The sequence below is a fragment of the Polyangium sp. y55x31 genome (genome assembly GCF_029946505.1).
Lineage (GTDB): Bacteria > Myxococcota_A > Polyangia > Polyangiales > Polyangiaceae > Polyangium.
In genome coordinates, this window is record NZ_JARZHG010000002.1 from 230687 (window position 1) to 346029 (window position 115343).

At 69.4% G+C, this 115343-nt stretch carries 94 protein-coding genes and 1 tRNA gene (2 of these 95 running past the window's edge); 44 read left to right on the forward strand and 51 right to left on the reverse strand.

Going from position 1 to position 115343, the window contains the following annotated elements; all coding sequences use genetic code 11:
• The 7 genes from QHF84_RS04165 to QHF84_RS04195 form a co-directional block, all read right to left on the reverse strand.
• Window positions 1-1412, reverse strand: partial view of a hypothetical protein gene (locus tag QHF84_RS04165; protein WP_281311849.1) — the 5' portion only. 118 nt of this gene lie to the left of the window's left edge; 1412 of the gene's 1530 nt are visible here — the first part of the coding sequence; it begins with the start codon at window positions 1410-1412; its stop codon lies beyond the left edge, outside the window.
• Between the two features lie 28 nt (window positions 1413-1440).
• Window positions 1441-3270 (reverse strand): molecular chaperone DnaK, encoded by a 1830-nt coding sequence (gene dnaK / locus QHF84_RS04170; protein WP_281311850.1) that lies wholly within the window; start codon window positions 3268-3270, stop codon window positions 1441-1443.
• 75 nt (window positions 3271-3345) lie between these two features.
• A complete protein-coding gene (locus tag QHF84_RS04175) occupies window positions 3346-5031 on the reverse strand; it encodes a DnaJ domain-containing protein (RefSeq protein WP_281311851.1) in 1686 nt (561 codons plus the stop codon).
• 41 nt (window positions 5032-5072) lie between these two features.
• Window positions 5073-6038, reverse strand: coding sequence for a lysophospholipid acyltransferase family protein (locus tag QHF84_RS04180; RefSeq protein WP_281311852.1), 966 nt, complete (start codon window positions 6036-6038; stop codon window positions 5073-5075).
• Window positions 6039-6046: 8 nt separating this feature from the next.
• The gene (locus QHF84_RS04185; RefSeq protein WP_281311853.1) at window positions 6047-6637 is read right to left on the reverse strand and encodes a hypothetical protein; all 591 of its coding nucleotides are present in this window, start codon (window positions 6635-6637) and stop codon (window positions 6047-6049) included.
• Entirely contained in the window at window positions 6634-7344 is a 711-nt protein-coding gene (locus QHF84_RS04190) for a hypothetical protein (RefSeq protein WP_281311854.1), read from the reverse strand. Before QHF84_RS04190 ends, QHF84_RS04185 begins: the two co-directional genes overlap by 4 nt.
• Window positions 7341-7973, reverse strand: coding sequence for an RNA polymerase sigma factor (locus tag QHF84_RS04195; protein WP_281311855.1), 633 nt, complete (start codon window positions 7971-7973; stop codon window positions 7341-7343). Before QHF84_RS04195 ends, QHF84_RS04190 begins: the two co-directional genes overlap by 4 nt.
• Window positions 7974-8285: 312 nt before the next feature.
• Here QHF84_RS04195 and QHF84_RS04200 point away from each other — a divergent pair, with 312 nt between their 5' ends.
• The 3 genes from QHF84_RS04200 to QHF84_RS04210 all read left to right on the forward strand — a co-directional run bounded on the left by QHF84_RS04200 (window position 8286) and on the right by QHF84_RS04210 (window position 11633).
• The gene (locus QHF84_RS04200; protein WP_281311856.1) at window positions 8286-9245 is read left to right on the forward strand and encodes a rhomboid family intramembrane serine protease; all 960 of its coding nucleotides are present in this window, start codon (window positions 8286-8288) and stop codon (window positions 9243-9245) included.
• 59 nt (window positions 9246-9304) lie between these two features.
• On the forward strand, window positions 9305-10018 hold the full coding sequence (locus QHF84_RS04205) for a PA14 domain-containing protein (RefSeq protein WP_281311857.1): 714 nt from the start codon (window positions 9305-9307) through the stop codon (window positions 10016-10018).
• Between the two features lie 130 nt (window positions 10019-10148).
• The gene (locus QHF84_RS04210; protein WP_281311858.1) at window positions 10149-11633 is read left to right on the forward strand and encodes a gliding motility protein; all 1485 of its coding nucleotides are present in this window, start codon (window positions 10149-10151) and stop codon (window positions 11631-11633) included.
• Between the two features lie 132 nt (window positions 11634-11765).
• Here the strand turns inward: QHF84_RS04210 and rodA are convergent, their stop codons facing one another.
• The 7 genes from rodA to QHF84_RS04245 form a co-directional block, all read right to left on the reverse strand.
• The gene (rodA, locus tag QHF84_RS04215; protein ID WP_281311859.1) at window positions 11766-12899 is read right to left on the reverse strand and encodes a rod shape-determining protein RodA; all 1134 of its coding nucleotides are present in this window, start codon (window positions 12897-12899) and stop codon (window positions 11766-11768) included.
• Window positions 12896-14845 carry a penicillin-binding protein 2 gene (gene mrdA / locus QHF84_RS04220; RefSeq protein WP_281311860.1) on the reverse strand — a complete coding sequence of 650 codons (1950 nt, stop codon included), beginning with the start codon at window positions 14843-14845 and terminating at the stop codon, window positions 12896-12898. Before mrdA ends, rodA begins: the two co-directional genes overlap by 4 nt.
• On the reverse strand, window positions 14842-15369 hold the full coding sequence (locus QHF84_RS04225) for a hypothetical protein (RefSeq protein WP_281311861.1): 528 nt from the start codon (window positions 15367-15369) through the stop codon (window positions 14842-14844). Before QHF84_RS04225 ends, mrdA begins: the two co-directional genes overlap by 4 nt.
• Before the next feature lie 21 nt (window positions 15370-15390).
• On the reverse strand, window positions 15391-16269 hold the full coding sequence (gene mreC / locus QHF84_RS04230; protein WP_281311862.1) for a rod shape-determining protein MreC: 879 nt from the start codon (window positions 16267-16269) through the stop codon (window positions 15391-15393).
• 114 nt (window positions 16270-16383) lie between these two features.
• A complete protein-coding gene (locus tag QHF84_RS04235; protein ID WP_136930736.1) occupies window positions 16384-17418 on the reverse strand; it encodes a rod shape-determining protein in 1035 nt (344 codons plus the stop codon).
• A 222-nt stretch (window positions 17419-17640) separates the two neighbouring features.
• Window positions 17641-17802 carry a 50S ribosomal protein L33 gene (rpmG, locus tag QHF84_RS04240; RefSeq protein WP_281311863.1) on the reverse strand — a complete coding sequence of 54 codons (162 nt, stop codon included), beginning with the start codon at window positions 17800-17802 and terminating at the stop codon, window positions 17641-17643.
• A gap of 233 nt (window positions 17803-18035) precedes the next feature.
• Window positions 18036-18929, reverse strand: coding sequence for an RNA-binding protein (locus QHF84_RS04245; protein ID WP_281311864.1), 894 nt, complete (start codon window positions 18927-18929; stop codon window positions 18036-18038).
• 426 nt (window positions 18930-19355) lie between these two features.
• Between QHF84_RS04245 and QHF84_RS04250 the strand changes: the two genes are divergently transcribed.
• The gene (locus QHF84_RS04250) at window positions 19356-20243 is read left to right on the forward strand and encodes an acyl-ACP desaturase (protein WP_281311865.1); all 888 of its coding nucleotides are present in this window, start codon (window positions 19356-19358) and stop codon (window positions 20241-20243) included.
• Between the two features lie 70 nt (window positions 20244-20313).
• Here QHF84_RS04250 and QHF84_RS04255 read toward each other — a convergent pair whose 3' ends face one another.
• On the reverse strand, window positions 20314-21279 hold the full coding sequence (locus QHF84_RS04255; RefSeq protein WP_281311866.1) for a prolipoprotein diacylglyceryl transferase family protein: 966 nt from the start codon (window positions 21277-21279) through the stop codon (window positions 20314-20316).
• Between the two features lie 128 nt (window positions 21280-21407).
• Between QHF84_RS04255 and QHF84_RS04260 the strand changes: the two genes are divergently transcribed.
• Genes QHF84_RS04260 through glp form a run of 3 tightly spaced genes read left to right on the forward strand, consistent with a single transcriptional unit; the run spans window position 21408 to window position 23916 of the window.
• Window positions 21408-22169, forward strand: a complete 762-nt coding sequence (locus QHF84_RS04260) for a patatin-like phospholipase family protein (protein WP_281311867.1) — start codon at window positions 21408-21410, stop codon at window positions 22167-22169.
• Window positions 22166-22714, forward strand: a complete 549-nt coding sequence (locus tag QHF84_RS04265; RefSeq protein ID WP_281311868.1) for a MogA/MoaB family molybdenum cofactor biosynthesis protein — start codon at window positions 22166-22168, stop codon at window positions 22712-22714. The genes QHF84_RS04260 and QHF84_RS04265 overlap by 4 nt, the downstream gene beginning before the upstream one ends.
• Window positions 22714-23916 (forward strand): gephyrin-like molybdotransferase Glp, encoded by a 1203-nt coding sequence (gene glp / locus QHF84_RS04270; RefSeq protein WP_281311869.1) that lies wholly within the window; start codon window positions 22714-22716, stop codon window positions 23914-23916. The genes QHF84_RS04265 and glp overlap by 1 nt, the downstream gene beginning before the upstream one ends.
• 2 nt (window positions 23917-23918) lie before the next feature.
• Here the strand turns inward: glp and QHF84_RS04275 are convergent, their stop codons facing one another.
• From QHF84_RS04275 to QHF84_RS04290, 4 genes are read right to left on the reverse strand one after another with little or no spacing between them, the layout of a single operon-like run.
• Window positions 23919-24407: a molybdenum cofactor biosynthesis protein MoaE gene (locus QHF84_RS04275; protein ID WP_281311870.1), complete on the reverse strand. Its 489-nt coding sequence runs from the start codon at window positions 24405-24407 to the stop codon at window positions 23919-23921.
• A complete protein-coding gene (moaC, locus tag QHF84_RS04280; protein ID WP_281311871.1) occupies window positions 24404-25342 on the reverse strand; it encodes a cyclic pyranopterin monophosphate synthase MoaC in 939 nt (312 codons plus the stop codon). Before moaC ends, QHF84_RS04275 begins: the two co-directional genes overlap by 4 nt.
• A 12-nt stretch (window positions 25343-25354) precedes the next feature.
• A complete protein-coding gene (moaA, locus tag QHF84_RS04285; RefSeq protein ID WP_281311872.1) occupies window positions 25355-26404 on the reverse strand; it encodes a GTP 3',8-cyclase MoaA in 1050 nt (349 codons plus the stop codon).
• 4 nt (window positions 26405-26408) lie between these two features.
• Complete coding sequence (locus tag QHF84_RS04290; protein ID WP_281311873.1) at window positions 26409-26660, reverse strand: MoaD/ThiS family protein; 252 nt, start codon at window positions 26658-26660, stop codon at window positions 26409-26411.
• Between the two features lie 107 nt (window positions 26661-26767).
• Here QHF84_RS04290 and QHF84_RS04295 point away from each other — a divergent pair, with 107 nt between their 5' ends.
• Window positions 26768-30301: a protein kinase gene (locus tag QHF84_RS04295; protein ID WP_281311874.1), complete on the forward strand. Its 3534-nt coding sequence runs from the start codon at window positions 26768-26770 to the stop codon at window positions 30299-30301.
• A 361-nt stretch (window positions 30302-30662) separates the two neighbouring features.
• On the opposite strand, the gene ftsH is transcribed toward QHF84_RS04295, so the two are convergent.
• Together ftsH and QHF84_RS04305 are read right to left on the reverse strand one after the other, a co-directional pair.
• Complete coding sequence (gene ftsH / locus QHF84_RS04300) at window positions 30663-32420, reverse strand: ATP-dependent zinc metalloprotease FtsH (protein ID WP_281311875.1); 1758 nt, start codon at window positions 32418-32420, stop codon at window positions 30663-30665.
• A gap of 262 nt (window positions 32421-32682) precedes the next feature.
• A complete protein-coding gene (locus tag QHF84_RS04305) occupies window positions 32683-33858 on the reverse strand; it encodes a hypothetical protein (RefSeq protein ID WP_281311876.1) in 1176 nt (391 codons plus the stop codon).
• A gap of 34 nt (window positions 33859-33892) precedes the next feature.
• On the opposite strand from QHF84_RS04305, the gene QHF84_RS04310 reads away from it, so the two are divergent.
• A complete protein-coding gene (locus QHF84_RS04310; protein WP_281311877.1) occupies window positions 33893-38362 on the forward strand; it encodes a serine/threonine-protein kinase in 4470 nt (1489 codons plus the stop codon).
• Window positions 38359-39633 carry a patatin-like phospholipase family protein gene (locus QHF84_RS04315; RefSeq protein WP_281311878.1) on the forward strand — a complete coding sequence of 425 codons (1275 nt, stop codon included), beginning with the start codon at window positions 38359-38361 and terminating at the stop codon, window positions 39631-39633. The genes QHF84_RS04310 and QHF84_RS04315 overlap by 4 nt, the downstream gene beginning before the upstream one ends.
• Here QHF84_RS04315 and QHF84_RS04320 read toward each other — a convergent pair whose 3' ends face one another.
• A complete protein-coding gene (locus tag QHF84_RS04320; protein WP_281311879.1) occupies window positions 39634-40431 on the reverse strand; it encodes a hypothetical protein in 798 nt (265 codons plus the stop codon).
• 177 nt (window positions 40432-40608) lie between these two features.
• Here QHF84_RS04320 and QHF84_RS04325 point away from each other — a divergent pair, with 177 nt between their 5' ends.
• The gene (locus tag QHF84_RS04325) at window positions 40609-42087 is read left to right on the forward strand and encodes a metallophosphoesterase (protein ID WP_281311880.1); all 1479 of its coding nucleotides are present in this window, start codon (window positions 40609-40611) and stop codon (window positions 42085-42087) included.
• Here QHF84_RS04325 and QHF84_RS04330 read toward each other — a convergent pair.
• Window positions 42084-43451: an MFS transporter gene (locus QHF84_RS04330; RefSeq protein ID WP_281311881.1), complete on the reverse strand. Its 1368-nt coding sequence runs from the start codon at window positions 43449-43451 to the stop codon at window positions 42084-42086. The genes QHF84_RS04325 and QHF84_RS04330 overlap by 4 nt on opposite strands.
• Window positions 43452-43637: 186 nt before the next feature.
• Here QHF84_RS04330 and QHF84_RS04335 point away from each other — a divergent pair, with 186 nt between their 5' ends.
• From QHF84_RS04335 to QHF84_RS04345, 3 genes are all read left to right on the forward strand, one after another.
• Window positions 43638-44993 carry a hypothetical protein gene (locus QHF84_RS04335; RefSeq protein WP_281311882.1) on the forward strand — a complete coding sequence of 452 codons (1356 nt, stop codon included), beginning with the start codon at window positions 43638-43640 and terminating at the stop codon, window positions 44991-44993.
• Window positions 44994-45080: 87 nt separating this feature from the next.
• Window positions 45081-46154, forward strand: a complete 1074-nt coding sequence (locus QHF84_RS04340; RefSeq protein ID WP_281311883.1) for a hypothetical protein — start codon at window positions 45081-45083, stop codon at window positions 46152-46154.
• A gap of 128 nt (window positions 46155-46282) precedes the next feature.
• Complete coding sequence (locus tag QHF84_RS04345) at window positions 46283-47296, forward strand: diacylglycerol kinase family protein (protein WP_281311884.1); 1014 nt, start codon at window positions 46283-46285, stop codon at window positions 47294-47296.
• Window positions 47297-47299: 3 nt separating this feature from the next.
• Here QHF84_RS04345 and QHF84_RS04350 read toward each other — a convergent pair whose 3' ends face one another.
• The gene (locus QHF84_RS04350) at window positions 47300-47773 is read right to left on the reverse strand and encodes a hypothetical protein (protein WP_281311885.1); all 474 of its coding nucleotides are present in this window, start codon (window positions 47771-47773) and stop codon (window positions 47300-47302) included.
• Between the two features lie 166 nt (window positions 47774-47939).
• On the reverse strand, window positions 47940-49010 hold the full coding sequence (locus QHF84_RS04355) for a hypothetical protein (protein ID WP_281311886.1): 1071 nt from the start codon (window positions 49008-49010) through the stop codon (window positions 47940-47942).
• Between the two features lie 192 nt (window positions 49011-49202).
• On the opposite strand from QHF84_RS04355, the gene QHF84_RS04360 reads away from it, so the two are divergent.
• The gene (locus tag QHF84_RS04360) at window positions 49203-49667 is read left to right on the forward strand and encodes a YbhB/YbcL family Raf kinase inhibitor-like protein (protein ID WP_281311887.1); all 465 of its coding nucleotides are present in this window, start codon (window positions 49203-49205) and stop codon (window positions 49665-49667) included.
• A 17-nt stretch (window positions 49668-49684) separates the two neighbouring features.
• Here the strand turns inward: QHF84_RS04360 and QHF84_RS04365 are convergent, their stop codons facing one another.
• Window positions 49685-50056 (reverse strand): response regulator, encoded by a 372-nt coding sequence (locus QHF84_RS04365; protein ID WP_281311888.1) that lies wholly within the window; start codon window positions 50054-50056, stop codon window positions 49685-49687.
• A gap of 155 nt (window positions 50057-50211) precedes the next feature.
• On the opposite strand from QHF84_RS04365, the gene QHF84_RS04370 reads away from it, so the two are divergent.
• The 3 genes from QHF84_RS04370 to rpmB all read left to right on the forward strand — a co-directional run bounded on the left by QHF84_RS04370 (window position 50212) and on the right by rpmB (window position 53492).
• Window positions 50212-50535 carry a hypothetical protein gene (locus tag QHF84_RS04370; protein ID WP_281311889.1) on the forward strand — a complete coding sequence of 108 codons (324 nt, stop codon included), beginning with the start codon at window positions 50212-50214 and terminating at the stop codon, window positions 50533-50535.
• A gap of 7 nt (window positions 50536-50542) precedes the next feature.
• Window positions 50543-53128: an ATP-dependent helicase HrpB gene (gene hrpB / locus QHF84_RS04375; RefSeq protein ID WP_281311890.1), complete on the forward strand. Its 2586-nt coding sequence runs from the start codon at window positions 50543-50545 to the stop codon at window positions 53126-53128.
• Window positions 53129-53267: 139 nt separating this feature from the next.
• Window positions 53268-53492 (forward strand): 50S ribosomal protein L28, encoded by a 225-nt coding sequence (gene rpmB / locus QHF84_RS04380; RefSeq protein ID WP_272423519.1) that lies wholly within the window; start codon window positions 53268-53270, stop codon window positions 53490-53492.
• A gap of 296 nt (window positions 53493-53788) precedes the next feature.
• On the opposite strand, the gene QHF84_RS04385 is transcribed toward rpmB, so the two are convergent.
• The 9 genes from QHF84_RS04385 to rpsP are packed head-to-tail and all read right to left on the reverse strand — an operon-like array spanning window position 53789 to window position 60070.
• Window positions 53789-54835: a hypothetical protein gene (locus QHF84_RS04385; RefSeq protein ID WP_281311891.1), complete on the reverse strand. Its 1047-nt coding sequence runs from the start codon at window positions 54833-54835 to the stop codon at window positions 53789-53791.
• The gene (locus tag QHF84_RS04390; RefSeq protein ID WP_281311892.1) at window positions 54832-55563 is read right to left on the reverse strand and encodes a DUF72 domain-containing protein; all 732 of its coding nucleotides are present in this window, start codon (window positions 55561-55563) and stop codon (window positions 54832-54834) included. The genes QHF84_RS04385 and QHF84_RS04390 overlap by 4 nt, the downstream gene beginning before the upstream one ends.
• A gap of 12 nt (window positions 55564-55575) precedes the next feature.
• Window positions 55576-56472 (reverse strand): lysophospholipid acyltransferase family protein, encoded by an 897-nt coding sequence (locus QHF84_RS04395; RefSeq protein ID WP_281311893.1) that lies wholly within the window; start codon window positions 56470-56472, stop codon window positions 55576-55578.
• 17 nt (window positions 56473-56489) lie between these two features.
• Window positions 56490-57644 (reverse strand): tRNA epoxyqueuosine(34) reductase QueG, encoded by a 1155-nt coding sequence (gene queG / locus QHF84_RS04400; protein WP_281311894.1) that lies wholly within the window; start codon window positions 57642-57644, stop codon window positions 56490-56492.
• Between the two features lie 40 nt (window positions 57645-57684).
• Complete coding sequence (locus QHF84_RS04405; protein ID WP_281311895.1) at window positions 57685-58251, reverse strand: RNA methyltransferase; 567 nt, start codon at window positions 58249-58251, stop codon at window positions 57685-57687.
• Window positions 58248-58991 carry a tRNA (guanosine(37)-N1)-methyltransferase TrmD gene (trmD, locus tag QHF84_RS04410; protein ID WP_281311896.1) on the reverse strand — a complete coding sequence of 248 codons (744 nt, stop codon included), beginning with the start codon at window positions 58989-58991 and terminating at the stop codon, window positions 58248-58250. Before trmD ends, QHF84_RS04405 begins: the two co-directional genes overlap by 4 nt.
• Before the next feature lie 12 nt (window positions 58992-59003).
• Window positions 59004-59552 carry a ribosome maturation factor RimM gene (rimM, locus tag QHF84_RS04415; RefSeq protein WP_281311897.1) on the reverse strand — a complete coding sequence of 183 codons (549 nt, stop codon included), beginning with the start codon at window positions 59550-59552 and terminating at the stop codon, window positions 59004-59006.
• Window positions 59549-59782, reverse strand: coding sequence for a KH domain-containing protein (locus QHF84_RS04420; protein WP_136930783.1), 234 nt, complete (start codon window positions 59780-59782; stop codon window positions 59549-59551). Before QHF84_RS04420 ends, rimM begins: the two co-directional genes overlap by 4 nt.
• 33 nt (window positions 59783-59815) lie before the next feature.
• Window positions 59816-60070: a 30S ribosomal protein S16 gene (gene rpsP, locus QHF84_RS04425; protein ID WP_281311898.1), complete on the reverse strand. Its 255-nt coding sequence runs from the start codon at window positions 60068-60070 to the stop codon at window positions 59816-59818.
• 767 nt (window positions 60071-60837) lie between these two features.
• On the opposite strand from rpsP, the gene QHF84_RS04430 reads away from it, so the two are divergent.
• The 9 genes from QHF84_RS04430 (at window position 60838) to QHF84_RS04470 (ending at window position 72268) form a co-directional block, all read left to right on the forward strand.
• A complete protein-coding gene (locus QHF84_RS04430; protein WP_281311899.1) occupies window positions 60838-62256 on the forward strand; it encodes a DUF4350 domain-containing protein in 1419 nt (472 codons plus the stop codon).
• Window positions 62253-63224 (forward strand): MoxR family ATPase, encoded by a 972-nt coding sequence (locus tag QHF84_RS04435; protein ID WP_281311900.1) that lies wholly within the window; start codon window positions 62253-62255, stop codon window positions 63222-63224. The genes QHF84_RS04430 and QHF84_RS04435 overlap by 4 nt, the downstream gene beginning before the upstream one ends.
• Before the next feature lie 2 nt (window positions 63225-63226).
• Window positions 63227-64879: a DUF58 domain-containing protein gene (locus QHF84_RS04440; RefSeq protein ID WP_281311901.1), complete on the forward strand. Its 1653-nt coding sequence runs from the start codon at window positions 63227-63229 to the stop codon at window positions 64877-64879.
• Between the two features lie 69 nt (window positions 64880-64948).
• The gene (gene rsmA / locus QHF84_RS04445) at window positions 64949-65773 is read left to right on the forward strand and encodes a 16S rRNA (adenine(1518)-N(6)/adenine(1519)-N(6))-dimethyltransferase RsmA (protein ID WP_281311902.1); all 825 of its coding nucleotides are present in this window, start codon (window positions 64949-64951) and stop codon (window positions 65771-65773) included.
• A 104-nt stretch (window positions 65774-65877) separates the two neighbouring features.
• Window positions 65878-67302: a F0F1 ATP synthase subunit beta gene (gene atpD, locus QHF84_RS04450; RefSeq protein ID WP_281311903.1), complete on the forward strand. Its 1425-nt coding sequence runs from the start codon at window positions 65878-65880 to the stop codon at window positions 67300-67302.
• A gap of 2 nt (window positions 67303-67304) precedes the next feature.
• Window positions 67305-67859 carry an ATP synthase F1 subunit epsilon gene (gene atpC / locus QHF84_RS04455; protein WP_281311904.1) on the forward strand — a complete coding sequence of 185 codons (555 nt, stop codon included), beginning with the start codon at window positions 67305-67307 and terminating at the stop codon, window positions 67857-67859.
• A 109-nt stretch (window positions 67860-67968) separates the two neighbouring features.
• On the forward strand, window positions 67969-69894 hold the full coding sequence (gene dnaG / locus QHF84_RS04460; protein WP_281311905.1) for a DNA primase: 1926 nt from the start codon (window positions 67969-67971) through the stop codon (window positions 69892-69894).
• Between the two features lie 107 nt (window positions 69895-70001).
• Window positions 70002-71888 carry an RNA polymerase sigma factor RpoD gene (gene rpoD, locus QHF84_RS04465; protein WP_281311906.1) on the forward strand — a complete coding sequence of 629 codons (1887 nt, stop codon included), beginning with the start codon at window positions 70002-70004 and terminating at the stop codon, window positions 71886-71888.
• 38 nt (window positions 71889-71926) lie between these two features.
• A complete protein-coding gene (locus QHF84_RS04470; protein WP_281311907.1) occupies window positions 71927-72268 on the forward strand; it encodes a hypothetical protein in 342 nt (113 codons plus the stop codon).
• Between the two features lie 128 nt (window positions 72269-72396).
• On the opposite strand, the gene QHF84_RS04475 is transcribed toward QHF84_RS04470, so the two are convergent.
• Together QHF84_RS04475 and bamA are read right to left on the reverse strand one after the other, a co-directional pair.
• On the reverse strand, window positions 72397-73200 hold the full coding sequence (locus QHF84_RS04475; protein ID WP_281311908.1) for a rhomboid family intramembrane serine protease: 804 nt from the start codon (window positions 73198-73200) through the stop codon (window positions 72397-72399).
• A gap of 285 nt (window positions 73201-73485) precedes the next feature.
• On the reverse strand, window positions 73486-75873 hold the full coding sequence (gene bamA, locus QHF84_RS04480; protein ID WP_281311909.1) for an outer membrane protein assembly factor BamA: 2388 nt from the start codon (window positions 75871-75873) through the stop codon (window positions 73486-73488).
• 621 nt (window positions 75874-76494) lie between these two features.
• Between bamA and QHF84_RS04485 the strand changes: the two genes are divergently transcribed.
• The 3 genes from QHF84_RS04485 (at window position 76495) to QHF84_RS04495 (ending at window position 81824) form a co-directional block, all read left to right on the forward strand.
• Complete coding sequence (locus QHF84_RS04485) at window positions 76495-78927, forward strand: DNA topoisomerase (ATP-hydrolyzing) (protein ID WP_281311910.1); 2433 nt, start codon at window positions 76495-76497, stop codon at window positions 78925-78927.
• Window positions 78928-78930: 3 nt separating this feature from the next.
• Window positions 78931-80865, forward strand: a complete 1935-nt coding sequence (locus QHF84_RS04490; protein WP_281311911.1) for a DNA topoisomerase IV subunit B — start codon at window positions 78931-78933, stop codon at window positions 80863-80865.
• Between the two features lie 515 nt (window positions 80866-81380).
• Window positions 81381-81824, forward strand: coding sequence for a helix-turn-helix domain-containing protein (locus QHF84_RS04495; RefSeq protein ID WP_281311912.1), 444 nt, complete (start codon window positions 81381-81383; stop codon window positions 81822-81824).
• A gap of 388 nt (window positions 81825-82212) precedes the next feature.
• Here the strand turns inward: QHF84_RS04495 and QHF84_RS04500 are convergent, their stop codons facing one another.
• Entirely contained in the window at window positions 82213-82686 is a 474-nt protein-coding gene (locus QHF84_RS04500) for a hypothetical protein (RefSeq protein WP_281311913.1), read from the reverse strand.
• A 34-nt stretch (window positions 82687-82720) separates the two neighbouring features.
• Window positions 82721-83566: a carbon-nitrogen hydrolase family protein gene (locus QHF84_RS04505; RefSeq protein WP_281311914.1), complete on the reverse strand. Its 846-nt coding sequence runs from the start codon at window positions 83564-83566 to the stop codon at window positions 82721-82723.
• A gap of 121 nt (window positions 83567-83687) precedes the next feature.
• Here QHF84_RS04505 and QHF84_RS04510 point away from each other — a divergent pair, with 121 nt between their 5' ends.
• Together QHF84_RS04510 and ligA are read left to right on the forward strand one after the other, a co-directional pair.
• The gene (locus QHF84_RS04510; RefSeq protein ID WP_281311915.1) at window positions 83688-84164 is read left to right on the forward strand and encodes an NUDIX hydrolase; all 477 of its coding nucleotides are present in this window, start codon (window positions 83688-83690) and stop codon (window positions 84162-84164) included.
• A 31-nt stretch (window positions 84165-84195) separates the two neighbouring features.
• Window positions 84196-86160 (forward strand): NAD-dependent DNA ligase LigA, encoded by a 1965-nt coding sequence (ligA, locus tag QHF84_RS04515; protein WP_281311916.1) that lies wholly within the window; start codon window positions 84196-84198, stop codon window positions 86158-86160.
• A 29-nt stretch (window positions 86161-86189) separates the two neighbouring features.
• Here the strand turns inward: ligA and QHF84_RS04520 are convergent, their stop codons facing one another.
• Complete coding sequence (locus QHF84_RS04520) at window positions 86190-87194, reverse strand: DUF2804 domain-containing protein (protein WP_281311917.1); 1005 nt, start codon at window positions 87192-87194, stop codon at window positions 86190-86192.
• A gap of 92 nt (window positions 87195-87286) precedes the next feature.
• Here QHF84_RS04520 and pruA point away from each other — a divergent pair, with 92 nt between their 5' ends.
• Complete coding sequence (gene pruA / locus QHF84_RS04525; protein ID WP_281311918.1) at window positions 87287-88918, forward strand: L-glutamate gamma-semialdehyde dehydrogenase; 1632 nt, start codon at window positions 87287-87289, stop codon at window positions 88916-88918.
• A 16-nt stretch (window positions 88919-88934) separates the two neighbouring features.
• On the opposite strand, the gene QHF84_RS04530 is transcribed toward pruA, so the two are convergent.
• Window positions 88935-89231, reverse strand: coding sequence for a hypothetical protein (locus QHF84_RS04530; RefSeq protein WP_281311919.1), 297 nt, complete (start codon window positions 89229-89231; stop codon window positions 88935-88937).
• A 61-nt stretch (window positions 89232-89292) separates the two neighbouring features.
• Here QHF84_RS04530 and QHF84_RS04535 point away from each other — a divergent pair, with 61 nt between their 5' ends.
• Window positions 89293-91428, forward strand: coding sequence for a M3 family metallopeptidase (locus QHF84_RS04535; protein ID WP_281311920.1), 2136 nt, complete (start codon window positions 89293-89295; stop codon window positions 91426-91428).
• A gap of 51 nt (window positions 91429-91479) precedes the next feature.
• On the opposite strand, the gene QHF84_RS04540 is transcribed toward QHF84_RS04535, so the two are convergent.
• The 3 genes from QHF84_RS04540 to QHF84_RS04550 all read right to left on the reverse strand — a co-directional run bounded on the left by QHF84_RS04540 (window position 91480) and on the right by QHF84_RS04550 (window position 97527).
• Window positions 91480-94869 carry a hypothetical protein gene (locus tag QHF84_RS04540; protein WP_281311921.1) on the reverse strand — a complete coding sequence of 1130 codons (3390 nt, stop codon included), beginning with the start codon at window positions 94867-94869 and terminating at the stop codon, window positions 91480-91482.
• Between the two features lie 136 nt (window positions 94870-95005).
• On the reverse strand, window positions 95006-96307 hold the full coding sequence (locus QHF84_RS04545; RefSeq protein ID WP_281311922.1) for a serine/threonine-protein kinase: 1302 nt from the start codon (window positions 96305-96307) through the stop codon (window positions 95006-95008).
• Window positions 96304-97527: an FHA domain-containing protein gene (locus QHF84_RS04550; RefSeq protein WP_281311923.1), complete on the reverse strand. Its 1224-nt coding sequence runs from the start codon at window positions 97525-97527 to the stop codon at window positions 96304-96306. Before QHF84_RS04550 ends, QHF84_RS04545 begins: the two co-directional genes overlap by 4 nt.
• A gap of 83 nt (window positions 97528-97610) precedes the next feature.
• Here QHF84_RS04550 and pilB point away from each other — a divergent pair, with 83 nt between their 5' ends.
• The 7 genes from pilB (at window position 97611) to QHF84_RS04585 (ending at window position 105333) form a co-directional block, all read left to right on the forward strand.
• Window positions 97611-99323 carry a type IV-A pilus assembly ATPase PilB gene (pilB, locus tag QHF84_RS04555; protein ID WP_281311924.1) on the forward strand — a complete coding sequence of 571 codons (1713 nt, stop codon included), beginning with the start codon at window positions 97611-97613 and terminating at the stop codon, window positions 99321-99323.
• Window positions 99324-99325: 2 nt separating this feature from the next.
• Entirely contained in the window at window positions 99326-100444 is a 1119-nt protein-coding gene (locus QHF84_RS04560; RefSeq protein ID WP_281311925.1) for a type IV pilus twitching motility protein PilT, read from the forward strand.
• A gap of 107 nt (window positions 100445-100551) precedes the next feature.
• A complete protein-coding gene (lexA, locus tag QHF84_RS04565; protein WP_281311926.1) occupies window positions 100552-101211 on the forward strand; it encodes a transcriptional repressor LexA in 660 nt (219 codons plus the stop codon).
• A 159-nt stretch (window positions 101212-101370) separates the two neighbouring features.
• Entirely contained in the window at window positions 101371-101652 is a 282-nt protein-coding gene (locus tag QHF84_RS04570; protein WP_281311927.1) for a DUF4398 domain-containing protein, read from the forward strand.
• Entirely contained in the window at window positions 101649-102860 is a 1212-nt protein-coding gene (locus QHF84_RS04575) for an OmpA family protein (RefSeq protein ID WP_281311928.1), read from the forward strand. The genes QHF84_RS04570 and QHF84_RS04575 overlap by 4 nt, the downstream gene beginning before the upstream one ends.
• A gap of 54 nt (window positions 102861-102914) precedes the next feature.
• Window positions 102915-104669: a hypothetical protein gene (locus QHF84_RS04580; protein ID WP_281311929.1), complete on the forward strand. Its 1755-nt coding sequence runs from the start codon at window positions 102915-102917 to the stop codon at window positions 104667-104669.
• Between the two features lie 112 nt (window positions 104670-104781).
• On the forward strand, window positions 104782-105333 hold the full coding sequence (locus QHF84_RS04585) for a helix-turn-helix domain-containing protein (protein ID WP_281311930.1): 552 nt from the start codon (window positions 104782-104784) through the stop codon (window positions 105331-105333).
• Between the two features lie 96 nt (window positions 105334-105429).
• Here QHF84_RS04585 and QHF84_RS04590 read toward each other — a convergent pair whose 3' ends face one another.
• Entirely contained in the window at window positions 105430-105786 is a 357-nt protein-coding gene (locus tag QHF84_RS04590; protein WP_281311931.1) for a PilZ domain-containing protein, read from the reverse strand.
• Between the two features lie 242 nt (window positions 105787-106028).
• On the opposite strand from QHF84_RS04590, the gene QHF84_RS04595 reads away from it, so the two are divergent.
• Window positions 106029-107618, forward strand: coding sequence for a TIGR02266 family protein (locus QHF84_RS04595; protein ID WP_281311932.1), 1590 nt, complete (start codon window positions 106029-106031; stop codon window positions 107616-107618).
• A gap of 239 nt (window positions 107619-107857) precedes the next feature.
• Complete coding sequence (locus QHF84_RS04600; RefSeq protein WP_281311933.1) at window positions 107858-108811, forward strand: hypothetical protein; 954 nt, start codon at window positions 107858-107860, stop codon at window positions 108809-108811.
• A gap of 49 nt (window positions 108812-108860) precedes the next feature.
• Here the strand turns inward: QHF84_RS04600 and QHF84_RS04605 are convergent.
• The 3 genes from QHF84_RS04605 to QHF84_RS04615 form a co-directional block, all read right to left on the reverse strand.
• Window positions 108861-108932: transfer RNA gene (locus tag QHF84_RS04605), tRNA-Val, on the reverse strand.
• Between the two features lie 116 nt (window positions 108933-109048).
• A complete protein-coding gene (locus tag QHF84_RS04610; RefSeq protein ID WP_281311934.1) occupies window positions 109049-110224 on the reverse strand; it encodes a pyridoxal phosphate-dependent aminotransferase in 1176 nt (391 codons plus the stop codon).
• Between the two features lie 56 nt (window positions 110225-110280).
• A complete protein-coding gene (locus QHF84_RS04615) occupies window positions 110281-111366 on the reverse strand; it encodes a GNAT family N-acetyltransferase (protein ID WP_281311935.1) in 1086 nt (361 codons plus the stop codon).
• Between the two features lie 90 nt (window positions 111367-111456).
• Between QHF84_RS04615 and QHF84_RS04620 the strand changes: the two genes are divergently transcribed.
• A complete protein-coding gene (locus QHF84_RS04620; protein ID WP_281311936.1) occupies window positions 111457-112947 on the forward strand; it encodes a PLP-dependent aminotransferase family protein in 1491 nt (496 codons plus the stop codon).
• Window positions 112948-112956: 9 nt separating this feature from the next.
• Here QHF84_RS04620 and QHF84_RS04625 read toward each other — a convergent pair whose 3' ends face one another.
• The 3 genes in view from QHF84_RS04625 to recJ are tightly spaced (at most 35 nt apart) and all read right to left on the reverse strand, a layout consistent with a single transcriptional unit that may run on beyond the window.
• Window positions 112957-114081: an MlaD family protein gene (locus QHF84_RS04625; RefSeq protein WP_281311937.1), complete on the reverse strand. Its 1125-nt coding sequence runs from the start codon at window positions 114079-114081 to the stop codon at window positions 112957-112959.
• A 35-nt stretch (window positions 114082-114116) separates the two neighbouring features.
• Entirely contained in the window at window positions 114117-114896 is a 780-nt protein-coding gene (locus tag QHF84_RS04630; RefSeq protein WP_281311938.1) for an ATP-binding cassette domain-containing protein, read from the reverse strand.
• Window positions 114897-114907: 11 nt separating this feature from the next.
• Window positions 114908-115343: the 3' end of a single-stranded-DNA-specific exonuclease RecJ gene (gene recJ, locus QHF84_RS04635; protein WP_281311939.1), read on the reverse strand. It continues 1379 nt past the right edge of the window; the window shows 436 of its 1815 coding nt (coding positions 1380-1815); its start codon lies off the right edge, out of view — the gene reads right to left on this strand; its stop codon occupies window positions 114908-114910.

Genomic DNA, 115343 nt, shown 5'->3' on the forward strand with positions numbered 1-115343 from the left:
GAGGCCACACCGTCGATCGACGCGACGACGAGGCGCCCGCGCTCGTCGAGGCCCCGCGCGAGCTCCTCGACGGAAGCACGCAGGCGCGGGACGAGGCTCATGTCGCCGATACGCGCCATGTACTTCTGCTTCAGGATCTGCCGCGAGCTCTCGGCGTAGCTGAGCGCGCCGATGTTGTCCGGAGCGTCCGAGAGGATCGCCTCCGCGAGCGCGAGCGCGCCGCGATGATCCCCCGCCTCGTACCGCGACCGCACCTCGTTGAGCCGCTCGCTCACGGGCACGTGCGGCACGGGCGAGGAGCGCTCGCCCGACATGAGCGACTCGCTGCTGCGCGTGCCCGTCTCCGATCCGCGCCGGCGATGCGAGGGACGACCGCCCGCGTTGCTCGGCGGCGGAGGCGGAGGCGCATCCAACGTGGGCTTCACGGTGCGCGGAGGCGTCAAGCGCGGCGAGAGGCGCGGCCGATCGTCGACCGTCGCGCGAGGACGCGGCGTCTCCTCGGGCGTCGGCGGAGGCGCGGGCGCAGGCACACGCGGGCGCATGAACTCGTCCGAGGGCCGCGAGCGCGGAGGTTCCTCCACGGGGCGCGAGCGCGGCGGCTCTTCCACCGGACGCGAGCGCGGAGGTTCTTCCACCGGACGCGAACGCGGCGGCTCGGTCTCGAGCGTGCGCGGCGGCGGTTCGGTCTCGAGCGTGTCTCTCGCGCGGAAGAGCTCCACGCCGAGCTCTTCGAACACGGCCTCCGCGGTGTCGAGGGCCCGCGCCGTGAGCGATGACGACGACTCGCGCGCAGCGATGCCGCGGTAGAGCGGCTCGTGCTCCTCGAGCAGGCCGGGCGCGATGCCCGGGAGCGTGTCCTGATCGAGCAGCGGAGGCGGCATCGTGGCGAGATCGTCCTGCCGCATGTCGACCGTGTCGTCGCCGCGCGGCGGGATCGTCTTCGCGTCGTCCCGCTCCGGCGGCTCGGTGTCGTCGCCGCGCGGCGGGACCGTCTTCGCCTCGTGCAGCCGCCGCGGCGGGATCGTGTCGTCGCCGCGCGGCGGGATCGTCTTCGCGTCGTCGCCGCGCGGCCGCACCGTGTCCACGTCGCTCGCCGGCGGCGGGATCGTCTCGGCGGCCGCGGAGAAGCCGCGTGGCTCCTCCTCCACGTCGGGCTTCATCATCTGCTCGACGAGCTGCTCCATCGGGATGGGCGGCGGCAGCGTCTCGCGGTCTTGAATGAAGTCCGGCAGTGGATCGGCGTCGCCGAACGAGACCACGGGCTGCGGCGGACGCACGGTGTCGCCGGCGAGGCCGAGGCCACGCGGCACGACGGGCTTGCGCGCGCCGCGATCCGCCGAGCCCTTGCCTTCCGGGCCCGGTCCCTCGTCTCCGGTCTCTTCGTTCGATCGTTCGGGAGGCTTTTGCGACATCACACCCCGAAAAAGCGCAGCGCCGTGCTCACCCCTGCGGCCTGGCGATGACGCCCTTGAACATGCGGTGCGTGCGGGCGAGCGAGTCCATCTGACCACGAAGCGCGGTCAAATCCTTGCGGGTGATCGCATCGCGGCAACGCTCGAGGATGGCACGCGCCTTCTCGATGGCGTCGCGCCCGAAATCGCTGGACTGAACGATGGCCTGTACCTTCGGGAACATCTTTTCGATGTCCGCGATGACCTTTTCGGCTTCCTGCTTGACGCCTTCGAACTCATCGTTCGAGCGACGCTCGACGAGGTACTCCTTGGCGGCCTCCATCATCGCGCCGACCTCCTCCTTCGTGAGGCCGCTGGAAGCCGTGACCTGGATCGACTGCTGCTGGCCGGTCTCGAGGTCCTTCGCCCCGACGGAGACGATGCCGTCGCTGTCGATGGCGAACGTCACCTCGATCTCGACCTGACCCTTCGGCGCGCGCCGGAGCCCCGTGAGGACGAACTCGCCGAGCAGCTCGTTGCCCTCGGCCTGCGCGCTCTCGCCCTGCATGACCAGGATCTTCACGGCCGTCTGGTTGTCGCGGCTCGTCGTGAAGATCTTCGACCGGCTCGTGGGCACGGTCGTGTTCATCGGGATGAGCTCCTCGAAGTTCGACCCGTACGTCATGATGCCGAGCGCGTGCGGCGTGACGTCGAGCAGCACCATCTGCTTCGACTCGTCGACGAGCGCGGCACCCTGCACGGCCGCGCCGAGCGCGACGACCTCGTCGGGGTGCACGCCCTTGCAAGGCTCGCGGCCGAAGAACTGGCGCACCGCCTCCTGCACGCGCGGCATGCGCGTCATGCCGCCGACGAGGATCACGTCCTCGATCTCCTCGCGCTCGATACGCGCGTCCTCCAGCGTCTGGCGGCAGATCTCGATGCAGCGCTCGACGAGGTCTCCGCAGAGCGACTCCATCGCGTCGCGCGTCAGCGTGCGCTGGAGGTGCAGCGCCTCGTTGCGCCCGCTCGAGATGATGAACGGCAAGTTGATCTCGGTCTCGCGCACGCCCGAGAGCTCGCACTTGGCCTTCTCGGCGGCGTCCTTGAGCCGCTGCAGCGCCATGCGATCCTGCCGGAGATCGACGCTCGTCTGATCGCGGAAGCCCTGCACGAGCCAGTCGATGATCCGCGCGTCGAAGTCCTCGCCGCCGAGGAACGTGTCGCCCGCGGTGGCGATGACCTTGAACACGCCGCCCGCGCCGATCTCCAGGATGGAGATGTCGAACGTGCCGCCGCCGAGATCGAAGACCGCGATCGTCTTCTCGACGTTGCGCTCGAAGCCGTACGCGAGCGCCGCGGCCGTGGGCTCGTTGACGATGCGGATGACGTCGAGCCCCGCGATCTGCCCGGCGTCCTTCGTGGCCTGGCGCTGACCGTCGTTGAAGTACGCGGGCACGGTGATGACGGCCTTCGTGACGGGCTCCGAGAGGTAGTCCTCCGCGAAGAGCTTCATCTCCTGCAGCACCATCGCGCTGATCTCGGGGACCGAGTAGGTCTTGTCCCGGAGCTGGATCCGCACGTCGCCGTGCGGCCCCTCGACGATCCGGTACGACGCCGAGAGCGTCGCGTGCTTGACCTGCGACGAGGAGAACTTGCGCCCGATGAGGCGCTTGGCGGCGTAGACCGTGTTCTCCGCGTTCGTGATCGCCTGCCGCTTCGCGATGTGACCGACGAGGCGCTTGCCGGCCTCGGTGATCGCCACCATCGAAGGGGTCGTCTTGTAACCGCCGCGGTTGGGGATGACGGTCGGTACGCCGTCCTCGACGATGGCCACGCACGAGTTCGTGGTGCCGAGATCGATTCCGATGACGCGCTCCATCGATTCAGGTGCTCCGTGGAGGGGGGTGCCAGGAAGAGACGTGCAAAAGTACGGCGAGACCGCTGCCGTCGGGGATCATTTCTCCGGATCGGCGCCGTCTGGTTTCTTCATCTGTGCGCGAAGCTGCGCGATCGCCTCACGCATCCTAGCATCGTTCGGCGAAAGCTCGGCGGCCCGCTCCATCTCGACCCGCGCGCTCGTCTCCAGCCCGGCGGCCATGTAGGCCCGCGCCAGGGTGAGCCTGTACTCGCCGACACCAGGTGAAAGCTTCACCGCGCGCCGGGCGAAATCGATGGCGCGCCGGTTGTTCTGGCCGGTCTTGAGCGTGCAAAACGCGACACGCTCGTGCGGCCGGGGGTCGTCTCCCCTTGCTTTGCAGACATTCGCGAAGCTCATGGCCGCCTCCGACCAGCGACCCTGGCTCGCCTCGTACTCGGCCTGCCGCAAAAAGCCCTCCGCGAGCTCCGCCGCCGCCTGCTGCTGGATCTCGGCCGCCTTGCGCACGAGGGCCTCGTCCTCGGGCGCGAGCGCCACCGCGAGCCGATAGGCGTTCGCCGCGGCCGCGAGATCTCTCCGCTCGAGCGCCACCTTCGCCGCCAGCACGTACCGATCGAGCTGCAGACGCCGCGCCTCGTTCCGCGACGTGTCGTAGCGGCGGAAGGGATCATTCGCAGGCGGAGGAGGCGTCGCAGGCGGGGAAGACACGCCCGCCGCGTCGGTCACCGCGCGCCGAAGCGGCGTCGATCCGAGCTTCGCGCTGAAGGGCACCCGGCGTATCCGCGCGCTCTCCGGGCTCGCGGCGTCCTCGCCGACGAGGCGCGCGGGCGACGTCGGTGGTCCGCTCGCCGGCCCGTCCTCGGCCGCCGCGACGACCGCGGGGATGTCCATCGGATCATGCTCGAGGAGCGCGGCCATCGTCCGATTTCGCCGCGTCTGCTCGAGGTACGCGTCGTACTCCGCGCGGCGCTGCTTCGACGTGAGCACGTCGTGCGCGAGCGTGAGCCTGTCGAAGATCGCCTCGATCCGCTGCTTGTACGTGCCGAGCTTCTTCCGGAAGTACTTGTCGGGGTGGAACTCCGGCGCGAGCACCCAGTACGCGCTCTTGATCTGCTTCTTGTCCGCGTCGGTGCTCACCCCGAGCAGCTCGTAGTGGTTGCGCTCGTCGAGCGCGTCGTAGAGCTCGAGGACGCGCTTCTTCTTCGCGTGATCGAGATCGACGGGCTCTTCGAGCTCCGGATCGACGATCCGCGGCTGCTCGACCGTGAGTTCGATCGCACGACGCGTCACGGGCGGCGCATCGACGCCCGGGTCGGCGCCGCTGCGTCGCTCGGCCGAGAGCTCGATGCTGCGCCGGGTCGGCGGCGGCAGATCCGCGAGGGGTTCGAAGCTTCGGCGGCTCGCAGGCGGCGCGTCGACGCTCGGGTCGAACCTGCGTGATGACGGCCCGGCGCCGAAGCCACCTTCGAAGCTGCGACTCGACGGGCCCTCGGTTCCGCGTGTCGATGCGGCGCCCGAGGACGGCGCCACGCTCGGATGGGCGCGGCGGGACACCGGCGCCCTCGGCTCGTTGAAGTCGACGGCGCCGAGCACGAAGAGGCGATCCAGCGCGGTCGTCACCTCGGCTTGCGAAAGACCGGTGATGAGCGAGAGCTCACGCTCGCTCACCACGCCGTCGATGCGCGAGAGCAGGTATGCCTCGTCGGGCCTGAGCGGCAGCGACTTGATGTCGCACCCGGGCACCGGCCTTGGAACACGCACCATGGGGAAACCGGACGTAGCGGACGCGATACCGAGCGTTCAGTCTAGTGAGGATCGAGCGCGCGCCGCAACGCAGCCGGACGCCCGGGAGGCACGAAGCCGCCGAGCCACGCCTCCGGCCATGCCGCGATGCGTCGTTCGAGCTCCGCCGCGATTCTCGTCACGAGAACGTCCTCGGCGCAAGATTCCGGCCCAAGATCGTCCAGGGGAACCCGGGAGATCAAGACGCTCGGGTGCGACGAACCCGATGCCGACGCAGCAGGCGCACACGTGCCCACCACCACCGCAGCTCGACGCGCGAGCGCGATGCGCGCGGGTCCGATCGGAACGAGGACATCGGCGCCGAAGAGGCGTCGAGTGATCGAAGGTACGCGCGCGGGGATGTCGACGAGAAATCCCACGGCGCGGCCTTCCGCGAGCTCGCGCGCGATGGAGAGCGCGACGCCGCGCCGACCTCGATAGAGCGAACGAACGCCACGCGGACGACGCAGCCGCTCGTAGAGCTCGGTGAAGCGTGGGTCGTAGCTCTCGCGCGCGACCGTGGCGACGGGAAACCCCTCCTCGACGAGGAGCGCGGCCATGCGCTCCCAGGGCCCGAGGTGCGCCGCGACGAACACCACGCCACGGCCCTCCGCGAGCGCGTCCGCGAACACGCGGCGCGACGCCGGATCGAGCGAGAGGCGCGCGCCCGCGCGCTCGCCCGGTCGCAGGAGATCGAGCGTGTCGGCGAGCATTTCGGCGACGGTCGTGAAGACGCTTTGAGTACGAACGTTCGAGCTGCCGAGCCCAGCTTCGAGCCTCGCGGCGACGATACGACGCGTGCGCGGGAGGATGCAGTACGCGACGAACCCGAGCGCTCGACAAACCGCGCGGAGAGCGCGCCGCGGAAGGATCAACGCGAAGGCGAGCAGGGCCCGCACGAGCGCGTACACGACATCGTTCTTCAGCCGTTGCCGCGGGGTCCACGTCCCTCCCTCGCGTACGTCGGCGACGGGCCCCTCGCTCGCCACGCGCGTGCTCAGCGCGGACCGGCGTCGCCGAGCGCCGAGGAGATCACCTGGTCCTGGATCCGAACGGCCTCGTCGAACGCATCCATCGCAGCCTTGCGCGCGCGCTCGCGACCTTCGCCCTCGGGCATCGACTTCGCGCGCCGCTCCTCCACGAGCCCACGCACCTCGAAGAGATGGCCGCGGAAGTACGTCGTCTCCTTCGCCAGCAAAAGCCCCGCATCGACGTCGCCGAGCGCCGCGTCGAACTCGCTCTTCGCGCTGCGCAGATCGGCGAGGCGCGCGTACGTGTCGGAGAGGACCTCGCTCGCCTCGGGCAACGGCGTCGCGCCGCCGGGACGCGCGCCATTCGTGAGCGATTCGAGCGCGGCGATCGCGCCCGCCACGTCGCCCGAGGCCTCCGCGAGATCTGCCTTGTGATGCGCGGCGCGCGCCTTCGACAGGAACGCGAGCAGCACCGAGTCGACGACCGGCGCGGCTCCGGGCTCGTTCGCCGCAGGCTGCGTCGCCGCGCGATCCGACCGCGCGCAGCTCGCGCCGAGCGCGCCCATCACCGCGAGCGCGATCGCCACGATGCCCATCTTCACCGAGCGGCGCGTCATCGCACACCCCACAAGGCGAAGCGGTTCTGACGAAGCTCCGTCGCGCGTGCGCTCGCGATGCGATCGACGCGCGCCGACGCACCGCCCACGCGCGGGAACGGCGTGTCGAAGAGCTCGCCTGCCGAGCGCGAGCGCTGAAGCTCGGCCGCCTCGAAGGCCGTGCTCTCCGCCGAAGGACGCAGCGTGAGCACGAAGCCCGCTGCCGCCGCGGTCGCCATGACGACCGCCGCCGTGACGACCGACAGCACGCGCCCCTTGCGCGGCTGCGCCGACGTTCGTCCGAGCGCACGCGCGATGAGCGCCTCGTTGCGGAGCGGCTCGATCGACCGCGGCTGGTGCGCCGCGACGAGCGCCTCTGCCAGCTCCACGAGCGGCACCTTCCGCTCTTCGCCGCGAGGCGCATCGAGCGCGTCACGCAGCCTCGCGGCCCCCGCGCGCTCGGAGGCCGTCGGTGGCTCGTCTTCGCCCTCGGCGCGCGCCTCGCTCTTGCCGAGCGCTCGCTCGATCAGCGCATCGTTCAGCGCATCATCGAGCGACAAAGGCGCGCTCGCCGATCGCAGCACCACGGCGAGCGGGTGCTCACCCTTCTCCAGCGACGCGCGGAGCGCCTCGGCCTCCGCGAGCTCCTCGGGCGACGGCGGCGGCTCGTCCTCGAACGTCGCGCGCTCGTCCGGACGAACCAGCCTGAGCTTGTGCTCCCTTTTCATCGCGGAGCCTCCCTCGACGCGAGCTTGCCCTCGGCCACGCGGGGCACGTCGATCGCCTTCTTCAGCGCCGCGAGCGCGCGGTGCAGCACCACGTCGAACGTCGAGACCGTCACGCCGAGCGCGCTCGCCACCTCTTCGCGGGATCGCTCCTCGAGCACGCGCAGCCGGATCGCCTCCGCGTACCGCGGATGGATCGATCGCAGCGCCGCCTCGACCCGCGCGCGCGCCTCGGCGAGGTCACGCTTCTCGCAGAGCTCGGCTTCTCCGTTCGCCTGCGGATCGGCCTCGGCCGCGTCGATCTCGCGCTGCAGATCGTCGGGCTCGTACAGCGTCTCGCGCTTGCGCGATCGCAGGATGTCGTACGCGATCCTGAGGCCCACGACGCGCAGCCACGGATAGACGCCTGCGTCTTGCCACTGGAACTGATGAAACCGCTCGACGACGCGCGCGTACGTCTCGGCGAGCGCGTCCTGCGCGAGCGCTTCTCGTCCGAGGCGCGGCAGGAGCACCGAGCGGTAGAGGATCGGCCCGTAGCGACGGAGGATCTGCCCGAGCGCCGCGCGATCTCCGGCCCTCGCGCGCTCGCAGAGCTCGCGCTCTGCTTCGAGATCCGTACGCGCAACGGCCACGGACGCCACCATACCTGGACTCGGCCTCGGCCGCACAGCCTGGACCGGCGGCGGCTTCGCCGCGCGCGGCACAGGACGACGACCGAGCCCGACCGCGAGCAGAAGCGCCGCCATCGGATCCTGAGCGGGCGGCGCGAGCGGACGGAACGCGAGGGCTAACGCTTGCACGCCCGGAGAACGGCCTTTGCCGCTCGACCTTACGGGCGATCGCCACCACATTGAGCCCCGGCGCGCGGGAACGCGCCCGATCGTCCGGCCTCGAACGGATTTTCTCGCTGGAAAGGCCGGAATTTCCACCAAGGGAGCGTCGATTTGGCAGAAGAAGCTCACTCCTCGCGGACGAAGGCGGTGCCCTGCGCGCGCTGCGGCGCGCTGAATGGAGCCGGCTTCGATCGTTGCGTCCGCTGCGGGCAGGCGCTCTCCACCGTTGCACGATCCGTCGATCGCCTCGGCGCGCGGCTCGATCCGGAAGCGCTCCTCGCGTCGAAGCTCGTGATTGGGCTCACGGTCCTGGTCTTCGCGGCGCAGGTTTACGTCGCGCTCCGCGGGGGTTCCGAGGAAGGGCTCGCGGCGCTGCTTCGTCCGGCGCCGATCGACACCCTCCGGTTCGGGGCGCTCCACGTGCTGCTCGTCTTCGCGGAGCCGTGGCGCCTCGTCTCCGCGATCTTCGTGCACTTCGGCGCGCTGCATCTTCTCGGCAACATGTTCGTGCTCACGTGGCTCGGCCGGATCGCCGAGCCCGCCGTGGGGCCGGCGCGCTTGCTCCTGACGTACGTCGTGACGGGCGTCTTCGGGTTCGTCGCCTCGATGGCGTACACGATGTTCTTCGATCCCTCGGGTGGAGGGCTCACGGCGGGCGCGAGCGGCGCCGTCTTCGGCCTCATGGGGCTCGTGCTCGGGATGCTGTACCGACAGCGAAACCCGCAGTGGAAGCGGTTCGCCCTGCAAGCCGTGCTGCTCAACGTGGTGTTCGGCTTCGCCGTCAACCAGGCGAACGTCGGCGTGGCCATCAACAACATCGCCCATCTGGGCGGCCTCGTCGCCGGCATCTTGTTCGGCTTGGTTTTTGCCAGACCCGTGCGTGTTTCCAGCCGGAACGGCAAATCGGACATCGGGATGAACGTGGCCGCGGGGCTCGGCTTGCTCACGTGCGTGGCTTCGCTCGTCCTGGCGCAGCTTTCGCCGACGTGGCGCGAGATCGATTCGGGCCGGGAGCGTTCGTCCCGGCGTGGGGTCGAAACGGGGCAAGTCGATTTCCAGACGAAGCGGTGATTGCAAATTCGCGTCCGACCGTCTACCGCCTCGTATCGATTTCTTCCCCAGGAGACGCCATGTCGCACAGCTCGCTTCGGCTCGCCCTTCTCGCCTCCGCGGTCGCCCTCGGCGGCTGCACGGTCTACGTCAACAACCGGCCCCCGACGAATCAGCAGCAGCAAGCGCAGCCGTCACGGCAGCCGTCACGCGGCATCCGCCGCCCGACGAACGCGCAGCCTGCCAACACGACGACGCAAACCGGCACGCAGACCGGGACCACCAAGCCCGTCGTCGAACCGCCGCGCATCAACGGCCGCATCGCCTTCGGCAACGGCTCGATCGGCGCCTTCAAGGGCTACGCGTACGTGATCCCCGACACGACGACGAAGATGCCGGACTTCTCCAAGATGGTCCCCTTCGCGACGCTGCTCACCGACAGCTTCATCGTTCAGCGCCAGGAGTTCTCGGGCGGCTTCCCCGGCGTCCTCGCCCAGGAGGAGTGGTTCGGGATCCGCTACGAAGGCCCGTTCACCCTCCCCCAGGACGGCACCTACCTCTTCAAGCTCGTCTCCGACGACGGCGCGATCCTCTACATCGACAACGAGAAGGTCATCGACAACGACGGCCTGCACATGCCCCAGGAAGCCTCGGCCCAGAAGGCCCTCAAGAGCGGCCGCCACCAGCTCCGCCTCGATTACTTCCAGGGCAAGAAGGGCACGGTCGCCCTCTCCCTCTCGGTGGCCCAGGCCATCGGCGACGCCGTGCCGCGTCCCCTCGTGGGCGTTCGCTAGCTCGCGCGTCTCACCCCGCGATCATCCCGACTCTCTCCGCCCTTCGTTCGTCCCGACCCCCTCGCAAGCGCCTCGATCCTGCGGCTTATTCGCCGCGGCGGGTGGTCATGATGCTATCGTCGCCTCGCGTATGGCGTCGGTGAACCCGCTCTCGCGGGAGCTCGTCTTCAAGATCGTCTATTACGGCCCGGGGCTCGGCGGGAAGACGACCACGCTCGAGTACATCCACGCGACGGCCAAGCCCGAGCACCGCGGCAAGCTCGTCTCGCTCGCGACGCCCGTCGACCGCACGCTCTACTTCGACTTCCTGCCGATGCGACTGCCGCCGATCCGCGGCATGAACGTGCGGCTGCAGCTCTTCACCGTCCCCGGCCAGGTCTACTTCAACGCGACCCGCAAGCTCGTGCTCACGGGCTCCGACGGCATCGTGTTCGTGAGCGATTCGCAGATCGCGCGCGCAGACGCGAACCTCGAGAGCTTCGACAACCTGCGCGACAACCTCGCCGATCAAGGCCGGAACGTCGCGGACATGCCCATCGTCTTCCAGCACAACAAGCGCGACCTGCCCGACGTGCTGCCGATGGAGGAGCTCGACCGGATGCTGAACCGCTTCCGCGCGCCGTCGCTGCCCGCGTCGGCGAAGACGGGCATGGGCGTGTACGAGACGCTGGAGCGGATCACGCAGGTCGTGCTCGCGTCGTTCGAGTCGCAGATCCCCGAGTCGGTGCGCGCCGCAGCCGCAGAGGCCTACGATCCAGCCGAGGAAGGGCTCGCCGCGGCGCTGCGTGATGCCTCGCGCAGCGATCGTCCACCCGTGAGCGCCGCGATGGTCAATCGCGTCGCTCCGAGCCGCGCCTGGGGCAGCGTGCCTCCGGATACGGGCATCGAGGATCCCGAGGAGCTGAAGAGCCCCGCGATGCGCCCGCCTCCCCTGCCCGTCACGAGCTTCCCCGAGGCGCAGGAAGAGTCGGCGCCGTCGAGCGCGCAGCTCGCGATCGCGCCGCCTGCCGAGGCGCCGATTCTGCCGAAGACCGAGTCGGTCCGGCCGCCGCCGCCACCGTCCGTGCAGTCGCCGCCGACGGCGGGTCGGCCGCGCGCACCCGAGTCGGTGCGCAGTCGGACGCGAGGCTCGGTCTTCCCGCCGCCGAAGCCGTTCGCGCCGCTCGTCCCGCAACCGCCGCAGGCGCCGGCTTCAGCGCCGGGTTCGAATCATGCGGGCGTGAACATCGGGGCGAAGGCCGAAGCTTCTGCGCACGTCGAGGCGCTGCGGGGCGCAGGGCTCTCGTTCGCGGAGCTCTGGTCCGACGGTGATCACGCGCTCGTCCACAACGTCGAGGCGGCGATTGCGAGTGGTCGTTATGCCGAGGCGATCGAGCAGTGTGATGGGCTCGTGGCGCGCCAGCTCGCGAGCGCTGCGAGCTTGTTCGGCGCCTCGGATGCGCCGCGCGATGCCTCCACGGTCCCGCTCATGCTCGGGCTCGATGGTCGCCGGTACCTGACTTTCCGCTCGACCGTGCGCGCGTCACGCGGGGGCGCGAAGATGACCGCGCGCGACGCGCTCGCGGCCTACGCGTTCGCGATCGACGCGCGGCTCGCACGAAGCTCGATTCGCTGAGGACTCGGTCGTCTGGAACGTAGCGCCGGGGTTTCACCCCGGACCCGACGAGGGGTTGTCCACCCCTCGACCCGGACCAGGGCAAGCCCTGGACCTCTGGTGCATCGACCGCGGTGCGGTCGATGCAACCTCTCAGAGGCGGTCGGGCGCGGGGACGACCGAGTAGCGGCGCATCGACACGTTCATGAGCAGCGCGACGCACATGAGCATCGTGGTCACGCTGGAGCCGCCGTAGGAGAAGAGCGGCAGGGTCACGCCGACGACGGGGAGGATGCCGCAGACCATCCCTGCGTTGATGAACGCGTGCCAGAAGAGGATTGCGCCGCAGCCGACGCTGAGCACCGCGCCGAAGCGATCCTTGGCGAGGGATGCGATGCGGATCGACCACAGGCAGAGGAACCCGTAGAGGAGCACGAGCAGCACGCTGCCGGCGAAGCCCCACTCCTCTGCGAAGACCGGGAACGGGAAGTCCGAGAACTGATCGGGCAGGAAGTTGAACTGGTTCTGCGTGCCCTTCATGTACCCGTTGCCGAAGAGCCCACCGTTGCCGATGGCCACGCGCGAGTGATGCGCGTGCCAGCCGGTCTTGAGGATGTCGTCCTCGGGCCGCATGAAGACGGTGACGCGCGCCTTCTGGTAGTCGAGCAGGACGTAGTTCCAGATGAGCGGCAGGGCGCAGGCGACGGTCACGACGAACGTGAGCACGCTCTTCCACCGGACGCGCGTGAGCGCGGCGATCATCAGGAAGACGAGGACGTGGATCGAGGCCGTGCCGAGGTCGGGCTGCTTCAGGATGAGCAGCGCCGGTACGCCCGTGAGCAGCGCGGGCACGAGGAGGTCCTTCAGCGTGCGCCCTTCGCTGCGTGGATCGTCGTGAAGGAACTTCGCCAGCGCGATGACGAGGAAGACCTTCATGAACTCGCTCGGCTGGAAGCGGAACGAGCCGAACTCGATCCACCGCTTGGAGCCGCGCAGGTCCTTCGCGAAGATGAAGACCAGGATGAGCGAGAAGACGCCGAAGGTGTAGATGGCGTAGCCGAGGCGCTCGAGGTGGCGATAGTCGATGGCGACGAGGATCCCGCCGAGGATGCCGCCAAGCACGAGCCAGTAGATCTGGCTGATGTAGAGCTCGGCGCGCACACCCTGGTACACGCTGGTCGCGCTGTAGAGGTTCACCACGCCGAGCACGGCGATGAGCGCCGCGGCGATGAAGAGCGGCCAGTCGAAGTGATCCCTCGCGCGGGGTGAGACGTCGCCGCGGATCACGGGGAGCCTCCACGATCGGGCTTCGGCTGCGTGCGCGCGTTGCCTGCGTTGTTCACGCCGGCGCGCGGGCCGCGCTCGCGCGCGAGCTCGTTGTAGGCACGGACGACCTCGAAGGCGACGGGCGCGGCGTGCTTGCCGCCGGCGCCGCCGTGCTCGACGAGGACCACGACGGCGACCTCGGGCGCGCGTGACGGCGAGTAACCCGCGAACCACGCGTGCTCGCGGTTGAAGTACCAGACGCGCTCGGCCTCGGCGCCGCGCGCGAGCTTGTGCGAGACCTGCGCGGTGCCCGTCTTGCCTGCCATGTCGACGCCGAGCACGCGCGCCTTGAACGCGGTGCCCGCCTCGGAGTTCACGCCCGCGTAGAGCGCCTTCTGCACGAGCGAGAAGTTCTCGGGGCTCACGTCGATCTGCCTCCGCACGCGCGGCGCGAACTCCTGCACCACCGTGCCCGCGCTCGTCTCGACCGCGCGCACGATTTGCGGCTGGTAGAGCGTGCCGCCGTTGGCGAGCGCCGCGTACGCGAGCGCGAGCTGGAGGACGGTCACCGTCGTCGCGCCCTGACCGATCGCGGCGTTGAGGCCGAAGCCGAGCCGGAACTGGCCCTTGTTGCGCAAGGTCATCCAGGCGCGCGTCGGCATACGCCCGGCCGCCTCCGCGTTCACACCGAGGCCCGTCCGGGCGCCGAGGCCGAAGCGCTGCCCCATCTCGGCGATGACGTCCATGCCCACGCCGAGCTCGGCGGCGAGGCGGTAGAAGTAGACGTTGCACGACTCCGCGATCGCCTGGTGGAGATCCACCGGCCCGTGGACGTGCGTGCATCGGAACGTGCGCTTGCCGAAGGTGAGCGCGCCACGGCAGTTCGTCGCCTGGCGATGATCGATGAGCCCCTTCTCCAGGGCCGCGAGCGCCGTGAACGGCTTGAACGTCGAGCCTGGCGGATATGCGCCCGAGATCGTCTTGTCGAGCGCGGGCTTGAGAGGATCCGAGTAGAGCCTGCGGAATGCGTCGCGAATGACCTGCTTGCCCGATCCACCGGAGAGCGCGTTCGGGTCGTAGCTCGGCTTCGAGTAGAGGCCGATGATGCGGCCCGTTCGCACGTCGATCAGCGCGACGCCGCCCGCGAGCTCGCCGCGCATGGCCTTGTCGATCGCGCGCTGGATGTCGGCGTCGAGCGTTAGGCGGAGGTCGCGGCCCGGGATCGGATCGACGCGCCGCGGCTCCTCGATGATCCCCTCGCCGCCGGGCCTGCGCCGGCCCTTCGCGTCGACGAGCACTTTCTCCCAGCCGCGCGTGCCGCGCAGGTAGCTCTCCCACGCGCGCTCGATGCCCGTCGCGCCGACGCGATCGCCCTCGACATAACCCGCGCTGCGGAGCTGGTTCAGCTTCTCCGCGTCGACCTCGACCATGTAGCCGAGCGCGTGCGCGCCGACCTCTTCGTACGGGTAGTAGCGGACCGGCACGGGGACGACGTCGACGAAAGGCAGCTCCGCGTCGTGCGTGCGCAGGGTGGCCACGGCGTCGCGCGAGATGTCTTCCTTGAGCAGGATCTGCTGGCTCTTCCGAGGTCCGTCGCTCGCGCGGATCGTGGTGAGCAGTGCTTCGAGCCGCGCACGCTCGTCCACGCCGACGCCGAGGTACTCGACGAGCTTCGGCCAGACGACCTGCATGTCGATCTTCTCGGGGACGACGTAGAGGTTGTACGAGGGCCGGCTCGCCGAGAGGACCTTGCCGTTGCGATCGCGGATGATCCCGCGCGTCGTCGCGAGCGTGATGCGACGGACGATGTTCTCGCGGGCGATCGCCTTGTTGTCCTCGCCTTCGAGGATCTGGAGCTGGAACAGCCGCCCGATCAGGACGAGCTGCAGCACCACCATCGCGAGCGCGATCCAGCGGAAGCGGCGCCTGAACTCGCTGACATCGGAGCGCTGAACGACGAGGCTCATCGCTGCCCTCCTTCCCCGGGCCTTGGCACGTTGATGGTCGCCTGATGCACGCGCTCGGCGAGGCTGAAGACGAGCGGCGCGAAGATCGCCGTCCCGATCGCGTGCGGCGCGACGAGCGTCGCGAGCGCGCGCGGCCTCGCCGTATCGGTCCCGAAGATCGCCGTCAGCACGACGATGAGCACGCCTTCGAGCAGCGCGAACGCGAAGGCGAGCGCGACCTTCGTGAGGAGCGTCTGCGCGGCGAGGCGCACGCCCGCGGCGCGCGCGACGACGAACGTGGCGACCGTGATGAAGGTGAAGAGGCCGATGGGCGAGGCCGAGAACAGATCGAGCAGGTAGCCGAGCAAAAACGCGAGCGCTGCGCCGCGCGCGATCGAGTACTCGTGCACGCCCATGAACACCACGAGCGGCAGGAGAAGGCTCGGCGTGATCCCCGCGATCTGGAGCCGCCCGATCAGCCGGTAGAGGTTCGACTGGATGATGAGAAGGGCGACGCCGACAGCGAGAAATGCGGTGTTTCGCATCGTCCTCTCCTCCTCTCGACCTTACCGCCGCGGCGTGGACGAGCCCGACGCCGAGGGGGCCGGCTGGGCCTCCTCCGGGGGCGCGGAGGTGACGATCAGCACCTCCTCGAGCCGCGAAAAATCCACGGCAGGCGTCGCGTAGACCTGCTGGTAGATGCCGAAGTCCCGCTTCACGACCTGCGTCACCTTGCCGACGGGAATGCCCTTCGGATACCGCTTCCCGACGCCGCTCGTGACGAGCAGATCGCCGACCTCCACCTCGTCGGTGCGCTGCACGTACTCCACGCTGCAGAGGTACTTCGTCTCATCGCCCGTCCCGCGGACGAACCCACGCGCGCCGGTCCGTTGCACGACGACGTCGACGCCGCTGCCCGCGTCGACGACGAGACGCACATCGATCGTGTCGCCCGAGACCTTGAGCGTCGTGCCGACGACGCCGTCGGGCGAGATCACGGGCAGGTTCGGCTGCACGTCGCGCGACTCGCGATCGAGGCTCACGCGCGCGACGCGGAAAAACTCGTTCGTGTTTTTTCCGACGACCTGCGCGCTCACGACGTCGGTGCGGACGCTCGTGCGCAGATCGAGCAGGCGCCGGAGCCTCCGGTTCTCTTCCTCGAGCGCCTCGAGCTTGCGCACGCGCTCACGGAGACGCGCGTTCTGCGAGGCGATCCGCGCGTTGTCCTCCTTGACGTCGACCAGGTAGATGTAGTCGCCCCAGATGTTCGAGAGCCCGCGCGCCAGCGTCGCCGCGGCGTACTGGAGGGGCGTCGCGATCCGGACGATCACCTTGTCGGCGCCCGTGACCTTGCCGGGATCACGCATGCTGGCCCGGAGGAACCAGAACGGCACCGCCAGGGCGAGCAGGACGATGGCCAGGTCGCGGTAACGCTTGAAGTTCATGCTTCGGGCGGCGCTGCCGCCGGGAAGGGCGGCCTGGGGTAACGCCAGGGAGGTCCCCGGTCTTCCCTCGATGCCACGAGAGACGCGCGGACGCTACCTGGACGCGCGCTCCGGTCAGCTGATCGTGACTTCCTTCAGGAGCTCGAGGTGATCGAGCGCTTTTCCGCTGCCGAGAACGACGGCGCTGATCGGATCGTCACAGACCATCACCGGCAGGCCCGTCTCTTCGCGGAGCAGCACGTCGAGATTTTTCAGGAGGGAACCGCCGCCCGTGAGCACGATCCCCTTGTCCACGATGTCCGCCGCGAGCTCGGGGGGCGTGCGCTCCAGCGCGACGAGCACGGCGTCGACGATCGCGTTCGTTGGTTCTGCAAGTGATTCGCGGATCTCGTCCGAGTTCACGACCACGGTCTTCGGGATGCCCGCGACCATGTCGCGCCCTTTGACCTCCATCGTGAGCTGCTGCTCGAGCGGGTACGCGTTGCCGATCGTGATCTTGATCCGCTCCGCCGTCTGCTCGCCGATGGCCATGTTGTACTTGCGCTTCATGTACGCCATGATGGACTCGTCCATCTTGTCGCCGCCGACGCGCACGCTCTGCGAGTAGACGATGCCGGCGAGGGAGATGACCGCGACCTCCGTCGTGCCGCCTCCGATGTCGACCACCATGTTGCCCGAGGGCTCGGTGATCGGAAGGCCGGCGCCGATGGCCGCCGCCATGGGCTCCTCGATGAGGTACACCTCGCGCGCGCCGGCGCCCTCCGCGCTCTCTTTCACCGCGCGTTTCTCGACCTCGGTGATGCCGAAGGGCACGCAGATGATGATGCGCGGCTTGACGAGCGTGCGGCGGTTGTGCGCGCGGGCGATGAAGTAACGCAGCATCGCCTCGGTGATCTCGAAGTCGGCGATGACGCCGTCGCGCAGCGGCCTCACGGCTTGGATGTTCCCGGGCGTGCGCCCGAGCATCTCCTTCGCCTCACGGCCGACCGCGAGCACCTTCTTGCCGCCGCGGTTGTCGCGCTGCACGGCCACCACGGAAGGCTCGCAAGAGACGATGCCCTTGCCCTTCACGTAGATGAGCGTCGTGGCGGTGCCGAGATCGATCGCGAGATCGTTCGAGAACAGGCCGTAGAGCCAGTCGAAGATCATCGCATCGCCTTTGAAGCTTGGGGTCCGGTCCGCCCGAGACGTGCATCCATGCCGCACGGGCAGACGGCGGTCCTATCATCCATGGTGGGTGGTCGCAACGAGAGCACCTGCTCAGGTCGGGCACACCCGTTCAGCAGCAAGCACGGGCGAACCCATGGCCATGCCATGGATCCGCCCGTCAATCACGTTGGTACGTGCACAGGCAGATCCGGGAAAGGCCGATCAGCCCTTCGAGATCTTGCCTTCCTTGTGCTCGTAGTGCTTGCGGCACACCGGACAGAACTTCTTGATGACGAACTTGTCCGACATCGTCCGCTTGTTTTTCGTCGTGTGGTAGTTCGCCCGGCCGCAATTGCCGCACGTCAGCTTGATGATGTCGCGCATGGCTGTCTCCTGAAACTCACCGGTTTCGCGCCGGCTCGGTCACGGGCACGCTCGCGTGAGGCGCCGCGAAACCCGCCCTCCGTGACCCCGCCGCGACGGGGGGGCCTGAAGGAGGGCGGTAACCTACGGAATTTCCCGCCGCTGTCAACGTCGGCGAGCAACAGATCGACGAAGGGGCAAACGAGAGGACCGGGCGAGCTCGGAGCTCACGCTCCGTCGCTCGCCCTCGCCGCTCATTCCTCGTCCCAGTCGTCGTCGCGGCCGCGAACGTCCCAGTTCTTGTTGTTGCGACGTCCGCCGCCGCCACCCGCAGGGCCGTCCCCGTCGTGGCCACCGCCGCCGCCACCACGACGGCGACGATCGTCGAACGTCTTGCGCTGCGGAGGCGGAGGAGGCGCAGGGTTGTAGCCGCTCGGGCCACCACCACCGCCGCCGCCGCCGCCGTAGCCGCCGCCGGCATAACCGCCGCCGCCACCAGGACGCTCCTCGCGCGGCGGACGTTCGCCCTTCGGATGGGCGAGGTTGACGACGAGCCGACGGCCACGCACGTCCACGCCGCGCAGCGCTTCGATCGCAGCCTTCGCCGCCTCGGCGCTCGCCATCGTGACGAAGCCGAACCCGCGCTTGCGCCCGTCCGCGTCCATCGGCAAGTGCACGCGCACGACGGGGCCCGCGCCGGTCGAGGTGATCATCGACTCGACCTCCTCGATGCTTGCATCGTACGGGAGGTTGCCGACGTAGAGAGTGCGGTCGGGCGCTGCTGCAGCAGGCCCGCCGCCACCACCGCCCATGCCTCCGCCGCCCATGCCGCCGCCCATGCCGCCGCCCATCGGCCGCGCGCCGCCCACGCCGCCTTCACGGCGCGGAGGCTCGGCCTGGAAGGGCCGCACGGAGATCGACTTGCCGCCCTGGAACGATCCGTCGAGCGACTCGCGAGCGGCGCTCGCCTCTTCGCTCGTCGCGAGCGTCACGAACCCGAAACCGCGCGGCCGACCCGTCGCGCGATCCTTCGGCAGGCTCACCTCGACGACGTTGCCTCCTGTCGCCTCGAAGAGCCCGCGGAGAACATCTTCGGTAATGGAGTCGGGCAACCCTGCTACGAACAACTTACGAGAATCTTCAGCCATCGAAAAACCTGCGCACCATCGATCCTAGCGCCTCGCCTCCGAGGCTCGCGCCCTCTTGCTCGCCTCGAACACTCTCCCCTCGGAGACTTGCCTCGCATCACGATGGCGAGGACCGAACCTCCTGGGACGAGCTACAGCCCACGATATATGGCCTCCTTCCCGCGTCAAGGGAGCCCCCGAAGGCCCGTTCGTCGACGAGCGCGTCGATCCCTCCGCGAAGACCCCCCAAAGCCCCTGCTCGACCCGCCGCGTCACCCCTTCCCCGCCTCGCCGTTCGGTCGCTGAAACAAGCGTCGCGAAGCGGCGTTCGCAGCGAAAAAAAACGTAGAACGAGCGCGTCAGCGCCCGAGCGACCCGGACGGAGGATCCGCTTGCGTCGCCGGACGTAAATCGTGTTACGACCCGTTTCCCGAGGTTCAAAACGCGATGGCGGAGCACTTCAACATCGAGCGCTTGATGGATTCGTCCGGCAGGGTCGACCTTTCGGACATCGACTGGTCCGAGGTCCCGAAGCACCCGATGACCCCCGAGGCGATCCGTTGCCTGCGGTATTTCCTGCTGACGGAGAACTCGACGTTCTTCTACACGAAGGCCCTCATGTCCACGAACGCCGTGTACGAGGAGCCGGAGATCGCGCCTTTCCTCTGCGTGTGGATGTACGAGGAGGAATTCCACGGACGTGCCTTCCGAAGGTTCATGGAAGCGCTGGGCGAGCCGCTTTCTCCGACGTACCGGCGTGACATGTTCCTCTCGCGCAGCCCCGGCGAGCGGATCGACGAGTTCGGGCAGAACATGCTCGGCAAGCTCTTCCCGACGCACTGGCCTGGCGTGCACATGGTCTGGGGCACGATCCAGGAGTTCACGACGTACAGCGCCTACCAGGCGCTCATCGAGCGGATCGATCACCCGGTCCTGAACAAGATCTGCCAGCGGATCATGAAGCAGGAGCTCCGCCACTACGCGTTTTATCGCGAGCACGCGAAGCGCCGCCTGCAGCGCGATCCGATGACGGCGAAGATCGTCTCCGCGGCGCTGAAGCTCGCTTGGACCCCCGTCGGCGACGGTATGTGCTCCAAGGAAGACGTCCTTCACACGATCCGCTTCCTCTTCGACGGTCTCGACGGCAAGGCGATCGCGCGCGTCGATCAGAAGATCAGCGAGCTGCCCGGGCTCGAGTGGTTCGACCTGTTCACGAAGTTCGCCGAGCGCCACAACATCCGACGCGCGCCCGACGCGTGGTTCCCGCGTAACTTCCGCGCGAAGAAAGAGCCGAAGGCGGACGCCGCCGAGCCCGCGCTCTTCGACGCGGAGTGACGTTCGGCAGGGACGCTCGACGTGATCCACGCGCGACGTGGATCGCGTCGAGCGATGCTCGCCCGGCCCTCTAGCTCTCCTGCTCCGCCGCCCCATCACTCTCGCTGCTGCTCTGCTCTGCAGGCGTGCTCTCCACGGGGCGAGCCTTCTTCTTGCGCTTCTTCTTCCCAGCCGCGGGCGGCGCGCCGTCGGCGTTCGCCGACTTGTCCTTGGCGAGCACGAACGTGAAGTAGGCGCCGACGGCGAAGAGGCCGAAGCAGGCCCATTGCGCGGGCGTCAAGCCGCCGTACCGCGGATCGCCGCCGAGCATGCTCGCACCCTCCTCCTCGCGGAAGAAGTCGAGCAGGAAGCGCACGGGCGCGTACGCCATGCAGATGATGCCGGTGAAGTAGCCCGGCGGCCGCGGACCACGACGCCAGAGCAGCGTGACGATGATCGCGAGCGGGATCGTCAGGAAAAACTCGTAGAGACCGAGGTCGTAGCGACCGACCCAGCCGCTGCCCATCGGGTAACGAACCGCGAACCACGCGTCGGAGAGGCGGCCTGGGTGATCGTGCACGACGGAGCAACCGGCGCGGCCGAAGATCCAGGCGATCGGGAAGGTCGCGACGACGACGTCCGCGTACGCGAGGACCTTCTCGCGCTTGATGAACTTGTACGCGAAGCAGCCGATGATCGCGCCGATGAAGCCGCCGTAGCTCGACAGGCCGTCCCAGAGCATCAGCAGGTAGAGCGGATCGCGGGCGACGCGCTGCGGGTGGTAGAAGATCGCGTCGAGGACGTGCCCGCCGATGAAGCCCGCAGCGACCACCCAGAAGATGAACTCGTTCATCTTCTTCGTGTCGAGGTTGCGCTCCTTCGCGCGGTGCATCGTGATGACCGAGCCGATGTAGACGCCGAGCGCGACGAGCGTGCCGAACGGCTTGATCGACGGCGGGTGCGCCGGATCGAAGAGCTTGCCCAGGACGGGGACGTCGAGCAGGAAACCGAGCGGGATCTCGGGGAGCGTGATGTAGGGGATCAGCGGCTCTGCCACGCGGACGTGCGTAGCGCAGCGCGCGCGCCGACGCCATGGACGCGCGCGGTGAGACGCAAGCTTCTGCGTCGAAGGCTCCCGCCCCGGCGAAGGGTGACGTCGAACACGGGCTCTGATAAGACCTCGGCGTGCGAGCGCTGTCCTTGCCCGGCTGCGCCTGCCGGGCGGCGTTCCAGTTCGGCGTGCTCTCGCGCCTCGTGGCCGCGGACGAGCGCTTCGATCTCGTGGCGGGGGCCTCGTCGGGCTCCATCTCCGGCGCGGCGCTCGTCGCGGGCCTCGCGGGCGTGGGCCCGGACCTCTGGCGCTCGATGGCGAAGACGCCCGTCGTGTCGCGGCGCTACCTCTCGAGCGAGCGGAGCCCGTTCGGGATGAGCGCGGTGCTGCGCGGCGCGCTCGAGCGCTTCTTGCCCGAGGAAAAACTCCACCGGACGGAGACCGAGCTGCTCGTCGCGACGACACACGCGCGGCGCTTCTTCGCGGGGAGGAAGGACGCGCTCGTCGTGCACTCGAACCACGAGCGGCGCGACATGCACGACGTGCTCGTGGCGTCGTGCTTCATCCCGGTCGTGTACGCGCGTGTGCCGCGTCTCGACGGCGACGTGCACCTCGACGGAGGCGCCGCGGACAACACGCTCATCGACACGCTCGTGGCGCGCGGGGCGACGGACATCACGGTGATCTCTCCGTTCCCGGGCGGGAAGATCGCGCGCACGCTCTTTTCGCCCGAGGAGCCTCCGAAGGCGCCGCCGCACGTGCACCTCCGCCTGCTCTTCCCCGAGCGGCCGCTCCGGCAGCGGCACTTCGATTTCGATCCGGGTCCCATGGAAGAGGCGCTCACGATGCCGCACCGATCGGTCGTCATCGAGCCGAGGAGTCGTCAACAATTATGAGCACCAACGAAAAACCCGAGGTCTTCCAGGTCGCCACCTTCACCCTCAGCGACACGCGCACGCCGAGCGACGACGTGGGCGGCCGCGTGCTCGTCGATCGCCTGCGGGCGGCGGGGTTTTCCGTCGTCTCGCACGCGATCCTGCGCGAGGAGCCGGACGAGCTACGCGAGGCGATCCACTACGTCTGCGACGCGGACGCGGCCGACGCGATCGTGCTGACGGGCGGGACGGGGATCGCGCCGCGCGATCGCACGATCGAGGTGATCGAGCCCATGCTCGACAAGACGATCGACGGCTTCGGCGAGGCGTTCCGCAGGCTCTCGTGGGATCAGATCGGGCCCCGCGCGATCCTGTCGCGCGCGATCGCCGGCGTGGTTCGAGGCAAGGTGATCGCGGCGCTGCCGGGCAGCCCGAGCGCCGTGGAGCTCGCGGTCGATGCGCTGCTCGCGCCGACGTTGTCGCACGCGATCGCTCTCGCGTCGGGGCGGGGCGGGAAACACGCCGCGCACGGTCATCAGCACGGCAAGCACGGGAGGAAGCACTGATGCTTTCGTATCGCGACGCGCTCGAACGCCTGCTCGCCGCGGCGAAGCCGGTGGGCAAGGAGCGCGTGAGCGTGGATCAATCGGCCGGGCGCGTGCTCGCGGAGGACCTCGTCGCGCGCGCGCCGATGCCGGCGTTCGATCACAGCTCGATGGATGGATATGCGGTGCGCGCCGCGGACTTCGAGGGAGCCGGGCCGTTCGAGTTGCCCGTGGTCGGCGAGAGCTCGGCCGGCGGCGAGAGGCCCGCGCTCGCGCCGAGGACGGCCTGTCGGATCTTTACCGGCGCGCGGCTGCCCGAAGGCGCGGATGCCGTGATCATGCAGGAGAACGTGGAGCGGCGCGGCGACGTGATCGTGATCCGCGAGGCGCCGAAAGCGGGCGCGTGGATCCGGCGGCGTGGATCCGATCTCGCGGAGGGCGCGGTGGCGATCGCGCGCGGCACGCGGATGACGCCGGGCCACGCGGCTCTCGCGGCGGCGCTCGATCGCCCCTTCGTGCTCGTGGCGCAGCGGCCCGTGGTGACGATCCTGTGCTCGGGTGACGAGCTGCGATCGCCGGGCGAGCCGGGCCAACCCGGATCGATCGCGGAGTCGAACGGCGTGTTCGTGGCGGCGGCCGCGCGGCAGATCGGGGCGATCGCGCGCGTGGGCGCGTACGTGCGGGACGACCTCGACGTCGCGCGCGCGGCGGTCGTGGAGGCGCTGCGCGGGAGTGATCTCGTGGTGACGATCGGCGGCGTGAGCGTCGGCGATCGTGACGTGATGCGGCCTGCGTTCGAAGCGGCGGGCGTGACGCTCGATTTCTGGCGCGTGGCGATCAAGCCGGGAAAGCCCATCGCGGTGGGTCGCGCCGGGGAGGCGCACGTGCTCGGGTTGCCCGGCAATCCCGCGAGCGCGTCGCTCACGTGGCTGCTCTTCGGTGCGCCGCTCGTGCGCGCGTTGCAAGGCGATCCGGCGCCGCTCCCGCGGCGTGAGCGCGTGGTCGTGGTGGGCTCGTACGATCGCACGCCGGGCCGCGAGGAGTTCGTCCGCGCGCGGATCGAGCCGGGCACGGGCCCGGTGCGCGCGCGCATCCTGCCGAACCAGGCGTCGGGTGCGGTGACGAGTTTCGCCGAAGCGGAGGTGCTCGTGGTGGTGCCCGCGAGCCAAGGACGCGTCGAGGACGGGAGCGAGCTCGAAGCGATCCGGATCGACGCGTTCTGAGGTCAGCGCTTCTCGTCGTGCGCGTGATGCGCGTGCGCGTGATGCTCGTGTTCGCCGTGATCGGGCGTGCAGCGCGCGTCTTCCCAGCCGACCCAGTAAGGCCCGTCGGGGCCGTGCTCGCGTTTCCAGATCGGGAGCCTGGCCTTGATGCGATCGATGAGCTCGCGGCACGCACGGAAAGCCTCGCCGCGGTGCGGGGCGCTCGCGGCGCATGCGACGGCGACGTCGCCGACGTGGAGTGCGCCGATGCGGTGCGTGGCCGCGACACGAACGCCGGGGATCTCGCGCTCGAGCTCTTCGAGGATCCGCTGGAGCTCCGCCTCGGCCATCGTGCCGTAGGCCTCGTATTCGAGCAGGCTCACGGCGCGGCCGTCGTTCATGTTGCGAACGACGCCGAGGAACGTGGCGATCGCGCCGGCCTCGGGCCGCGCCACGATCTGGATGACCTCGTCGAGCGAGAGCGCCTCGCGGCGGATACGCGTCGCGCTCACGGCGACCTCCTGAAGTGGCCAGATCGTCCGCCGCTCTTCTCCACCAGCATCACGTCCTCGACGACCATCTCGCGATCGATGCCCTTGAGCATGTCGTACAGCGTCAACGCGGCGACCGACGCGGCCACCATCGCTTCCATCTCCACGCCGGTCCTGTCGGTCGCCTCCGCGCTCGCCGTGATCGTCACGCGAGCGGCGGCCGCGTCGACGTCGAGCGCGATCGCCACGTGCGTCAGGGCGATCGCGTGGCACATCGGGATGAGCTCCGGCGTGCGCTTGGCGGCCATGATGCCGGCGATCCGCGCCGTCGCGAGCACCTCGCCCTTCGGCGTATCGCCACGCGCGAGGCGAGAGGCGGTCTCGGGCCGCATGCGCACGCGCGCGACCGCGACGGCACGCCGCTGCGTTGGCTGCTTCTCGGCGACGTCGACCATCCGCACATCGCCGCGAGGACCGAGGTGCGAGGAGAGGCTCGTCGCATCGGTCGCGTGCGCCGCGGCGCGCGGGAGGAGGACGTCGAGCGCGGCCGAGAGGATCGCCGGATCACCACGCTTCGCCGCGCGGCGGAGACAGTGCACGAGAGAGAACCGAGCGAGGCCCGAGAGCGAGGCCCACCTGCGCGCATCGATCGATCGACCCGCCGGCAACGCTTCGCGCAGGCCTTCGGGCAGGTGATCCGGGCTCGGATCCGCGGTGAGCGGCATCGGGAGCGCAGGCGGGTGGGCTTGTTGCACGATCTCGTTGACGGTCGCGACGTCGACGACGGCTTCGGTGCCGGCGCGCGTGATCCGCCGTCGATCCTCGAACGCGAGGGAGCGCCACCCTTCGAGCGGCAGCCGGAGCCCGGCGTGATCGAGCGCGCGTCGCGCGGCCAGAGGAACGAGATCGAGCGTGGGCCCGATCTCCTCGGCTTCGAATGAAAACACTTCGTTCACGGCGGCTGGATCCTACCCGCCGATCGCGCGCATGGACACGCCCGCGGCGGTCTCTTCGGTGCAGCCCTTCCAGATCGTGCCGTCGGGCTTCATCGACCAGGCGCGCCCGATGTGCTCGACGATCGCCTCCGCGTCGCCCGCACGCGCAGGCGCCGCTGCGTCCACGCCGTCGTCCGTGGCGAGGCAAGGCCTGAGGACGCCCGTCGACGAGACGCGCAGGCGATCACAGGTCTCGCAGAACGTGTCGCTCGTGCCCGTGATGAACCCGACACGAAGCGCCGGATCGTGGCGAGCGCGCACGTACTTCGCGGGGCCGAGGCCCGGATCGGTGACGGCCTCCTCGGGGAGGAGGTGCTCGGCGAGCGCGCGGCGCATCTCGGCCGCGGTGACGAGGTGATCGGCCACGAGCTTCGCGCCCTCGGCGATCGGCATGACCTCGAGGAACCGCGGCAAGAGGCTTTTTTCCCAGGCCCAGAGCAGGATGCGCTCGAGCTCGTCGTCGTTCACGCCGCGCAGGACGACGGTGTTGAGTTTGATCGGCGAGAACCCCGCTTCGATCGCGGCGTCGATGCCCGCGAGGACGGCATCGAGATCTCCACCACGCGTGACCTCGCGAAAACGGACCGGATCGAGCGTGTCGATCGAGACGTTCACGCGATGCAGGCCCGCGTCACGCAGCGGCCGCGCGAGGCGCGCGAGCTGCGAGGCATTCGTGGTGAGCGCGAGGTCCTCGAAGCCAAGCGAGGAGAGGTGCGCGACGATCGAGACGATCTCGGGATGCACGAGGGGCTCGCCGCCCGTGAGCCGCACGCGACGCACGCCGGCTCGGCGCAGCGCCTCGAACATCGTCTTCCACGCCGCCGTCATGAGGCGGCCGTCCGTGTAGCCGTCGTTCCGCGAGGGCCGGCAGTACGTGCAGGCGAAGTCGCATCGATCGGTCACGGAGACACGCACGCTGCGCGGCGGCGGGCCGGCCGAAGCGCGCGTCGGAACGAGCGCGCGCGCGCCGAGCATCGGCAGAGATCGCCTCTTCTCGGCTGCCGGATCGTTCACCACCGCCATCGCCTCACCCTCCCGCGACGGGCGGGATCAACGCAACCTCGTCCCCCGAGCGGACCTCTTCGTCGGGCCCTGCATACGCGCCGTTCACCGCGACGCGGATGGATCGCCGATACGGCACGAGCGCGGGAAATCGGCTGCAAACGTGGTGAAGAAGCTCCTCGGCGGTGCACGGCGCATCGAGCGGAAAGACGAGCTCCGAAGCACCGAGCACGTCGCGCGCCCCCGCGAACGCGAGCAGCCTCACCGTGTTCGACATGTTCCGTAACGTAGCATTGTTGGATCGAGGTTGACAGATCGGGCGCGGAAACAAGCCGCCTCGTCGCAGTACCGGGCGGCCAGCGCCGAGATATATTCGCCCGTCCGATGAGCGAGCAAACCGGCACGATCGGCAAGATTCTGGCCGGACGGTACCAGGTTCGACGGGAGCTCGGGCGTGGCGGCATGGGGGTCGTCTACCTCTGCCGTGATCTCGTGGCCGACGACCGGGTGGCCGTGAAGGTCCTGAGCCGACCGGGGGCGCGGCCACGCGCCGAGGAAGCGTGGTGGTTCCACGAGGAGGCCCGCGCGCTCGCGGCGCTCTCGCACCCGTGCATCGTGCGCGCGCGTGACTTCGGCGCGCTCGCCGACGGCACGCCGTTCCTCGTGATGGATGCGGTGCCGGGTCGATCGCTGCACGAGTGGCTCTACCTCGCGCAAGAGGAAGGCGGCCTGCCGTGGCCGCTGATCTGGAAGATCACCGACGACGTGCTCGCCGCGCTCGCACATGCGCACGCGCGCGGCGTCATCCACGGAGATCTCAAACCGTCGAACATCCTCGTCGACATCCCGCACGACGACACGGAGCCGCCGACGGTGCACGTGCTCGATCTCGGGCTCGCGTGGCTCATGCAGGATCGTGTCGATCACAGGCTCGACGGCTCGCCCGTCTCGAAGCCGACGATCCGCTGGGGCGCAGGCACGCCGGGGTGGATGGCGCCGGAGCAGATCCGTTACGCCGCGCCGCACGTGGGTCCGTCGACCGATCTCTACTCGCTCGGCTGCGTGCTGTTCACGATGATCGCGAACCGCGAGCCGTACGAGGGCACGGACGAGGAGCTGCTCGCGAAGCACAAGAGCGCGGCGCTACCCGAGGTGCCGCTCCGTCCGGGCATCCCGCCGGACATCGTGCCGCTCGTGCGGCGCTTGATGAACAAGCGTCCGTGGCAACGCTTCGATTTCGCGGCCGACGCGCGCGCGCTCCTCTGGCGCATGCGGCCGCGCGGCGGAGATCCGACGGCGACGCCGAGGCCCTCGGCCGCGCCTCCGATGTCGATGCCCCTGCGCGATTCGCCGCTGGTCATCGAGAGCAACTACCTCGACTCGCAGGTGACCACGACGGGCCTGCTCGGCCTCCGGCCGAGCCCCTTCGTCGCGCGTGCCGCAGAGCGCTCGCGCCTGCTCGACATGGCGAACCAGATCGCCACGTCGGAGGCCGCGGAGCACCGCTTCGTGCTCCTCTCGGGTGAGGCAGGCGTGGGCAAGTCGCGCCTCGCGGAGTGGCTCTGCGAGGAAGTGCACGAGCGTGGCCTGATGGTGCCGCTGCGCGCGCGTTACCGGAAGATCGCCGCGCCGCTCGACGGCGTGGTCGGCGCGATCGTGCAGCACTACCGGCTGGAGCGCGAAGGCCGCGACGTCGTCGAGAAGGTCCTCCTGAACCAGTGGGAAGTCGCGCCCGACGATGACGAAGGAAAGATGTGGGTCGCGGCGACGGCCGAGTGGATCCGGCCCTCGTCGCAAGGCGACGCGATCGGCCCGACGGGCAAACGCTTCGCACTCTCGTCGGAGACGCGGTGGCGCGTGATGCAGTATGCGCTGCAGAAAATCGCGAAGAACCGTCCGTTGCTCCTGATGCTCGACGATCTGCATCACGGCTCGCCGACGACGTTCGAGGGCATGGCGCGGCTGCACCGCGAGACGCCGGGCCTTCGGCTGCTCATCGTCGGCACGGTGCGCGACGAGGCGATCATGACGGACCCGGTCGCGCGCGAGTGGGTCGAGTGGCTCCTGCGCGAGCTCGGCGGCGATCGCCTGACGCTCGAGCCGCTCGATCCGACGCAGACGCACGCGCTCCTTCGCGAGACGTTGCCGCTCGACGAGGCAGCCGTGGTCGAGGCCGCGCAACGCAGCAAAGGCAATCCGCTGTTCGCGCTGCAGATCGTTCACGCGTGGGCGACGGGCGGGCACATCGAGCTGCGCGACGGGCGCTACGTGGTGCCCGACGCGAAGCTCGCGATGCGCGCAGCCACGACGGCCGAGCTCTGGGAGGAGCGGCTGCGCGCGATCCCCGAGGATCTCCGGCGCGGCGCGCGCGCAGCGGCGGCGCTCGGCGGAGACATCCGCGAGGACGTGCTGAGGCTCGAGCTCGGGGCGCTCGGCGTGGACGCAGAACGCGCCGTGGCCGCGATGAAGCGCGCGCAGATCCTGCTCGCATCCGGAGAAGAACGCCTGCGATGGCCCCACGCACTCTTGCAAGAGCACCTGCTCGGGCAGCTCTTCGCGCAGCCCGACGCGCCCGTGGTCCTTCGCGCCGCCGCGAACGCACTCGCCCATCACCCCGACGCGAGCAGCCGGCGCATCGTGCGTCACCGCGTGATGAACCTCGTGCGCGCGGGCGACGTGAACGTCGCCGCAGAGCTCTTGCACCGATCGATCGCGGAGTCGTGGGGGCGCAAGCGCGACGTGCAGGCGACGTTGCGTGATCTGTCGCTGCTCGATGGTCGGCTCGAAGGTTTGCCGCTCGCGCACCATCGCAGGTGGCGCGCCGAGGCGCTGCGACACGCGGGCAGGCTCGAAGACTGCCGGCGCGAAGCCGAAGAGGCGCGCAGGCTCTTCCACGAGGCAGGCGATCCCGAGAGCGAAGCCGCGTGCCTCCGGCTCCTCGGTCACGCCACGAGTGATCTCGCCGCGCCCGCCGAGGGTCGCAAGCTCGTGGCGAAGGCGCTCGACATGTTCCAGTCGCTCGGCGACACGCACGGGCAAGCCCTCTGCGAGGTGATCCTCGGGGAGATCGACTTCCTGCTCGGCGCACACCTCGACGCCGCTCGCATCCTCGAGAGCGCAGGGCCGAAGTTCCAGGCCGTCGGCGATCGCCTCGGCCACGCGCAGTGCCTCGTGCTCCACAGCTTCGTCGAGCAGGCCGGAGGCTCGCCCGAGAAGGCGCGCGCGCTCCTACGCACGGCGCGCGCCGAGTTCGACGCAATCGGCTATCGCCTCGGCATGGCCCAATGCGACGTCACACTCGCGCACTCGGATCATCGCGAGGGTCGGCTCGAAGAAGCACGGCGGGTGGCGCTCCTGTCCCGTCGAAGCTTCCGCGACCTCGGCAACCCGCGCGGCGAGGGCGCATGCGAGCGTCTGCTCGCGATGACCGCATTCGACGCAGGTCAGCTCGACATGGCGGAGGCACACGCGCGCGCCGCGGCAGCGCTCTTCGATCGGCTCGCCGATCCATGGGGGCAAGTCGAGATCAAGATCATCGTCGCGCAGATCGCGCTCGAACGCGGTCAAGCGGAGGTCGCACGCGCAGCACTCGCCGAGTGCGAGGCCACAGGGCTCGCCGAGGCCGAGCCGAAGCAGCACCTCGCGCTCACGCGGGCATGGCTCGCGTACCACGAGGGCCGCTTCCAGGACGCCGCGCACGTGCTCGATCAAGCACGCAAGACGTTCCAGGATCCAAGCCGCACCGGCGACCACACCCCCGAACTCCTGCGCAGGTTCAGCCGCATGGGCTGGCCCACGCCCGCAAGCGAGACGATCGCCGCGTGGGTGCGCGCGCTCTCCACGCGGAGCCCGCTCTCGACGCCGCCACCCGCCGAGCAAGTCGTCGCAGCGCCGCCCTCCGCGAAGCCCAGCAGCTAGAGCTAGACCTAGCCGTCGGCGCGCGGGGCGTTGCCCCGCACCCCAGAAGGGGGCTGTCCGCCCCCTTCACCCCGGACCAGCGCAAGCGCTGGACTCGGGGTCGATGAACTGCGCGGTGCGCAGTTCATCGAACAGCCGAAGCAAGACCGGCGACGACCCTGCCAACCAAGACAGCACCGCTGACGGTTCGACGGGCGACACCCCGTCGCCACGTGAGACGGCCCCTCGTGGTCTTGCCACCGGCCGTTGGAAGAACTGCGCACCGCGCAGTTCTTCCACCAAAGGTCCAGCGCTTGCGCTGGTCCGGGTGCAGGGGCGGAGAGCCCCTGCTCGGGTCCGGGGTGAAACCCCGGCGCTACGTTCAAGCGGAGGCCACGAACTCCGCGGGGGCGGCCTCGGCGTGATCGGCGCGCTTCTCGAAGCACGCGACGATCGCGTCGCCGACGAGCGTGTCCTCTTCGAGGAGGCGCTCGGCGAGGAGGAGGACGCCGTCGCGCGTCTCGCGAACGATGCGGCAGGCGCGCTCGAGTTGCTGCTCGACGAGCTTGCGTGCGACCTCGTCGACCCGCGCGTGGAGGTGCTCGCTGTGCGTCACGTGGCCCGGGTGATCCGTCACGTTGATCGGCCCGAGCTCACTCATGCCGAGTTCGGCCACCATCTTCCGCGCGAGCGATGCGGCGCGCTGGATGTCGTCTGCCGCCCCTGCGGTCATCGTGCCGAGCACGACCATCTCCGCTGCGCGACCGCCCATGAGCATGCAGATCTGATCCTCGAGGTACTCCTTCGTGTAGAGCAGCCGATCGCGCTCGGGCAGCGCCTGCGTCACGCCGAGCGCTCGGCCGCGCGGCAGGATCGACACCTTGTGCACGGGGTCCGCGTGCTTCGCTGAGAGCGCCACCGTCACGTGCCCGGCCTCGTGTACTGCCGTCGCGCGCCGCTCCTCTGCGTCCATCACGAGGCTCTTGCGCTCCTCGCCCATCAGCACGCGATCACGCGCCTTGTCGATGTGCTCGAGGTCCACCTTGTCTGCGCCGCTGCGCGCCGCGAGGATTGCCGCCTCGTTCAACAGGTTCGCGAGCTCTGCGCCGGAGAAGCCCGGCGTCACCTTCGCCACGTGTGCGAGGTCGATGTCTTCTTTCAGCGCGATCGGCCGCGCGTGCACTTCGAGGATCTCCCGGCGGCCGCGCAGATCCGGCAGCGGCACCACGATCTGACGGTCGAAGCGGCCGGGGCGGAGCAGCGCCGGATCGAGCACGTCCACGCGGTTCGTCGAGGCCATGACGACGATGCCCGTCGTGTGATCGAAGCCGTCCATCTCGACGAGGAGCTGGTTCAAGGTCTGGTCGTGATCGGCGGAGGCCGAGTCCCCGCCGCGCCCGCGCGAGCGGCCGACGGCGTCGATCTCGTCGATGAACACGATGCAGGGCGAGACGCGGCGCGCCTCGGCGAAGAGGTTGCGCACGCGGGAGGCGCCGACGCCGACGAACATCTCCTGGAAGCTCGAGCCCGATGCGGAGAGGAAGGGCACGCCGGCCTCGGTTGCGACGGCGCGCGCGAGCAGCGTCTTGCCCGTGCCGGGATCACCCGTGAGCAACACGCCGCGCGGCGCGCGCCCGCCGAGACGACCGAAGCGCTCGGGGTTCTTGAGGAACTCCACCGTCTCGGCGAGCGCCTCCTTGACCTCGTCCATGCCGGCCACGTCCGTGAAGCGGACCTTGCCGACGCTGGGCGACTGACCCTCGGAGAAGTGCGCGCGGCTCTTCCTGCGGTGCAGACCGATGCCGACGGCGCCGAGCGCGAGCATCACCGCGATCGGCGCGAGCGCCGTCGCTGCGCGCGCGCCTGCCGAGCCCTCGCGTGAGCCGTATTCGACGGCGATGCCTGCGGCGGCGAACTTGTCGACGAGCGCGTGCCGCGCCTCCTCGTCCCCGACGATGCCCACGCGAAGAGAACCGTCGGCATTTCGGATCGAGAAGCGTTCACCCTCCACGCGTACCTCGGTGATCGCCTGCGATCCCGTGATCTGCGTGAGCTCGGTGTAAGAGATCGTCCCCTCGCGCGGTCCTCGCAGCGAGTAGACGAGGGCACCGATCGTCACCGCGATGATCAGAACGACCACCGGACCGACTACACGCCCCAGCCGCTTTTCGAATCTCGAGAGCCATCCCATCGCGTCGCACCTCGTCGCCCGGCCCAATCGATCCGGCGCGCAGTCGACCAAAACGGTCGCAACGGCCGGCGGTTTGCAGCCGGGGCGAAGCACGATAGCTGCGAGGAGGTTGTCCGCCAGCGTGGACGATGACGTTTTCTGTTCTGATTTCCGAGACTTATAGACTCGGCAGGCGAGCTCTGGCGGGCGTTTTTCCGGGTTTGTCCGGAAGTCAGAACGCGAGACCTGCGCGAAGACGGAATCCGTTGATGGTCGCCCCGTTCGAGCCGCCGAGCGGGCCGCCGAGTGGGACGAGGAATCCGATTCCCGCGCGTACGGCGAGCGACTTGCCGACGGGGATCGTGCTGTTCACGTCGGGCTCGATCACGAACTGCGCGCCGGAGTAGTCGCTCGTGCCCTTGGTGACCGGCTGCTGCGAGACCGCGAGCCACGCGCGCAGGCCCGGCGAGACCATGCCGTCGAGGAAGTCGTAGAAGAACGACGCGCTCGTCACCCAGTTGTACGCGGGCGAGTGCAACGTGCCGGTGGCCGCGCTCTCGGGCGTGCCGCCGCCCGTCTTGATCATGAGCTCGAACTTCGTGCTCGCCGCGAGGTGCAACAGGCGCGTGTCGTAAGCGAAGCCGACGCTCGGCGTCGCGCCGAGGCGGTTCGGTGTGTAGGGCGCTTGCTCCTCCCAACCTCGCGCGCCGGCGACGGCCTGGTTCAAGACTGCTTGTGGCCTCGCGCCTGCTGCATCCTGCTCGGGGAACATGTCGCCCTGCGCGGTGGGCACGGCGATCGCGAGGCTCACGGGGAGCGTCATGCGTCGCTTCAACTTGAAGCGCGCGTGCACGCTCGCCTCGATGTTGCCGAGGGCAAACGAGCTGACGGGGTTCTCGATCGGGCCGTCGATGCTGCCCGTCGCGAAGGGCACACGCGCGCCGATCGCCCACGTCTCGTTCAGGCGCCAGAAGAAGTACGGAACGAACGAGGCGACGGTGACGTCGGTGGGATCCGTATCGCTGAGGACATCGCGGGTCTCGCCGAAGCCGATCACCATGTCGACGCCGACCTCACGCGGCGGGAGCGCGCGGTAGTTCTCGGCCTTCGCCTCCTCCGCCTTCTCGTCCTCTTCCCGCTTCTTTGCGCCCGTCTTGCCGGACGGCGCGAATTTCCCCTCTTCGTCGGCGCCTCCGACGCCCCAGTCGCCCTCCTGCGCGGGCGGGAGCGGCGGGGGCTCGGCCGGCGGCGGAGGCTTCGCGTCGGGGTCGAGCTCCATGTCGGTTCCCTTGGTAGGCGGCGCCTGGGCGAAGGCGAGCGCGGGGACGGCGACGAGCGCGAGGGCGCAGGCAGAGAAGCCGACGGCGAGCTTCCGCTTGCTGCAGGAGATGGGCGTGGGGCGTAGCATGCTCGATGTCACGGGAGTGGGCTGCGACGCTACCATGCAGCCGAGGCGCCCGTCTCCCGGCGCGCGCGTGATGATCGCCATGCACCCCGACCAGCTCGCCGACTTCGAGATCCTGCGCCGCCTCGGCGCAGGCGGCATGGCCGAGGTGTTTCTCGCCAAGAAACGCGGCGCCGAGGGCACGTACAAGCTGCTCGTCGTCAAGCGCGTGCTGCCGGCGCACGGCTCGTCGCGGCGGTTCCGCTCGATGTTCGTCGAGGAGGCGCACCTCGCGACGCGCCTGAACCACCCGAACATCGTCCAAGTCTACGAGTTCAGCGACCACGGCGACGACGGGCTCTTGCTCTCGATGGAGTACGTCGAGGGCTTCGACCTCGGCAAGATCATGTCGACGGCGAAGCGCATCGGCGCGCGGATCCCGCCGTTCGTCGCGGCGTACATCGTCTCCGAGGCGGCCAAGGGCCTGCACTACGCCCACGAGCGCAAGGACGAGGGCGGCGTGCCGCTCGCCATCGTCCACCGCGACATCTCGCCGCAGAACATTTTGCTCTCGTACGAAGGCGCGGTGAAGATCGCCGACTTCGGCATCGCGAGCGCGAACCTCTTCCGCGAGGAGGCCGGCGTGCTGAAGGGCAAGTTCGGGTACATGTCGCCCGAGCAGGCCCGCGGCGAGCGCGTCGATCGGAGAGGCGACATCTACGCGCTCGGCGTCGTGCTGTACGAGATGCTCGCGCTTCGATCGCCGTACGGGAAGCTCGACGACGACGCGCTGCTCGAAGCCGTGAAGACGGGCGCGTTCCAGCCTCCGTCGACGCACGTGAGCGACGTGCCTCCCGAGCTCGAAGCCATCGTCCTCAAGGCGATGCGGGGACCGCGCGAGCACCGCTTCCAGACCGCGCGCGACATGAGCGCGGCGATCATGCGCACGCTGCTCGCGAAGCAGGAGCTCGTCGACTCGGCGTCGATCGAAGCCATGCTGCTCGAGCTCTTCGGACGTGAGCTCGAGCTGCCGCTCGCGAGCCCACGCGAGGCGCCGGAGGCCGCGACGCTCGCCGCGGTGCCGCTCGCGCGGACCCCGTCCGACGGGACGAACGGCGAGAAGCCCACGCGCGTCGCACGCGAGGTCCGGCACGTCGCGGTCGTCACGCTGCGCATCGACGGCACGGTCGATCTCGAGAGCGCGCACGGCAAGCAGGCCGCGCGGCGGATGGGCGCGTCGATCCGGCAGACGCTCGACGACATCGCGTTCAAGCGCGGCGCGGTGTGGTCGTGGGAGTCGCCGTGGTCGGCCCGTGCGGTCGTCGGCCTCATGGCGAACCCTTCGCGCGCGGCGGCCGACGCCGCGACGCTCGCGATCGACGTGCACGAGGCGCTCGCCGGCGCGAGCGAGGATCTGCCGGCGCCGCTGCGCGCGTCGATCGGCATCGTCCGGGGCATCGCTTCCGGTGAGCGTGATCCGCAAGGCCACCTCGTCCGACACTCCCTGCAGGAACCCGCGGACTTCCTCGCCGATCGCGTCGGCGCCGCGACGCCGTTCGGCAAGACGTGGGTCGCGGGCGGCGTCTACCGCCTCGTGCGGCGTGACTTTCGCTGGGGCGAGGCGCCGAGCCTCACGCTGGGCGACACGGGCGGCCACCGCGTTCCCGCGCAGATGCGCCTCTACGCGCTCGATCGACTCCTCACGCGTGAGGAGCGCACGGCGGAGCTCGTGCTCGGCCAGAGTGATCTCGTCGGACGCGACGCCGAGAAGGCAGACCTCTACGCCGCGTATCACCGCGCGGTTTCGCCGCCGCTCGGCGGCGTCCCGGGATCGCCTCCTTCGTCGGAAGCGTACACCTCGCAGGAGTCCCCGAGCGGCCCGAGGACGCAGGCCTTCGATGCGGCGCCGCTCTCGCGCAGATCCTTCGGCGAGCTCGTCGCGCGCGTGGTCGTCGGCGAGATGGGCATCGGCAAGACAGCGCTCGTCTCGACGTTCCTCTCGGAGCTGCCGAGCGGCGCGCGTGTGGTGCAGGTCGAGTGCTCGCCCGTGAAGATGGAGCTGCCGCTCGCCACCGTCGCCGACGTCGTGCGCGACGTGACGGGCATGGGCCTCGACAATTCGCTCGACGAGGCGCAAGGCGCGCTGCGCGACGTCTTCGGCCCCTTCGCCCGCACCCCGAGCGCGCCGCGTGAGATCCAGCGCCTCGCCGAGCTCGTGACCGGCAAACACGGCGATCACCAGGAAGAAGACGCGAGCAACTACCGCCACGACCTCGTCGTCCAGGGCATGCGCCACCTGCTCGCCGGGCTCGGGCGCAGGCAGCCGGTCGTCGTCGTCGTCGACGGCCTGCAGTGGGCCGACCGCGCGAGCCTCGAGCTCTTGAAGGAGCTGCTCCGCAGGAACGAGGCGCTCCCGATCCTCGTCGTGCTCGTGACGCGCGCCGACGAGCGCGTGCTCCCGTACGTCGAGGGCCTCGTGCGGATCGAGCTGCGCGGGCTCGAACCGGAAGAACAGGTGCGCCTCGTCGAGGCGCGGCTCGGCGTGCGGGAAGGCGTCGCGGCCGTGTGCAGCGAGCTCGTCCCGCGCGTCGCGGGCAACCCCTTTTTCCTGCTCGAGATGGTCGACGCGCTGCTCGAGCGCGGCACGCTGGAGATCGTCGAGCGCAGCGAAGGGCTCCACGAGCTCGTGCGGCACGAGCGCCCCGGCGAGCGCAGCGAGACCCTGCCCTCCACGCTCGAACAGCTCATCGGGGATCGCCTGCGCGAGCTGCCGCTCGCGGAGCACGACGTCGTCGACTGGCTCGCCGTCGCCGGAGGCCCGCTGACGGAGACCGACATCCTCGCGCTCGCGCGACTCCCCGACGACGAGGCGATCACGCGCCTCTGCGCGCGCGGTCTCTGCGATCGGCGCGCTGGCTCGGTCGACTTCCGCCACCCGCTCGCGCGCGACGTCGCCTACCTCGCGCTCGATACGGCCAAGCGCTCGCGCATGCACCTCTCGCTCGGCGAGCACCTCTCGCGCACGCCGCTCGCGCGTGGCCTCTCCGCCGCGATCGTCGCGCGCCACCTCGCGCGCGGCGAGGCCGCCGTCCCCGCCGCGGAGATGTACCTCGAAGCCGCGGGCGCCGCGCGCGCGACGCACCAGGAGCAGCTCGCGCTCCGTTACTACCTGCGCGCGCTCTCCCTGCTCCCGCCCGAGGATCCGCGCCGCATGAACGCGCACGCCGCGCTCGAAGCGATCTACCGGCACCTCGGACGCCGGAGCGAGCGCCGCAAGCACCTCGAAGCGTTACGCAAGCTCGCGCGGCAGAGCGGCAAGGCGCGCAGCGTCGCGCTCGCCCTCGTCCGCACCGCGCGCCTCGACTGCGACGACGGCCACCTCGCGCGAGGTTTACCCGCCGCGCAGCGCGCCACCGAGATCGCGCGCCTCGCGCGCCAGCCCGCGCTCGAGGTCGAGGCGTACACGATCCTCGCCGAGGTCCTCGGCGATCTCGGCGACGTGCAGGGCGCCATCGACGCCTGCGAGCGCGCGCTCGAGGTCACGCACACCGCCAAGCTCCAGCCGCGCCTGCGCGCCGAGGTGCTCCGCTCGAAGGGCGTCCTGCTCCGACGCATCGGCCGCGTCGAGGAAGCCGCCGCCGCGCACGCCGAAGCGATCGCCGTCTTCCGCGCCGTCGGCGCGCGCCGCAGCGAAGCGCGCGCGAAAAACGCCCTCGCGTACGCCATGTTCGTCATGGAGCGCTTCGAGGACGCGATCGCCCTCGGCCTCTCTTCCATCGGCATCGACCTCGCCATCGGCGGCCGCTTCCAGATCGCCAAGACGCTCAGCAACGTGGGCCAGGCCTACGCGCGCCTCGGCGACACCGAGCGCGGCCTGAGTTACCTCAAGCGCGCCCGCGAAGCGCACGAGCGCTACGCCGATCAGGACTCGCGCGCCGACACGCTCCTTTGCTCCGCGGAGATCCTCATCGAGCTCGGCATCATCGCCGAGGCCGCCACGATGTGCGGCGACGCCGGCGCGCTCGTGGCCGTCACCGGCAGCGCATACGACACCGTGCACGAGCGCATCGTCCGCGCTCTTCTAGCGCGCGCGGAAAACCGCCCGCACGAGGCCGTCGTCCACGCGCAGGCCGCGCGCAAGCTCGCCGAGCCGCAAGGTCTTTTGAGCTACCACATTCACGCGACCGCCATCGAATCCGCCGCGCGCGTCGACGCGGGCGAGCATCACACCGGTGTCCTGCTCGCTCGCACGGCGCTCGGCGCGATCGAAGCCACGAGCTTCTCCGAGTACGGCATCGAGGTCCGCGCGCTCTGCATCGAAGCGCTGCGCAAAGGCAGCTCCAGCGGCGCTCGTGACGCGCTGCTCCGCGCCGCGACGCACGTACGCAAGGTCGCCGGGTACGTCCGAGATGCTCGCCTCCGTGCGCTCTTCTTGCGAAGACCCGTCGTCGAGCGCATTCTGTCCGAGGCAGACGGATCCGACGCTACTTCTCGCTCGGATCCGCTCAGTCGCGGCGGAATGGCATGAGTTCGAAGACCACGAAGCGAGCGGGGGCGAGCCGACGAAAGGTCGCGTTGATCCTGTCGGGCGGCGGCGCGCGCGGCGCGTACGAGGTCGGCGTCCTGTCGTACGTACTCGACAATTTCGCGCGCGTGCGCGGCGCGGTCCCGCGCATCGACATCCTCTGCGGGACCTCGGTCGGCGCGATCAACGCGTGTTTCCTCGCCGCGCATCTCGGCGACGCCACGACGGGCATCCGCCGCCTCGCGAACCTCTGGACCGAGCTCGATCTGCCGGACGTGCTCGGCTTTGGCCTTCGCCAGGCCGTGAGCCTCCCGCGTGTCCTTCTCGGCGGCGGCAAGGCGGCGGCCGGCGTCTTCGACGTCACGCCGATGGCCAAGCTCGTCGAGCGCGAGATCCCGTGGCGGGCCATCGCGCGCACGCTCCGCCGCGGCCACCTCGGCGCGCTCAGCGTCTCGGCCACCGAGGTCGCGTCGGGTCGCACGGTCATCTTCATGCAGACCGGCCCCGACGGTGCGCTGCCCACGACGGCGCCGCCGCGCACGCTCATCCGCGGCGCGCACATCGGCCCGTTGCACGCGCTCGCCTCCGCGGCGATCCCCATCTTGTTCCCGCCCGTCCGCATCGGCCGCGAGCTCTTCATGGATGGCGGCGTCCGTCAGAACACGCCCATCGCGCCGGCGCTCCGGCTCGGCGCGACGCACGTCTTCGCGATCGGCCTCTCGCGCGAGCTCACGGGCCCGAGCACCATGCCCGAGGACGAGAAGCCGCCGGGCGCGGCCTTCCTGCTCGGCAAGATCCTGAACGCGTTCCTCCTCGATCACATCCAGACGGACCTCGAGGTGATGACGCGCTTGAACCACATCATCGAGGACGCGGAGAACACGTTCGGCGGCGAGTTCCTGGACAAGGTCAACGTGAGCGCCGAGCGACGCGGCACGATGCCGTACAACCGCATCCACTCGCTCGTCGTGCGTCCGAGCGAGGACATCGGCCGTCTCGCGGCCGAGTACGTGCGTCGCGGCAACATCCACGGCGGCCCTGCGTTCGCGCGGCGCATGCTCACGCTCGTCGACGTCGGCGAGGCGACCGAAGCGGACCTCGCGAGTTACCTGCTCTTCGACGGCGCCTTCGCGCGCAGGCTCATCGACCTCGGCCGCGCCGACGCCGAGGCGCGAAGGCACGACATCGCCGACTTCTTCGGCAGCGCGTCCGAGGACGACGAGCCGCGCCACGCCGAGAACACGAGCTGGACGATCCCTCCGCCCGTCGAGTGATCACGCCGCGATCGACGCGACCTTCCTGCCCGTGCGGCTCGCTGCGTACGTCGCGGCGCGCATCATCTGGAACGGACCGATCGGCATGATCCCTCGACCTGCGTGGAACGGCGTGAACGACAGCGCCTCCTGATCCACGAGGGATCGCTCCTCGAGATCGATCACCGCCACCGCTTGCCATCGCGACATCCGCAGGATCTGCTCCGGTGAACGCAGCCGCGCGCCGATCGCTCCCACCTGTGCGACCTCGAGCCGGAGCACCGCGTTCCCCGCGGCGACGGCCCGCTCGAGTCGCTCGCGCCGACTCCCGTGCGTGTCGTGTTGCCTCTGCCGCGACGGCATGAGCCTGAACTTCACGCGTCCGAGCCCGAGCACGTAGAACGGCAGGATCGCGTGGTACTGGTTCCCCAGGAAGTCGTGCACGTTCGTGGTGAGCGGCGCGAACGGCAGCGACCAGATGTGCTGGAACGTCGCGAAAAGCAGGTCTTGATCCCTCGCGGAGGCCTCCACCGACGTCGCCGTCGGCATGCGCCCGCAGAACCGCACCGCGATCCCGAGTGCGTCCGGCAGCTCCTTCTCGTGACGCCACCACGCGCTCGACAGCCGCACGAGCGCGGGCCCCGCGAGCCTCTGCGCGAGCTCTCCCACGGCACCTTCGCGCGCGAGGGGCCGCACGTCTGCCCGGAACAGGACGCCGTCCGGATGGAAGAGCCGTGCACGCCGGAGAAGACTCCCCTCCCCCGTGATCGGGGACAAAACGCCGCCAATCGCCCGCCCCAACGCTTCGGTCGCCCGCATCGCTCCCCTCCGCTTCGGTAGAACCTGGGCGTCCGCGCCACCCCTCCGCAAGCCCTTGCGTGCTCCTTCGTCCCCGCCCGACCGCCGCTGACGTTCCCCGTCCGTTCTCAATGATTTCACGTCGTTAGGAGATCCCCTGGCAGGCGTCCGCCTCATCGCCGTGCCATCCTTAACGTAATGCATCACACGCTCGTGATTTCCGACATCCACCTCTCCGAAGTGGAGCCGGGGACGGGTCCGTGGATGCGTCATCGGCAGCGAGCTTTCCTGCCGGACGGTGAGATCGCGGGCATGCTGGACGCGGTCCTCGACGCCGTCCGCGGGCAGCGGATGACGCTCGTGCTGAACGGCGACGTCTTCGACTTCGACGCTCCGCGCGTGATCGACGGTCGCAGCGTCTGCCACGATCTTCCGCGCGACGCCGAGCACGGCGTGCCTGCGATCGCGGCGATCCTGGACGATCACCCGATCTTCCTCGAAGCGCTCGGGCGCGTGCTCGACGAGGGGCACGAGATCGTGATCGTGTCGGGCAACCACGACGTCCTGCTCACGCTGCCCGAGGTCCGCGCGCACATCGCGGCGCGCCTCTGCGACGCCGCGTGCGCCTTGCGAGCGCGCGATCGCAGCCCGGGCGCGCGGGCCGCGATCGCGGCGCGGATCCACTTCCGCGCGTGGATGCACGTCACGCCCGATCGTGTGCTCATCGAGCACGGCCACCTCTACGATCCCTACTGCAGCTACCGCTACCCGATGGCCCCGTACGACGACGGCGGGCGCGAGATCGTGGCGACGATGGGCTCGATGGGGACACGGCTGCTCGTCTCGCGCCTCGGCTACTTCAACCCGCACGACGACAGCTCCGTCATGATGACGCAGCTCGGCTACTTCCTGCACTGGGCGCGCTTCTACCTCTTCTCGCGCCGCTGGCTCGCGCTCATCTGGGCGTTCGGCACCGCGCGGATCCTCGCCCGCCTCTGGCGCTCGCGACGGCCCTTCTGCCGCGCGCGCTACCGCGGCAACGTGATCGCCTGCGCCCGCGAGACGGGCGAGCGCGTCGCGGCCGTCGCGCGTCACGCCCGCCTCTTCGAGCCGCCCGCCGAGTCGCGTTTCCTCCGCGTCGTGCGCGAGCTCTGGGTCGATCACGTGTTCGTGATCCTCGTCGGCGCGGCGCTCGGCGCGCTCTTCATCGGCGTCGTGGGCCTGCCGCTCGGGCTCCTCGGCGGGCTCGTGCCGCTGCTCGTCTTCGTGCTCTACGATCGCCTCGTCCCCAAGCCTCCGCTCGCCGAGACGTGGCTGCGCGTTGGCCGCGTGATGCGGAACGTCGCGAAGATCCACGGCGCCCGCGCCGTCGTCTTCGGCCACACGCACAACCCCGAGGGCTCGTGGGAGGGCGACGTCTTCATCGGCAACAGCGGCTCCTGGTCCGCCGCCGTCGATGGCCCCGACGGCGCGCCTCGCTTCGGCGAGCACCCCTTCGTCTGGCTCACGAACGACGATCGGGGCGAGCTCTCCGGCGGGCTCTACGCCTGGAAGGGCGGCGTGATCGAGCCCCGCATCATCCGCGAGCCACAACCCGAAGCGCCTCCGCGCAGCGAGGCCGTCCCGCGCAGCACCGAGGCCCCCGAGATCCGCAGCGACGATGCCCGTGCCATCTAGACCTGCGCAGGCTTCGCAGGCTCCTCGTCCGCGCGGTTCGTCGGGACGAACATCGACACGATCACGCCCGGGATCGAGGCCGCGAACGCGATCAGGAAGAACGTCGTGAACCCGACGCGCTCGGCGAGGTGCCCGCTCACCGAGCCCGCGAGCGTCGTGGCCAGCGACATGAGCGCGCTGCCGATCGCGAAGTGCGTGGCCCGGTAGGCGCCCTGGCAGCGCCGCATGATGAAGACCATGAACGCGGTCGAGCCTGCGTAGGCCACGAACTGCTCGACGAGCACCACGGCGGCGATCGCCGTGATCCCCGGCCGCGTCCAGGCGAGCCACGCGTAGAGCGGGATCGCCGCGCTCTGGAGGATCGCGATCGGCTTGAGCGTACGCTCGAGGCCGAGCCGCGAGACCACCATCCCTCCGAGGATCGAGCCCGCGATCGAGGAGACCGTGCCCCACGTACCGCTCACGAACCCACGCTGCGCGAGGTTCAGGCCGAGGTCCTTCAGGAAGGGCGTGTGCATCGCGAACATGAGCGCGTCGCCCGCGCGGAATGTCAGGATGAACGCGAGCACGAGCCCGACGTTGGGCTGGCGCAGGAACGTGACGAACGCTTGCAGGTACGAAGCGTCGGCTTTTGGAACCACGCGCGCCTCGGCCTCGGCCCGCGCGGGCGCCACGGGGCGCGGCAACAGCAGCGCATGCCCCACGCCGAGGAGAAGCATCATCGCGGCCGCCGCGAAGAACGCGTAGCGCCACCCGCCCGCGATCCCCGCGAGCATCACGAGCCCGCCCTTCGCGACCAGCATCGCGACCCGGAACGCGGCCACGCGCAGCCCCGAGAACGCCGCCTGCCGCTTCTCGGGCAACGCGTCGAGGTAGAACCCGTCCACCGAGATGTCCTGCGTCGCCGCGAGCACCGACACGGCGACGAGCCCCCACGCCACCGCGGGCAGATCCCCGCGATCGGCCGGCATCGCGAGCGCGAGCATCGCGAGCCCGAGCGCGATCTGGGTCGCGACGACCCAGCCACGTCTGGCGCCGTAGATGTCGACGAACGGGCTCCAGAGGAACTTCGTGTTCCAGGCGAAGCCGTAGAGCGACGTGTACCCGATCGCCTGCAAGCTCGCGCCGAACGCCGTGAAGAGCTCCGCGCTCACCTGATGGACGATCGAGTACGGCAGCCCCTCGCCGAAGTACGTCGTGGCGACCCACGGCGCCTCGCGGAGCGGGCTCTTTGCGGCTGTGCTCTCGGCCTCGCGCCGTGGTTCGTCCGGCGTCGCGCTCTTCGGAGGCGCGTAGACCTCTTCGAGGGAACGGCCCGGAGGGGTCACCTCCGCACCGGCGGACGCACGTTCGACGACTGCCACGTTGCCGAGTCCCCTACAACAGAAAGCCCCGGCGGGCCCACCTTCTGGCCGACGCACCGCGGAAATACTGGGGGCCTCTTCCAGGAGGTAGCGGTTTTCGGCCGTCTCGGTTAGACGTGGAGACGACATGTCGAGGCTCTGCCGGCGCCGCTCTGGGGCCACGGATTCCGTGATGAGGGAAGCGCGGTGAACGTCTACACCCGACGCGAGGAGATGCGCTGGACGATCGTCGCGCTGACCGTACTCGTGCTCTCCTTCGGAGGCGCGGTCGTGCGGCTCGTCACGGCCGAAGGACGGCTCATCCCCGACCCCGCGGCGATCGCCACCGCGAAGGCCGCGGACACGAAGGCGCAGCAGGCGAAAGCCTGCCAGACCGCCGCCGATCGGCTGAACACGGAGATCCCCGTGTTCAAGGCCTCCGCGAAGGCCGCGCGCCTCGCCGCGACGGCCACGCCGAGCGCCACGCCGCCGCCGGTGAAAGGCAAGAAGCCGCCGCCGCCGAAGGAAAAAGAGCCCGACGTCGATCTCGCGTGGCCCTCGGCGCTGCCTTCTTACAAGCAGGTAAAACTGCTCGCGCCGTGTCGGCCGCTCGTCGACGGCGTGACCGGGGCCAAACCCGAGGCGGCGAAGGGCTGGGACGCGGTCGTGGCCGCGGCCGCCGTGACGCCCGGCGAGGACTACAAGTCGCAGGTCGAGGCCGCGCGCAAGCTGCTCGCGGCGCTCGGCGAAGCGCCGGTCGACAAGGTGCTCGAGGCGACGAAGGAAGCGGAAAGCGCGCTCAAGAAGGCCGCCGACGCCGAGCAGGAGAAGGCGAAGACCGCGCAGGTGCGCGAGCCCTTGCCGAAGGGTCTGCTCCCGCGCGAGCTCGCGGTCGGCCTCGGCGTGCTCATCGGCGTGCTCACGCTCCTCGCGAGCTTCCTCAGCGTGCGCGCGGCCGCTTCGAGGCGCCTCTCGACGCTCTTGCCCCTGCGCGAGGCCGCGAAGACGGGCAACTCCGGCATGCAAGCCGCGGCGCTGCTCACGCTCGCTTCGCAGCACAACGGCGGCGAACCCGGCCTCGTCATCGGCGCGGGCGTCGGCGGCCTCATCGCCGCGATCGTGTTCCCGCTCGACGCCGACATCTTCGTCGCGGGCGTCATGGTCGGCCTCCTCCTCGGCCTCGGCTTCCAGTGGACCGTGCGTATGTTCGAGGGCCTCTCGAACTGGCGCAGGCGCGCCACCGAGCTCGCGGACATCGAGAAGCCTGCGGTCCCCATCGTGCTCGTCCTCTCGACGGTGCACCTCGGCCGCGAGCCCGAGTTCTGGGCCTTCTTCAGCAAGCTCTCCGCGCAGGAGCAGGCCGCGACGGTCGCGCAGCTCGCCTCGCAGGCCGAGGAGCAGATCCTCGCCGCCGCCGACGCCGGCGCTGCCCAGCCCTACCCGCAGCAGGCCATGCAGCAGGGGTATCCCGGCGGCGGCATGCCTCCCGGCGGCGGTTTTCCCCCGGGCGGCATGCCCCCCGGCGGCGGTTTTCCGCCCGGCGGCGGTTACCCCGGCCGCTGAAGCCGCCGAACTTTCTTCACGCGCCCGGCCGTCCGCGGCAATAAAGTGGCCTCTCCGCCGTATTCATGCGAGGAGGCACAGACCCGGATGCGCTTCTTTTCCCTTTCCTCGAAGAGCCTCTACCGCATCGGCGCGCTCGTCTCGCTCCTCGGAGCGACCTCCCTCCTCGCGTCCCTGCCCGCCGCGGCGGAGGACGCCGCGCCCAAGCCCGAGGCCCAGGAAGCCAAGAAAGAGGCCGACAACAAGCCCGCGGTCCTCGTCGCCCCCAAGGCCGAGTCCGCCGCGGCGGAGGCCCAGAAGGGCGAAGGGAAACAAGCGAGCGCGCCTGCGAAGAAGCGCCGGGGCGGCATCCACCCCTGCATGACCCCCGACCCGGGCTTCGGCATCTACGACCGCTGGTCGAACGAGCCCACGATCGGCCAGATGATCGCCCCGAAGAAGGGCGGCATCACGAAGACCGGCGGCTTCGACCTCATCGTCCACTTCCACGGCCACGAGCCCATCCGCAAGGAGTTCGTCAAGACGGCCAAGGGCTCGGTGCTCGTCGGCATCGACCTCGGCATTGGCTCGGGCGCGTACCAGCAGGGGTTTGCCGCGCCGAACACCTTCACCCAGCTCCTCGCCAGCGTCGAGGCGGCGATGGCGAAGAAGACGGGCAACCCCAAGGCGCACGTCCGCAAGCTCGCGCTCTCGTCCTGGAGCGCGGGCTACGGAGCCATCGAACAGATCCTACGCCAGCCTGCGGGCAAGCGCGTCGACGCGGTCATCCTGCTCGACTCCCTGCACACCGGGTACACCGACGAGCGCTCGAAGGCCCTCAAGACGCAGCAGATCGACGTCTTCGTGGATTACGCCAAGCGCGCCGCGAAGAAGCAGGCGCTCATGTTCCTGAGCCACTCGTCGATCATCCCGCCCGGCTACGCGTCGACGACGGAGGTCGCGAGTTACGTCATCGGTGAGCTCAAGGGCAAGCCGAAGAAGGCCAAGCGCGCGGACGTGCTCGGGCTCGATCTCATCCGCCGCTACGACAAGGGCGATTTCCACGTCCGTGGTTACACCGGCGACGACAAGCCCGATCACTGCGCGCACATCGGACTCATGGCCGATATCGTGCGTGTCCATCTCGAGGCCCGTTGGAAAACTCCACGCGGCAAGTCGTGATCGAACGCTCCGAACGACGCGCGTAATCGAATCGCCACCTCCGCGAAGGCCATTTCGCAGGCGTTTCATAGCGTTTTGCCGTCGCGAAGTTCTTGACGTTTCGACGCAATCCCGTAACGGATGATCACATGGGTGGCATTGGCGTCGTTCTGAATCCTCGCTCCCGACAGAACCGTCGCGACCCGGCCGCGGCCTCGCGGCTGGCGCGGACCCTCGGCGATCGAGGCGTCGTTCGCACCGCGCGGACGCGAGAGGACCTCGCTCGAATCGCGGAAGATTTCCGAAAACTCAAGATCGACGTGCTCGGCATCTCCGGCGGAGACGGCACGAATCACATCACCCTGACCGGATTCCTCGAGGTCTACAGCGACGAGCCGCTCCCGGCGATCGCGTTTTTGCGCGGCGGCACGATGAACACGGTCGCGAACGCCGTGGGCGTGCCCCGCGGCAAGCCCGATGGCCTGCTCGCCGCGCTGATCGCCCGCTACAACGAGCGCGGAAAAGCTTCGCTGCGCGTGGTCGAGCGGAGCACGATGCGAATCAATGACCATTACGGGTTCATTTTCGGCACCGGCGCGATCCACGGATACATGGCCGAGTACTACCGGCACCCCGAGCCGAACCCCGTCCACGCCGCCTCCGTGCTCTACGAGGCCAGCAAGAACGTCCTTCTCGGGCTGAAAACGCCGGTCGCCGAGCGCTGGGAAGGCTCGGTCGAGCTCTCCGGCGGCGTGCGTTTGCCCATGCGGGACTACCTCTGCATCGCCGCGGGAACGGTTGATCAGATTGGCCTCGGTTTCCGGCCTTTCTATCGCTCGGGCCATGTCCCGGGCCGCTTCCACCTCCTCGGCATCCACACGACCGCGCTCGGGTTCGTCAAGAAGCTCCCGGACATCTGGCAGGCGCGCCCGATGGGCGAGGAGCACACGTACGACCACCTCGCCGAGCACGCGATCCTGGAAGCACGCTCGGGCGTGGTGCGGTACGTGCTCGACGGCGATCTGCACGAGCACAACGGGCCGCTCGAGATGCGCGTCGGGCCGCGTGTCCAGATTGTCGTGGAGCACAAGGCGGGCATTCGGCCGCCGGGCGGGAGCACCTTTACGTTCCCCCCGCCCTGGATTCAGCCCGGCAATTCGTGACGCTCACGCCTCCGGCATGTCGGCGGCGTCGAGCCGCACCGTGACGAACGTCCCGTAGCTCATCACCGTCAAGGACTCCTGGTCGACGATCATCACGCGCACGCAACGCGCGGGCGCGGCCGTGCGGAGATCCTCGTACGGATCGAACGGAGCGTCCTCCGCGGGAGGGAGCGCCGATCGCAGGAAAGCGTGGACTTTGTCGCGATGCCCGATGAGCACGCACGTCCCCACGGGGTCCTCGTCCTGGAAAAACAGCTCGTGCGCGGAGACGTCGACGACGAGCACGGCCACGTCGACCACGTCGATCCCGCTCGTCACGCAGATCTGCTCGATGCGCGAGCAAACCGCATTTTCCACGCTCCGGAAGAGGGCGATGCGCCGGCGTTGCCCCTCCGTCAGCGAGGATTCGGCGAGGAAATTGGACAGGCTCGCCGGGATCTCCGATTGCGCGGTGTCCTTGTTCTTGGCGTCCCCCATGCTGATACCGCGAGGACCCCGCCGTCGGACGGGCCCGCCGCGCCTCCTCGCAGGGGTTTTATGCACGAGCGTCGCCAACGCCCCCTTCCGCCAAGAAGGAACGTGCCGGGCGGGAACGTCGCAGAGCGGTCCTGATCGCCCGCTCCGCGTGCTCCCGTCCTGCGCGTCAGGGTGCGGCCCCGAGCGCGGCCTTCGTCTCCGTTTGGATCACGAGCTGCTGACCCGCCGGCTGATTCGGTGATTTGAGCAGCGACTGCATCACGAGCGCGATCTGCCCGCGCTCGGGCATGAACCGGCTGTCGCCCACCTCGAGCTCGCCCTTGCCCCGCGACTCGTAGCGCTCGAGCGAGACGGGCACGTCCTTCGGCAAGCCGGGCAAGCCGAGCGTCGTGTTCGCCGCGTATTGTCGGACCTCGAGCGACAACGTCGCCCGCTTGCCGTCGAGCTTCTCCACCTTCGCGACGCGGTAGCGCAGCACATCCACGCCCGACGAGCGCGCCCGGTCGGTCACCATCCAGTAGGCGCCCACTCCGACCGGTTTGTCCGGCACGGGCACCGTCGACGCGAGCACCGCGTCGACCAGCGAGCCCGTCACGAGCTCGATGCCCGGCGTCGAGTCTTTCGGGAACTCGACCGCCAGATCCGTGGCGATCCCGGAAGGCTGGAGCCGGTAGCGGATCACGCTGTCCTTCAGGTTCTTGAGCTCGGCCGGCAGGTCGCCGCGGATCGCGCGGACCGCCGCGAGCTTCACGACCACGGGTTGTCCCGCCGGGGCCGCTTCGGCTGCCTTGTCGGTCTTCTTCTTGTCGTCCTTCGCCTTGTCGGCCTTGAAGGCGAGCTCGACGATGAGCGGCGGCAGACCTTGCTGCGCCGCGCGCACCTGGAGCAGGAGCGTCGTCTTGCGCTCGTCGCCGCCGGCGAACGCGTACGAGAGCGGGACCTTCGGGTCGCTGCCGTCGCCGAAGAGCTCGAGCTTCGGCGCGGCCGTGGGCGCGTGGGCGGCGTCGGCCGCGGCGGGCTCGAAGATGCCGGTCTCGGGCGGGCCTCCTGCGGCGTCCTTCGGGCCAGCGGACTGCGCGGGCGGCGCCTGGGCCGCGGCGGCGGCGAGGGCCTCGCCGAGCTTGCCGCCGACGACGGGCCCGGTCTGGGCATCCGCGCCCGCGTCGGCGATGGGCGCCGCGGGCTTCTTCTCTTCCTGACATCCGGTCGTGGAGACCACGAGGCCGAGCGCGATCATGCTCGCGCATCGGGCTACGTTCGCGCGTAGAGCCATGGCGCACGATGTATCTCGTTTTCGCGAGGGTGTCAGGTCCGACCGGGCCGAACCGCTCGGGGGTTTGGGGGTGTAGGGGATGGAAGGGCGGCGCCGCGGGCCGCAGATGCTCCCTGCGCCGCGCGTGAATCGAACACGGGCGCCGGAGGAGGGAGCATGCTGACGATCACGTCCACCGCGTTCGCGCCGAACGGCCACATCCCGAAGGAGCACACCTGCGAGGGCGACGATCGATCGCCGCCGCTCGCCTTCTCGTCGGTCCCGCCGGGCACGCAGAGCCTCGCGCTGATCGTGGACGATCCGGACGCGCCGGACCCACGCGCACCGAAGCGGACGTGGGTGCACTGGGTCGTCTACAACCTCCCGCCGACTACGACGGGCCTGTCGGCGGGCAGCGGGCTGCCTGCGGGCGCGCGCGCGGGGAAAAACGACTGGGGCCGCGACGCGTACGGTGGTCCGTGTCCGCCGATCGGACGGCACCGGTATTTCCACAAGCTCTATGCGCTCGACATGATCTTGCCGGATCTCGGGACGCCGACGAAGGCCGAGCTCGAGCGCGCGATGGAAGGGCACGTGCTCGAGCATGCGGAGCTCGTGGGCACGTACGAAAAGGGCGCCTGATCAGCGGCGCTCTACCGTCATTTGCGGGTGGCCGCGATGGCCTGGATGTCCTTCAGCAGCTCGAGCGGCCGGAAGGGCTTGGCGTAGAACGCGGTCGCGCCGGCGTCGCGCACACGCGCCCGGGACTCCGGATCGTCCATCGCGCTGATCACGAAGATCGGCAGCTCCTTGGTCGCCTCGTGACCGCGCAGGCGCGCGCAGACCTCGAACCCGTCGAGCGCGCCCGGGAGCATGAGGTCGAGCAGCAGGATGTCGAACCGCTCGGTCGAGGCGAGCTCCACGGCTTTTGCGCCCGTGGCGACGCCCACCACCTCGTGACCGCTCGAACCGACCAGCGTCTCGATCATCCGGCGGATGGCGTCCTGATCTTCGCAGACGAGCACTCGCATGATTTCACTCGCTCCGGCCCCGAAGGGTCCGTTCGTCCCTTCTACATCGAGACCCGGGTGCGGGCCAGATCGAGCCGCTTCGATCGCCGCTCGGCCTCCCCGGAGCGCGGGTCGGGGGTATTGTCTCCAGGGTCACCTGCATCTACCTCACGCCCATGACCGTCCTCTATGAAGACAAGCACGTCGTCTGCGACGACGATGCGCTCACCATCAAGCGATACTACTTCCCCCTCGGCAGCAAGCGGATCCCGTACGACGAGATTCGCCGCGTGGACGATACGTCGATGGGCTGGCTCACGGGCAAGCTGCGCCTCTGGGGCATGGGCCCGGCGCCGTACTGGTTCCACCTCGACATGGAGCGGCCCGGCAAGGATCGGTGCATCGTGCTCGACCGGGGCGGCGTCGTGAAGGTCGCGCTCACGCCGGACGATCACGAGGCCGTGCTGTCCCTGCTGCGCGAGCGCGCGAGGCGGTCGTAGGGCTCGGATGACGCTCCCCATCGAGCCGGCCCTCCCCGAGATCTGCGCAGCGATCGCCGAGCGTCGCCGGCTCGTGCTGGAGGCGCCGCCGGGCGCGGGCAAGACGACCCGCGTGCCACGCGCGCTCTTCGAGGCGGGTCTCGCGGGCGCGGGGGAAATCTTGGTGCTCGAACCGAGGCGCCTCGCCGCGCGGATGGCGGCGCGACGCGTGGCCGAGGAGATGGGCCAGAAGCTCGGCGAGACCGTCGGCTGCACGATGCGCTTCGAGGACGTGTCGAGCCCGGCGACGCGCATCCGCTTCGTCACCGAGGGCGTGCTCACGCGCAGGCTCGTGCGGGATCCAGCGCTCGAAGGAGTCTCCGTCGTCGTCCTCGACGAGTTCCACGAGCGGCACGTGCACGCCGACGTGGCGCTCGCGCTCCTCGCGCGCCTCACGCGCGAGCGGCGCAAGGATCTCGGCCTCGTGGTCATGTCGGCGACGCTCGAGGCGGATCCGATCGCGGCGTGGCTCGACGCTCCGATCGTGCGTTCGATGGGCCGGATGTACGACGTCGCGATCGAGCACCTCGAACGCTCGGACGATCGGCCGCTCGAAGCGCAGGTCGCCTCCGCGGTGCGTCGCCTCGTGCGTGAAGGGCTCGAGGGCGACGTGCTCGTGTTCTTGCCGGGCGCCGCGGAGATCCGTCGCGCCGGCGAGGCGCTGCGACCGATCGCGGATACGGAGCACCTCCTCGTCTTGCCGCTGCACGGGATGCTCACGCCGGCCGAGCAGGATCGCGCGGTGCGTCCGGCGGATCGTCGCAAGATCATCCTGTCGACGAACGTGGCCGAGTCGAGCGTGACGATCGACGGCGTCGTCGCGGTGATCGACAGCGGCCTCGCGCGGGTCGCTTCGTATGCGCCGTGGTCGGGGCTGCCGACGCTCAAGGTCGCGAAGATCGCGCGGGCCTCGGCGGCGCAACGCGCGGGTCGCGCGGGACGCACACGACCGGGCCGAGCTTTGCGGCTCTTCACGCGCGGCGATCTGCTCGCGCGGCCCGAGCACGACACGCCCGAGATCCTGCGCGTGGATCTCGCCGAGACCGTTCTCGAACTCTGCGCTTCGGGCGTAGGGCCGCTCGAAGAGCTGCCCTTCTTGGATCCGCCGCCCCGCGCTGCCGTCACCGCGGCCGAAGAGCTCTTGCGGCGGCTCGGCGCGATCGACGAGGCGCGCCGCGTGACGCCCCTCGGCCGGCGCATGCTCCGGTTCCCTGCGCATCCTCGCCAGGCGCGGCTCCTCGTGGAGGCCGAGGCGCGTGGCGTCGCCGAGGAAGGGTGCGTGCTCGCGGCGCTGCTCGGCGAGCGCGAGGTGAGCGTCTCGGGCGCGCATTCGCGGCGGGGCGGCGGGCGCGTCGAGGAGCACCGATCGGATCTGCTCCACGCGCTCGATCAACTGGAGATGGCAGAGCTCGAAGGACACGCGCCGGATCGACTCCGCGCGCTCGGCCTGGATCCGACGCGCGTCTTCGCCGTGGATCGCGCCGCGAAGCAGCTCGCGCGCCTCGTCGATCGTCGCAAGGCTCCACAGCCTGCAAGCGCGCTCGATCGCGAACGAGCGCTCCTGCTCGCGACGCTCGCGGGTTATCCGGATCGCGTGGGCCGCATGCGCAGGCCCGAGACTGCGACGGGCCGGAGTGGCCGCGAGATCGTGTTCGCCACGGGAGGCTCGGCGGTGCTCGCGGAGTCGAGCGTGCTCGGCGCGGAGGAGTACGTGGTCGCCGTCGACGTCGAGGAACGAACCGAGGGCACGAAGGGCCGCGTCGTCGTGCGCGCGGCGAGCGCAGTGGAGGCCGACTGGCTGCTCGACCTGTTCACCGACGCGATCACCGACACGACCGACGTGCGATGGAACGCGGCGCAGGAGCGCGTGGAGGTCACGCGGCGGCTCGCGTACGAAGGCCTCGTGCTGGAGGAGTCGCGCGTCGCGGCCAAGGATCCCGCCTCGATCGAGCGCATCGGCCAGGCCCTCGCGGAGGCGGCCTGCGCTCGTGGGTACCGCACGTTCGTCCGCGGCGACGGCCTCGACACGTGGCTCGCGCGCGTCGCGTTCGTCCGGACGCACTGCCCCGAAGCCGGCCTGCCCACGCTCGACGAGGCCGCGATCGTGGAGACGTTGCGCGCGCTCTGCGTGGGCCGGCAGAGTTTTTCCGAGCTGCGCGAGGCGGATCTCGGCGCGGCGCTCGCAGATCGCCTCACGCCGGAGCAAGCGCGGCGCGTGGCCGAGTGGGCGCCCGAGACGATGCAGCTACCGGGCGGGCGACGGCTGCGGCTCGAATACGGCCCTGACGGCACGGTCTCGGCGGCTTCGCGCCTGCAGGACTTCTTCGGTTTGGCGGAGGGCCCTCGCGTGGCGCGGGGACGGGTGGCGGTCGTGCTCCACCTCTGCGCGCCGAACCAGCGCCCGGTCCAGGTGACGACTGACCTCGCCGGCTTCTGGGAGCGGCACTACCCGGCCATCGCGCGCGAGCTTCGGCGCCGCTACCCGAAACATGCCTGGCCGGACGATCCCCGCCATGCGACGCCGCCCCAACCGAAGGGAGCGCGCCCTTCTTGAAGCGTTCGCCGCGGCCGTGCGCACGTTCGCGATGGAAACACTCCACTCGTGCTTGACATGCCCGTCCTCTTCCGCCACTTTCCGCAGCCCCGAGCGACGGGTCCCGCGCGCGACGCGCGAAATGCCTGCTGAGGACGTCATGGCGAAGAGCGACATCACTGGGAAACGGAAGCTTCTGGCGCAGAACGTCTCCCACTCCAACATCAAGACCAAGCGCTGGCAGAACGTGAACATCCAGACCCGCAGGCTCTGGGTTCCGGAGCTCAAGCGTTACGTCACGCTGAGCCTCACCACGCGCGACATCCGCAGCATCGACAAGCTCGGCGTCGTCGCGTACGCGAAGCGGTACGGCATCACGCTCTAGGCCTTCGGCCTGGGCTCGTCGCCGCGCCTCGCGGAACAACGCGCCTCCATTCGGGGGCGCGCCTGCTTTTTGTCTACCTGTTCCCTCCTGCATCGACCGCACCGCGGTCGATGCACCAGAGGTCCAGGGCTTGCCCTGCAAGGGGGGCGGACAGCTACAAACAAGATTTCCCCGCGAGGACTGCGCTTCGCGCAGTCCTCGCCCCCCCGTCCAGGGCTTGCCCTGGTCCGGGTCGAGGGGCGGACAGCCCCTCGTCGGGTCCGGGGTGAAACCCCGGCGCTACGCTGTGCCCCCACTCAGGGTTCGTCGGATCGCGCGGCCCCGTCACCGGTCGAGACCAAGAACCGCGCGTCGCGCGCATCCCGCAGGAGCGCCATTGCCGTGAGCGCGCCTGCTTGCTCGCGTAGCTCGGCGACGGCGGTCTCGGCCGGCCAGCCTTCTGCGAGTGGGCGCAGCGCTGCGACGTCGACGCCGGCCTTCCCGAGCAGCGCCACCGCTGCGTAAAACCCGGCCTTGCTCACGATTGCCAGCGGCGCTGGCATGTCGAGCGGCGCGCCCGGCGACGTTCGCGGGACGCCGCGCCGCACCGGTTGCGCGTGCCGGCCGAGCACGAGCTCGAGCTCTGGCACGAGCACGCCCTGCTCGCGCCGCGTCGGCACGAAGACCAGCGCTGCGACGAGGCCTCGACCGTCGCAGGCGAGGATCGCGTCGGCCACTGGGAGCCGGCCGAGCGGCGCCTCCCAGGGCACGCTGATGGCCGTCACCTCCGAGGCGAGCGACGTCGAGCGGGCTGGCACGTCCTCCGGCATTGCGCTCTCCAGATCCTCGGCCGTGAGGATGCCGCCCGCCACGGGCCCGCCTGCTGCGAGCAAGGCGCTCACTGCCTCGTCGGAGGCGAGCGCGAGCGGTCCTGCTGCTCCCACGCGCTTGATCAGCGCTGCGCGTTTCGTGGCGCCTGCGGCCTCTGCCGCGGCGACGCCGGCCCGCGCGAGCCCGCCGAGCCCCGATCGACCCCGCGCTGCGTGCAGGATCGCGACGAGCCCGAGTGATCGCGGCACCGACACGTATGCGCCCGGCGGGATCTCTTTTTCGGTCTTCCACCCGCGTGGGCGAGCGGCGCCTTTTCCCGGCTGAAGGGAACGTCCGTCGATCACGCGCGCGCCGGCTCCTCCGCCTGCGACGATCGCCACGACGGGCGAGAGCAGCACGGAGGCATCCTGACCGGCGGCCGCGAAAAACCCGGCGATGACGGCGTCGGCGGCGCTGCCACCGGCGTCGAGCGCGGCCTGGGCCGGGCCTTGCGTGGTCGCCGAGCGTGCGAGTGCGAGAGCGCCGCGGATCACTGCTCTTCGTCCTCCGCGACGAGCGGACGCACGATGGGCGCGACTGGCGCCGCGATCGATCCTGCCTCCGGCGCGCGGCCCGTTCGTGCGAGCGCGGCGACGAGCGTGGACTTCGCGCGAACGGCGGCCCCGCGCGTTCCTTCGACCACCAAGAAAATGTCTCGACGCTCGCCGAGCCGCTTCGCCACGCGATCGAGCGCGGCGGCCGAGAGCATGGCCTGCGCGCCGAGCGATCGGAGGCGCGTGTAGACCACGGGGCCGCGCGGCAGATCGTCGCGCGCCGCATCGAAGACGGGGAGCACGCCTGCGGCGCGCGCCGTGTCGATCACGTCTTCACGCTCCCACATGCCACGCGGCTCCCAGAAGCGGAGCGCGCCTTCGGCCGGGATGCGCGCGAAGAGCGCGGCGATGCGCTTGCGGTTCGCGGCGGTCGGTCGGATCTCGGTCGACGTCGAGAGCACGATGCAGCGTGCTTCGAGCGTCGTCGCGACTTCGAGCGAGGTAGCGAGCGCGTCGTCGAGCGCCTTGCCTGGGGCGAGCTCGGCCACGACGCGCGGCAAGACCACGCTGAACACGAACGCGGGCGGCGCCGCCTTGCGCCACTTCCGCAAGCCGGCTGCGGCGGGCAGCGACGTGTCGATCGGGCGGATCTCCACCAGATCGAGCTGATCCTTGTACTTCTTGATGTCGCCCTGGAGGGCGTGCACGCCCACGTGGAGTCTTGCCATGGCGGGGTCTCTTTACTCGAAGTGGAACCACTGGGTGGGGTTCTCGCGCAAAAAGCTTTCCATCGCGGCGGCGACGCGCCGTGCGGCGAGGGAAAGCTCGTCCTCGCTGGGCCGGCGCGGCAGCGAGATCGGCGGACAGCTCCGCACCTCGTAGCGCATGTAACCCAGCCGCCTCGTGAAGACGGGCACGATCGGCGCCCCGCTCAAGGCGGCGAGCGAGAGCGGGCCCTCGGGGACGACGAAGGGCTCGCCGAAAAGCGTGACTTCGCGCCCGCGCATGCCCTTCGGGAGCCTGTCGATCTGGACCGCCACGACGCCGCCGCGCCTTAGGTGCGAGAGCAGCGGCAGCGCGTCGAGCGGGCTCGTCCCCACGTGCACGATGCGCACACCGGCCTTGTCGCGCGCGTCGTCCGTGAGCGCCTCCGCGCGCTCGTCGCGCTCGTGCGCCATCACCACGACGACGTCGGCTGTGTGCACGCTGCGCAAGATCGGGCCTGCGGCTTGCCAGCCGCCCGTGTGCGCCGTCGCGATGATCACGCCGCGACCCTCGGACGCCGCTTGCACGTAGTTCTCGTCCGACGCGCAGAGCCCCACGAGGCGCTCGGGCCGCCCGCGACCCACGAGAAATGCCTCCGTCAAGCAACTCGCGAAGCTCGCGAAGACGCGCGCGACGTCGACGTTCTCCACGAGCGCGTTCCGCGGCCCCAGCGCACGCCGCAGGTTTTCTCGGACCGCACGACGCTGCCGCCCGAGCGCGAGTCCGAAGGCGAGCCCGATGAGCGGCGGCGCGTATCGCACGAAGGGGCGCGGGCCGTGCGTCACGCCTGCGTCGAGCGCGCGGCGCCAGAGCACCGAGTCGTGCCGGCGTAGATCGTCGATCAGCTTGCCGAGGTCGTCACCGATCCCCACGGGGCCCACCTAGCGGCTCAGCGGCGCGGCGCAAAGGGCGGCGCGTCCGGCTCGACGACGCCCTCGTCGTGGCTGCTGGATCCAGGCTCCGGGAGGACCTTCCCGATCCGAAGAAGCCCCCACACGCCGACCTCGCGCGCCGCTGCGTCGTCGTGCGCCGCGGCCCGCTCGAGGGTCCTCACGTCGTCCTCTGCGCTCGGCCCTTCGGGATCCCGCGCGAGCCTGTTCGCCGCGACGAGCGCTGCATTTCGCGCGAGCCCTCCGCGATGCGCACGCCTGAGCGGGGTCCCCTGGATCGTCTCGGGGAACGCTTCCTCCTCGATCGACGCGAGATCCGACAAACGCATCTCCGACCAGCGCGGCAGCGGATGGAACTGCTGCGTGCGCGTCTCGGGCGGCGGCGCCGTCCGGTTGTAGGGACAAACCTCCTGGCAAACGTCGCAGCCGAAGAGGTGCTCGCCCATCGCGGCGCGCAGCTCCTCGGGCGGCGCTTCGTACTGCTCGATCGTGAGGTACGAGATGCACCGCCGCGCATCGAGCACGAAGGGCTTCGGAAATGCGCCCGTCGGGCATGCATCGAGGCAACGCGTGCACGCACCGCAACGCTCGTGCATCGGCACGCCCGGCGTGAGCACGAGCGTCGTGACGACCTCGCCGAGCATGAGGAAGCTCCCCTGCCCCGGGACGATCACGAGCCCGTTTTTCCCCACGAACCCGATCCCTGCGCGCGCGGCCCACGCGCGCTCCATCACCGGCTCGATGTCGCAGAGCGGACGCGCATCGATGCCGGGGCCGAGCCCGCGGATGAACTCGGCGAGCCGGCGCAACTTCTTGCGAAGAAAGAGGTGATAGTCCTGCCCGCGCGCGTAGCGGGCGATCCCACGCGCGACCTCGGGATCGTGCGCCTCGGCCTCGGCCGAGCGGGCATAACGACGACCGACACACACGACGCTGCGCGCGCCCGGGAGGATCGCCTCCGTGTCGAGCCTTCGCCGCTCCTCGACGTACTCTTCGAGGTAGCGCATCGTGCCGTGCATCCCGGCCTCGATGAACGCGCGGTAGCGGTCGTGCTCGACGTCGAGCGGCTCGTCGGCGCGCGCCACGCCGACCACGTCGAAGCCGAGCTCGAATGCCCGCTCCCGGACCCGCTGATCGACGTCGCTCGCGGACATCCGCCCCGCCTCCCCGCGCGCCGCAAGCGCCGCGATCGAGCTACCCGAACAGCCGATCGAGCACGATCGCGCACGCCGCGCGCACGCTCAGGTGATTGTAGCCCGTGTCCTTCGCCGCGTGGATCGGCGCGAGGCGAACGTCGGCCGACGCGACGAGCTCACCCGCGAGGCCCCACCCCGTCCCGAATGTGATCAGCACGGGTTTGTCCGTTCGCGAGAGGTGCGCGCGCGCGTCGGGGTAGTTCGTCACGGGCCCACGCTTCGCCGAGGCCGCCGTCGTCCAGAGCTCGATCCCCGCGCGCCCCGCGCCCGGCGCGAGCGAGGTGTACACGTCTTCCAAGCTCGGCACGATTCGCAGGACATCGAGCGCGTCCGCGCGATCGGGGATCCGCTTCTTGCCCGAGCCGTTCACCCAGTGATCACGGATGCGCTCGGCGAGGAGCCGCTGCGCCGCGACCGGATGCACGACGTAGAGCTCCATCACGCCGAACGTGCGCGCGCTCCGGGCCATGTCGTGCAGATCCAGGTTCGTGATCGCGGTCGTCACGATCTCCCCGCCTCGGTCGAGCACGGGGTGATGCACCAGAGCGAGCGCGACCTTCGTCACGACGAGCTCCGCTCGGCGCGCAGACGTTTCGCCCGCTCCAGCAGCTCGGGCCTGCGCGCCGCCGTGCGCGCCTCGGCTTGCTCGCGCCGGAAGGCCGCGATCGCCGCGTGGTTACCGCCTTTCAACACCTCGGGCACCTTCATCCCGCGGAACTCCTCGGGCCGTGTGTAGTGGGGATACTCGAGCAGCCCGTCCATCGCGGCGCTGTGCGACTCGTGCATCGCCGAGTCCGCGCTGCCGAGCACGCCGGGCAAGAGCCGCGAACAAGCGTCGACGATCGCCATCGCCGCCACCTCGCCGCCCGCGAGCACGAAGTCGCCGAGCGAGATCTCCTCGTCGACGAACGCGTGCACCCGATCGTCGAAGCCTTCGTAACGGCCACACACGAGCGTGATCCACGGCAGCGCTGCGAGCGCCTCGACCTTGCGCTGGTCGAGCACGCTTCCTTGCGGCGAGAGCAGCACGCGGTGCGATCGCGTGGCGTCCGCGCCCTCGCGTCCTTCCCGCGCTTTCTGCTCGAGCGCTTCGATGCACTCGACCACGACGTCGACGCGGATCACCATGCCCGAGCCGCCGCCGTACGGCGTGTCGTCGACGCTGCGATGTCGGCCGAGCCCGTGCTCGCGCAGGTTCGCGCAGCGTACGTCGAGCGCGCCTGCACGCGCCGCACGGCCGACCATCCCCGTCGCCAGGAATGGCTCGAACATCTCGGGAAAGAGGGTGACGATGTCGACACGCATGCGCGCGCCTCGTCAGGTGAGGCCGTCGAGCGTGACGAGCCGGACGACCCCGGCGTCGATGTCCACGGATGCGACGAAGTCGTCGAGCAGCGGGACCTCGAGCTTGCTGCCGTCCGCGCGTTCGACGACGAGCACCTCGCAGGTCGGGTACGAGGCCAGCGTGAGGACGCGACCGATGATCTCGCCGGAGCCGAGCTCGGCGCGCGCGCCTTCGACGTCGCACGCGTAAAACTCGCCCTCTTCGAGCGGCGGGAACTCGTCCCGCGGCACGAGCAGGATCGCCCCGCGCAGCGCCTCGGCGGCATCCCGATCCGCGACACCCGCGAGCCGCGCGAGCACGGCTTTGTTCGCGCTCCGGATCGACGTGATGTCGGCCGCGCGCTCCACACCGTCGGGGAGACGCAGCTTGAGCGTCGGCCGCTGCCCGAGCAGATCGGAGCCCTCGTGATAGAGCTTGAGGCGGACCTCGCCCTGGATCCCGTGGGCGCGCGCGATCTCCGCGACGGCGATGAACCGTCGCGGGGCTTCGGCCTCGTTCGTGGCGCGCTTACGCGGGATCAATCCAGGATGTCGAGGTGGGCCCGAAGGCCCGCCTTGCTGGCGGCCGCGTTGAGGAGCGCGCGGATCGACTGGGCGGTGCGGCCATCCTTGCCGATCACTTTGCCGATGTCCTCACGCGCCACGCTGAGCTCGATGCGCGGGAACCTGTCTCCCGTGACCTCGCGGACGGTCACCTTCTCGGGATGATCCACGAGCGACCGCGCGATGAGCGCGACGAGATCCAGCAGCATGGTGGAGGACGCAGGAGACGGCGCCATGCCTCGTTACTTCGCCACCGTCGCCGCGACGACGTCCGGGCGCTTCAGCAGAAGCTCGACCGTGTGCGAGGGCTGCGCCCCGACATCACGCCAGTGCTTCACGCGAGCCGTGTCCAGGCGGATCTCGTTGCGACGCGGGTCGTACGTGCCCAAACGTTCGATGAACCGGCCTCCGCGCGGAGCGCGCTGGTCGGCGACGACGATACGGTAGAACGGGGTCTTCTTCGTGCCCGCCCGGGCGAGGCGGATATGAACGGCCATCGGTGAACCTCGGTCTTCTTGGAGATCCGGCGCTTGCCGGGTGCGGGCATGACCCGCGCGCATTCGCGGCCCCCGACGCACCACGCCAGGGGAACGGGGGGCGAAGGGTAGGCAGAACCCCCCCAACGGTCAAGGCCGACAAGACGCAAATTCGTCCCGTCCGGTCCTCGCCCTCCGGTTCTTGCGAGCTTGCGGCCCGGACGCACCCCGCGGCCGCGAAAAACATGGGGTCTGGTGAAAGAAGGAAGAAGCGCCGTGCGGGCACGCCCGGCGTTGTCGAGAGGACAGACGGGAAATCAGCCGATCTCGAGGATGATCACGCCCCGATTCGGGTCGTCCTCATCCTCGTGAGGGTCCTTCGGTCCGCCTCCAGGTCGACGCGGAGCCGGGTACCGTTCGAGCGGAAGCTCCAGGCGCGGTCGGTTCTCCTCACGCTGCTGGCGCTCCCTCTCTTCCCGTTGTCGGATTTGTTCGATGATGAAAGGAGGTAGCATCCGGACTCCTCCGCACCGCGTCTGTAGCGTCGCTCGGATGAACGTGCCTAGCAAGAATGGGCCCGTTCACGAGTCGAATCTAGCAATGAGAGTAACGGGGTCAAGCTTATCGCCCGGGACGACGGTGATATGCTCGCCGCCTCTATGACGCAGGATGGCGTGAGATCGCCGGAGCTAGAGCGCCATGCAGCGCGGGCCTCTCGAGCTTCGTCCTCGTCGCCGGAGCCCCGGGCGCGCACGCGGGGCACGGCGAAGCAGGCGCGCCGTTCCCTTGTGATCTGCGCAGCGCTCGGCATCACGCTCGCCTCCGTGGACGCACGCGCCGCCGCGTTCGACGTCGCGGACACGACGTGGGAAGGCTGCTCGGAGCTCTACGTGCTCGCGGTGAACGAGCTCGGCGACGGGCGCGTCAAGGCCGTCGCCGTGCTCGACTGGAACGAGGTCACGCCGAACGACGGTGTGCTCGTCTTGCACCCGCTCCAGAGCATGGATCCCGAAGAAACGGCGGCCTTCATGAAGGCCGGCGGGCGCCTGGCGATCGTGGACGACTACGGCCGGGGCGAGGAGACGCTGCGGCGCTTCCACATCGAGCGGACGTCGCTGCCCTCGCGCCCCGTGGCAGCGCTGCGCAACAACCCCCAGCTCGCGATCGCCGAGCCCGTGCTCACCGGTGACAAGGGGCAACTCACGGGCCCGCATCCGGTGGTGGCGAACGTGCAGCAGTTCGTCACGAACCACGCGACGGGGCTCCGCCACCCGAACCTCTCGCCCGTGCTCGAGGTGCGCGCCGTCGGCGAGCCCCCGACGATCGTCGCGGTCGCGGGCCAGGTCGGCAAGGGCCGGCTCTTCGCGCTGAGCGACCCCTCGGGCCTCATGAACCAGATGCTGCGCTACCCCGGCAACCGCTCGTTCGCCGTGGGGCTCACGCACTACCTCGTCGACGAAGACGGCGGCGAACGGCAAAGCGGCCGCCTCTTCATCGTCGCCAACCGCTTCTCCGAGGAGGGCTCGTTCGGCGGCAAGTCGACGCTGCGCAAGGACATCGAGGGGCAGCTCCGCTCGATCGGCGACGCGCTCGCGGAGGCGCGCCAAAACGGGCTGCCGACCTGGGCGCACTGGCTGCTCGCGCTGCTCGCGGTGGTCGGTGTGGCTGCGTGGGTGGCGCGTGCCGCGGGGCGCCCGTACAAGAGCCCGCAACCACGCTTCGCGCGACCCGTGCCGCTCGTCGCGCAGGGAGGCGTGGCCGGGCGCTTCGCGTTGCTCTCGGCCCCGTCCTCGCCGCCGGGGCTGCTCCTGCTCGAGCTGAAGAGCGCGCTCGTCGAGGCGCTCTCGCACAAGCTCGGCGCGCCCCTCGATCCGTCGGCGGACGCGGTGATTTCTGCGGCCGAGCGCGCGGGAGGCCTTGACGAGCGTGGCCGCTCGGCCTTGAAAGAGGTCCTCGCCGTGATGCAAAAAGCCGAAGCCTCCGTCGTCGCGGGCAAGCCGGTCCGCGTGCCCCGCGCGGCGCTCCGGCACGCGGCCGCCGTCGTGAGGAACGTGCTCGAACGGGCGGGCGCGATCACGCCCGAGCCGCTCGGCCACGGCGCCGCGAACGGCGAAAAGACGTCCGATCGCCCGGCGGGAACGAGCCCGACGAGCGACCCCTCACGAACCCCGAGCCCGCCCGCACCCGCAGAGGAGAGCGCCACTTGACCCAGGCCGTCGCCATCGAGGAGATCGCCGCCGCCAAAGAGCGGCTGGACGCGCTCCGCCGGGAGATCACGCGCGTCTACATCGGTCCCTCGCGCACCGTGGATCTCATGCTCACCGCGCTGCTCGCGCAGGGCCACGTGCTCCTCGAGGGCGTGCCCGGCGTCGCCAAGACGACGCTCGTGAAGGCGTACGCGTCGGCGCTCGGCGCCTCGGTGCGCCGCATCCAGTTCACGCCGGATCTCCTGCCCGCCGACATCACCGGCACGTACGTGCTCTCGCCGAAGGAGGGCACGTTCTCGCTCCGGCCGGGGCCGATCTTCGCGAACGTGGTGCTCGCCGACGAGATCAACCGCGCCCCCGCGAAGACGCAGTCCGCGCTGCTCGAAGCGATGCAGGAGCGGCAGGTGACGATCGAGGGCGACAGGTTCGAGCTGCCCGCGCCGTTCATGGTGCTCGCGACGCAGAACCCGATCGATCTCGAAGGCACCTACCCGCTGCCCGAGGCGCAGATCGATCGCTTCCTCGTGCGCGTCGCCATCGGCTACCCGAACGCGAAGGACGAGGTCGCGATGCTCCGCGCGCACAACGCCGAGCCGCCGCGCGCACGCTCGGTGCTCAGCGTGGAGGAGCTGCTCTCGCTCCAGAGCATCGCGCGGCGGATCCACGTGGAGGACGATCTCTACGAGTACGCCGTCGGCCTCACGACGTTCACCCGCTCGCACGCGCGCGTGCTGCTCGGCGCATCGCCGCGCGCGACGCTCGGGCTCGTGCAAGCCGCGAAGAGCGCTGCGGTGATCGCGGGTCGTCCGTTCGTCACGCCGGACGACGTGCGTGGCGTCGCGACGGCGGTGCTCTCGCACAGGCTCGTGCTCGTGCCCGAGGCCGAGGGCGACGCGCGCGCTCGGGACGCGGTCGTGGAGGACGCCGTGCAGCGCGTGGCCTACCGGCGCGCGGTGCGGCCGGTCTAGCGATGCAGCTCTTTCCCACGCGAACGGCGGCCCACCTCAGCATCGCCGCGATCTCGGTCGCGGGCGTCGGCCTCGTCGCGCGCGAGCCCGCCATCGTCGGGTGGGGAGGAGCGATGCTGCTCGCGATGGCGCTCGCCCGCGCGGTCACGCTCGTCTCCGTCTCGCGCATCCGCGCCGCCGGCTTCGAGATGCTCTGGAGCGGTCCGCGCCGCGTCGTGCGCACGGGCCGCGGCAGCACGATCGAGATCGAAGCCGAGGTGCGCAACCGCGACACCCTCGCCGCGCGGTACGTGCGCCTCCGGCCCATCGCCTCGTCGCAGCTCCAGATCACGATCGAGCCCTCCGCGGGCGAGGTCATGGCCTCCGGGCGGCTCAAAGTGAAAGTCTCGGTGCACGCGCCGCGCGTGGGGCAACACGGCGTGCACGGACTCGCGCTCGAAGTGCACGGCGCGCCCGGCCTCTTCGAGGTTCCTCTCACCTTCGCGAATCCTTTCGGCGTCGAGGTCCTGCCGCGTCCGTTCGCGGCGTGGCTCCCCTCCCCGCGCGGTGGCCGGAGCAAGCTGCTCGCGTCGAGCGGTCGCCCGGGTCGTGCCCGCGGCGAGGGCAGCGATCTGCGCGAGCTGCGCGAGCACCGGCCGGGGGATCCGTTCCGGCGCATCGCGTGGAAGGCGAGCGCGCGGCGCGGGATCCTGCTCGCGCGCGAGTTCGAACGCGAGGAGCGTGACGTCGTGTGGGTCGTGCTCGACGCCTCGGTGGAGCTCTGGGCCGGCCCGCTCGGGCGCGCGCCGCTCGATCTCGCGATCGACGAGGCCGCGTCGATCTGCGCGCGGTACCTCTCGCGCGGCGATCGCGTCGGGCTCGCGATCTACGCATCGACCGTGCGCGCGTTCGTCCTGCCCGACCAGGGACCGGCGCACGGGCAGAAGCTCGCGCACCTGCTCGTCACGGCCACGGGCACGCACGACGCCTCGCGTAGTGATCTCGACGAAGCCGACGTGGCCGTGCGGGTCCTCGAGCACCTCCGCCCGCTCGACGCGCGAGGGCTCTCGGATCTACGCCGCGGCGATCTCGACCGGCTCGCGTCGCGCGCCGACGCCGTTCGTCCCCGCGCTCCCTTCGCGCCTCCTCCGCCCGAAGGCCGTAGCCCGCGCGAGCGCACGCTCCGCCGCTACCTCGCGGCCTACGGCATCGAGTCGCCTGCCCGCGCGGAGGCCGAGCGCCACGAGGCCGGCTTCATGCTCGCCGAGGTCCTCTCGCAGGTCGTCAAGAGCAAGCCCAAGCCGAGCGTCGTGCACGTCGTCGCGCCCGCGCCCTCCGAGATCGCGCAGGAAAAACCCGTCATGGACGCCCTGCGCCGGCTCGCGCGTCACTCGGCCTCCGTCACCTGGTCGATGCCGCAGTTCGATCCGGGCCTGCTCCCGCCCTGGGATCCGCCGACGCGCGCGGACGGTTCGCCCTCGGAGGAGGTCACCGAAGGAACACGTCGGGCCGCGTGGGAAGAGGCCGCCGGGGTCGCCGCCGAGGCCGTGCTCGTCCGCACGCGTGTCGCCGTCAGCCGAAGCGAGGCCGTGCTCCGTCGCCTCGGCGTGCGCGTCACGAAGATCCGCGCCACGACGACGAAGCGCCCCGACGCCGCGGACCCCAAGGCGACCTGAACGGTACGTCGCCACGTCCGCGCATCGGTTGGAACACCAACGAACCCTCCCCGAGATCACGAACCTGCCATGTCGATCGCCGAACGCCTCCGCTCGCGCGGCCTCTCGCCCAAGAAGAGGTTCGGCCAGAACTTCCTGGTCGACATCTCCGCATGCCGCGCGATCGCCGAAGCCGCGACCACGCCGCCGGGCGGCACCGTGCTCGAGATCGGCCCCGGCCTCGGCGCGCTCACGCGTCCCTTGCTCGAACGCGCCGCGAAAATCGTGGCGATCGAGCGCGACCGAGATCTCGTCCCGCTCCTCTCGGCCGAGCTCGAAGCGCCGATCGCCGAAGGTCGCCTCTCGATCCTCGAAGCCGACGCGCTCGCCGTCGACTGGGCGGCCGAGCTCGTCGGCCCGCGCCCGCACGTGATCGCGGGCAACCTGCCCTATCAGATCACGGGCGCGCTCCTCGAGCGGGCGACCGTGCTCGCCGATCGTGTCGATCGCGCGGTGTTCATGGTGCAGGCCGAGGTCGCCGATCGGCTCGTCGCGGCGCCGGGCTCGAAGACCTACGGCGCGCTCACGGTCTTCATGCAGGCTGCCTTCGACGTGAAGCGCCTGCTCACCGTGCGTGGCGGCGCGTTTTACCCGCGCCCGGACGTCGACTCCGCGGTCGTCGTCCTCTCGCCGCACAGGCCGCCGCGCGCTGCCGAGACCGAAGCGTTTCGCGAGGCCGTTCGTGCGGCGTTCGGCGCGCGGCGAAAAACCCTGCGAAATGCCTGGCGCGGGCTCTTCGGTTGGTCCAAGGACGAGCTCGAAGCGCGCGCCCGGGAAGCCGGGATCTCGCTCGACGTGCGTGGTGAAACGCTGGCGGTCGAGGATTTCGCCCGGATTGCGGCGATGAAGGGTTAGAAACCCCTGTTCATCCGCTCCGGACCCCTCGACAGTCCACGATGGCCGTGGTAGTGGCCGCGCGCGTTCGTCGTCATGGCGATTCGCTGGAGGAGCCCCGCCCCATGTCGGTTGGAAAGATTACCCAGGTCATCGGCCCCGTCGTCGACGTCGACTTTCCGGCGGGCCAGCTTCCGAAGATTTTGAATGCACTCAAGGTCTCGAACCCGAGCATCTCGGGCGAGGCCGACAACCTCACGCTCGAAGTGGCGCAGCACCTCGGCGAGTCGACGGTGCGTGCGATCGCCATGGATACGACGGACGGCCTCGTGCGGGGCATGGACGTCCGCGACACGGGCAAGCCGATCATGATGCCGGTCGGCCCGGCTTGCCTCGGTCGCATCCTGAACGTCGTCGGCGCGCCCGTGGACGAGGCGGGGCCGGTGAACGCGGAGAAGTTCGCGCCCATCCACAAGGATCCGCCGAAGTTCGTCGATCAGTCGACGAAGGTCGAGATCTTCGAGACGGGGATCAAGGTCATCGACCTGCTCGCGCCCTACCGCAAGGGCGGCAAGATCGGCCTGTTCGGCGGCGCCGGCGTCGGCAAGACCGTTCTCATCATGGAGCTCATCAACAACGTCGCGAAGGCGCACGGCGGCGTGTCGGTCTTCGCGGGCGTCGGTGAGCGGACGCGCGAGGGCAACGACCTTCTGCTCGAGATGAGCGAGTCGAAGCTCGAGTCCGGCGCGCCCGTCATCTCGAAGGCCGCGCTGATCTACGGCCAGATGAACGAGCCGCCCGGCGCGCGTGCCCGCGTCGCGCTCTCGGCGCTCACGGTCGCCGAGTACTTCCGCGATGAAGAGGGCCAGGACGTGCTCCTCTTCGTCGACAACATCTTCCGGTTCACGCAGGCCGGCTCCGAGGTGTCCGCGCTCCTCGGCCGTATCCCGAGCGCCGTCGGTTACCAGCCCACGCTCGCGACGGAGATGGGCGCGCTCCAGGAGCGCATCACGTCGACGACGAAGGGCTCGGTCACCAGCGTGCAGGCGATCTACGTCCCCGCCGACGACCTCACGGACCCCGCGCCCGCGACGGCCTTCGCCCACCTCGACGCGACGACCGTTCTCTCGCGCGCGATCAGCGAGCTCGGCATCTACCCGGCCGTCGATCCGCTCGACTCGAGCTCGACGATGCTCGACCCGCAGATCGTCGGCCAGAAGCACTACACGATCGCGCGCCGCGTGCAGCAGACCCTGCAGCGCTACAAGGACCTGCAGGACATCATCGCCATCCTCGGCATGGACGAGCTCAGCGAGGACGACAAGCTCGTCGTGCAGCGCGCCCGCAAGATCCAGCAGTTCCTCTCGCAGCCGTTCTTCGTCGCCGCGCAGTTCACCGGTCGCGCCGGCAAGCTCGTGAGCCTGAAGGACACGATCTCGGGCTTCGAGGAGATCATCGACGGCAAGCTCGATCACGTGGCCGAGCAGGACTTCTACATGGCCGGCGGCATCGACGAGGTGAAGGCGCGAGCCGAGGGCAAGCGGGCCTGATCATGGCCGAGACCATCATGCTCGAGATCGTGACGCCCACGGGCGTCGCGCTGCGCAAGGAGGTCACGGACGTGACCGCGCCGAGCGTGGCGGGTGAGTTCGGCGTGATGCCGGGCCACCTGCCGCTGCTCGCAGCGCTCCGCACCGGCCTCGTCACGTACCACGAGGCCGGCAAGGAGCATCGCCTCGCCGTCGCGCACGGGTTCGTCGAGGTCGTGGGCGACAAGGCGCTCCTCCTCACGGAGAAGTACGTCCAGAAGGACGATGTCGACGTCGTCCGGGTTCGCCTGCGCCTGAAGGAGGTCGACGCGGAGCTCGACCACTGGCAGGGCGACCTCACGGATCCGAAGCGTCGCTCGCTCATCGAGGAGGAGCAGTGGCTCGCCACGCAGCTCGAGCTCATCGGCGATCCGCCGCTGCCGCTCGTGCGTGAAGACACGCGCTTCCTCGTGGATCACGCCGAAGCGCCGCCCGTCGAGGAGATGATCGAGGGCCAGACCCCCGACGAGAGCCTCACGGATCACAAGAAGCCGGGTTCCGCCTTCCCCGAGGCTTGACGCCCGGACGCGCATCACGCGCGTCACGAACACCAAGCGCGCCGGTCGATCTCGAGACGAGGGCTCGGGACGATCGGCGCGTTTGTCGTTATCCTTATCGCGTAGGACGATGATTCACGCCGATACGATCGCGCGGGTCAAAGAGCGCACGGATCTCGTATCGCTCGTCGGCGAGACCGTTCGTCTCACCCGGCGCGGACGGTCGTTCGTCGGGCTCTGCCCCTTCCACAAGGAAAAATCGCCGAGCTTCCACGTGAACCCGGAGCGCGGCATCTTCCACTGCTTCGGCTGCAAGGAGAGCGGCACGGCCATCGACTTCGTCATGAAGGTCGAGGGCATGAACTTCGCCGAGGCGGTGCGCGCGCTGGCCGAGCGGAGCGGCGTGGAGATCATCGAGACCGCGACCGAAGCCGAGCGGCGCGAGGCGAACGCGGCGCGGCGCGCGCGTGACGATCTGTATGCCGTGAGCCACCTCGCGGCGACGTTCTTCGAGCAGAGCATGCGTGGTCCGAGCGCGCATCCCCTCGCCTCGTACGCGCTCGCCGAGCTCGCGCGGCGCGGGCTCGACACGCACGAGGCGACGGGCCCCGTGGCCGACGCGCTGCAAGCGTTTCGCGTGGGCTACGCGCCGCCGGGCTGGGACGGCCTCGCGAACTTCCTCAAGCGGCAAGGCGTCTCGCCGGTCCTCGCCGAGAAGGTGGGCCTGCTCGTCGCGCGTGGCACGGGCACCGGGTTTTACGACCGCTTCCGGCATCGCCTCATGTTCGCCGTGACGGACGTGCAAGGCCGCGTGATCGCCTTCAGCGGCCGGAGCCTGCCCGAGCCCACGCCCGACGAGATGCGACGCTTGGGGCTCCAACCATCGACGGCGGGCGAATCACCGGCGAAGTACATGAACAGCCCCGAGTCGCCGATCTACACGAAGGGCGAGCACCTCTTCGGGCTGCACCAGGCGCGGCACTCGATCCGCCAAGACGGCCAGGCGATCCTCGTCGAAGGAAACTTCGACGTCCTTTCGCTTCACGCGCGCGGCATCTGCAACGTGATCGCGCCGCTCGGCACCGCGTTCACGACGACGCAGGCGAAGCTCCTCAAGCGCTTCGCGCCCACCGTCACGATCCTCTTCGACGGCGACGCGGCCGGGCGCAAGGCCACGTGGGCTGCGCGCATCCCGGCCCACGAAGGCGGCCTCGAAGCGCGCGCGGCGACGCTCCCGGCGAAGCTCGATCCGGACGAGCTCGTACGAACCAAGGGCCCCGACGCGCTGAAGAGCGTCCTCAAGAGCGCGAAAGAGCTCTACGAGCACCTCATCGAGGACGCGCTCCAGAACGACTCGTTCAACGACGCCACGACCGACGGCAAACTCGCGCGCATGCGTGCGGTGGCGAACTTACTCGGGGAGCAAAAGGACCCTGTGAAGCGCCTCATGCTGAAGACGTACGCCGATCGGCTGTCGTCGAAACTCATCGTGGGCGGCACGGCCCCGGCCGATCTGCGTCAAGTCGAACAGCTCCTCGAACAGGCAACGAGGTACGACGCAGAACAACCCATCGAGCTGCGCGCAGCGGAGACCACGATGCCGGGTCACCGGGCGCGTTCGCGTGCCCAGGTCCAAGACGTGGGGGAGTACATCCTGGGTGCACTTCTCGACCATCCCGTTCTGCTCGACGACCCTGAAGTGATGGAGGCACTCGACGTGCTGGATGGCGACATCGCGTTGGCCGCTGGCGCGGTGCGTCAGTCCCTTGGGACGGAAACGCAACTTATTCCCGACGAATTTCTTGCGCACATCCCGGCGTCGATCCAAGCATTCGCGGCTGGACGGCTCGCGTCGCCCGTCTTCGAGACGGCCGATGTGGCGAGGGAAGAGCTCTTAAAGAACGCAGGGAAGTTGAGACGCTTGAGCTTGTCACGCGAGAAAGCCGCGACGGTGGACGAGCTCCAACGAGTCGCGCCGCTGGGGGATGTGGAGCGCGAGGCAGCGCTGCTTCGTGAGGCGGTGCGTCAGGCCAAGGCCAAGTTGGGGCTCGGCTGACGTGTTTTTTGCGCGCGCATGAGTCTGCGCGAGCGTGACGAACGTTTTTTTCTCGGTGTGGTTCCTTGAAGCACGTGGCCCGACGTGGGCCCGGTGGAGCGAATGGGATGGCGAGCAAGGCCAAGCAGTCTGCGGGTCGGGCAAGCGGATCGGGCGCGGGGAAAAGCGGCGGCGGAGTCGCACAAGGCGCGCGAGGGGACCGCGGGACGAAGTCGCAGGCACCGGATGGGGCGGGGAAGTCGGATCCGCGCAAGGCGCTCGAGAAGCTCGTCGATGCGGGCAAGACGAAGGGCTTTCTCACGTATGACGAGGTGAACGACGCGCTGCCCGCGGACGTCTCGCCCGATCAACTCGACGACGTCGTCGGCGCGCTCGGCGACGAGGACATCGAGATCGTCGACGGCGCGACGCAGGTGAAGATCGCGCCGAAGCGCATCGCGGACGAGGAGGCGAGCGACAAGAAGCTCGTCGTCACGCAGGACCGCGAGGAAGAGGACGTCGACTATTATTCGAAGTCGAACGATCCCGTCCGGATGTACCTGCGCAAGATGGGGAGCGTCTCGCTCCTCACGCGCGAGGGCGAGGTCGAGATCGCCAAGCGCATCGAGCAGGGCGAGCAGACGGTCAACGCCGCGATCCTCGACTCGCCGATCGCCGTGCGCGAGATCATCGATCTCGGCGAGAAGCTCCGGAAGCACAAGATCCGCGTCAAAGAGCTCATCAAGGACGCCGAGAGCGACGATCAGGAGTTCGACGAGGAGGAGGCCGATCGCCGCATCATCCGCCTCATCGACAAGGTCAAGCGCCTCGACAAGAAGAAGGCGGACCTGCTCGAGGAGCGCAAGGAGGTCAAGACTGACAGCCGTCGCAAGCAGCTCGACGCCGAGGTCGTGCTGACCACGGGCGAGCTCGTGACGACGCTCGAGGAGATGCGCCTCAACAAGAAGACGATCGACAAGATCGTGCAGAAGTTGAAGGGCCTCATCTCGAAGGTGGAGAAGGCCGAGGCCGGCGCGACCGAGATCGAGAAGCGCACGGGCATGAGCAAGGCCGAGCTCCGGCGCGAGCTCGCGAAGGTGAAGGGCAACAAGCTCGCCGAGGCGCGGCTCGCGAAGAAGCTGAACGTCTCGCGCGAGGATCTGCTCGATCTCGAGTCCACGCTGAAGAACGCGCAGAAGGGGCTCAAGAAGGTCGAGGAAGAGCTCAACATCGACGTCGAGGCCATCCGCCGCACCTACGAGAGCATCCGCGAGGGCGAGCGCATGGCCGAGCGCGCCAAGGCCGAGCTCGTCGAGGCAAACCTCCGGCTCGTCGTCTCGATCGCGAAGAAGTACACGAACCGCGGCCTGCAGTTCCTCGACCTGATCCAGGAGGGGAACATCGGCCTCATGAAGGCCGTCGACAAGTTCGAGTACAAGCGCGGCTACAAGTTCTCGACGTACGCGACGTGGTGGATCCGGCAGGCCATCACGCGCGCGATCGCCGATCAGGCCCGGACCATCCGCATCCCGGTCCACATGATCGAGACGATCAACAAGCTCATCCGCACCTCGCGTTACCTCGTGCAGGAGTACGGCCGCGAGCCGACGCCCGAGGAGATCGCCGAGAAGATGGAGCTGCCGCTCGACAAGGTCCGCAAGGTCCTGAAAATCGCGAAGGAGCCCATCTCGCTCGAGACCCCGATCGGCGAGGAGGAAGATTCGCATCTCGGCGACTTCATCGAGGACAAGAGCGTGATCTCGCCCGCCGAGGCGGTGATCAACATGAACCTCGCCGAGCAGACGCGGAAGGTGCTGAAGACGCTCACGCCGCGGGAGGAGAAGGTTCTCCGCATGCGCTTCGGCATCGGCGAGAAGAGCGATCACACGCTCGAAGAGGTCGGCCAGGACTTCGAGGTCACCCGCGAGCGCATCCGGCAGATCGAGGCCAAGGCGCTGCGCAAGCTCCGCCACCCGAGCCGCTCGAAGCAGCTCAAGAGCTTCATCGACAGCTAGTCGTCACGGGGGAACGAATGGAACCGAGGGGTGCTCCGATGCGATGGATCGCGGGGGGAGCGCCCCTCGTCCTTTTGGTGCTGTCGATCGCGCAGGCAGGCTGCGCGCGGAACGTGACCGAGGACGACTGCAAGGCCGTGGGCGAGCACCTGCACGCGCTCTGGACGGCGGAGGCGAAGTTCCCCGAGGCGGCGAGCCCGTCCGCGGAGAAGGCCGTGGCCGTCGTGAAGAGCGAAGGTCAGCGACTGGAGGAGTCGTTCGTCACGGACTGCAAGCGCGACCTCGTCGGCAAGCCACGCGCGTCAGGCGAATTCTCCTGCCTCAGCCACGCGAAGACGCTCGCCGACGTGCGAACGTGCGCGACGATCCCAGCCCACTGAATTGCATCGACCGCATCGCGGTCGATGCACCCTCGGTCCAGGCCGTGCCTGGTTCGGGTCCAGGGGTGAACAACCCCTGGTCGGGCCCGGGGTGAAACCCCGGCGAGACGTGGTGCCCTGAACCTGCGTCAGTTCAGGTACCGCTTGTCCTTCGGCGGCGCCTTCGACCCTCCCTCGATCACGCGAAGCGGCGGCCCGGCAGCACGACGCGCACGCGCGGCTTCGGCCTTCACGGCGGCCTCTGCGCGGAGCGCGGCCGTCTGCGCCTGGATCTGGCGCAGGCGCAGCTTCAGGTAGAACCGGCGGAGCGGCGAGCGGTCGCCGAAGAGCCAGCCGGCCAGCATGCCGCCGAACGGGGTCACGAGGCCCTCGGGCGTGTGGTTGTTGAGCGCGATCACGTTCAGCACGGAGAGCACGAAGATGATCGCGACCATCCCGCCGGCCGATACGGGCAGCACGAAGAACATGCGGACCTGCGCGTCGCGGTTCTGCAACGCCCACGCGACCGCGATGGCCTCGACCATGCCGAGCCCGCCGAACCACACCATCTGGTTCAGCTTGGGCACGAGCGCGCCCACGGCGACCTGGGTGGCGAACGCGAACGCGGCCGCGCCGAACAGGAAGATCAGCATCCGCCGCGCCCCCCAGCGTGACTCGAGCGTGGGGGCGAGGAAGTAGAGGCCGAGCAAGGTCATGAGGAAGTGCCCGGGGCTCGACGGGTCGTGGAGGATCGGCGCCGTGAAGAGGCGCCAGATCTGGCCGCGCAGCACGCCTGGTGTCGAGCCGGCCATGAGCTGGAAGACACTCGAGCCGACCTCCACCCAGTTGATGCTCAGCGCGAGGCCGACCCACAGGACGGTGATGACGATCATCATCCCGCTGATGGCCTTGCCGGGGCGAGGCAGGGCGAACTGGACGGGGCTAGGGCGCATCGTCCATGGAGCTACCAACAGGAACGCGGACGGGCAACCGGAGGGCGCGGGAAAGGCCGTTGTGGCCGTCTGGGGCGGGGGAAGGTCCGCTCGCGGCGTAGCGCCGGGGTTTCACCCCGGACCCGACCAGGGGTTGTCCACCCCTGGACCCGGACCAGGCACGGCCTGGACCGAGGGTGCATCGACCGCGCGAAGCGCGGTCGATGCGGGGAAATTTTTGAAGGTTGTCCCCCCTTGCACGCACGGCCTGGACCGAGGGTGCATCGACCGCGTGCGGTCGATGCATCAGAAGAAGTTGCCGATCGTGAACTCGAAGCGGCTCGACTGCTCGTACGGCAGCGGCTTGAACGGGAAGCCGTACTCGAAGCGCAGCGGGCCGAGCGGCGAGAACCAGCGCAGGCCGAAGCCCCAGGACGTGCGGACGTTGAGGAGCTGGTCCGGCGTGAAGCAGGGGTTCGTCGCGGAGAACGGCGAGGCCGGGTTCGCCTCGCAGTAGTTGCGCTCGAGGTTCCAGGCGTTGCCGAGGTCGGTGAAGATGACGCCGCGGATGCCGACCTGCTCCAGGATCGTGAACTCGAGCTCGGCGTTCTGGTAGTACATCAGGTTGCCGCCGATGTTCGTCCCGTTCGCGAAGGGGCGCGCGTTCGGATCGAGCGTCTGGTTCAGGGTCAGACGCGGGCCGACGCTGCGCAGGACGAAGCCGCGGAGGTCGAGGATGCCGCCGAGGAAGAAGCGCGCGAAGATGGGCACGCCCTCGGGCGAGGGGCTCGTGACCGCGCCGAACTCGCTGTTCACCTTGAAGACGAGCCAGTCGCGGATCGGGTAGTAGAAGCGCGCGGTGTTCCGGAACCGTACGAACTGCTGCTCGCTGCCGATGTACTTCGAGGCGAGCTCGACCGAGCCCTGCAGGAAGATACCGGACGACGGGAAGAGCTGGTTGTTCCGGGTGTCGTAGGTGATCGTCGGCCGGATGCTCGACGTGATGCCGTCGTTGTAGACGTTCGCGAGCGGCACGCTCTGGAAGTAGTTCACCGACGCGGCGGTGCCGAAGAGCGTCGACGTCGTCTGCGTGGAGATCTCGTTCGACTCGAGCGTGTACGTGAGCGACGCGCGGAGCTCGGGCTGGATGATCGGGTAGCCGATCGTGAGCGCGCCGCCGAGCGAGGTCTGCGAGAAGTCGTTGTAGACGCGGAGCTGATCGTAAGCGCTGATCGCCGCGGAGAACTGCGTGTCGAAGAGGTACGGCTCGAAGAACCGGACGTCGATGAGCTGACGGAGGCCCGAGATCTGCGCCTGCAGCGAGAGCGACTGGCCGCGACCGAAGAGGTTCTGCTGCTGGACCTGCGCCGTCGCGATGAAGTTCTCGATGCTGGAGAAGCCCGCGCCGACCTGGAAGGTGCCCGTCGGCTTCTCCACCACCTCGACGTTGACGTTGATGTGCTCGGCGTCGTCACCCTGCTCGGTCGAGATGTCGACGCGCTCGAAGTAGCCGAGCATCGTGATGCGACGCTTGCTGCGCTCGAGCTTCGACTCGCTGAAGAGCTGCTCCTCGAGTAGCTCCATCTCGCGGCGGATGACCTTGTCGCGCGTCTTCGTGTTGCCGCGGATCTCGATGCGCCCGATCTTGATCGGCTGGTTGCGCCGGATCGCGACGATGATGTCGACCTCTTGTCGCTCCGGATCGAGGTCGGTCGCGGGCGGGGCTTCCACGTTCGCGTAGCCCTGATCGCGGTACATCGTCTGGATCTGGCCGAGGTCCGCGGCGAGCTCGGCGCGGTTGAACCAGTCGCCGCTCTTCGCGCGGATCATCTCGCGCAGGCGCCTTCGTCCGCCGATGGGCTCGATCTCCTTGCCCTCGGCGTCGCGCTCGTAGACGCGGAGCTGCCGGATCTTGTAGCGCGGGCCCTCGTTGATCGTGAGCGTCACCTCGATGCCCGTGCGATCCGGCGTGAGCATCACGCGCGGCGTCGCGATCTGCACCGAGAGGAAGCCGCGGTCGTAGTAGAGCGCCGAGAGCACGATGACGTCGCGCTCGAACGCGTCCTGCCGGAACGCGCCGCCGGTGCCGAAGTCGAAGAAGCTGCCCTGTCCGGTGATCATCACCTCGCGCAGCTCGGAGTCGGGAATGTTGTTGTTCCCGATGAACGTGACGCGCCGGACCGTGACCCGCTCGTGCTCCTTGATCTTGAAGCGGAGCAGCACCTCGTTGTCGCGCTGCGGGACCGTCTCGTACGAGACCTCGGCGAGGAAGTAGCCCTCCTCCGCGTACTTGTCGCGCAGCTTCTGGATGCCGCGTCGGATCGCGTTGTAGCTGAGGATCGTGCCGCTCTTGACCTCGACGCTGAGCGCCTCCGTGAGGTCTTCCGCGCTGATGTTCTGGTTCCCGTCGAACTCGATCGTCTTGATGTTCGGACGCTCGCGCACGAGGATCCGGAGGTGGACTCCGTCGTCGCGGCGGGTCAGGTCGACCTCGACGTCCTCGAAGAAGCCCGAGTCCCAGAGCTCGCGCACGTCACGCGAGAGGCCCTCCGGCGTGAAGGGTTTGCCCACGCGCGCGGTGCCGAGATACGCGCGGATGTCGTCCGCGGAGATGCGACGGTTGCCCGCGATGACCACGCGCGCGACGGGCTGGCCACGCGCGAGCTCGGCCTCCGTCGGCGCGAGCGTCGGCACCGGCTGAGCGGCCTCTTCCGGGCGCGCGCCAGGCGTCGCAGCGCCGTTTGTCGGCGCCGAGGGCTCACCTTCGTCTGCGCCTTCTTCGTCGCCTTGTCCTGCCGCCTCCTTCGATGCCGGAGGCTCTGCTGCGCCTGCCGGCGGCCCTCCTTGCGCGAAGGCCACCCGAGGCGAAAGCCCACTGATCGTGAAAACGACCAGAAGGGCGCTCGTCCACAGGAGCCGGAGTCGGCTCGTCAGGCGGTTGGGTGGCGTGGGCGTCGTGTACAAGAGGCGCCTCCCCGTAGCCCAGCGGGCCAGAGGTCTCAAGGTGAGAGACGTTGGTTTTCCATGTCCATGCGTGGACGGTAGGGCGCCCGGGACGAGGGGCGTCCGTCGGGGGGAGGCCGGATCCGTGGGGACGGGGCGCAGATTCGCCGGCAGAATCCCCCGGGACGAACGCGTTTCAGGGCCGGCGTGCCCGCCCCGTCCGTGCCGCCGTGGCTTGACCGATCGGCGCTCCGTGGGTAATGGCATCCCCTGCCTGCGGCCCACTGAACGCGGGTACACCATCGATTTCTGGGGGGCGCGCGCGAGCCGAGGCGGCCGCGCCTTGCCTCCCCACCCCTGGAGATAACGCCCGTGCCCCCTGCCCAGCAGGTCCCGTTTCCCCTCGATGGAGAGGGTGGTCAGAAGAGGCCTCGGCGCGCCCCCAAGACCCCGGGCGGCAGCGAGCCGCCGCCGCCTCCTCCGGTGCCCGACACGTCGCTCGCGGAAGAGGCGCAGCGCAAGTACCTGAACTACGCGCTCAGCGTCATCACGTCCCGCGCGCTGCCCGACGTGCGCGACGGCCTGAAGCCCGTGCAGCGCCGCATCCTCTACGCGATGCTGCACGACCTGCACCTCGCGCCCGACGGGCGCTTCCGCAAGAGCGCGGCGGTGGTCGGCGACGTGATGGGTAAGTACCACCCGCACGGCGACACCGCGATCTACGACGCGATGGTCCGGCTCGCGCAGGACTTCGTGATGCGCGCGCCGCTCGTCGCGGGCCACGGCAACTTCGGCTCGATCGACGGCGATGCACCCGCCGCGATGCGTTACACCGAAGCGAAGCTGCGGCCGCTCGCGCTCGAGCTGCTCGGCGAGCTCGGCAAGCGCACGGTCGAGTGGCGGCCGAACTACGACGGCACGAAGAGCGAGCCAGTCATCCTGCCGTCGCGCTTCCCGAACCTGCTCGTGAACGGCTCGCAGGGCATCGCCGTCGGCATGGCGACGAGCATCCCGCCGCACAACCTCGCGGAGGTGCTCGACGCTTGCATCGAGCTCTCGAACCAGCGTGATCTGCCGGTGAGCCGGCTCTTGAAGAAGATCAAGGGCCCGGACTTCCCGACGGGCGGCCAGCTCCACGCGACGAAGGAGGAGCTCGAGGCGGTCTACACGACGGGCCAGGGTTCGCTGAAGCTGCGCGGCGAGTGGAAGGTCGAGGACGACGACTCGAAGCGCGGGCCCTCGTTCCTCGTGGTCACGTCGATCCCGTACGGCGTCGAGCGCAAGGCGATCGTCGAGAAGATCGCGGAGGTGATCATCTCGAAGAAGCTGCCGCCGCTGCTCGACGTGCGCGACGAGTCGACGGACGTCGTGCGGATCGTGCTGGAGACGAAGCGCGGGACCGATCCGCAGCTCGTGATGGCGTACCTCTACAAGCACACGCCGCTCGCGGTGCACGTGCCGGTGAACCTCACCTGCCTCGTGCCCACGGACAACCCCGACGTCTCCGCGCCGAAGCGCCTCGGGCTCGACGAGATCCTGAACCAGTTCCTGACGTTCCGGTACTCGACGGTCACGCGGCGGCTGGAGTTCGATCTCGGCGAGCTCAAGGCGCGCATCCACGTCCTCGAGGGCCTCGAGATCGTCTTCGACGCGCTCGACGAGGTGATCGCGATCATCCGCAAGAGCGAAGGCAAGGCGGACGCCGCGAGCAAGCTGATCAAGCGCTTCAACCTGTCGGAGGAGCAGACGGACGCGATCCTGGAGCTGCGCCTCTACCGGCTCGCGCGGCTGGAGATCCAGGTCGTGCGCAAGGAGCTCGCGGACAAACGCACGGAGGCCAAGCGCCTCGACGCGCTGCTCAAGAGCGACGCGCGGCGCTGGGACCTCGTGCGCGACGAGCTCGCCCAGTTGAAGGAGAAGTACGGCGACCGCCGCCGCACGAAGATCATGGGCGCGGTCGACGAGCCGGAGTTCCAGGCCGAAGACTTCATCGTCGCCGAGGACGCGAACATCGTTTTGAGCTCCCAGGGTTGGGTGAAGCGCGTGCGCGAGCTCAAGGACCCGTCCGCGACGCGCCTGCGCGAGGGCGACAGCGTGCTCGCGGCCGTCGCGGGCTCGACGCGCTCGGCCGTCGCGTTCTTCTCGAACCTCGGCACCTGCTACGTCTGCCGCATCCACGACATCCCGCCCTCGACGGGGTACGGCGACCCGGTCCAGAAGCTCTTCAAGCTGGCGGACGGCGAGCGGATGGTCGCGATGATGTCGCTCGATCCGCGCGCGCTCGGCGAGGAGCTCTCCGCGCCGACCGAGGGCGCGGCCGAGCCCGAGCCGCCCTTCGCGCTCGCGCTCACGCGTGGAGGCCTGGGCTTCCGCTTCTCGCTCCGCCAGCACCGCGAGCCGAGCACCCGCGCGGGCCGCAAGTTCGCGAAGCTCAACGAGGGCGACGACATCCTCGCCGTGCTGCTCCCGAGCGCCGGCCGCGCCATCGTGTGCGTCGCGAGCAACGGCTTCGCGCTCGGCGTGCCCGTCGAGGAGATCGGCGTGCTCTCGGGCGCGGGCAAGGGCGCGATCGTGATGAAGCTCGACGACGGCGAGCGCGTCGTCGGCGCGATGCTCGACGATCGCGAGGTCATCCAGGCCGAGACCGAGAAGGGCAAGGTGACGAACCTGGTCCCCGACAGCGTGATCGGCGCGCGTGGCGAGTTCGGCCGGCAGGTCTTCGCCAAGAAGGACCGCGTCGTCCGGCTCGTTCCGCCCCCCGTCGCGACGCCCGTCCTCGGCAAACCGTCCGAGGAGGAGAGCTAGACCATGGCAACGACCGCTACCCCGCAGCCCACCTCCAAATCGAGCTACACCGCGAAGGACATCGAGGTCCTCGAGGGCCTCGAGCCGGTGCGCAAGCGCCCCGCGATGTACATCGGCGGGACCGACACGCGCGGCTATCACCACCTGCTCTGGGAGATCGTCGACAACGCGGTCGACGAGGCGATCAACGGCCACGCCAAGCGCATCGAGGTGACGCTCGACGCCGATCGGCGCGGCGCCACGATCGCCGACGACGGCCGCGGCTTTCCGGTCGACGTGCACCCGAAGTACGGCAAGCCCGCCCTCGAGCTCATCCTCTGCACGCTGCACGCCGGCGGCAAGTTCGCGAGCTCGAACTACAAGGTCTCCGGCGGCCTGCACGGCGTCGGTTCGAGCGTGGTGAACGCGCTCTCGGTCGAGCTCGAGGTGAAGGTTCTGCGCGACGGCTTCGAGCACGTGCAGGCCTTCAGCCGAGGCACGCCCACGGGCAAGCTGAAGCGCGGCGCCCCGACCCGCAAACACGGGACGATCCTGCACTTCCGCCCCGACCCGGAAATCTTTGGGGACAAAGCATCGTTCGACGCAGACACCGTCAGGGAGCGCCTCGAAGCGAAGGCCTACCTGCACGGCGGCCTGATCATCGTCTTCAAGGATCAGGCGACGGGCGAGAGCGTCGAGCTCGTGCACCCGAACGGGATCGCCGACTACCTGCCGAAGCTCGTCACGCAGCGAGGCAAGCCCGCGGTGCACGCGTCGATGTTCCACGTCGCGAAGGACGGCGACATGCGGCTCGAAGCCGCGCTGCTCTGGACCGAGTCGCCCGACGAGTCGGTGCGCTCCTACGTGAACGGCATCCCGACGCACACCGGCGGCTCGCACGAGAGCGGCTTCAACACCGCGATCGTGAAGGCCGTACGCGCCTTCATCGAGGCGAAGAAGATCCAGCCGAAGGGCGTGACGCTCACGGCCGAGGACATCCGCGAGGGCATCGTCGGCCTCCTGTCGATCTACATCCAGGAGCCGCAATTCCAGGGGCAAACGAAGGACCGGCTGAACAACCCCGAGGCCGGCCCCGCAGTCGAAGGCATCGTGCGCCCCGCGCTCGAGCAATGGCTGCTCGAGAACGGCACGGCCGGCGAGGCGATCGTGATGCGCGCGATCCTGGCCGCCCGCGCCCGCGAAGCCCGCCGCGAGGCGACGCAGCAGGTCGTCCGCAAGACGGCCATCTCGCACCGCCTGAACCTCCCCGGCAAGCTCGCCGACTGCAGCTCCACCGACCCGAACGAAAGCGAGCTCTTCATCGTCGAGGGCGACAGCGCAGGCGGCTCCGCCAAACAGGGCCGCGACCGGCGCACCCAGGCGATCCTGCCCCTGCGCGGCAAGGTGCTGAACGCCGAGCAAGCCTCGACGTCGAAGGTGCTCTCGAACAAGGAGCTCCAGGACATCGTCAGCGCGCTCGGCTGCGGCTTCGGCAAGGACTTCGACGCCTCGAAGCTCCGTTACGGCCGGATCTTCCTCCTGATGGACGCCGACAGCGACGGCCAGCACATCGCCACGCTGCTCCTGACGTTCTTCTACCGCCACCTGCCGGGCCTCATCCGCGGCGGCCACGTCTACCTCGCGCAACCCCCGCTCTACCGGATCGACGCCGGCAAAGAGACGCACTGGGCCCTCGACGAAAAAGAACGCGACCGCATCCTCGTCAAGCTGCCCAAAGGCCAGAAGCCCGAAATCTCCCGCTTCAAGGGCCTCGGCGAGATGCCCGCCGAGGACCTCAAGGCCACGACCCTCGACCCCCGCCGCCGCCGCGCCCTGCGCGTGGTCATCGAAGGCGAGCTCGAGACCGATCGCATCCTGAACGAGCTCATGGGCAAAGACGCCTCGGCCCGCTTCCGGTTCATCATGGACCGAGCCCAGACCGCCGAAATCGACGTCTGATCCCGAGCCCCCCGCCCCCCTACCCCCCTCACGTCCGCGGTTCGTCCCCACGCACCCGAGGTGCGTCCGGGATCACCCGCATTCACCACTTGCGCAATCGTGGCCCCACGCAGCCGCGCCACCGCGCCGCGCCCGATCATCCGGAGCCGATCCTGCGCGAGTTGAGCAGACTCGGCGCAACACGAGATCTGCCCGCTCATACGCAGGGTTAGGCCCGGGCGCCGACCAGCGCAAGGGTCGGAACGATGCTCGGAGGGCCCCCCTACGCGCCGGAAGAGCCGCCAGATCCGCGCAAAATCCCGGCACATTTGCACTCTCCATCACTGCACAACCCAGGGACCCAGCCCACAAGCCCAATTATGCGCATCCGAGATTGGTATGCCTGTATGGTAAATTTAGATACCAGCCCCCCCCTGTGACGACCTTCGGCCCGAGGGTTGCAAAGGCAGAACGTCGAGATGCCGTCACGGCGCCGCATGCAGCGGCGAGATTCCCCGTGGCAAGGAGAGGTTCCCGTGAGCGATGCGCTTCCTTTGACGATGCTGAACGCACCCTCCGCCGCCCGTATCCCCTCGGCCTCGTCCATGCCGCCATTTGCGGTGCGTCAGGCCCCCATCACGCAGACGCTGCCGAAGATCCCCGCTCCGCAGCCGTCGCAAATCATCCCGAAGAGCACGCCCGAGCGCATGCGCGTCGCACGCGAGCGCATCCGGGCCGCAGCCGAAGCCGGTCAACGAATCCGCTCGTACGAGGTCGCCCTCGACCTCGACCTGTCAGAGTTCCACTTCGCCCGGCAATTCCGCGCCGCCTTCGGTCGCTCTCCTCACGTCTTTTACGATGAGGTGCGCGCCCAGAAAGCCCGCGAGCTGCTCGCCGACGGCATGAGCGAAGGCGATGTCGCCCGTCGCATCGGCTTCCGCAGGCCCGCCGAGCTGCGCGCACTGCTGTCGAAGCGCTGAGCCAACTCCCCCATACAACGTAGTCGCCGGGGTTTCACCCCGGACCCCGACCAGGGGTTGTCCACCCCTGGACCCGGACCAGCGCAAGCGCTGGACTCGGGGCGACAGCGCGCGATGCGCGCTGTCGACAGGGACAAGGTTCCCAGCACATAGGTCAGCGCCGCCGTCTCGCTTGGCAACGCCGCGCGTGGTCTTGCCACGGGCCCGTCGGAGAAACTGCGCATCGCGCAGTATCGAAGCCTTCGGTCCAGGCCGTGCCTGGTCCGGGGTGCAGGGGGCGGACAGCCCCCTGCTGGGGTGCGGGGCAAAGCCCCGCTCCGCTCACGGCTTGCGGCGCGGACGATGTGGCGCGGCGCTGGCTCCGCTGTGCGGAGCGGTTGTCGCTGGCTCAGCGTGGTGCGCGACGAAGGACGCTCACGCCGGGCCAGGTCTTGCCGCGATCGGTCACTTCCCACTCGTCGGGGCCGAGGAAGCGACACTTTGCGCCGTCGAACATGCCTCCGCTTGCTCGGAGCGTGAAGGCGTCTCCGGACTCGCCTTCCACTTGATAGGGCGCGCTTTCGTCGGGCGTCTTCGAGGTTCGCACGCTCTGCGCGTCCTTCTCGAAGCGGATTCGCAGGGACTCGAAGAGGTCTGCCATCAGCGGCATCGCCTCGTTTGGGATGGGGTGATCCGATGTGTACCGCACGATCTCCCAGGTCCCCTGAAGCTTCTTCTTCACGCCTGTGAGCTCGGGCTCGGCGGGTTTGTCCGCCTCGATCGCTGCGCCCGTTGCGGGCCCTTCCACGGGTTGCCCACCATTGCCACCGGCGCAGCCCACGAGGAGCGGCACGAACATGAACCCAAGGCGAAGACGTCCCACGATCCAGGAAGGTAGCCCTACTTTGGGAGTCACCTCAAGTCTGCCGCGAAACGCCCCCGATCCGCCGGTGCTGGAGCGACGGCAGGCTCGCCCGCACCTGCGCGAGATACGCTGGATCGAGCGTCGCCACGACGATCCCCTCGCCCTCTGAAGCCTGCGCGACGACCTCGCCCCAGGGATCCACGATGCATGACTTGCCGTACGTCCTGCGCCCCTTCGGATGGCTGCCCCACTGCGCCGCCGCGATCACGTAGCACTGCGCCTCGATCGCTCGCGCGCGGAGGAGCACGTGCCAGTGATCCTTGCCCGTCGCGAGCGTGAATGCCGCTGGCACGATGAGGACCTCGGCGCCGCGCGAGACGAGCTCGCGATAGAGCTCGGGGAAGCGCAGGTCGTAGCAGATCGACAGGCCGATCCGCGTGCCCGCGACGTCGACGACGACGGGCTCGTCGCCCGGCATGCACGAGGCCGACTCGCGGTACCGCTGGCCGTCGCCGACCTCGACGTCGAACATGTGCATCTTGCGGTACCGCGCGACGATCTCGCCTGAAGGCGCGACCGCGGCGCAGGTGTTGTGGACGCGCTTCGGATCGGACGAGCGCTCGGGCAAGCCGCCCGCGAGGATCCACAGGCCGTATTTCGTGGCGTTCTCTGCGAGGAACGCCCGGATTCGGCCGCCGTCCTTCGCGTCGAGATCCTCGGCGACGCGCAGCCGCTCGTCGTCTTCGCCGCCCATGAAGGCGAAATTCTCGGGCAGGAGCACGACCTTCGCGCCGCGGGAAGCAGCCTCGGCCACGAGGCGCCCAGCCCGGCCGAGGTTCTCGGCGAGGTCTGCCTGGCTGTTCATCTGCACCGCCGCGGCGACGAGAGGCTCACGCATGCGGGGAAGCCTACCTCGCGCGGGGTCGCCTGTGTCGAGCGCGCGGACCGTCCACTGAAATCGACCCGAGCTCGCGCATGCCCCTTCCCGGCCTCGGATGGGCCGCTATTCTGCGCGCCCCATGGGGCCCCTCTCGTACCTGCCGCGGTCGGTGCTCGGCGTGGCGCAAGAGATCGTGCGCCACCTCCTCAAACGGCCCGTGGTCGGCGTGGCCGTGGCCGCCCGAACGGACGACGGGAGGTGGCTGCTCATCCGCCGCGCAGACACGGGGACCTGGGCGCTGCCCGGCGGCACCGTCGAGTGGGGCGAGACCCTGCGGACCACGGTCGTGCGGGAGCTCGATGAAGAGGCCGGGGTCGATGACGTGACGATCGGTCCAATGGTCGGCGTGTTTTCGCGGCCGGATCGAGACATCCGGTTTCATGCGGTGACGATCGTGGTGTCCGCGCGCGTGGGCGTGCCGAGTCGGCCGCCGAAGAACCGGCTGGAGATCCGCGAGGCGCGGCTCTTCCGCGACGAGGAGCTGCCCACGCCGCTGGCGATGGGGATGGACGACATGCTCGCCGCCGCGCGGCGCGGCGAGGTGGTGTTCGAGTGACGTTCGTAGCGACTTGAGGGAGGACACGAGGATGACGCACCTGCACCACGGCTGGGACAAACAGCCGGATCCGGCCGTGCGAGCGCGGATCGACGAGCTCGCCGAGCGCATCGAGCGCTACCGCTCGAGCTATTACGCCGGCAAACCCGACATCTCGGACGCCGCTTACGACGCGCTCGAAGACGAGCTGCGTGATCTCGACCCGACGCACCCGGTGCTGGCGCGCGTCGGCACGCCCGTGACCGTGACCGAGTGGGAAAAGGCTCGGCACGAGATCCCCATGGGCTCGCTGAACAAGGTCGTGAACGAGGGCGAGCTCGAAGCCTGGGCCGCGCGCTGCGACGAGCTCGTCGTGAAGGAAGGCGGCAAGGCGATCTCGGACGATCTCTTCGTCGCGGAGAAGCTCGACGGGATCTCGATCGAGGTGATCTACCGCGACGGCAAGTACGCCGACGCGATCACGCGCGGCGACGGGATCATGGGCGAGCGCATCTCGCCGAACGTGGCCCGCATGCGCGGCGTGCCGCAGAAGCTGAAGGAGAAGCTCACGCTCAGCGTGCGCGGCGAGATCATCCTGAAGCTCTCGGACATGAAGAAGTCGTTCCCGGGCGTGGCGAACCCGCGAAACGCCGCCGCGGGCACGTCGAAGCGCTTCGATGGCCAGGGCTGCGAGCACCTGACGGTGCTGTTCTACGACGTCGCCGATCACCTCGACGTCACGACCGAGGAGCAGAAGATCACGTTCTTGCGCAAGCAGGGCTTCGGCACGCCGTGGACCGCGAAGGGCACGCTGAAGGACGTGCTCGGGCTCTACCGGAAGTACTCGTCGGAGATCCGCGCCGGGCTCGACTACGAGATCGACGGGCTCGTGGTGCGCGCGAACTCGATCGCGGCGCAGACCGTGCTCGGCGAGCTAAACCGAAGGCCGCGCGGCGCCACCGCGTTCAAGTTCGCGTCGCAGGCGAAGGTGTCGAAGGTCGTGGAGATCCTCTGGGACACGGGGCCGAGCGGGCGCGTGACGCCTGTCGCGATCGTGGAGCCCGTGGAGCTCGCGGGCGCGACCGTGCAGCGCGCGAGCCTGCACAACGTGGGCAACGTGCGCGCGCTCGGGATCGGCGTGGGCGACGAGGTGCTCGTGTCGCGCCGGAACGACGTGATCCCGTACGTCGAAGAGGTCGTCGAGAAGGGCGGCAAGACGGAGCAGCCGCCGACGCGCTGTCGTCGCTGCGCGGCCGAGCTCGTGACGAGCGGCGAGTACCTGCTCTGCCGCAACCAGGAGTGCCCTGCGCTCGTCGAGGGCCGGATCCACAACTGGATCGACGCGATCGGCGCGCTCGAGTGGGGCGACAAGCTGATCGAGCAGCTCGTCGAGGCGAAGCTCGTGAAGGAGCCGGGCGATCTCTACAAGCTCAAGCCGAAGCAGATCGCGGACCTCGAGCGGCGCGGCGACAAGATCGCGAAGAAGGTGCTCGACGAGCTCACGAGCCGGCTGCCGCTCACGCTCCCCGTGTTCCTGGCGGCGCTCGGCATCGAGGGTTTTGCGATCCAAACCGCGCGGCTGCTCGTGGCGTCGGGCTACACGACGATCGAAAAACTGCTCGCGGCGACGGAGCAGGACCTCGCTGGGATCTCGGGGCTCGGTCCGATCAAGGCCGGCATGATCGTGCGCGGGCTCCAGGGACGCAAAGCCGAGATCGAGCGGCTGATCGCGCAAGGCATCGTGCCCGTCACGCAGGAGCAGGAGGGGCCGCTCGCGGGGATGTCGTTCTGCTTCACGGGCGCGCTGAGCCGACCGCGCGGCGAGATGACGAACCTCGTGGAGGCGAACGGCGGGCGCGTGCTCTCGGGCGTGACGAAGGAGCTCAACTACCTCGTCAGCGCCGAAGCCGACTCGACGTCGAGCAAGGCACAGAAGGCGAAGAAGTACGGGACGCAGCTCCTCGACGAAGCCGGCTTCTTCAAGCTCATTCAGGACAAGGGCGTGAAGGTCTCCTGACCTCGATCACGCCCTGCCATCAACGCTCCTCACCAGTACGTGTCCTGATCCTCGGTGACCCCGGCGAGCCGATCGACGGTGATCGGCTCGCGCCCCGGGACGAGGATGCGCCCCGAGAACTCCCCGGCGAGCTGAAGGAAACGCGAGCGGACGATCCCGAGGTCGTGGCGCTCGGTGTGGAGGCCGCTCGGCGTGAAGTGGAGATCGACGCTGTCGTCGGGCGCGCGGACCTGCCAGCCCGACAGAGGTCGTTCGCGGTCAAACGAAAATCGGACGGCCGAGAGCGGCACGACCTCGCCGTCGATCCAGACGACACACTCGCGATCGCCGACGAACCCCTCGGTGAGGTTCAAGGCGACGGGTCTGCCCTCGGTGGTGCGGCCGAGGCCGAAGCCCCATCGCCACGCGGTGTGCCGTTCGAGCAGGCCCGCCGTGAAGTCGTACCCGGCGAGCGCGCCGTCGAGCGAGAACTTCCGGCCCCCGGCGACGAGCGAACCCGATGCCGTGAGGAGCGCGCGTTTCTCCGTGGTCGAGAAGAGGCCTTCCCGCAGCGCAGCGACGACACCGAGCGCAGGCGGCGCCGTCGCCGTGCCGAGCCGCGCCTGGAGCTCGAGGCCCTGCATGCGTACGTCAATGACGTAATCGCTCTGGCCGACGGGCCGCGAGACGGAGAGGTGATTGCCGCCGAGGTGATAGGAGGCGAGGCAGCCCTCGCCGCCGCTATCGCCGACGAAGGCGCTGAACGGCGGGCCCTTGCTGGTCTCGTCGACGAGCGCGCGGCCCTCGCGGCGATCCACGACGAAGGCGAAGGTGTTCGCGGCGTAGCCGAGGCGGATGATCGCGGCCGCGCAGATGAGCTCGTCGGACGCGAGGGCCACGTAAAACCAGCGCTTTTCGCGGCGCACGCGGGTGAGCGGGTTCTTCGCGGCGGGCCCGAAGGCGACGGGCGGCAGGCCCCCGGCGTACGTGCCGAACCGGGGCCTCTGGGTGGTCGGGTCGAGGATCGCTTCGGGCGGAGTCCGGTGGATCTGCATCCACGGGAGAATAGCGAGCCCTGGGAAGACGGCACGGACCTGCGCACGGCGCGGGAGCGCCACCGCGGATCGCGGTGGTAGACTCGCGCGCCATGCAGGCCGCGATCGTGAACACGCCCCATCCCGTCAACGAGCCGGTGCGTTCTTATGCGCCCGGTACGGCCGAACGCGCGGAGCTCAAGGCCGCACTCGCGCGCATGTCCGGCGAGACGCTCGAGATCCCGATGGTGATCGGCGCGAACAACGTCTTCTCGGGCCGTCTCACCGAGGTGCGCGCGCCGCACAAGCGGAGCCTGCTCCTCGCGCGCGCCCACGACGGCAATCGCAGCGACGTGGAGGAGGCGATCGAGGCCGCGCTCGGCGCGTCGCAGATGTGGAGCGAGCTGCCGTGGACGGCGCGCGCGGCGGTGTTCCTGCGCGCGGCGGAGCTGCTCGCGACGCGGTACCGGCCGCTGCTCAACGCGGCGACGATGCTCGGGCAGAGCAAGACGGCGCATCAAGCCGAGATCGACGCGGCCTGCGAGCTCATCGATTTCCTGCGCTTCAACGTGGCCTACGCGCGGCAGATCGCGACGGAGCAGCCCGAGAGCGCGCCGGGGACGTGGAACGTGATGGAGCCGCGCGCGCTCGAAGGTTTCGTCTTCGCGGCGACGCCGTTCAACTTCACGGCCATCGCGGCGAACCTGCCCGCGGCGCCGGCGATCATGGGCAACACGGTCGTGTGGAAGCCGTCGCAGAACGCGCTGCTCTCGGCGCACTGGATCATGGCGCTCTTCCGCGAGGCGGGTCTGCCCGACGGCGTGATCAACCTCGTGATGGGAGATCCGGCGGAGATCACGACGGCGGCTTTGGAGCATCCGAGCCTCGCCGGCGTGCACTTCACGGGCTCGACGCCGGTGTTCCGTTGGATGTGGCGCAAGATCGGCGAGAACATCGATCGGTACCGGACGTACCCGCGGCTCGTGGGCGAGACGGGCGGCAAGGATTTTGTGTTTGCGCATTCGAGCGCGGATCCGACGGCGCTCGCGGTCGCGCTCGTGCGCGGCGCGTTCGAGTACCAGGGGCAAAAGTGCTCGGCGGCGTCACGCGCGTACGTGCCGAAGTCGATGTGGCCGGCGCTGAAGGAGCGCATCGTGGAGCTCACGCGGATGATCCGCGTCGGCGACGTCGCGGACTTCCGCAACTTCATGGGCGCAGTGATCGACGGTCGTGCTTACGCGCGGATCACGAGCGCGGTGGAGGAAGCGCGGAAAGGCGGACGCGCGCGGCTCATCTGCGGCGGCGAGTGGAGCGACACGGAGGGCTTCTTCATCGAGCCGACGGTGATGGAGACCGACGATCCGAAGCACTCGCTGATGGAGACGGAGCTCTTCGGCCCGGTGCTGACGGTGTGGCCGTACGAGGATGCGAAGGTGGACGAGGCGCTCGCGCTCTGCGACGAGACGAGCCCGTACGCGCTGACGGGCGCGGTGTTCGCACGCGATCGGGTGTTCATCGAGAAGGCGAGCAAGGCGCTCCGGCGCGCAGCGGGGAACTTCTACGTGAACGACAAACCCACGGGCGCGGTGGTCGGCCAGCAGCCGTTCGGCGGCGGGCGCGCCTCGGGGACGAACGACAAGGCCGGCAGCGTGCTGAACCTCCTGCGCTGGACGTCGCCGCGCGTGATCAAAGAGAACTTCGAGCCGCCGCGCGCCGTGCCTTACCCGTTCCAGTCCGAGCCGTGAAACACGCGTTGCCGCGTCACTGCGGCGTGGCCTGACAAGCGCCGCCCTCGATGGCGACGCACACGCCCTTCTCCTCCTCGTAGTACGAGGCTTGCTCCTCGTAACAGTCGGCCTGGGTGGAGATGGACGCGGCGTAGGCCGAGTCTTCGGCCGCGAGCTCGACGCACGTCGACTTGCAGAGCGACTCGCTCGCGCCGGGCTGGCAGAGCGCGTTTTTCTGGCAAATGACGGCGCAACTGTCCTCGGGTGAACGGTCACCGCAGCCGGAGATCACGAAGGTCAGGACAAGGGCGAAAAGAGTCGAAAGGCGCATGCGTCGAGGATAACGCAGGCGGGTTTTGGCAGAGCGCGCCGAGTGGTATACGGGCGCTCCGATGCGTACCCCGAGCTTCGCCCTGGTCTCGCTCGCTCTCGCCCTCCTCGCCTGCGGTGGCTCGACGCCCGAGCCCGTGACGCCGCCGAACACCGACGCGGACACGGTCAAGACGAGCTTCACAGCGACGACAGAAAAGCCCGCGGATCCGCCGCCCGCGCCCGCCGCGAAGGCCGCATTCGATCCGGTGGCGATCGGCATGACGCCGGACGGCGCGCGCAAGCTCTGCGACGAGCACCTCGCGAAGGCAAAGGGCCTCGTCAACGACATCAAGGCGCTGAAAGGCGCGCCGGCGGACAAGCTCACGTTCGCGTCGACGGTGGGCCGCTTCGACGACGTGATCCTCGAGCTCGCGAGTGCCGGCGAGTTCCCGTACCTGATGGGCGTGGCGCACCCGGAAGCGGCGGTGCGCGAGGCGGCGAAGGCCTGCGAGCCGAAGACGGACGCCTTCCAGACATCGCTCTGGCTCGACGCGGACGTGGCCGCGGTGATCCAGGCCTACGCGAAGAAGGGCGAGAAGCTCGAAGGCGAGCGCGCGCGCCTGCTCGCGGACGTGCTGCGTGACTTCCGGCGCAACGGGCTCGAGCTACCCGCGGAGAAGCAGGCGCGCCTGCGCGAGCTCAACGCCGAGATCACGAAGAAGGGCCAGGAGTTCATGTCGAACATCGGCGCTTCGACGGAGTGGATCGAGGTCGATCCGAAGGAGCTCGAAGGCCTGCCGAAGGAGTACGTCGCGAGCCACAAGCCGAACGACAAGAACAAGGTCCGCATCTCGACGGACTACCCGGACTACTTCCCGTTCATCACGTACGCGAAGAACCGCAAGCTCGCGCTCGAGCTCTACGTGAAGTTCACGAACCGCGGGGGCAAGCAGAACGTCCGGCTGCTCGAAGAGCTGCTCGCGCGGAGGACCGAGAAGGCGAAGCTGCTCGGCTACGAGACGTGGGCGGACTACGCGATCGAGCCGCGCATGGCGAAGAGCCGGAAGAACGTCCGCGAGTTCCTCGACAACCTCTCGGCCGCGCTGAAGGACCCGGTGAAGGGCGAGCTCGAGGAGCTGCGCAAGGAGCACGTGCGGCTCGGCGGGAAGAAGACGGACGTCCTCTATCCGGGGGATCGGTACTACCTCGAGGACAAGGTCCGGAAGGCCAAGTACAACTTCGACTCGCAGGCGCTCGCCGAGTACTTCGAGATCGGCGCGGTGAAGAAGGGCCTGCTCGACATCACCGCGCGGATGTACGGGCTCGAGTACCGCGAGGTGCCGGCCGCCGCGTGGCACCCAGACGTGACGGCGTACGAGGTGTGGTCGAAGGGCGAGAAGATCGGGAAGTTCTATCTCGATCTCTACGCGCGGGCCGACAAGTACAAGCACGCGGCGATGTTCGGCGTGCGCACGGCGAAGCGCCTGCCCGACGGGACGTGGCAACAGCCGATGGCCGCGCTCGTGTGCAACTTCCCGAAGTCGGAGGGCAGCCAGCCGGGCCTGATGTCGCACGAGGAGGTGACGACGTTCTTCCACGAGTTCGGCCACGTGCTGCATCAGCTCCTCACGCGCTCGGAGCTCGCGACGTACTCGGGCTCGAACGCGGTGCGCGACTTCGTGGAGGCGCCGTCGCAGATGTTCGAGGAGTGGGCGTGGTCGCGCGAGGTGCTCGACACGTTCGCGCGGCACTACAAGACGGGCGAGAAGATCCCGGACGCGCTCTTCGCGGCGATGACGAAGGCGCGCACGTTCGGGCTCGCGCTCGCGACGCAAAGGCAGCTCTTCCTCGCTTCGCTGGATCAGGAGCTCCACGCCCGCGCGACGCCGTTCGATACGACGAAGGTCGTCGAGGAGGTGCAAGGCAAGGTGGACGTGTTCCCGTACGTGAAGGGGACGCACTTCCAGTCGAGCTTCGGGCACCTCATCGGCTATGACGCCGGCTACTACGGCTACCAGTGGGCGCTGAGCCTGTCGCGCGACGTGCTGACGCGCTTCCGCAAGGAAGGCCTGCTCAACACGGCGACGGCCGAGGCATGGCGGACCGAGGTGCTGTCGAAGGGCGGCGGCGAGGACGAGCGGACGATGATCTCGCGCTTCCTCGGCCGCGCGCCGAGCCACGACGCGTACTTCGCGTACCTCAAGGGCAAGGAGTAATTCCCTCCCGCCCATAGCGCGTGGGGTGCGCGCGCCTCGCGCCCCCCACCGCTAAGGCTGTACCGAGATCCCCATCGCCTCGCGCAGCGTGGCGTGCCCCTCGGAGACCGTGAACCCGAGCAGATCGGCGATCTTCGTCTCCGCGTCGAGCGCGCCGCGCGGCTCGGCGCGGAGCAGCGTCGCGACCACGTCGAGACTGCCGCAGAGCAGGTAGCCCGCGCGCGTCGCGCATCGCTCCACGGCCGCGGCCCAGCGCGGTAGGTCTGGACGAACGCTCGCGGCGGCGAACGCGGAGACGGCTTCTTCCAGCGCCTTGCGTTGCTCCTCGTCGAGGTGCGCTTCGAAGTGCGGCTTGAACGCGAGCACGACGTCGCGGACCTTCGCGGGAATCGGCTCGTTCGGCAGTGCGATCGCGATGGCGGTGACGAAACACGCGCTGAGCTCTTCGAGCGACGGATAAAAGAGCAGGAGCCGGTGGTGGCCCACGTGGTACGTGAGGTGCCGGCCCACGAGGAACGCGAGCTCCGCGAGCGTGCGGCCGCGCAGCGCGTGTTGACCCGCGAGGACCGTGGCGTCCGCCGCGGGGATGGCCACGAGGCTCACGGCGGCGTCCTCGCGCACGTACACGTCGGGCGGCGTCACGCCGAGGAAATGGCTACCCCAGGCGAACGAGCGCACGATCGAGATCGTGCTGCGCTGAAGGTCCTGCTTCTGCGACGGATCGAGCGCCGGGAGCCTTCCTTCATCGGCGAGCTGTTCGAGACGCGCGGCGATCGCGGCGCCCGCGATCGCTTCGAGTACGCCTTCGGTGAGCGTGTCCCTTCGCTCGTCCCGCAAGAGATCCCAGCCCTCGGCGGGCATCGCGCTCAGGAAGCGCGGCACGCCGTTCGGCTTGTGCTCGTCGTAGAGGAAGCGCTCGCGCGACTCGGCGACGCCGAGGTGCGCGGTGACGACCGACGCGGCGAACGCGACGTCCGGCTGCCGGAGCTTCTGCGCGACGTCGAAGATGTCGTGGAAGGACTGAGCGCGCTGCGGATCGAGCTTCGCCGCGTCGCGCAGGTGGACGAGCGCGCGCTCGTGCCGGCCGATCGTGCGCGCGAGATCCGCGACGACGAGGTGGCCGCCGAGATCGTCGGGCCGCTCGTCGACCGAGCGCTCGAAGTAGGCGAGCGCGACGAGCGGATCCTCCAGATGATCGCGGAAGAGGAGCCCGAGGCGACGCCCGATCTCCCACGCCGCGCGGCGCCGCGCCTCGCCCTGCGGCAGCCGATCGAGGCGGGAAAGCGCGCGCCGGTAGATCGCTTCGAGCTGGCTCCACTCCTGCCGCTCCGAGAGGATCCGCGCGAGGGTGTCGAGCGGCTCGAGCATGCTGGAGTCGCTGTCGATCGCGAGCTCGAGCATCTCGATCGCGAGCTCGTCGCGGCCGATGTCCTGGCAATACGTCGCGAGCTCGAGGTACGTCGCGGCGCGATCGCGCGGGACCGGCGTGAGCTCCGCGATGCGGCGGCGGGTCTCGATCGCCTTGTCGATCTCGCTCGTGTGCTCGTACAGGCGGCGGAGCTTGCCGAGCACCACGAGATCCTCGGGGCGGATGTCGCGGGCGCGCTCGAACGACGAGCGTGCACGCGCGGAATCGGAGCCGATGCTCTCCCAGCGCTCGCCGAACTCCATCAGGTGCTCGAAGCGCTCGGTCTGGCTCGTGAGCGTCGCGAGCAGGCGCTCCTCGGCGGCGTGGACGGCGCGGAAATCACGCTCGGCCACGTTGAGCACGACGAGCGCTTCGAGCGCGGGGCGGTACTCGGGGCGCAGCGTGAGCGCCTTGTCGAGGTTCGAGATCGCTTCCTTGCGCTTCTCCTGGCTCCACTTCGCGGTCGCGAGGCGAACGTAGAGCTCGGCGCGCTCCTCGGTGTCGCCGGGCGCGAGGTGGCCGAGCGCCTTTCGATACTCGGCGAGCGCGCCCTCGTGATCCCTGGAGGCGAGCATCGCGTCGCCCGCGTCGCGATGGCGCACCGCGGGCGACGTCTCCACCGCCGGCGGCGTCTCGGGCGCAGGCGAAGCATTCGTCGACGTGGTCGGCGCGTCCGGCGGCGAGGAGATGCGAGGCGACGCGACCGTGGTCGCCGAAGGCTCGGGGATCGCCGGCACGACGGTGATGCGCGGCGCAGGCGCAGGCGTGATCTCATCGGCCTGCGGGCTCGGCGTCGTCGCGGGCGCGACCGATGGCGGCGAAGGCTCCTGGATGATGACGCGAGGGACCGACGCTTCGGGGCGCGTGAACGAGCGATCCTCGGGCAACGTCGTCGCCACGTACGCCGCAGAGGGCTCGCTCGCCTGGAGGATCGGCGCAGGTTCGGGCGCGATCTCCGGCGCAGGTTCCGGCGCGATCTCCGGCGCGACCTCCGCCGCGGGCTCCGGCGCGATCTCCGGCGCGGGCTCGGCTGCCTTGGCCTCGGGCGACGTCGAGCTCGGCATGATGCGCGAGCGCAACGTCGTCGCGGGCCCGCCCTCGCCGAACGCGCCGTCGTCGAGCACGACGTCCACGCTCGACGGCATGTTCTCCGGTGAGATCTCCCGGAGCGGCGGCGCATCGATGGCCTCGACGCGCACGGAGCGCGCGAGCGGCTTGCCGAGAGATCCGAGCAGCGCCTCGGCCGCCTCCGATTCGAGCGTCACCTCTTCGAGGCGCTCGCCGAGCGCCAGCGCTTCCGCGTCGAGCGTCGCGGGCGCGTCCGCCATCGCCGGCACGCCCGCGTCTTTCCAGATCGCCGATCCGACGGGCACCGGGATGAGCGCGAACGGCGTCCAGCCGCGCGCGTGCGCGAAGCACGGCACCACGCCGACGAGCCCTTCCTTGATGCGCTCGTAGAGCATCCGCGCGAGCAGACCCGTCTCCGCGTCCGCGTCGTCGAACGCGTTGATGAGCGCGCGCGTGAACGGCGACGGCCGCTCCTCGATGGCGGGCGACGAGGGCCGCGCCGCGATGAGAAGCTCGATCCCGCTGCGCTGCGGGCTCACGGCATCCTTCGCGGCGGCCACGACGGTCGCGCTGCGGAACGGATCGGCGGGCGCGGGCGCGTGGCGGCACTCGAGCACGAAGAGCACGGGCCCCGACACGTGATCGTGAAAGACGGCGACCACGTCCGCGAGCGCATCGCCCGTCTGCGGGTTTTCGGGATCGAGGCAAAGGAAAAACTCGCCGTCGACCGAGACCGCGACCGGGCTCGAGACATAGAAGAGGATCTCGTCCTCCGGGCCCGGCTTGCGCTCGTTGAAGAGCGTGTCGAGCTGCTCGGCGAGATCCACGTGGGGATCGATGTCCACCACCTCGAACGCCGTGTCTTCCAGGGGAAGACGCGAGCGGAGGATGTCGCCGTCGAGCGCGCCCGGCGGGGCGCGCATGTCGGAGAGGAGCGAGGGCGTCGCGACGATCGCCAAGCGCATCAGGCTGCTCCCGGGCCGCGGGCCTTCATCGAATCCGGGAATCTACCAGGCCTCGGGCACGGAGAGCGCGGCGAACGACAAGCCCCCGAGGGCCAGGCGCTTCCGGTATCCTGGGCCGCACCGAAGTCGGAGAGGCTCACGGGCCGAACGCCTGCGCCGTGGGCAGACGCCCGACCAGCTCGGCGCCGTTCGCCGGGCGGCGCTCGTCCGGGCCGATGCACACGTCGGCGACGGCGCGCCACCGCGCGGCCTCGTCCGCGGCGATGCCCCGCTCCCCGAGCCTGTGGAGCACGTCTTCGAGCACGCGGCCGTAGCCGTACACGTCGTCGCGCGGGTCGCTCGCTCGGCCGGCGATACGTTCGGGCGAGACGTATCCGGCGCTGCCGCCTTCCCCGCGGGCGCCGAGCGGACGAGCGATGCCGAAGTCGCCGAGCAAGGGCTCCCCGGTGTCCCGGAGGAGCACGTTCGCCGGCTTGACGTCCGCGTGGACGAACCCTCCGGCGTGCAGCCGCGCGAGCGCCCGGGCGAGCGGGAGCGCCCAGCGATCGATCGGGACGAGCGCCGCGAGATCTCCCCGCGCAAGCACGTCGCGCACCGAGCCCCGCGGGATCCACTCGAGCGCGAGCCAGCCTTCCTCGGGATCCGCGTCGAGCACGCGGATCACGCCGGGTCCACGCATCCGATCGGCGAGCCGCGCCTCGCGTTCGAGGTGCTCTCGGTCACGACCACGCCGATGGTAGACCTTGAACGCGAGGCGCCGACCGAGCAGCTCGTCCTCGGCCTCGTAGACGGTCCCGGCGCCGCCACGCGCGACTTCGCGCAAAAGCCGAAACGGCGCGCGTGCGCCGGCGTCCGTCACGACCGTGGCCTCGTCGAGCCGTCGCGCCGGACCGGGCGCTGCGCCGAGCGCCGCGCGCCATCGCGTGTGCCGCTCCCGCGCGCCCGGCGTGTCGATGCTCCGCGCGAGCACGCGCTCGATCGTTCCGAGCGCCCGCGGAAGCTGACCGAGCGAAGCGTGCAGATCCGCCGCAAGCAAAAGTGCCGGCGTGCTCGACGCGTTCGCCAGCGCTTCGAGCGCGCCCTTCTCGTCGCCGCGCGCAGCGAGGATGTCCGCGCACGCGAGCCGCACGGCCTCGGGCACCACGTGATCCTCGGCGGCTTCGAGCACACGCGCCGCGGCCTCGGCTTCGCGCACCGTCCCGCGCGCCTTGCGCAAGAGCAGGATCGCTTGCTCCTCGCTCGGGCCATCCGGCGCGCCCACGCGCGCGAGCTGCGCGAGCTCGGCGGACACCTCGTCCATCACGGGGCGGGCGCGCTCGCCGCGTCTCTCTTCCACCGCGGTGTTCGCGCGCTCGTCCGCGCCGCGCGGGGCCTCCTCATCCGCGGCCTCCTCGCTCTCGCCGAAGAGCCGCCCCTTGATCCTCCGCCACAAACTCACGCGCCGCTCCCGCTCCCTTCGCGGCTCCCCGCAGCCACGCGCAGCACCACGGGCCCGCCGCGGCTCGCGCGGATCTCGTCGCCCATGCAGAGCTCGACCTCGGCGGCGAGCTCGAACTCGCCCAGGATCGGCCGTGGCGCTCCGCTCGGCGTCCGCAGCACCACGAACCCGCTGTCGCCGTGCACCACGCGATCGACGTGCAGCGCGCCCACGACGAGCGGACCGAGCGGCGCGAGGAAACGCATCCCGGCGACCGTCACGATCACACCGTCCGGCACGAGGTCTTGCTCGGGCGACGCCGTCGGCCGCTCGATCCCGCACGGCACCTCGCCCCCGAGCTCCAGGCGAATCCCCTGGCTCACCGGGATCGCGCCCTGGATCCGCGCGCCGGCGAGCATCGTCCCGTTCCGCGTGTCGAGATCCTCCACGAAGATCTCGCTCCCCTCGCGGCGAATGCGCAGGTGCGTGCGGCTCACGGCCCGCGCGCCGATGAGGATCGTCGCTTCGCCGCGGCCGATCGTCACCTCCTCGCCGAGCGCCACGCGAAAGAATTTTCCGCCGATCTCCAGATCCGCGAGCGGCCCCGTCGCGAGCCGCGCGCGGATCGCGCGAGCCGCATCGGCGACCACGTCGTCGTCTCGCTCGGCGAGCGCGGCCCGCGCGACCTCGAGCGCTGCGCGACGCTCGGCGGTCCTGTCGAGATCGGCCACGCGCCTCCGCACGTCGGTCACTTCGCGGACCTTGCGCGACTCGGCGTGCGAGGCCTTGAGGCGCTCTTCGAGCTTCTCGATCGCGCCCATCTCCGTGAGCACCCGGATCTCCGACTCGGCGTCCCCGAGCTCCGCGTAGATCTCGGCTGCGCGTTCGAGCTCCCCAGCGCCTTCGAGATCACGGGCGACACGCGCGAGCTCGCTCTTCAGCGAGGCCCCGCCACGGGCGCGGATCACGTCGAGCGTGAGCCGGGCCTTGCGACCGAGCGCGCGCTTCTGGATCTCCTCGCTCTTCGCGGTCCGCGCGGCGACGTCGCAGAACGCGATCCGTTGTTCGACCGATCCTTCCGCGTCGGCGCGCAGGAGCAAGACGCGCGCCGCGTCGTCCGGCATCTCGGCTTCGACGTACAGCGTGGCCGCGGAAGCGAGGTCACCGGCGAGCTCCCGGGCGCGCGCCTCCTTTGCTCGTCGGCCCTCGCCCCAGCGCAGGAAGCGATCGAAGAGACCCACTGGGCGGCATGGTAGCGCGGCTCGGAAGCGCAGGGCGAGACCTGTTGACTCTCCCCTTCCCTCCGCGGACCATCGGAGGCTCGATGTCCAACTTCACGACCGGCCAGACCCGCCTGGGCGAGCTGCTCGTCCGCGAGAAGCTCATCAGCTTGCAGCAGCTCCGCCAGGCGCAGGAAGAGCAACGGAAGAGCGGTACCAACCTGGGCCAGGTGCTGACCAAGCTCGGCTACCTGTCCGACGACGACATCGCGAGCTTCCTCGCCACGCAGTACGGCGTCCCCGTCGCCGACCTCGACGGCACGGAGTTCGATCCCGACGTCCTGAAGCTCGTCCCGCGCGAAGTCTGCGAAAAGCAGAAGATCATCCCGCTGTTCCGGTCGGGCACCTCGCTCGTCGTGGCGATGGCGGATCCCACGAACCTCCACGCGATCGACGACATCAAGTTCCTCACGGGCTCGATCGTCGAGCCGCGCGTCGCCTCCGAGGGCGCGATCACCCAGGCCATCGAGCGCGCCTACTCCGCCGGCCCCTCGTACGACGAGATGCTCGCCGAGTTCGGCGACGAGCAGGTCGACTTCACGGTCGACACCGAGGACGTCAACGTCCTCGAGCTCGAGAAGGCCGCCGAGGGCGCGCCGGTCGTGAGGCTCGTGAACGCGATCCTCCTCAACGCCATCAAGAAGGGCGCGAGCGACATCCACATCGAGCCGTACGAGAAGAAGCTCCGCGTCCGGTACCGCATCGACGGCGTGCTCGTGGAGGAGATGCAGCCTCCGATGAAGCTCAAGAACGCGATCGCGAGCCGGCTCAAGATCATGAGCTCGCTCGACATCGCCGAGCGCCGCTTGCCGCAGGACGGCCGCATCAAGCTCAAGCTCGGCAAGGGCAAGGAGATGGACTTCCGCGTCTCCGTCTGCCCGACGATCTGGGGCGAGAAGATCGTCATGCGCCTCCTCGACAAGTCGAACCTCCAGCTCGACATGACGAAGCTCGGCTTCGACAAGAAGCCGCTCGACGACTTCCAGTGGGCGATCAACCAGCCCTGGGGCATGGTCCTCGTCACGGGCCCCACGGGCTCCGGCAAGACCACGACGCTCTACTCCGCGCTCTCCGAGCTCAACCAGATCGAGACGAACATCAGCACCGCCGAGGATCCCGTCGAGTACAACCTCCACGGCATCAACCAGGTGCAGATGCAGGACTCCATCGGCCTGAACTTCGCGGCCGCCCTGCGCTCCTTTTTGCGCCAGGACCCGGACATCATCATGGTCGGCGAGATCCGCGACTTCGAGACCGCCGAGATCGCGGTCAAGGCCGCGCTCACGGGCCACATGGTGCTCTCGACGCTGCACACGAACGACGCGCCGTCGACGATCTCGCGCCTGCTCAACATGGGCATCGAGCCCTTCCTGATCACGGCGAGCGTGAACCTCGTCCTCGCGCAGCGCCTCGCGCGGAAGACCTGCGCCGACTGCAAGCAGCCCTTCAAGCAGGACCCGCGCACGCTCGCCGACTTCGGCTTCACGCCCGATCAGATCAAGAACGCCAAGCTCATGAAGGGCGCGGGCTGCAAGACGTGCAACGGCTCGGGCTACAAGGGCCGCGTCGCGCTCTACGAGGTCATGCGCTTCACGGACAACCTGAAGGAGCTCGTCCTCCAGGGCGCCTCGACCGCGGAGCTCAAGACGGCCGCGATCAAGAACGGGATGATGACCCTGCGCATGGCGGGCATCGAGAAGGTGATGCAGGGCATGACGACGACCGAGGAGGTCGGTCGCGTCACGATGGGAGACTAGCCATGACCGCGGAGACGCCGGGGCGCGAGCCCCTCCGTTACACGATCCAGCAGCTCCTCAAGGTCATGGTCGACAAGGGGGCGAGCGACATGCACATCACGCGGAACTCGCCTCCGCTCCTGCGCATCGACGGCTCGGTCGTCCCGCTCAAGCTGCCGCCGCTCTCCGACGAGGACACGAAGGAGCTCTGCTACTCGGTCCTCAGCGAGGATCAGAAGATCGTCTTCGAGAAGAAGAACGAGCTCGACCTCTCGTTCGGCCTGTCGAGCATCTCCCGCTTCCGCGCCAACATCTTCATGCAGCGCGGCGCCGTCGCGGGCGCGTTCCGCCAGATCCCTTTCAAGATCCTGAGCTTCGACGATCTCGGCTTGCCGCCCGTCGCCTCCGAGATCGCCAACAAGCCGCGCGGCCTCGTCCTGGTCACGGGACCGACCGGCTCCGGCAAGAGCACCACGCTCGCGAGCATCATCGACAAGGTCAACTCCGAGCAGCGCTTGCACATCATCACGGTCGAGGACCCGATCGAGTACATCCACAACCATAAGCTCTCGGTCGTGAACCAGCGCGAGGTCGGCGCCGACACGGCGTCGTTCAAGGACGCGCTCAAGTACATCCTCCGCCAGGATCCGGACGTCGTGCTCGTCGGCGAGATGCGCGACCTCGAGACGATCGAGGCGGCGCTGACGATCGCCGAGACGGGCCACCTCGTCTTCGCCACGCTCCACACGAACAGCGCGGTCTCCTCGATCAACCGCATCATCGACGTCTTCCCTGCGCACCAGCAGTCGCAGGTCCGCGCGCAGCTCAGCTTCACGCTCGCCGCGGTCATGACGCAGCAGCTCGTGCCCAAGGTCGGCGGAGGCCGCGCGCTCGCGGTCGAGGTCATGGTGCCGAACGCGGCCATCCGGAACCTCATCCGCGAGGACAAGCTCCATCAGATCTACTCGCAGATGCAGGTCGGCCAGGCGGGCAGCGGCATGCAGACGATGAACCAGTGCCTCTACGGCCTCTACCAGCGCCGCTTGATCTCGCTCGAGGACGCGCTCGCGCATGCCGGTGACATCGAGGAGCTGCGCGCCATGATCGAAGGGCGTGCCGTCCGCCGCGGCCCTGCGACCTAGCGAGCCCGGCGGATCCAGCCTCCCGCCGAAGTCCCCGAATCCCTCCCGTAAGAAACAAAGCAGGAGTTTTGACACCCCACCGCCCGTTCAGTAGGGTAGGCGCTGCGATGCAAGGGCTCACCGAGCGCCAACAGCAGGTTCTGCATTACATCCGCCAGTCCATCAACGAGCGGGGGTATCCGCCCACGCTGCGAGAGATCGGCGCGCACATGGGCATTCGCTCCACGAACGGGGTGAACGACCATCTGCGTGCGCTCGAGCGGAAGGGGTACTTGACGCGGGAGGACATGAAGAGCCGCGCCTTGCGGCCGAAGGACATGTCCGCGAACGCCCGAGCCGACGAGCCGATCTCGTTGCCCGAGGCGCCCGAGGACGACCTCTGCGAGGTCCCGGTCGTCGGCCGGATCGCTGCGGGTCTGCCGCTCCTCGCCGAGGAGCACCTCATCGACACGGTCCGCATCGATCGGATGCTCGTGCGCGGGGGTCGCGAGATCTTCGGCTTGAAGGTCACGGGCGACTCGATGATCGAGGCCGGCATCCTGAACGGCGACTACATCTTCGTGCGTCGCCAGCCCACGGCGCAGCGCGGCGAGATCGTGGTGGCGCTCATCGGGGACGAGGCGACGGTCAAGTACTACTTCCCCGAGAAGGACTACGTCCGGTTCCAACCGGCGAACTCGAAGATGGCCCCGATCCTCGTGCGGGCCTCGGACTTCAAGCCGACGATGCTGCTCGGCGTCGTGGTCTCGGTATTCCGCCGGCTTTGACCGTATCCCGCGTGTCACAGCACCGTTGACGCGCGGCGCGCACGCTTGATAGCGTCCCGGACACGGATGGGAGCGACGGATCGGTTCCGTCGTCGCTCCAGAAAGAACGCGATCGTGAAGGCGCACGTGCGGCGGTTCCGAGCTTGGGTGCTGGCAGCGGTGGGAGGCCTCCTTCTCATCGGCGCGACCGGCTGTGGTGGATCGATTTACGCGATCACCTCGAGCAGCGCTTCCTCGAAGCTCGAGACGGCGGAGGCGCTCGGCGCCGAGCGCTACGCGCCCTACGAGTTCTGGTACGCGAAGGAGCACCTCCACAAGGCCATGGAAGAGGCCTCGACCGCTGACTACGGCGACGCGATCAAGTTCGCGAGCACGGCGGAAGAGTACGCCGACAAGGCCATCGTTCTCGCGAAGCAGGCGCACGAAGGATCGGGCCGATGAAGAGCACGCGCGGCGCTACCAAGATGCAGAAGCCGGCTCGTCGTCCGGCGGATCGTTCGTACGGGCGCTGGGCGCTGCCGGCGCTCGTCGTCGTGGCGCTCGGGCAGGCCTCGTGCTCGCAGGTGTCGGGCATGCGTGGCGACATCGAGGGCCTCACGAAGATCGCGGGACAGGCGGAGCGCAACGGCGCGATCCGCTGCGCGCCGCGTGAGCTCGCGACGGCGAAGAGCCACCTCACGTTCGCGGAGACGGAGCTCGATCAGGGCTTCTTGTTCAAGGCGAAGGCGCACCTCGACATCGCGCGCGCGAACGCGCACGCGGCCTATGATCTCTCGCCGCCGCAGAAGTGCGCCGAGCGTGGCTTCGTCGAGGAGGAGGCGCCGCCGCCGCCGCCGCCCCCGCCGCCGCCTCCTGGAGATTGCGACGGCGACGGCTACCTCGATCCGCAGGACACGAAGTGCCCGTGCGAGGCCGAGACGTGGAACGGCTTCCAGGACGAGGACGGCTGCCCCGACGATCCGGACACGGACGGCGACGGCCTTCCGAACTCGAAGGATAGCTGCGTCCTCGTGCCCGAGGACAAGGACGGCTACCTCGACGACGACGGTTGTCCGGAGCTCGACAACGACCTCGACACGATCCTCGACGACGCGGACAAGGATCCCGCGACGGGCAAGAGCTGCGCGAACGAGCCCGAGGATCCGGACGGGTACGAGGATGTCGACGGCTGCCCCGAGCCGGACAACGACAAGGACACGGTCCCGGATCTCGAGGACCAGTGCCCGAACGAGCCCGGCGTGGTGGGCGGCGACAAGCCTGGGTGCCCGAAGAAGCCTTCTCTCGTCATCGTGACGGAGAAGGAGATCAAGATCACCCAGCAGATCCACTTCGAGTTCGACAAGGACAAGATCAAGCCCGACAGCTTCGCGATCCTCGACGCTGTCGCGCAGGTTCTTCAGGACAACCCGAAGATCAAGATCGAGATCCAGGGCCACACGGACAACAAGGGTTCGGCCGTGTATAACAAGAAGCTCTCGGATCGCCGCGCTGCGGCCGTCCTGAAGTACCTCGTCGCGAAGGGCATCGATCCGAGCCGGCTCACGTCGCACGGCTACGGTATGGAAGTTCCCCTCGTGCCGAATACGACCGATCAGAATCGCGCGCTGAATCGACGCGTGCAATTTGTCCGGACCGAAGGTCAGAAGTAAAACCTCGGTACCGACGAGCCCTCCCCCATCGCTCCTCCCGGAGGACAGACCGCCGTGCATCTCCGTCCGTTTGGGTCGTTCGCTGCCTTTGCGCTTTCCGCTGTCGTCGTAGGTGGCCTTTGTGGCTATCCGGGCGCGGCCTTCGCTGCAGGCGAGAAGGACAAAGAGGCCCTCAAGCTCCACGACCAGGCGATGGACGAGGACTACCTCGCCGTCGAGTTCGACAAGGCCGAGAAGAAGCTCAAGGACGCGCTCAAGAAGTGCGGCGACGATGGTTGCAGCCCAAAGGTTTTGGGCAAGCTCCACATCGCGCTCGGCACGGTCTACGGCGGCTCGAACAAGCTCGACAAGGCCAAGGAAGAGTTCGTCGAGGCCCTCAAGGCCGACCCGAACGCCGCGCTGATCGAGTCGCTCACCACGCCTGAGCTGACGAAGGCCTTCGAAGAGGCCAAGAAGCAGGCGAAGCCGAGCAAGCCCGCCGGCCCGTCGAAGCCTCCGCCGAGCGAGGACGGCGAGGAACCCGCCGAGAAGCCCGGCGGGGATCTCGAGCACACGCCGATCGCGGAGCAGGCGGTCAACACGCCCGTGCCCGTGTTCATCGAGGTCGGCGAGGACGTCACGGTCGCGAAGGCGACGCTCCGGTACAAGCCCTTCGGCGCCTCGAAGTGGACCTCGCTCGAGATGCAGCGCGTCGGCAACGGCTGGGGCGCAGAGATCCCGTGCGCGGACGTCACCACGACGGGTGACATCAAGTACTACATCGTCGTCACGGACGAAGCCGGCGAGCAGCTCAAGGCGGGCTCGCAGAAGGATCCGTACCGCGTTCCGATCAAGCGCGAGCTCGAAGGTGACGAGCCCTCGCTGCCGGGCAAGAAGCCCCCGCGGCAGTGCAAGGCGAAGGAAGACTGCCCGCCGGGCCTGCCGGGCTGCGAGAAGACCTCCACGGAGAAGCGCGGCGAGAAGGGCTGGGGCGCGACCTGCGAGGCCGATCAAGAGTGCCAGGCCGGGCTCATCTGCCAGAACGGCCAGTGCGAAGAAGGCAAGCGCGACGGCGACGACACCGGCCCCCAGCCCGCCGGCAAGGGCAAGAAGAACATCATCGGCCTCGGCGGTCAGCTCGACCTGATGCTGATCAGCAGCGCCGAGAACGTCTGCTCGGGCTCCAACGAAGCGTATTACTGCTTCTACCCCGGCAGCAGCGACCGCTTCTTCGGCGATCCGATCGCGGCGCAAGGCACGAACGGCATCCAGGGCGGCTTCGCGCCGGCCGGCGGCCGCGTCTTCGCCTCGTACGATCGCGAGTTCGTCAAGCTCGGCTCGGGCGCGCTCGGCGCGGGCTTGCGCTTCGGCATCGCGTTCGGCGGGCACCCCTCGTCCGATCAGCAGCCGCCGAACGAGCTCCACGCGACCATGTCGAGCTTCCCGCCCATCCACGGCGAGCTGCGCGGCTGGTACTCGTTCCTCGGCAGCCAGTTCGAGCAGGGTCAGGTCCGTCCGTTCGGCTTCATCGGCGTGGGCCTCGCGAAGGTCTCGGCGGCCGTGCCCGTCACCGTCTGCGACAAGCTGCAGAAGAACGGCGAGGACAAGATCGATCCGGCCGACGATAGCTGCCCCGGCAGCACGCCTGCCATCAGCCGTGACCTCGACGCCTACCAGATCTCGGGCCTCAACTTCGTCTCGGTCGGCGCCGGCGCCACCTACGCCTTCACGCCGAACTTCGGCGTGACCGCCGAGATCAAGGCGATGTTCATGCTGACCACGTTCGCCGTGGTCATCGCGCCCTCCCTCGGCCCCGTCTTCGCCTTCTGAAATCTGTCCGCGTCGCTCGACGCGCGACCAGACTCCTCCACGAAAATTCGTCCGTACACCAACGATCTTCGATGCACTACGCCCTTTGTCGGCGAGCGCTAGAAGATCGCTGGTGAGCTACGAGAGTTTCCAGATCGACGTAATCGAGCTCGGCAGCCGCGGCGTTCCGCTCACGGTGGCCAACGTCGTCGCGCACTTGCGGGTGCCACCCGCGCGCGTGCAGCGAGCGCTCGACCGGATGGCTCGTGAGGGGCTGCTCGATCTCGAGGTCGACGAGAACGAAGGGTTCGTCGTCTATCGCGTCCGCGGCCTCTCCACGATCGCGCGGCGCGCGCGCCCTCGCGAAACGCGGCCGACGCGGGCCGCATGCTCGACGCCCGCGACGTATGCGCGGCACAGCCCGCTCACGGTCGAGCGGAAGAGCGTGACGGTCGCGGTCGTGCTCGGCGCGCTCGTCCCTGGGATCGGCCTCGCGTACGCCGCGCCGCTGCGCGTGGTGCTCGCCGCGTCGCTCCTCGTGCTGGTGTTCGGCAAGGTGCTCGTCGCGACCTTCATCTTCGCGCCTCTGTTCTGGGTGTTCGCGATCGGCGTGTCCGCGCTCTTCGGCGGCCTCTACGCCGTTCGCTACAACCAGGAAGGACACCGCGCGCGGCTGCTCTCCTGAACGTCGCAACGATCTCGCAGCGTTCTGCGTCGACGCTCGTGTTGCTCGTGAGGCGCGCGGGAGTCCTCGCGCGACACATGAAGCTCGCGCGTGTAGCTACGTGAGGATCTGGAACAACGACAGCAGCGTGCCTGCGTCGTGATGCTCGAAGCGGATGCCGGCCCGCGTGCGACGACCGCCGGGCGTGCCGCGGCGGATCCAGGCGACGGTGCCGTTCAAGCGGAGCGGGTCCCAGAGCGACGGCGTCGTCACTTCGAGGGTGACGGACGTATCGGGGGTGAGCTCATTTCCCGCGGCGGCCGAAATATCGCGCTCGAGGACCTCGATGCCGGCGCCGCCGAGGCCGAGGTCCCGGATGGTGACGCCGCGGGCGCGGCCCTCCTGGTCGAGGAGGGTGGCCTCGAGCTCCATGCGCTTTCGTCCGTGCGCGCGGAAGTGGTCCCGAACGGACATGCGAAAATGATATCTCTATCGTAGAGGCGACACATGCGCGGCGCGCTCGATCCGCGAGATCGGCGAGCGGGCTCGAGCGTGGAGCGCGTCTCTGGGCAAACGAGGGCGCGAAAACTTTCCGGCCAGAGGCCGTTACAACGTAGTTGGGTTTGTGCGCGACCTCAAGGTAACATCCGCGCCGCTGCTCGCGCCGGGGCGACCCGGAGCGACCCTTCGTTGATCGAGATGGGAGCTCTACCCTGATGGCTGAGGACACTCGTAAGGACCCGCGGGCGAAGGTGCTCTCGATGACCGTGCGCTACAAGAGCGCCACCGTCGACGAGTTCATCGAGAACCATTCACATGACGTGAGCAAGGGCGGCATCTTCATCAAGACGTCGTCGCCCTTCCCCCCCGGGACGCTGCTCAAGTTCGAGATCCGCATCCAGGAGGAGAAGTCCGTGCTCAGCGGCGTGGGCCGCGTCGTCTGGAAGCGCGATTCGGATCAGTCGACGGACGAGTCGCCCGCCGGCATGGGCGTGAAGTTCATCAAGATCGACGACGACTCGAAGGCGATGATCCAGCGCCTCGTCGACAACCAGAAGGGTGGCCCGAACGCCTACGACGCGGGCAAACCCGAAGGCACGAGCGATGACGGCGACGGCGCGGCGACGCCTGCGCCCGCGGCGGCCGCGGCGAAGGCCGGTCCGCGCGCGTCGACGATGCTCGGGCTCGGCGCGGTCGGCGCTGCGGCGAAGGCCGCGGGCAAGCCGACGACGGGCGCCGACGACAAGAAGAGCGAATCGAGCGGCGGCGGCGGGTTCTTCCCGTCCACGACCCCCGAGCAGGACATGCCGCCGCCGGAGGAGCGCACCGTGATGCGCCAGGCCGCGGAGCTCCTGAAGCAAGCGCTCGCGGGCACGGGCAGCTCGCTCGACGACGTGAGCGGCGGCAAGATCGAGCTCGCCAAGGAAGCGCCGAAGGCCGAGGAGAAGAAGGCCGAGGAGAAGAAGGCCGAGCCCAAGGTCGAGGAGAAGAAGGCCGAAGAGCCCAAGGCCGAAGCGAAGGCCGAGGAGCCCAAGGCCGAAGAGCCCAAGGCCGAGGAGAAGGTCGAAGAGCCCAAGGCCGAGGAGAAGGCCGAAGAGCCCAAGGCCGAAGCGAAGGCCGAGGAGCCCGAGGCCGAGGCCGAGGAGAAGAAGGCCGACTCCGAGAAGCCGGTCTCGAAGAAGCCCGAGAGCAAGGCCGGATCGAGCACGAAGAAGAGCGACGGGGACGATCGCCGCGAGGCGAAGACCGTCGACGTGCGTGGCACGAAGGCGAAGACCGGCGAGGGCAAGAGCGGCGGCACGAAGCCCAAGGCTGCCGCAGCGAAGGCCGCGCCTCCGCCGCCCGAGCCCGTCGAGGAGAGCAGCGGCGGCGGTGGCCGCATCCTGACGATCCTGCTCATCGCGGCGGCGATCGGCGGCGGCCTCTTCCTCGCGCTCGGCCAGAGCAAGAACGAGACGCCGCCCGCGCCCACCCCGCAGGTCCAGCCGACGGTCAAGCCCGAGGTCAAGGCCGCGCCGACGCCCGCCCCGACCCCGGAGGTCGTGCCTGCGGCCTCGGCGTCGGCAGCGCCGGAGCCTTCGTCCTCGGCGAACGCGGCGCCCCCCACCACGGCGAGCGCAGCGGCGGCCCCCGCGACGGCGGCGCCCACCGCGGAGCCGAAGACCGAGACGAAGACCGAGCCCAAGGCCGAGCCCAAGGCCGAGCCCAAGGCCGAGCCGAAGCCCGCCGCGACGCCCGAGGCCGAGAAGCCGAAGCCGCCGCCGGCCGCGCCCAAGCCCCCCTCGGGCGGCGACGACTACGAGTGATCCACCGCGGGCGGCTGCGATCCGGCCGCCCGCGCTTCACTCGACCTCCCTCCCCTTCCGCTCCGATTCCTCCTCACGACCTCGTGTGCGTCCCGCGCTTCGCAGCGCAGGCGGATGCGTCGTGTCCATCTGTGAAACCCGTCGAGCTGCATGGTGCGCGCCGCGCGTCGCCGCGTATCATGCGGACCTGAATGAGCGGCGCTGGGTCGTCGGGTTCCAGGCAAGGCGCAGAGCGCGGCGTGATCGCCGAAGCTGCCACCGTGTACGCGCCGGCGTTGCCGGGACAGGCGCCGCGCGCGCGACCTGCACCGACGCGTAGTCGAGGCGCGCTCGCCGTGGCGCTCGCGGGCGTCGGGCTCGTCGGAGTCGTCGGTATCGTCGCGCTCGCGATCATGCTCCGTGGCACGGCGCCGATCGACGCGCTCGAGCAGAGTTCGTCCGCGGCGGAGGTGAGCGATGCGGGTTCGGCGGCGCAGGATGCGGCGCCGGTGATCCCGGCGTCGACGCCGGTCGTGACGAAGGAGCCTGCGACGACGACGAACCGTGCGTCGGCGGAGGAGCTCGATGCAGCGCGGACGAAGGGCGCAACTGCGCTCGCGGCGCTCGCGGAGCGGTATGCCGACGATCCGGACGTGCTTCGAGCGCTCGTCAGCGCGTACACGCGCGACAAGGCGAACTACGCCAAGGCGATGACGACCGTGCGCAAGCTCCTCGCAGTTGCGCCGGACATGGCGCGTGATCCGGACGTCAAGCAGTCGCTCTTGATCGTGGCGAACGGTCCGGTGGACGTCGCGGCGACGGCGCTCGACATCATGGGCAAGGAGATGGGCGCGCGTGGGCCCGAGCTCCTCTACGAGCTCCTCAGCGCGTCGGGCCTCGGCAAGTTTCCGAAGGAACGCGCGACCCGGTTGTTGACGGATCCCAAGGTCAAGGAGCTCGCCGGGCCAGGGCTGCTCATCGCGAACGATCTTCGCGCGGCGGCTGGCTGCGATCGCAAGAAGCTCTTCGCGCGCGCGGCCAAGGAAGGCGACGAGCGCGCGCTCGCGCACCTAAAACCCTTGCTCGCGACGAAGGGCTGTAGCTGGCACCGTCAGTCCGACTGCTTCGCTTGCCTTGGCGATCGCAAGGACCTTCGCGCGACGATCGACGCCATCACGAAGCGCCTCGATCAGGCGGGCTCTTCCAAACAGTAACCTCGCGAGGGCTCCGGGGGGAGCAAGGTCAACGAGGTGAGGTACGGGGTGGGCGCAACAGGATTTGAACCTGTGACTTCGTCCGTGTGAAGGACGCACTCTACCGCTGAGTTATGCGCCCGTACGAGGGTTTGGCAGGGCGTGGGTCACGTCCCGCCGCGTCTCGACGACGGCGACATGACTAGCGCAAGCCATGTCGTCCGACAAGTGTTTTGATGATGGGGACGATCGGAATTTTCAGCCCCCGCCGCGAGAGGCCGTGACGGCCGCGCGGATGGCCTCGATTCCTCCGTCGATGTCGCTCTCCGAGCAGGCGTACGAGAACCGTACGTAGCCCGGCGCGCCGAACGGCGTACCCGCCACACTCGCGACGTGCGCCTCTTCGAGGAGCCACATCGCGACGTCGAGGTCGGTCTGGATCGTGCCGTTCGGGGACGGGATGCCGTAGAGGCCCCGGACATCGGCGAACGCGTAGAAGGCCCCTTCGGGCATGCGACAGCGCACGCCGGGGATGCTGCGGAGGCCCTCGACCATACGATCGCGGCGTTTCGCGAAGGCGTCGCGCATCTCGCGCACGGCGTCCTGCGGGCCCGAGAGCGCGGCGGCGGCCGCGACCTGCGCCACGGCCGTCGCGTTCGTCGTGCTCTGGCTCTGCACGATGTCGAGCACCTTGGAGAGCTCGGGCGGCGTGATGCTCCAGCCGATGCGCCATCCCGTCATCGCGTACGTCTTGCTCACGCCGGAGATCACGATCGTACGGCTCCGTAGATCTTCGGCGATCGCGGGCACCGACGCGTGGCGGAAGCCGTCGTAGGTGAGGTCGGCGTAGATCTCGTCGACGACGAGCCAGAGGTCGTGACGGCGCACGACGTCGAGCAGCGCGCGCAGCTCCGACTCGGCGTAGGCCGAGCCCGTGGGGTTCGACGGCGTGCAGAGGATGATGGCCTTCGTGCGCTCGGTGATCGCGCGCTCGAGCGACGCCGCATCCATGCGGAAGCCCTGGTCCTCGCGCGTCTCGACGATCACGGGCGTCGCGCCGACGATGCGGACCTGCTCGGGGTAACTCACCCAGTACGGCGCGGGGATCACGACCTCGTCGCCGGGCTCGTAGAGGCCGAGGGCGACGTTGAAGAGCGCGTGCTTCGCGCCGCACGACACCGTGATCTCGTTCGGCGCGGGGCGATAGCCGCGGTCGCGCTCGGTCGCGGCGCAGATGGCGGCCTTGAGCTCGGGCGTGCCGGTGACGGCCGTGTAGTGCGAGACGCCCTTGTCGATGGCGGCCTTCGCGGCGTCGAGCACATGGCGAGGCGGCTCGAAGTCCGGCTCCCCGACGCTGAAAGGGTAGACCTTGTGACCTTGGCTGCGCAGGCGAGCGGCCTGAGCGGCCATCGCGAGCGTAGCGCTCGGGGCCACGGCGGAGAGACGATCAGCGAGCTTTCGAGGCATCTCTAGAGACCCTTCTCACTGCACTACGTGCCTTTCCCTGCCGACGCAAGCGGACAGGCGGACTCTCCGCTCACTCCCGTTCGCCGGAGGATCATCTCGTGGATCTCCGGCCCCTCCGTCCGGTGCACGTGCCGCGTCCGGAAGCCGAACGGTTCGTAGAGCTTCATGGCATCCCGCGTGCGCAAGAGCACCGTCTCCGCGCCGCGCACCGCCGGATGTTCGAGCAAGAGTCGCATCAGCGCGCGGCCGAGCCCGCGACCTCGCCACGCGTCCGCGACGATCACGTCGTAAATCCAGGCGCGCCGCGCGCCGTCCGCGATCGCCCGCGCCGTCCCGACGAGCGCGCCGGCTCGATCACGCGCGCCGACCCAGGCGGACGAACCAAGCAAGCTTTTCCGAATGCGATCGGGCGCCGTGCCTTCGCACCAGTACGTGCCCACGAGCAGCGCCGTCGCCTCGTCGGCATCCGCTTCCCCGAGCGCACACACGAGCGTCGTGTCCGCGGGCGCTTCGAGGAACGACGGCACCGCCGCGGACGGGTTCGCCGCGCGCACGAGATCGACCGCCGCGGCGTCGCCCGGCGCGCCGCGCGCCCAGAGCAATTCGAGGATGCGACCGACCTCCGCGGGCGTGCGGTTCTGCCCGAGCTTCGCTTTGCCATCGAGCCGTTCGAGCGAGACGCCGAGCACGAGCACGCCCGCGACGGCCTTCTTGTAGAGCGGATGCTCGGCGTCGATCGGCACGTAGCCGCCCTCGGGCTGATGCTTCTTCATGAGCGCCGCGAGCATCGCGGCCTTCCGGTGCGGCGCCTCGATGCGCTCGATCGTCCCGTGCACCTGCACGCTCCGGTAGAGCGTGGTGGCCGGACACGCGCGCTCCGGATCGACGAAGTAGCTCGGGATCGAGGCGACGGTCTCCTCCGCCGAGATCACGGCTCGCCGACCGACGACATCCATCTTCTCGCCCGCGGGCGCGCCGTGAAAGAGCACGTGATCACCGATGACGACGCCGTGCACGACGCGCAGCACGGGCTCGCCGTCAGGCGTCGTCGAGCCGACGTGCACCACGGGTGCGCGCGCGAGGAGCGCGACCGCGCTTGCACGATCCATCCGGAAGATCTCCCTACGCATGGCCGGAAGGTGGTCCGGAGCTGGTACCCCGAGAAGGACCAGTTCCGAAAAATCGGATAGACCAGTCGGGTGCGCGAACATCCCTTCGAGCTCGCCCTGGATCCCTCCCCCGACGTCCCGCTTTTCGTGCAGATCACGCGCGCCCTGATCGAGGACATCCGCCGCGGCAGGCTCCGGCCCGGAGCCGCGCTCCCCGGCAGCCGCGCGCTCGCGCGATCGCTCGGCGTCCATCGCAACACCGTCGTCGCCGCGTACCGCGAGCTCGCCGCGCAAGGCTGGGTCGAGACCCGCAGCGCGACGATGACCTACGTCTCCACCACGATGCCCGACGTCCCGCGGCGCCGCGCCACGCCAGCCACGCTCGGCACGATCGCAGCGCGCGCGGGCTTCGATCTGCCGGCGCGTATCTCCGCGGCAGGCTGGGCGCACGAGAACCCACCGGGCGCGATCGTGTTCTCCGGAGGCATGCCCGATCTACGGCTCTTGCCCACGGAGGTGCTCGCGCGTGCGTACCGGCGCGTGTTGCGCAGCTCGGCGAGGCGGCTCTTCGAGTACGGCGACGCGCGCGGGGACGAGCGTCTCCGCGCGGCGCTCGCGGACATGCTCGCGGCCGTGCGAGGACTCGGCGCGTCGGCGGAGGACGTGATGGTCACGCGTGGCAGCCAGATGGCGCTCGATCTCTGCGCGCGCGCGCTACTCGGGCCCGGCGACGTCGTCGCGGTGGAGGCGCTCGGATATCGCCCCGCATGGGAAGCGCTCGCGCAGACGGGCACGCGCCTCGTACCGCTTCCCGTCGACGCGGAGGGCCTCTCGATCGACGCGCTCGCCGCACTCGTCGCCCGCGAGCCCGTGCGCGCCGTCTACGTCACGCCGCACCACCAGTACCCGTCGACCGCGTTGCTCTCGCCCGCGCGCCGCATCCGTCTCCTCGACCTCGCGCGCGCGCACCGCATCGCGATCCTCGAAGACGACTACGATCACGAGTTCCACTACGACGGCCGCCCAGTCTTGCCGCTCGCGAGCGCCGATCGAGCGGGCGTGGTCGTCTACATCGGCACGCTCTCGAAAATTCTCGCGCCTGGCCTGCGCATCGGCTTCGTCGTCGCGCCCGCGCCGCTCGTGGAGCGCCTCGCCGCGATCCGCTCGTTCGTCGATCGGCAAGGCGATCTCGCGCTCGAACGCGCCGTGGCGGAGCTGCTCGAAGACGGCGAGGTGCAACGCCATGCGCGCCGCATGCGCCGCATCTACCAGGCGCGGCGCGACGTCCTCACAGAGGCGCTACGGAAACATCTCGGCGATGCCGTCGAGCTCGCCCCGCCGCCTGGCGGCATGGCCATGTGGGTCCGCGTCGCGCCGGGGATCGACGTCGACGCCTGGGCCACGCGCGCCCTCGATCGCGGCGTCGTGATCCACCCCGCGCGCCGCTACGCCTTCGACGGCCGCTCGCGCCCCTTCTTCCGGGCCGGCTTCGCCGCGCTCGACGAGCGTGAGATCCAGGAAGGCATCTCACGCCTGCGCGCGGCCCTGCCCACGAAGGGCGCCACACGTGCCGCTTCTTGAAGCGCTTATTTACTTGTTCTGCGCCGCCGGCTCTTCTTTGCCCGGCGTCACCTCGACGCCCGGCTTCTTCTCGTCGTGCTTGATCGAGTACCGCACGAGCGCGCGAAGAATGTCGTTGCGGCTCACGTTGCCGACGATCGCTTTGACGTCCTCGTAGATCGAGGGATCGACGAGCAGCGCGCCCACGGTGCCCTTGCCCTTGCGCACGTCGGCAACGATGGCCCGCAGATCCGCGGTCATCGCTGTCACGTTGGCCAGCGCCTCCGCGCCGTTGCCCTTGCCACCGTAAAGGACGTCATGGGCAAAACTGTCGCTCTCGCGGATGCCCTTCAGCGTGCTCGCGACCTCGCCCGCCGCCGCGCCGAACTGCGCGATCTCCTTCTGCGGACCGTCGCCGTAGATCACCTCGTGCGCGAAGCCGGGCCCCGACTTCACGCGCGTCACCACGCCGCGCACCTCGGCCAGCGTGAGCGCGAGCTCCGAGGCCGCACGGTCGAGGTTCTGCAGCGTGCGCGAGATCCGCTCGGCTTCCTCTTTGTCCGTCAGGAACTTCCTCGGGTACCCCTCGCCCTCGGACACGTCCTTCAGCAGCTTGTTCACCGACGCGACGCTGCCGCGCAGATCCTGGTGCAACCGCTCGTCCGCGAGGCTCTCGCTCATCTTCGAGATGTTGCCGAGCGCCGCGTCGGCCTTCGACGTCATGCCCTGCGCGATGCCCATCAGATCCGTGGGCTCCTCGCTCAGGATCTCGCCGCCCGGCGGAACGGCCTCCGACGCCTTGCCCTTCGAGATCTCGATCATCTTGTCGCCGAGCAGGCCCTTCGCCGCGACGCGCGCGATGCTGTCCTTGCGGATGCGCTCCGCCTCGGCCTTCACGACGTCCATCTCGACGTAAACGACGGCCTCCGCCTGCCCCGGCCGATAGCCGACCTTCTTCACGTTGCCGATGTCGATGCCGCCCATGCGCACCGGCGCGCCGGGCTTGAGGCCCTGCACATCGGAGAACGTCGTCGTGAACTTCACCGACGAGCTGAAGAAGCGCCGCTCATCGCCGATCAAGAAGATCACGAGCGCGGAGAAGAGCAGCCCCGCCAGCACGAAGAGCCCGACCTTGACGTCGCGCGACCTGTTCATCTGCTCCCCCATCATGCGCGAAGACGCGCCTGTCGTCACGCGCGGAGGAGCGTCTCGACGTCCTCGTTGACCGGGGCGATGCCGTTGATGAAGTTCTTCACCCGCGGATCCGTCGAGCGCTGGAACTCCTCGACCCGGCCAGACAGGATGATCTCGCCCGCCTGCACCATGGCCATGCGGTCGGAAATCGCGAACGCGCTCTTCATGTCGTGCGTCACCACGATGCTCGTCACGTCGAGCGCCTTCTTGAGCCCCCGGATCAAGTGGTTGATGCGCTCGGTGTTGATCGGATCGAGGCCGGTCGTCGGTTCGTCGTAGAGCAAGACCTCGGGCTGGACCGCGATCGCCCGCGCGAGGCCCACGCGCTTCTTCATGCCGCCCGAGAGATCCGCGGGCCGCATCGCCTCGATGCCCGGCAAACCCACGAGCGAGAGCGCCCAGTCGACGCGCTCGGCGATCTGCGTCTCGGTCATCTCGTCGCGATAGTGCTCATGCAGCCCGTACGCGACGTTCTCGCCCACGGAGATCGAGTCGAAGAGCGCCGCGCCCTGGAAAAGCATCGCGATCCGACGGCGAATGAGGCGCGCCTTCGCCTCCTTCATCTGCGTGATGTCCTCGCCGTGGAACGTGATCGAACCGCCGTCGGCTTCGAGCAGCCGGATCAAGAGCTTCAGCATCACGCTCTTGCCCACGCCCGAGCCGCCGATGACGGTGAGCGTCTCGCCCGGAAAAACTTCGAGGTTCAAGCCGCGATAGATGACCTTCGGGCCGAACGCCTTGCGTACATCGCGGAACCGGATGATCGGCTCGCTCACGGTCATCCCTCCTAGCTCGCTCGCTCCACGCGATCGATGCGGATCTCGACCGCGCTGCCGCCCCGCCACGTGTCGCGCCGGAGCCGACCCACGATGTCCACGCGCCCACCCGCAAGTCCGTGCGAGAGAGCGCCGAGCTCGTACCCGAACGCGCCGATCACGTGCCGCTTCAGCGCGATCTCGAGCTTCAGGTGACCCTTGATCATGCGCGACACGCGCACCGGCGCCCCACGCACGAGGACACGCGGCGCGCGGTTGCCCTGCCCGCACGGCTCGAGCCGCTCGAGATCACGCGCCACCACGGCCGGCTCGTCGCGATCGTCGAGGCGCACGTCCGCCTCGCCTTCGAGCGGCCCGAACTTCATCGCGCCGAGCGCGATCGCCGCGTCGCACCAGAGCGCGCGCAGCGCCTCGACCCGATCCGCCCGCACCTCGACACCCGCCGCC

Coding starts and splice junctions, on each gene's coding strand:
- dnaK (WP_281311850.1), bottom strand. CDS start 3,270: ATGGAGCGCGTCATCGGAATCGATCTCGGCACCACGAACTCGTGCGTG.
- QHF84_RS04175 (WP_281311851.1), bottom strand. CDS start 5,031: ATGGTGCGTGTTCCAAGGCCGGTGCCCGGGTGCGACATCAAGTCGCTG.
- QHF84_RS04185 (WP_281311853.1), bottom strand. CDS start 6,637: ATGACGCGCCGCTCGGTGAAGATGGGCATCGTGGCGATCGCGCTCGCG.
- QHF84_RS04190 (WP_281311854.1), bottom strand. CDS start 7,344: ATGAAAAGGGAGCACAAGCTCAGGCTGGTTCGTCCGGACGAGCGCGCG.
- QHF84_RS04205 (WP_281311857.1), top strand. CDS start 9,305: ATGTCGCACAGCTCGCTTCGGCTCGCCCTTCTCGCCTCCGCGGTCGCC.
- QHF84_RS04210 (WP_281311858.1), top strand. CDS start 10,149: ATGGCGTCGGTGAACCCGCTCTCGCGGGAGCTCGTCTTCAAGATCGTC.
- mrdA (WP_281311860.1), bottom strand. CDS start 14,845: ATGAGCCTCGTCGTTCAGCGCTCCGATGTCAGCGAGTTCAGGCGCCGC.
- QHF84_RS04225 (WP_281311861.1), bottom strand. CDS start 15,369: ATGCGAAACACCGCATTTCTCGCTGTCGGCGTCGCCCTTCTCATCATC.
- mreC (WP_281311862.1), bottom strand. CDS start 16,269: ATGAACTTCAAGCGTTACCGCGACCTGGCCATCGTCCTGCTCGCCCTG.
- QHF84_RS04235 (WP_136930736.1), bottom strand. CDS start 17,418: ATGATCTTCGACTGGCTCTACGGCCTGTTCTCGAACGATCTCGCGATC.
- rpmG (WP_281311863.1), bottom strand. CDS start 17,802: ATGCGCGACATCATCAAGCTGACGTGCGGCAATTGCGGCCGGGCGAAC.
- QHF84_RS04245 (WP_281311864.1), bottom strand. CDS start 18,929: ATGGCTGAAGATTCTCGTAAGTTGTTCGTAGCAGGGTTGCCCGACTCC.
- QHF84_RS04250 (WP_281311865.1), top strand. CDS start 19,356: ATGGCGGAGCACTTCAACATCGAGCGCTTGATGGATTCGTCCGGCAGG.
- QHF84_RS04265 (WP_281311868.1), top strand. CDS start 22,166: ATGAGCACCAACGAAAAACCCGAGGTCTTCCAGGTCGCCACCTTCACC.
- glp (WP_281311869.1), top strand. CDS start 22,714: ATGCTTTCGTATCGCGACGCGCTCGAACGCCTGCTCGCCGCGGCGAAG.
- moaA (WP_281311872.1), bottom strand. CDS start 26,404: ATGGCGGTGGTGAACGATCCGGCAGCCGAGAAGAGGCGATCTCTGCCG.
- QHF84_RS04290 (WP_281311873.1), bottom strand. CDS start 26,660: ATGTCGAACACGGTGAGGCTGCTCGCGTTCGCGGGGGCGCGCGACGTG.
- QHF84_RS04295 (WP_281311874.1), top strand. CDS start 26,768: ATGAGCGAGCAAACCGGCACGATCGGCAAGATTCTGGCCGGACGGTAC.
- QHF84_RS04305 (WP_281311876.1), bottom strand. CDS start 33,858: ATGCTACGCCCCACGCCCATCTCCTGCAGCAAGCGGAAGCTCGCCGTC.
- QHF84_RS04310 (WP_281311877.1), top strand. CDS start 33,893: ATGCAGCCGAGGCGCCCGTCTCCCGGCGCGCGCGTGATGATCGCCATG.
- QHF84_RS04315 (WP_281311878.1), top strand. CDS start 38,359: ATGAGTTCGAAGACCACGAAGCGAGCGGGGGCGAGCCGACGAAAGGTC.
- QHF84_RS04320 (WP_281311879.1), bottom strand. CDS start 40,431: ATGCGGGCGACCGAAGCGTTGGGGCGGGCGATTGGCGGCGTTTTGTCC.
- QHF84_RS04325 (WP_281311880.1), top strand. CDS start 40,609: ATGCATCACACGCTCGTGATTTCCGACATCCACCTCTCCGAAGTGGAG.
- QHF84_RS04340 (WP_281311883.1), top strand. CDS start 45,081: ATGCGCTTCTTTTCCCTTTCCTCGAAGAGCCTCTACCGCATCGGCGCG.
- QHF84_RS04345 (WP_281311884.1), top strand. CDS start 46,283: ATGGGTGGCATTGGCGTCGTTCTGAATCCTCGCTCCCGACAGAACCGT.
- QHF84_RS04350 (WP_281311885.1), bottom strand. CDS start 47,773: ATGGGGGACGCCAAGAACAAGGACACCGCGCAATCGGAGATCCCGGCG.
- QHF84_RS04355 (WP_281311886.1), bottom strand. CDS start 49,010: ATGATCGCGCTCGGCCTCGTGGTCTCCACGACCGGATGTCAGGAAGAG.
- QHF84_RS04360 (WP_281311887.1), top strand. CDS start 49,203: ATGCTGACGATCACGTCCACCGCGTTCGCGCCGAACGGCCACATCCCG.
- QHF84_RS04365 (WP_281311888.1), bottom strand. CDS start 50,056: ATGCGAGTGCTCGTCTGCGAAGATCAGGACGCCATCCGCCGGATGATC.
- QHF84_RS04370 (WP_281311889.1), top strand. CDS start 50,212: ATGACCGTCCTCTATGAAGACAAGCACGTCGTCTGCGACGACGATGCG.
- hrpB (WP_281311890.1), top strand. CDS start 50,543: ATGACGCTCCCCATCGAGCCGGCCCTCCCCGAGATCTGCGCAGCGATC.
- rpmB (WP_272423519.1), top strand. CDS start 53,268: ATGGCGAAGAGCGACATCACTGGGAAACGGAAGCTTCTGGCGCAGAAC.
- QHF84_RS04390 (WP_281311892.1), bottom strand. CDS start 55,563: ATGGCAAGACTCCACGTGGGCGTGCACGCCCTCCAGGGCGACATCAAG.
- queG (WP_281311894.1), bottom strand. CDS start 57,644: ATGTCCGCGAGCGACGTCGATCAGCGGGTCCGGGAGCGGGCATTCGAG.
- trmD (WP_281311896.1), bottom strand. CDS start 58,991: ATGCGTGTCGACATCGTCACCCTCTTTCCCGAGATGTTCGAGCCATTC.
- QHF84_RS04420 (WP_136930783.1), bottom strand. CDS start 59,782: ATGCTGCTGGATCTCGTCGCGCTCATCGCGCGGTCGCTCGTGGATCAT.
- rpsP (WP_281311898.1), bottom strand. CDS start 60,070: ATGGCCGTTCATATCCGCCTCGCCCGGGCGGGCACGAAGAAGACCCCG.
- QHF84_RS04440 (WP_281311901.1), top strand. CDS start 63,227: ATGCAGCTCTTTCCCACGCGAACGGCGGCCCACCTCAGCATCGCCGCG.
- rsmA (WP_281311902.1), top strand. CDS start 64,949: ATGTCGATCGCCGAACGCCTCCGCTCGCGCGGCCTCTCGCCCAAGAAG.
- atpD (WP_281311903.1), top strand. CDS start 65,878: ATGTCGGTTGGAAAGATTACCCAGGTCATCGGCCCCGTCGTCGACGTC.
- atpC (WP_281311904.1), top strand. CDS start 67,305: ATGGCCGAGACCATCATGCTCGAGATCGTGACGCCCACGGGCGTCGCG.
- dnaG (WP_281311905.1), top strand. CDS start 67,969: ATGATTCACGCCGATACGATCGCGCGGGTCAAAGAGCGCACGGATCTC.
- rpoD (WP_281311906.1), top strand. CDS start 70,002: ATGGCGAGCAAGGCCAAGCAGTCTGCGGGTCGGGCAAGCGGATCGGGC.
- QHF84_RS04470 (WP_281311907.1), top strand. CDS start 71,927: ATGCGATGGATCGCGGGGGGAGCGCCCCTCGTCCTTTTGGTGCTGTCG.
- QHF84_RS04475 (WP_281311908.1), bottom strand. CDS start 73,200: ATGCGCCCTAGCCCCGTCCAGTTCGCCCTGCCTCGCCCCGGCAAGGCC.
- QHF84_RS04490 (WP_281311911.1), top strand. CDS start 78,931: ATGGCAACGACCGCTACCCCGCAGCCCACCTCCAAATCGAGCTACACC.
- QHF84_RS04505 (WP_281311914.1), bottom strand. CDS start 83,566: ATGCGTGAGCCTCTCGTCGCCGCGGCGGTGCAGATGAACAGCCAGGCA.
- QHF84_RS04510 (WP_281311915.1), top strand. CDS start 83,688: ATGGGGCCCCTCTCGTACCTGCCGCGGTCGGTGCTCGGCGTGGCGCAA.
- ligA (WP_281311916.1), top strand. CDS start 84,196: ATGACGCACCTGCACCACGGCTGGGACAAACAGCCGGATCCGGCCGTG.
- QHF84_RS04520 (WP_281311917.1), bottom strand. CDS start 87,194: ATGCAGATCCACCGGACTCCGCCCGAAGCGATCCTCGACCCGACCACC.
- pruA (WP_281311918.1), top strand. CDS start 87,287: ATGCAGGCCGCGATCGTGAACACGCCCCATCCCGTCAACGAGCCGGTG.
- QHF84_RS04530 (WP_281311919.1), bottom strand. CDS start 89,231: ATGCGCCTTTCGACTCTTTTCGCCCTTGTCCTGACCTTCGTGATCTCC.
- QHF84_RS04535 (WP_281311920.1), top strand. CDS start 89,293: ATGCGTACCCCGAGCTTCGCCCTGGTCTCGCTCGCTCTCGCCCTCCTC.
- QHF84_RS04540 (WP_281311921.1), bottom strand. CDS start 94,869: ATGCGCTTGGCGATCGTCGCGACGCCCTCGCTCCTCTCCGACATGCGC.
- pilB (WP_281311924.1), top strand. CDS start 97,611: ATGTCCAACTTCACGACCGGCCAGACCCGCCTGGGCGAGCTGCTCGTC.
- QHF84_RS04560 (WP_281311925.1), top strand. CDS start 99,326: ATGACCGCGGAGACGCCGGGGCGCGAGCCCCTCCGTTACACGATCCAG.
- lexA (WP_281311926.1), top strand. CDS start 100,552: ATGCAAGGGCTCACCGAGCGCCAACAGCAGGTTCTGCATTACATCCGC.
- QHF84_RS04575 (WP_281311928.1), top strand. CDS start 101,649: ATGAAGAGCACGCGCGGCGCTACCAAGATGCAGAAGCCGGCTCGTCGT.
- QHF84_RS04590 (WP_281311931.1), bottom strand. CDS start 105,786: ATGTCCGTTCGGGACCACTTCCGCGCGCACGGACGAAAGCGCATGGAG.
- QHF84_RS04595 (WP_281311932.1), top strand. CDS start 106,029: ATGGCTGAGGACACTCGTAAGGACCCGCGGGCGAAGGTGCTCTCGATG.
- QHF84_RS04615 (WP_281311935.1), bottom strand. CDS start 111,366: ATGGATCGTGCAAGCGCGGTCGCGCTCCTCGCGCGCGCACCCGTGGTG.
- QHF84_RS04625 (WP_281311937.1), bottom strand. CDS start 114,081: ATGAACAGGTCGCGCGACGTCAAGGTCGGGCTCTTCGTGCTGGCGGGG.